Origin of the sequence: Pseudomonas saliphila, assembly GCF_008638345.1 — a bacterium.
GTDB lineage: Bacteria > Pseudomonadota > Gammaproteobacteria > Pseudomonadales > Pseudomonadaceae > Halopseudomonas > Halopseudomonas saliphila.
In genome coordinates, this window is the sequence record NZ_VTVA01000003.1 from 147240 (window position 1) to 261642 (window position 114403).

Genomic DNA, 114403 nt, shown 5'->3' on the forward strand with positions numbered 1-114403 from the left:
CGTTACAATGACGCCGGTATCGACTGGGCGACGCGAGTTTCAAGGCAGCTGATGACGTTCACTTTTTTATCTGAAGCCTCGCGTCGTGCTTCAGAAAACAAGCGACAACGTCCAGACACGCAAAAGCCCGCACGAGGCGGGCTTGTTCGGTGGTTTCAGAGCTAGGCTGGGACTACTTGAAGACTACTTGAAACATGCAATTTGGTCGGAGAGACTGGATTCGAACCAGCGACCTTCTCGTCCCGAACGAGACGCGCTACCAGGCTGCGCTACACTCCGATGATGGCCGGCATTTTACCCCATCGCATTGTTTTGACAAGGCCCCTCCCGGACTTTTGTGCCTATAGAAAGGCCGTGTCCTCAACCCTGTCCAGCTCCAGTTCATGCGGCCCTGTGTTATAACATCGGGTCGCCTCATCAGCCAAAGGACCTCAGCCATGGCCCACAGCGCCAGCGAATTTGCTCCTCTCAATATTGCCATCCTCACCGTCAGCGATACGCGCTCCACCGAAACCGATACATCAGGTCAATTGCTGGTCGACAGCGCTACGGCGGCCGGTCACCGGATCGCAGATCGCCAATTGCATCCGGATGATATCTACCGTATCCGCGCTGTGGTGTCCGACTGGATTGCGCGCGATGACGTTCAGGTGATTCTGGTCACTGGCGGCACCGGTTTTACCGGCCGTGACAGCACGCCGGAGGCTATTGCGCCGCTGCTGGACAAGACGGTCGACGGATTTGGTGAACTGTTCCGACATCTATCGTGGGAGGAGATCGGCGCCTCGACGGTCCAGTCCCGGGCGCTAGCGGGCCTGGCCAACCGAACCCTGGTGGTCTGCATGCCCGGGTCGACTGGCGCGTGCCGCACGGCGTGGGAACGTATCCTCAAAGACCAACTGGACAGCCGCACCCGTCCCTGCAACTTCGTTCAGCACCTGGGTGCAGGGCCAGCCTGCGAGAGCCGCGCATGAGCTTGCTACCCGTTAGCGAGGCGCTGGAGAAACTGCTGAGTGTGGCTGCCTCTGAAGTGACAACCGGCTCCGAGACAGTGCCACTGCAGCAGGCACTCGGTCGTATCCTGGCAAGCCCTGTGCAGGCCGCCCATGACGTCCCACCCTGGGATAACAGTGCGATGGATGGCTATGCCTTCAACGCCGAGGATGCGACGCTGGCTGAGTCTCAGGGTCTGGCCATCAGTCAACGCATCACCGCCGGTATGGCGCCACAACCGCTTGAACCAGGCACCTGCGCACGCATATTCACCGGTGCACCAATGCCGCCGGGGGCAGACACCGTAGAGATGCAGGAGAACGTCGAGGAGGTTGACGGGCTGGCGCGCTTTACGCAGCCCGTGCGGCCAGGCAGTAACGTCCGACCGCAAGGCCAGGACATTTCCACCGGCATCACGCTTTTCTTCCCAGGCCAGGTATTACGGCCGCAGGATTTGGGGGTGATTGCTTCAGTTGGCATTGCCACCCTTGAGGTGCGTCGCCCGTTGCAGGTCGCGGTGCTGTCCACCGGAGATGAGCTGGTCGAGCCTGGCCAACCGCTTGAAAGTGGCCAGATATACAACAGCAACCGCTTTACCCTGATCGCTGCGCTTCAGCGGCTCGGACAGCAGGTCATCGACGCCGGCATACTGCCCGACGACCCCGAACAGACCCGGGTCCGTCTGCACGAACTGTCGCAGCAGGCTGACGTCATCCTGACCTCCGGCGGTGTGTCCGTGGGCGAAGCGGACTGTCTCGGACAAGTGCTGCGAGACTCCGGCCGTGTCGAGCTCTGGAAGCTCGCGATCAAGCCAGGCAAACCCTTTACCCTGGGCCGCTTCGGCGATACGCCGGTGCTGGGTTTGCCTGGCAACCCGGCGGCATCACTGGTGACCTTCCTGTTACTGGTCAAGCCGTATTTGCTGCGCCGACTCGGTTGCACTGCAACCGCACCGCTCGCAGTGGAGTTATCCGCCGGCTTCGATTGGCACAAGCCCGGGGGACGTGACGAGTATCTGCGCGCGCGACTGGAAAACGGATGCGTCGTCCCGGCAGGCAACCAGAGCTCCGGCGTGCTGAGCAGTGCCAGTCAGGCCAGTGGCCTGGTACTGATCCCGGCGGGACTCACTGTCAACAAGGGGCAACTGCTGTCGTTTCTTCCCTTTGAAGGATTGTTGAGCTGACACAGACATAAAAAAACCCGCATGGACTGTCGTCCACGCGGGCTGGGAATCACGGTGTCTCAGGCTGTCTTGGCGGCAGCCGTTTTAACCATCGTCGCAAGCTCGCCAGACTCGTGCAGCTCGATGATGATGTCGCTCCCACCCACCAGCTCCCCATCAATCCACAGCTGCGGAAAGGTCGGCCAATTGGCATATTTTGGCAGCTCGCTGCGGATATCCGGATTCTGCAGGATATCAACGTAGGCGAATTTTTCGCCATAGCTCATCAGTGCCTGAACCGCGCGGGCTGAAAAACCACACTGGGGAGCATTGGGCGCACCCTTCATATAGATCAGAACAGGGTTCTTGGTGATCTGTTCTTTGATGCTTTCGATAGTATCCATGACAACTCCTCATAACGTGCGCAGGCATGGAGGGGGCCCGCAAACAAAGACGGATAGTGTACAGCAAAACCTGGGGACGATACCGCCTCCCCTCACCCGCGGCCGTGTCGTAGCCTGATTAATCTGTAAGCGTATTCGTCCGTAGCGCTTCCCTATGCGTTGCTCAACCCCCGGTGACTAAAGCTTCGACCGCTCTGGGCACTTTCGCGAGCCGATCATCCAGTACGGGAACGAGGCATTTGCCATTGGACGGATTTTACCGATAAGATCGCTGCTTCTCTTTTTTCGGGTATGGCTCTACTGGGCTTAACAGCTACGGTAAGGCCCACTGTTTCCGGTCGATAGCTGACCGAGGTTACCGGGTAGCACAACATGACAGCACGGCACTTCCTTTCATTGATGGATTGTTCACAGGCAGAACTGATCAACCTGATCAAGCGCGGCATTGAGCTGAAGGCGCTTCATCGTCAGGGCGTGATCTACGAGCCGCTGAAGAACCGCGTGCTGGGCATGATCTTCGAGAAAGCCTCGACCCGTACCCGGGTTTCGTTTGAAGCCGGGATGATTCAGCTCGGTGGTCAGGCGATCTTCCTATCGCCGCGCGATACGCAACTGGGTCGCGGTGAGCCGATTGAAGACAGCGCCCGGGTACTCTCGAGCATGGTTGATGCGGTGATGATCCGCACCTTTGCCCACGGCGATATCGAAACCTTCGCGAGCAACTCGAGCGTGCCGGTCATCAATGGCCTGACCGATGATCTGCACCCATGCCAGCTGCTGGCCGACATGCAGACCTATCAGGAACATCGCGGCTCCATTCAGGGCAAGACTGTTGCCTGGATCGGTGATGGCAACAACATGTGCAACACCTTCATTCAGGCAGCGATCCAGTTTGACTTCCAGCTACGTGTAGCCTGCCCTGTAGGTTATGAGCCGGATCAGCGCTTCCTTGATCAGGCCGGTGACCGCGTGACGGTCACCCGCGATCCCAACGAAGCGGCAACCGGTGCGCACTTGATCAACACCGATGTCTGGGCCTCGATGGGTCAGGAAGATGAGACCGAGGCGCGGATGAAGCGTTTCGCGCCTTATCAGGTCACCCCCGCCATGCTCGACCTTGCCGACGAGTCGGTATTGTTCATGCATTGCCTGCCCGCGCACCGCGGTGAGGAAGTGACGGCTGAATTGATGGATGATCCGCGCAGCGTAGTCTGGGATCAGGCGGAAAACCGGCTGCATGCGCAGAAAGCGTTGGTTGAATTTCTGCTGGTCGAGTAGGACCGACTGCCATGACCGATTCGCCCGGCATCATCCTGGAACTGAACCAGTTGGCCTGCGGTTATCCAGGTCACAAGGTCGTCGATAATCTGGAGATCCATTTGCGCGCCGGAGACATAGGCTGCCTGCTGGGGCCTTCCGGGTGCGGTAAAACCACCACCCTGCGCGCTATTGCCGGGTTCGAGCCGATTACCGGCGGTGAAATCAAGCTGGATGGTCAGGTCATTTCCTCTCCTGCCCACCGTGTTCCGCCGGAGCATCGGCGGATCGGCATGGTATTTCAGGACTATGCGCTGTTCCCTCATCTGACAGTGCGCCAGAACGTTGCCTTTGGCATAGAAAAACACCCTGAACGGGATCGCATTGTCGACGAACTCCTCGAGCTGGTGAAGCTGTCCCAGCTGGGGCGTCGTTATCCGCATGAGCTGTCCGGCGGCCAACAGCAACGGGTCGCACTGGCGCGCGCATTGGCGCCTGATCCTAAGCTGCTGCTGCTCGACGAGCCATTCTCCAACCTGGACGGCGAGCTGCGCCGACGCTTATCCGGTGAAGTGCGGGATATTCTCAAGCTACGCGGCACCAGCGCTCTGCTGGTTACCCATGATCAGAACGAAGCCTTTGCGGTGTCGGATCATGTTGGCGTGCTGAAGGAAGGTTCGCTGCAACAATGGGATACACCCTACAACCTCTACCACGAACCGATAACCCCCTTCGTTGCGAGCTTTATCGGTCAGGGATATTTCATTCGGGGCCAACTGTTGACGCCGGATACGGTCCAGACCGAGCTGGGGGTAATCAAAGGCAACCGAGCCTACCAGTTACCCGCAGGCAGTGCCGTAGATGTGCTGTTGCGCCCGGATGACATTGTTGGGGAAGACAATACCGGGCTTTACGGCACCATTATTGGCAAGACATTCCTCGGGGCGACAACCTTGTATCGTCTGCGGCTACCTACCGGCAGTACGCTGGAGGCAATATTTCCCAGCCATGACGACCATTTCATGGGTGAAAAGGTCGGCATTCGGGTCGCTGCTGATCATCTGGTGATCTTTGCCGCGCAGGGCAGCGTTAACGTGAGTGCCCAATTGCCCCTCGAGCAGGTGCTGGATGTAGGCACTTCAGATTCAGCCTGAAGCGCCCGTCACCTCAGATATCGTCGCCGTACAGGATTTTCTTGATAACACCGTGCACGCCTATCGAGTGGCGATAATCGGTGTTCTGCATCATACCTAGGGTGATGATGCCATTAGCGGGATCAATCCATGCCCAGGGACCCTGGACACCCCACCACCAGATAGTGCCCTCCGGCAGAACCGCTTTCTCCGCATCGGCAACCACTGCCACATTCAGACCAAACTGGTTGCCAGGGTAGATCGGACTGATGGCGTCCACGCCCTCGGGCAGCTGATTGCTGCGCATGGCCTGTACCGTTTCCGGCTTGAGCAGGCGTACGCCATCCAGCTCACCCTCGTTGAGCAGCATCCGGGCGAACCGCAGATAGTCGTCCATGGTGGATATCAATCCGCCACCGCCATTTAGCATCTTCGGCTTGGTGAAGTGCTGAGTGTTCGGCAGCGGCGTCAGCCCGCCCTCCTCCTCGGGCTGGTAGGACACTGCCAGACGCTCGGCTTTATCCTCTGGAACATAGAAATCGGTGTCGTTCATGCCCAACGGGGTGAAAATGCGCTCCTTGAGAAACGCATCGAACGTCATGCCCGACAGCACTTCTACCAGACGCGCCTGAACATCCACCGACACGCTGTAATGCCACTCGGTCCCGGGCTGCTGACGCAGCGGGATATTCGCCAGCTTGGCGACAGTCTCCTCCAGCGTGGATTCGCGGTCGAAGATATTGGCCTGCTTGTACAGGTCGTCGACCTGAGATTCGGAGAAGTATCCGTAGGTAAAGCCCGCCGTATGCGTCATCAGCTCGCGAATGGTGACCGGATGATCGGCTGGTTCGGTGATCGGCTGGCCATTCGGACCTTCTTCCTTCGCGACCTCAAGACCCTTGAGTTCGGGTAGATACTTTTCCACCGGATCGTCCAGCTGGAACTTGCCTTCTTCATACAACATCAGCATGGCGGTGCCGGTAACAGGCTTGGTCAGCGAGAAAATCTTATAGAGCGTGTCTTCGGACAGCGGCACTTTGTTTTCCAGATCCTGATAGCCGTGCTGCTTACGATGAATAATCTTGCCATCCTGATATACCAGCGTGGCAATACCTGCCAGCTTGCCCTTGTCGACTTGGGCCTGGGCGGCCTGGCTGAGCATATCGAGGCGCTCGGCGCTCACCTTATGGGAGGCCGCAGGATCGGCTAACAATGGCTGACTTAATAAAGTACTGCCGAGAAGGCAGCAGGCAAGGCGAAGGCGTCTGAAGGCCGACTGCTGGGTCCGAAGCATGGTCAAATATCCTTGGTATTGTTTGAAGATTGATACATTAACGCGATTTGTACCGCTTCGCTATCCAGCCCGACACGCCAGTTCTATTTTGCGATAGGCTCCGCCTCAGAGTTCAGTGTCATGGCAATACAGTGCGCAAATCTGGATAATGCGCCCACCCAATAGCCCTAGCGGAATTGACCTTATATGCAGATCTCCAAGAATGCCGTTGTAGAATTCCACTACAGCCTGTCCGACGCCAACGGCGAAATCGAAACCTCCCGCAATCACGAGCCCGTGCTGTATTTGCACGGACAACCTGGCCTGATCGATGGCCTGGTGGAAGCGCTTGAAGGACACAAGGCAGAAGATCGCTTTACTGTGGAGCTGACCGCAGAGCAGGCCTACGGACCGAAGCGGGACAACGCTACCCAGAAGGTTCAGGTCAAACACCTTCAGGGCGCTAAAAAGTGGAAGCCCGGCATGGTGGCCGTAATACAGACCGAAGATGGCCCGCGCCAGGTCACAGTGGTCAAGGTTGGTCATTCCCAGGCAGAAGTCGACTCCAACCACCCGCTGGCGGGCAGGGATCTGACCTTCGATGTCGAGATCCTATCAGTGCGTGAAGCCACGCCGGACGAGCTGACTCATGGACATGCACACGGGGTTGGCGGGCATCAGCACTAAGCATTGAAGGCAGTCACAGCTGACCAACGACTGAGAGCCGGGGCACATCGCCCGCCGGCTGTCAGGCTTGCGCAAGACGCCGTGAACCCGTCCCTGGGGGCTTGACGAAAACATCCCTGTTTTCGACACTTGCGCCACCCTGTCAGCCGGCGGACTTGATCGGGGACCGGTGTGACGTAGAGAAGACGGTCCTGAAGTGTTCCATCCGGCGACTCGGCGTTTTTGCGAAGCGAGGCGCCAGGGCTGAGCCGACCGTGGGATGACAGGGATGTCATCGGCGAGCTTACAGGGACGTACTTGCAGCGTGCCGGCGCAGCCTTGGCGGCTCGCGACAGCGAGCATCAGATCTCAATCCCACGAACGCGCCAGAAGGCTGGGCCGGGCCTTTGAGCGGCCCCCATATTAAAATCACACATTATGTCAAGCAGAGTTTGGCAAAAAGGTGTAGGATGGTTCCCCTTCCCTTATACAAGGCAGCTGCTCATGGCCGTAAAAACCACTACCACTACTAAGCGCAAGGCAGCTGCTGCCAGCGCTACCAGCAACTCTATCGATAGCCAGATCGAGACTTTTCTCGCATCAGGCGGCGAGATCCAGGAGATCCCCAACGGCAAAAGCGGTCAGGTATATGGCGCGCCTCGCCCAGGTAAACCTGCCAAATAAATAGCTTCTCCCGCTTCAAAAAGCCTGCCCTGCAGGTCGTACCCCAATCTCGTCCACGTCTACTTCCGGTGGTTGTTCGATAACCAGGCCATTGTCCTGCCAATCGTAACAGCCGGGAGTGGAGTACGACACTGTCCTCTCCCAGGCCCCATCTCGATAGCTTGCCGGAGCTACACTTTCGCAACTTCCTTCTGACTATCCCTCAAAGTTTTCCCACTTGCGCTGCCTGACCATCAAGGGGCTCGAGCGCTGAATCCCCACTTCCTGAGCAGGTTTCATCTCACTGTCTATGCTGGAGGGTGCAGTCTCGCTTGTTAGCAGGCATCCAAATCATTTGAAGGAGAGTTGTCATGTCTTCACCCGCGCGCTTGTTATTCCGCTACGCCCTGCTGATCCCCGCTCTTGGCATCGCGACCGTTAGCTATGCGCAGCCCCCGGAAGTGGACACAGACTCAGGCTACTCTGCAGAAGAGGCCCGTCTGGAGGAATCCCAGCTTGAACCCGATCTGACCGACGAGGAAGCTGGGATACGTAGGCTGTATACGGAATTCAGCGCCTACGTTGAGCCCGCCGAGGAGCTGCCCTCCAGCACGAAGATCGCGAAAGGCGAGGAACTACCGGCGAATACCGGCCGCGATGTGAATCCTCGCTTACTGGCGAAGCTGCCTAACTATTCCGGATACGAGTGGCGTGAAGCCGGCTCTGATCTGGTGTTGGTCAGGTCCGCTGACATGACCATCGTTGGAATGGTGAGTGATGTGGTGGCCGAAGAAGGTGAGACCGAACCGGGGCCCTGAGTCCTCGCCCCCGCCTTCGTCGACGGGGGCGGGCCTCGGTCAGGTTGTGCGCGCAGCCAGCTCAACCCGCGCATTACGCCGTATCACCCATTGATGGATACGCTCCTGACGCTCTGCCGTGAGCGGATAACGCCAGGCGATGGCGAAAGCAGCCATGTAGAGCGATACCGGACCAAGAATATAGAGCACCCGTAAAGCAAGCAGCTGATCTGCAGAATGAGTCGCGGCCTGTGCATCAAAACCCACCAGCGCCAATAACCCTAACGACAAGCCCAACCCGATAGCCATGGCCAATTTTTGCGCCATGCCTGACATCGCAAAAAACAGGCCTGTGCGGTGCTCCTTGCTGCGGGCGGTATCCAGATCAACAATATCCGCCAACATTGAAAGGGGCAGGAACTGGAAAGCAGCAAAGCAGAATCCCTTGAGGGCGAACATGATCGCAAACGGCACCAACTGCCCCGCCTGCAGGAAAAACATTCCCAGAATGCTGGCGCTGGATACCGCGACAGCCACACAGAACGCTCGGTGCTTGCCGATTCGCTTGCCCAGGATCAGCCAGAATGGGATACCGAGGATGCCTATACCGAAGTACAGCAGGTACATCATGCCGATGTGCGCCTGAATCTGGATGACATGCTGCATGAAGAACACGGACAGTGCGTTGCGGAAGGATTCACCGGTTATTACGATCAACAGCATCAGCATCATGCGCTTGAAGGGACCGTTGTTTTTCAGTACGCGCAGGCCTTTCTTCCACTCGGTTCGCTGAACGGATTGCGCTGGCGCTTCCTTGACGAACAGCACTACCAGCAACACCGTAACCGGCAACATCAAAAGCAGCATCCAACCCATGCCGGCCAATATTGGCCCGTAACCCGTGGTCAGCTCGCCATTAGTTCCGACCAGCCAGATCATGGCGTTCATCAGCATGCCATCGGTTTCTCCGGCGGCATAGCGCGCAGCCATTGATTGCACAATCGCTGGCGCCAGTGCAGCGAGAAACAAGCCGATCAGAATGTAGCCTTCGCGCGACGCCGTGACACGGCTGCGCTGATGGTAATGTGAGGACAGCTCGGCTCCCCAGGCGCCATAGGGCAAGGTGACCATGGTCCAGCCGAGATACATCAGGACAGTCCAGAAAAACAGATGACCAATGCCCGCTCCGTCCGGCGGCATGAATATCATCACCGTACCCAGCAACATCAATGGCGTACCCATCAGCAACCAGGGTTTGCGGCGACCCAGGCGGGTCTGCCAGCGGTCACTCAGGGTGCCAATAAGCGGGTCGGTAATGACATCCGACATTCTTGCCAGTACCAGTACCAGAGCCATCAGCCCCATATTCAGGCCGATTTCCTGAGCATAGAACGGCGGAAGATACACGACCAACGGGTAGCCAATGATGGCCAGCGGCATCCCGACGGAGCCGTGAATGAGAATAGTCGAACGTTTTAATATCCCGGATTGGGTCATGCTTGTTCCCCGCTGAGGACCGTTGTTCTAGTTATCGTCTCCAGAGCCACTGCGCATCAACCAGCAATGGCTTACCTGCAGCTTCGAGCTCGATTCTATGTCAGCCGCTATCCTTTACAAGTGGCGATGGATTAGCCCAGCCAGCATTCCGGGGTGGCACTGGTTGCGGGTTGGAACAACTATTCATCAACCCTGCTGGTACGTGGCTTCAAGGACCTATCAGCAGAATGCATGGCGGACATTCAGCAGTCTTATACGGTCAAGCGACCACCGGGAATCTGATACTTGCGTTCCAGCTCTCGTCATATGAGTGTATGGGTCGGGTGCTAAGCCAGCGCCGAGTCACCCTCTGAAGAACCAGATTGGTTACTCTGCAGTCTTACGTGCACAGATCAACATGAGCACTAGCATGGGATTATTCACGATACATCTACTCGCTCGCTTGCTGCTAACGGTTGCTCTGTCCGCGCTGCTGGTCGCCTGTAGCATGCCGCGCCTGGGCTATCAGAATATTGATCACCTGATCCGCTGGAAGGTGAATGACTATGTATCCTTGACCCGTGAACAGCGCCGGTGGTTGAACGCAGAGGTTCAGGCGCAGCATGCCTGGCATTGCCATCTGGACCTGCCCCGTTACCGTCCCCTCTTGATGGCGGCGCGGGACGCGGTGCTTGAGGAACAACCCGATCCGGAGAGTCTGCGTGCTCAACTCCCGGCCTGGAAAAACGAGATAGACCTGACGCTGCAGCGCATGCTCCCCGGCATTGTGGAGCTGCTACGGCAATTGAATGCCGAGCAACTTGAACAGTTGTCCAGCGAGCTGAGCAAAAAGCAGGCCGAGCTGCGCGAGCGCTATGTCGAGCCAGATGAGAGAAGCCAGATTGCCGAGCGTAGCGAAAGGATGCAAAAGCGCCTTGAACGATGGCTCGGCCGTCTGAACCCGGCTCAGACTCAGCGCATCGACCAGTGGGCTGACCAGCCTTCCGACCGCAATGCGCTCTGGCTAGCTAATCGTCAGCATTGGCAAAACGTTCTGCACGAACGCTTGCAAGCGCGTCAGGCGCCTGATTTCCCCTCAGATATGGCTGCACTGCTCTTGCAGCCTCAGCAGTTCTGGCTGGCACCCTATCGCGAACAACAGCCGGCCGTCACCGATGCAACCATACGTATGTTAAGTGATGTGATGCTGCAAACGCGGGCTCCCCAGCGCGAGCATCTGCGGCGTCAGGTCGATAGTCTGCTGCGGGAGCTGGAACGGGTGCGCTGTCCGTCCTTGCCTGAAGGAATGCCCCCGTCTGCTGCAGCGACATCGTGACAACGAAACCGCCAGGAGCGTTTGACAAGCATTCTCATTAGCATTAGCATGCTTTGCAAGTCCACGGGGTTGGGGGTTGTGCATGTATATCTGTCTTTGCAAGGGTGTAACTGACCGCCAGATTCGCGAAGCGATCAGTGAGGGGGCCAGTAGCATGCGCGACCTGCGTTCAGCACTCGATGTCGCCAGTCAGTGCGGCAAATGTGGCCGCGAATGCAAGTCTCTGCTCAGCGAGAACCTTGTAAGCAGCCAAATGGCCTTTCAGAACGCCCAGTTCGTGGCAGCTTGACACAGGCCGACGTCAGTTACTGCGACTATTGAGAATCGTTCTTAATTCCTTTCATATCAGCCAGTTAAAGTTTGACAGTGCCCGGACTCCGGACCAGACTTGCTGTCTGATATGCCCTGAGGAATTGAGTCATGAAAGGCGATAGCGTAGTTATCCAGCACCTCAATACTGTATTGGGAAATGAGCTGGTCGCAATTAACCAGTATTTCCTGCACGCCCGGATGCTCCAGGATTGGGGTCTCGAAAAGCTGGGCGAACACGAATACAAAGAATCCATCGACGAGATGAAGCACGCCGACATGCTGGTCAAGCGGGTGCTGTTTCTTGAAGGCCTTCCCAATTTGCAAGACCTCGGCAAACTCCTGATCGGTGAAAACGTACGGGAAATTCTGGAGTGCGACCTGCGCCTGGAAATGGCCGGCATCCCCGATCTGAAGACAGCCATAGCCTATTGCGAGTCGGTCGGTGATTACGGAAGTCGAGAGCTGTTCGAGGACATTCTGGAGTCGGAAGAAGAGCACATTGACTGGCTCGAAACGCAGCTCGGCCTGATCGACAAGGTCGGACTGGAGAACTATCAGCAGTCGCAGATGAGCTGATAGGTCACCATCGATGCGGCTGCCCATGCAGAGGGGCAGCCGTTTCGGCACCAGGTGTATTGCTCTGCTACCCTTCCCTTCTAGTTCTCCAGGCCAGCCAGAATCGATGTCAGCGCATTCATCGGCTGATCCGAGCGGGTAATAGGCCTACCTATTACCAGATAACTGCTGCCGTTCTCCAGCGCCTGACGTGGCGTGACGATACGCTTCTGATCATCAGCGCTACTGTCCACTGGACGGATCCCCGGTGTCACCAATAAAAAGTCGTCTCCCAGTGCTCCGCGAAGCGCCTTTGCTTCGCGCGCCGAACACACGACGCCATCCAGCCCACATTCCTGCGTGAGCCGGGCCAGACGTTGGACCTGAACCATGGGTTCAATATCGATACCGACTTCCTGCAAGTCCTCCTGCTCGAGACTGGTCAGTACGGTAACCGCCGTCAGTAATGGTCTGGCCCCGGAAGAACGTCTCTCGATCGTCTCCCGACAGGCTTCCATCATCCTACGCCCGCCTACCGCATGCACATTGACCATCCACACACCCAGCTCAGCCGCTGCCTGGACTGCGCTAGCCGTGGTATTGGGAATGTCATGAAACTTCAGATCCAGGAACACTTCGAAGCCTCTCGACTGAAGCGCATCGACCACCGCAGGACCGGAACTGGTGAACAGCTCTTTGCCCACTTTCAGCCGACAGAGTTTGGGCTCAAGCTGATCGGCCATGGCAAGCGCAGACTGCGCATCGGGATAATCCAGCGCAACGATTATGGATGTATTGCAGGGCATGCTTGGTTCCTGTGAAATCGGTATGGGCTCAGGTGACCTGGTGCCCCTTCAGGGGCCTGATAGTCGACCAGCCATGACAGGTGGGACATTGCCAGTGAAGCTGTCGGGCGGAAAAACCGCACGTCGCGCAGCGGTACTGGTGGGCGTCCGAGACCAGTGCTTCGATAATACCCCGAAGCACCAGCAGGTTCTCCCTACCCCTGGGCTCGACAGCACTCTTGTGCAGGTCAATCAGATAGATCAGCCCGCGCAAAGATGGCTCGGCTTGAAGCTGAGCCACAATGTATCGGCTGGCGTCGGGCATACCTGAGTGTTTTTTTATCTCGTCTGCGCGTTCAAGAACGATAGCGATCGGCGGTTTCTTTGCTTGGCCGATGACCTTGTCGAGATAGCCGGACAAATCCAGCGCGCCATTATCTGCGCAGCGTCGCGCCAGCGGCAAGGCCTGCGGTACAAAATCAGCGTCGGTTTCCGCTAGCTGGTACAACCATTGAACACACTCCCGATATTTACTCTGCTGTGCTTCCAGCTCTGCAAGCATCAGGATCGCTCGCACATTGGCTGGGTTGGCTCGCAGCGCATCATCCAGATGCAGTCGCTCCTGCTTCCAGTCACGCCTGCGCTGCGCCGTGCATGCCAGCTCGCAATGATAGTGTGCAAGGGTCGCAGCGAAGGCCGGGCGCTCGCTGGCGAGCTTCTGGCCCACCTGTACTGCCTGCTCCCAGTCGCGCTCGCGCTCGTGAATCCTGACCAGGTCCACAAGCGCATCGGCGCGCATGGGCGATTGTTTGGTGATCAACTCGTCCAGCAAGCGTTCCGCCCGTGGATACATGCCCACCGTCAGATAATCGCGGGCGAGTTCAAACTGAACCCGATCCCCCTGCTCCAGGGTAAGGTTGGGACGCGCGAGTAAATTCTGGTGGACCTTGATGGCACGCTCCACATCACCCCGCTGACAGAACAGGCGGCCGATGGCGATATGGGTTTCGACAGTTTCCGGATTAACTTCGAGAGCACGGATAAAGGTTTCGATCGCCTCGTCGGGTTGCTCATTCAGCAGGTAATTGAGCCCAATGAAGTAATGCCGGTCGATAGCGCTGCCATGCGGTTCCACCAGGAATCGAACCTTGATTGCCTCGCGGCGCCCCAGATACCAGCCGGTAGCCAGCGCAGCCATGAACAACCCAAGGAACACCAGTTCCTGCATGCTAGGGTCTGTTGCCATTTCGGCGCGAGCCGCGTTGCTGTGTCAAATGGCGCCACGCAAGGCGCGGGACGCAGGTAATGGCTGTTCCCTTGCCAAGTCCCGCAACGCCGCATGGCGCCATTTGACACGCAACCCGAAGGGACGGGGCCCGTTTAGCGCAGCACTGCGTTACTCGTCGCTTATTTGGAACAACCAAATCACACTCCTCGCGCCTTGTTCTGCGCTAAACGGACCTCCGTCGCGGCCGCGATGAAACGGCAACAGACCCTAACCCTTGATCGCCTGGGTACGCAGCTTGTCGATTTCCTTCCGATGACGGTTCAGCTCATTGCCCTGCACCATAAGGCGCAACCGCAGGCGGGTAGTTACCAGCCAGCCGATAAAGATACCGAGCAGACTACCGGCAACGAAAGCAAAGACGATAAACAGAGAAAGCGGAAATTCCGAGGATTGCATTTCGAGAAACTGCAGAGTGACCCCCTGCTGATTCTCCAGCACGAAATCCAGGGTCGCCAGGGCGACCAACAAAGAAACGATGATAAGCGCCGCGCGCTTTAGCCACTGCATTGCCACCACTCCATTCTTTAACGTTGAGCGGAGTATAGCGCAGCGCCAAGTGCGGTTGATATGACTCAGGCGTTTTCGAGCGACTCGTTCACGCGGTCGCGTAATTCCTTGCCTGGTTTGAAGTGCGGCACGAACTTGCCATCAAGCTCCACGGCGTCGCCGGTCTTCGGGTTTCGCCCCAATCGCGGTGCGCGGTAATGCAGAGAGAAACTACCAAAGCCGCGAATCTCGATCCGCTCACCCGTAGACAGCGCCTGGGACATATGTTCCAACATTGTCTTGATCGCCAGCTCTACATCCTTCGCCGACAACTGTCCCTGTTGTTCGACTATGCGCTCGATCAACTCCGACTTGGTCATGGTTTTTCCTTTTTTTTCAAGCGGCTAGATCCGTTTTCAACGGTTTTACCATGCTTGACCCCGTTTGAACAGCCTGATAAAGGACAAAATCAGCTGCAACGGTCCTGCAAATCCTTCAGGCACAAAAAAGGGCGACCGAAGTCGCCCCTTTTCTACAGATTACAAAGGCTTGCTTAGTTGCCCTTGTTTTCCATCTGCTGCTTGATCAGATCACCAATGGTGGTCGGACCAGCTGCCAGCATTTCCTGCTTACGCAGGTCCTGGATGGCTTCTTTCTCGTCTTCCACGTCCTTGGCCTTGATCGACAGGCTGATGACGCGGCTCTTACGGTCGACGCTGATGATCTTGGCTTCGACTTCGTCGCCGACGTTCAGCACGTTGCGCGCATCTTCAACACGGTCGCGGCTGATTTCGGACGCTTTCAGCGTGCCTTCAATCTCGTCAGCCAGGGTAATCACTGCACCCTTGGCGTCAACTTCCTTGACGATACCGTTGATGATGGTGCCTTTCTCGTTCAGGGACACGAAGTTGGAGAACGGATCGTCTTCCAGCTGCTTGACACCCAAGGAGATACGCTCACGCTCCGGATCAACCGACAGGATGACAGTTTCGATCTCGTCGCCCTTCTTGAAACGGCGTACGGCTTCTTCGCCGACTTCGTTCCAGGAGATATCGGACAGGTGAACCAGACCGTCGATGCCGCCGTCCAGACCAATGAAGATACCGAAATCGGTGATCGACTTGATGGAGCCGGAGATCTTGTCGCCCTTGTTGAACTTGCTGGAGAACTCTTCCCACGGGTTCATCTTGCACTGCTTGATGCCCAGGGAGATACGACGACGGTCTTCGTCGATATCCAGAACCATAACTTCTACTTCGTCGCCAACCTGAACGACTTTCGAAGGATGGATGTTCTTGTTGGTCCAATCCATTTCGGATACGTGCACCAGGCCTTCAACACCCTCTTCCAGCTCGGCGAAGCAGCCGTAGTCGGTGAGGTTAGTGACCTTGGCGTTAACACGCGTGCCTTCTGGATAGCGACCAGTGATGGCAACCCATGGATCTTCGCCCAGCTGCTTCAGACCCAGTGAGACGCGGTTGCGCTCGCGGTCGAATTTCAGCACCTTGACGTCGATCTCGTCGCCAACGTTGACGATTTCGGAAGGATGCTTGATGCGCTTCCATGCCATGTCGGTGATGTGCAACAGGCCGTCTACGCCGCCCAGATCAACGAACGCGCCGTAATCTGTGAGGTTCTTGACGATACCTTTGACAACCTGGCCTTCCTGCAGTGTTTCCAGCAGGGCTTCGCGCTCGGCACTGTTCTCGGCTTCGAGGACGGCGCGACGGGAAACGACAACGTTGTTGCGCTTCTGGTCCAGCTTGATGACCTTGAATTCCAGCTCTTTGCCTTCCAGGTGCGTGGTATCACGAACCGGACGGACGTCGACCAAGGAACCCGGCAGGAACGCGCGGATGGTGTTGACGTCGACGGTAAAGCCACCTTTGACCTTGCCGTTGATAACACCCTTGACGATTTCTTCTGCGGCGAAAGCAGCTTCGAGGACTTTCCAGGATTCAGCCCGCTTGGCCTTCTCACGGGATAGTTTGGTCTCACCGAAACCGTCTTCAACGGCTTCCAGTGCAACGTGCACCTCATCACCCACGTTGATGGTCAGTTCGCCCTGATCGTTCAGGAACTGCTCACGTGGAATGACACCCTCGGATTTCAGGCCGGCGTGAACGGTGACCCAATCGGAGTCGATGTCCACAACAATACCGGTGATGATGGAGCCTGGCTCCATATCAAGGGTTATTAGGCTTTCTTCAAAAAGTTCGGCAAAGCTTTCGCTCATTTGGATTCCTGTAAATGTTTATAAAGGCAGTAACCGCCTGGCCGCTCTAATGCGGGCCCTGCAGCAAACGTACCCGCCACGCCACCAGCTTGCGTGGGTTGATTATTTAAACCCCTTTACCGGTGGGGCTGGTTTCCCGGTAAAAGACCTTTGAAATCAGTTAAGCAGATCGCGCCTGAGCGCTTCCGCATGAACCTTTTCCAGTACTTCGTCGATAGTCATGCTGGTCGAGTCAATCAGGAGCGCATCCTCAGCAGGCCGTAAAGGCGCAACGCTGCGATTGGTATCCCTTTCGTCTCGTGCAACAATCTCATCCAGAAGACTCGCCAGATTAGCAGCTTCACCCTTGCCCAGCAACTGCTTGTAACGCCGGTCAGCCCTTTCCTCGGGACTGGCCGTCAGAAATATTTTGAGCGGCGCGTCGGTAAATACCACGGTGCCCATATCCCGACCATCAGCGACCAGGCCCGGAGGCTCACGGAACACTCGCTGACGCTGCAATAACGCTTCTCGGACCGATCCGAGTGCCGCGACAACCGAGGCGCTCGCGCCGATCGCCTCGCTTCTGATTGCCCGGGTCACATCTTCGCCTTCAAGCAGGATGTGCTGCTCCTGGTTGTCTGCCGAGGTAATGAAGCGTACATCCAGATGAGCAGCTAGCGCTTCGAGGCTTTGCTTATTATCCAACGCGATGCCATGGTTTTGTGCCGCGAACGCCAACAGCCTGTACAAGGCCCCTGAGTCCAGCAGGTTCCAGCCCAGCTGCGCGGCCAGCAAGCCCGCAATGGTGCCTTTACCCGAGCCGCCGGGTCCATCGATAGTGATTACAGGTATGGCTTGTTCTGTCACACGCTTTCCTCCAATCGGACCTGGATACCCACTGACTGGGCGAGCCCGATAAAGTCCGGAAATGATGTCGCTACATTGGCGCAGTCGCGGATATGAATCTCGCCGGTAGCGCGCAGCGAGGCGACGCTGAAGGACATGGCGATACGGTGATCGCCATGGCTCTCGATGCTGCCACCGTGGATACTGCCGCCCTGGATCACGATTCCGTCGGGCGTAGGTTCAGCGGAAACACCCAGGGCCTGCAGCCCGTCTGCCATCACCTGAATGCGGTCCGACTCCTTGACCCGCAGCTCTTCCGCACCGCGCAACACGGTGCGCCCCTCGGCACAGGCCGCAGCAATAAACAGCGCCGGAAATTCATCAATCGCCAGTGGGACCTGATCCAACGGGATATCGATGCCTTTCAACGGGGCATAACGCACCCGGATATCGGCCACCGGCTCGCCACCCACTTCACGCTCGTTCTCAACCGTGAGATCTCCGCCCATGGCACGCAGGATATTGATCACCCCGGTGCGGGTCGGGTTGATGCCTACGTGCTCGAGCAACAGATCCGAGCCTTCGGCAATACTGGCGGCCACCATGAAAAAGGCAGCCGACGAGATATCAGCCGGAACATCAATCTTGCAGGCCGTCAGCTTGTGCCCGGGTTCGACGGTGACCGTGGCGCCGTCTACTTTTACCGGATAGCCGAAGCCTTTCAACATGCGCTCGGTATGGTCTCGGGTTGGCGCAGGCTCGGTTATCGAGGTTGAGCCGGATGCGTACAAACCGGCCAGCAACAGGCAGGATTTCACCTGAGCGCTCGCCATCGGCATAGTGTAGTCCATACCCATCAACGTGCCTTCGCCATAGATCCGCAGTGGCGGACGACCATCGCTGGCGGTTTCGATCCGGGCCCCCATCTCGCGCAGCGGTTTGGCGATCCGACCCATCGGGCGCTTGGACAGTGAGGCGTCGCCGGTCAGCACGGTATCGAATCGCTGCGCGGCGAGCAGCCCGGACAACAGGCGCATCGAGGTACCGGAATTCCCTACATACAAGGGACCGGGCGGCGCCTGCAGTCCATTTATCCCGACGCCATTGATTGTAACGCGGCCGTGGTGCGGGCCTTCAATCACCACGCCCATATCACGGAACGCCTGCAAGGTCGCCAGGCTGTCCTCGCCCTCCAGAAATCCTTCCACTTCGGTCACACCTTCAGCCAGGGAGCCGAGCATGATCGAGCGATGGGAGATGGACTTGTCGCCAGGCACCCGCAGGCGTCCTGTTACGCGTCCACCCGGGGCAGCAATGAAGTTGGTCGTTTTAGTCTGCATGGGATCCATATAGGCCCTGCGGGCCAGAATAGTACTGAAATGCTCGCGCGCCGACTTGGCCCGGGTGAACACACCCAGCAGGGTATTGGCATCCTGCTCTTCGACTGCCGCGCGCAAGCGGCTTAAATCCTTGGTAAAGGCGTCCAGACTACGCAATACAGCGTCCCGGTTGGCCAGGAACACATCGCGCCACATCACCGGATCGCTGGCGGCAATGCGGGTGAAATCCCGGAAGCCCCCGGCGGCGTAGCGGAAGATATCCAGATTCTCGCTGCGGGCCGCCAGGGTATCCACCAGGGTAAACGCCAGCAGATGAGGCAGATGACTGGTCGCAGCCAGCACTTCATCGTGGTCCGCCAGGTTCATGTACTCGACGTCACCACCCAGTGCGCGCCAGAGACTGGCCACCAGCTCCAGCGCCTGTTTGCTGGTGTGTTCCAACGGCGTCAATATCACTTTATGTCGTCTGAACAGGTCCGCCCGCGTGGCTTCGATGCCGCTCTTTTCCGATCCTGCGATCGGGTGGCCGGGGACGAACAGCGGCGGCACGCTGCCAAACGCCTGTTCCACCGCCTCAACAACCGCGCCTTTGGTGCTCCCGGCATCAGTCACCACTGCCTGGCCAAGATCAAGGCTGGCCAGCCCGGTCAGCACGTCTTTCATTGCCAATACTGGCACCGCGAGCATAATTACATCAGCCCCCTGCACCGCCTCAGCCAGGTCATCCGTCACGCTGTCCACAACTCCCAGGGGGATCGCATTGCGACGTGCCAAAGGGTCCGGATCGCAACCGACTACCTCCTGACACAGACCACTCTCGCGCATGCCCTTGGCAAACGAACCGCCGATGAGACCCAGCCCCACTACCGCCAGGCGCCCGATAATAGGCGTCGCAGGTGACAGGCGGGTGACATCATTCATCGGCCAGCGCCTTGGCCAGAGCATCGAGGAAACGCTGGTTTTCGGCCGGCAGTCCGATGGTGACGCGCAGGTGGTTTGGCATGCCGTAACCCGCTACGGGCCGCACGATGACGCCGCGCCGCAGCAGACCCTGGTAGATCGGTGCAGCCTCCCGATCAAGGTCGACCGCAACGAAATTGCCGCGCGAGGGTATCCAGCTCAGCCCCAGATCACGGAAACCCTGTTCCAGCTGAGCCATGCCTTCACGGTTTGCCCGCCGACTTTCTTCCAGATAGGCGTTATCGGATAAACTCGCCACCGCAGCGGCCAGCGCAAGACTGTTGACGTTGAACGGCTGGCGAACCCGGTTCAGCACATCGGCGATAACCGGGCTGCTGACGCAGTACCCGACTCGTAGCGCAGCCAGGCCATAGGCCTTGGAGAAAGTCCTGGAAACAATCAGGTTGGGGTACTGCGCAACATAATCGAAACCATTGTGCGTTTGGGTATCCTCAACATATTCAGTATAGGCCTCATCCAGCACTACCAGCACCCGCTCCGGCACCCTGTCAAAGAAGGCCTCAAGCGCAGCGCGACTGACCCAGGTGCCCGTCGGGTTATTCGGGTTAGCGATGAAGATCATCCGGGTTGCCGGCGTGATGGCCGCGGCCATGGCATCCAGATCGTGTCCCCAGTCGCGGGCCGGCACTTCCACCGCTCGCGCGCCGACGGCCTGGGTGACGATCGGATACACCGCAAAGGCATGCTGGCTGAAGATCACTTCATGTTCCGGGGCGACAAAGGCCCGGGTCAGCAGCTCGAGAATGTCGTTGGACCCGTTCCCCAGGGTAATCATCGACAGATCGAAACCGAAGCGAGCTGAAAGCGCCTGTTTGAGCGCAAAACCGTTGCCATCCGGATACCGGGTCAGATCCGGCAGGGCTTGCTGGATGGCCTTGAGCGCCATCGGTGCCGGACCAAGCGGGTTCTCGTTGCTCGCCAGTTTGATTATCTGCGCTGGATCAAGATCGAACTCCCGCGCCAGCTCCTCAATTGGCTTTCCCGGCACATAAGGGCTCAACTTCTGCACGCCCGGAAGCGCCAGGGCGAGGAAATCACAACTCATAATTCATACCTCAAGCTTGAAGAGAGGATCGGGCAAGCGCTGTAAGTGAACAGTCTGATGCCTGCCCGTCACGGGCAGGTTACAGAACAGCCTTCGGATAGGAGCCCAGCACCTTCACCGCAACCGAATCGCCATTGACCTTTTCCAGCACATCCTTGACCAGTGGATCGTCCTGGTGGCCAAAGAAGTCGATGAAGAAGACATAGGTCCACTTACCGATGCGTGACGGGCGGGTTTCAATCCGTGACAGATCGATACCATTGGCATGAAAGGGTTGCAGCAGCTCATGCAAAGCGCCTGGCTTGTTACGCGTGGAAACGATCACCGACGTCTTGTCATCACCCGTGGAGGGCACAGACTGGGTGCCGATGATCAGAAACCGCGTGGAGTTATCCGGACGGTCTTCGATCTTCTCGGCAATCTTCGTCAGATGGTACAGCTCACAGGCCATATCGCCGGCGATAGCCGCCGAGTTCCACTCGCCACGTACCCGCTTCGCCGCCTCGGCATTGCTGCTGACCGGCACTCTTTCGACATTGGGATAGTGCGCGTCCAGCCACTTGCGGCACTGCGCGAGCGACTGGGCATGGGAATACACACGGGAGATTTTGTCGGTACGGGTATTCTCGCCGACCAGCAGGTGGTGGTGAATGCGCAGCTCGACCTCGCCACAGATGACCATGTCATGCTCGAGGAAACTGTCCAGCGTATGGTTGATGGCGCCTTCGGTGGAGTTCTCCACCGGCACCACACCAAATTGTACCGCTCCGGCGGCCACCTCACGGAAAATCTCGTCAATGGCGGCCATCGGGACGCTGATCACCGAATGCCCGAAATGCTTGATCGCTGCGGCCTGGGTAAAGGTACCCTCCGGGCCCAGGTAGGCGACCCTGAGGGGCTCTTCCAAGGCCAGACAGGCAGACATGACTTCACGGAACAGCCGGGCCACTTCCTCATTATCCAGCGGCCCCTTGTTCAGTTCCATGATGTGCTTGAGCACCCAGGCTTCACGTTCGGGCCGGTAGAACACTGGCTTTTCGCCGGCGGGCAATGACTTCTGCTTGACCTGAGCAACCGTCTGCGCGCACTGGGCACGCTCGCTGATCAGTTCGAGTATCTTCTCGTCAATCGTATCAATACGGTTTCGTAGAGCCTGGAGTTGCGCTTCATCTGACATGGGGCATCAACCGTGCTGTTTCTCGAATTCAGCCATATAGGCCACCAGCGCATCCACGGCTGCTTCCGGGACCGCGTTATAAATGGACGCGCGCATACCGCCTACGGATCTATGGCCCTTCAGATTAAGCAGCCCGCGCTCACCGGCACCGGCAAGGAAGGGCTTATCCAGACGGTCGTCGGCCAGCCGGAAGGGGATGTTCATCCAGGACCGATCGGCGATATTGATCGGGTTGGTATACAGCCCGCTGTCATCGATCGCCGAATACAGCTTGCGCTGTTTGGCATCGTTGACCTTTTCCATTGCCTCCAAACCGCCTCGCTCCTTGAGCCACTGGAAGATCAGCCCGGAGAGATACCAGGCAAAGGTCGGAGGCGTGTTGTACATGGACCCGTTCTTGGCGGCCACGTTGTAGTCGAGCATGGTTGGGCACTTGCTGTGCGCCTTGCCAAGCAGACTGTCGTGGACAATGACTACCACCAGACCGCTAGGCCCAATATTCTTCTGCGCGCCAGCATAGATCAGACCAAACTTGGACACATCCAGCGGACGGGAGAGGATGGTCGAGGACATATCCGCAACCAATGGCTTGTCGCCCACATCCGGAATCCAGTTGAACTCCAGCCCACCGATGGTCTCGTTGGGGGTGTAATGCACATAGGCCGCCTCGTCGGACAGGCTCCACTCGTTCTGGCCAGGGATGGCGAAATAATCGTAGGCTTCAGCCGAGGCGGCCACGTTGACGTGACCATACCGGGACGCTTCCTCGATGGCCTTGCGCGACCAGATACCGGTATCAATATAGTCGGCACTTCCGCCCTCACCCAACAGGTTCAGCGGAATCTGCGCGAACTGCTGACTAGCGCCGCCCTGCAAAAACAGCACGCGGTAGTCGGACGGGATCGACAACAGATCGCGCAGATCCTGTTCCGCGCGATCGGCGATACCGACGAACTCGTCACTGCGATGACTCATTTCCATGACTGACAGGCCCTTACCCTGCCAGTCAAGCAAATCAGCCTGGGCCTGCTGCAGTACCGCTTCGGGCAGCGCGGCCGGGCCGGCGCAGAAATTGAACAGTCGCTTACTCACGATTACTCCTGGTCATCAAGGGTCGGTGCGGCATCATCGTCTGCCGGGCCGCTTACCATCTCATCCGTCACATCCGCTGCGTCGGCGTTCTCTTCGTCTTCTTCATCAAGCTCGCTAGGTTCCTGCACGCGCTCCAGGCCAACCAGCTTCTCGCCATTGGACAGTTTGATGAGCGTTACGCCCTGCGTGTTACGCGACAGACTGGAGACTTCGCTGACCCGGGTGCGCACCAACGTGCCCTGGTCGGAAATCAGCATGATCTCTTCGCCATCCACAACCTGCACGGCGCCGACCAGCGGACCATTGCGCTCGTTGGAGACCATGCCAATCACGCCTTGACCGCCGCGCTTGTACTGCGGGAAATCCTCGATCGGTGTGCGCTTGCCATAGCCCCGCTCGGAAGCGGTAAGAATAGCGGTGCCTTCCTCGGCCACGATCATCGATACCAGGCGCTGCCCTTCTGCCAGGCGCATACCCCGCACGCCACGTGCCGTACGACCCATCGCGCGCACGTCGGTTTCCTTGAAGCGAGTGACCTTGCCACCATCGGAGAACAGCATGATCTCGCGCTCGCCATTGGTCACAGCGGCCGATATCAGCGTATCGCCTTCGTCCAGATCCAGCGCGATCAGGCCCACCGAACGTTGGCGGCTGAACTGCTCAAGCGGGGTCTTCTTCACGGTGCCCTTGGCAGTCGCCATGAACACAAACCAGCCTTCGGTGTATTCGTCGACCGGCAGCATGGTGGTGATAAGCTCACCCTCATCCAGTGGCAGCAGATTCACCAGCGGACGGCCACGTGCGGTGCGCGACGCCTCGGGAATTTCGTAGGTCTTGAGCCAGTACACCTTGCCCTTGCTCGAGAACATCATGATGGTCGTATGACTGTTGGCAACCAGTAGATGGGATACATAATCCTCATCCTTCACGCCCGTCGCCGCCTTGCCGCGGCCGCCACGGCGCTGGGCCTGGTAATCGGCCAGCGGCTGACTCTTGGCATAGCCACCATGGGAAATGGTGACCACGCGATCTTCTTCAGTGATCAGATCGGCAATGGTCAGATCCAGACGTGAGGCGACGATTTCGCTGCGACGGGCATCGCCGTAGTTGCTGCGAATCAGCTCGAGCTCTTCGACGATCACTTCCATCAACCGTACCTGGCTGTTCAGAATACGCAGTAGCTCGCCGATCTGGACCAGGATCTCCTGATACTCGGTGAGCAGCTTTTCGTGTTCCAGACCGGTCAGACGATGCAGACGCAATTCGAGGATCGCCTGAGCCTGTTCCGGCGACAGGTAATATTTGCCTTCACGCAGTCCGTACTGTTCAGGCAGTTCATCGGGACGGCAGACATCGGCACCCGCACGATCGACCATCTCCAGCACCGCACCGGGTTCCCAGGCCGTGGAAATCAGACGCTCCTTGGCTTCGGAGGGTGAAGGTGATGCCTTGATCAGGGCGATCACCGGATCAATATTGGATAGCGCAACGGCCTGACCTTCAAGAATATGGCCGCGTTCGCGCGCCTTGCGCAGTTCGTATACGGTACGGCGAGTAACCACTTCCCGACGATGGCGGATAAAGGCTTCCAGCAGCTCCTTGAGATTCAGGATCCGCGGGCGACCGTCCAGCAAACCAACGATGTTGATGCCGAATACGTTCTGCATCTGGGTTTGCGAATACAGGTTGTTGAGTATCACCTCAGCAACTTCGCCACGGCGAATCTCGATCACCACGCGCATGCCATCCTTGTCGGACTCGTCACGCAGCTCGGTGATGCCTTCGATCTTCTTCTCTTTGACCAGCTCGGCAATCTTCTCGATCAGACGTGCCTTGTTGACCTGGTACGGCAGTTCATGAATAAGAATCTGCTGACGGCCGCCCACCTTGTCGATGTCTTCAATCGAACAACGCGCACGCACATAGATGCGGCCACGACCGGTCTTGTAGGCTTCAACAATGCCCGCGCGACCGTTGATGATGCCGGCGGTGGGGAAGTCCGGCCCGGGGATATATTCCATCAGTTCGTCGATGGTCATCTCGGGATTGGCAATCAACGCCAGGCAACCGCTGACGACTTCGGTCAGGTTGTGCGGCGGAATATTGGTGGCCATACCAACGGCGATACCGCTGGAGCCGTTCACCAGCAGGTTCGGGACCTTGGTTGGCAGTACCGCCGGAATCTGTTCAGTGCCATCGTAGTTCGGCACCCAATCGACAGTTTCCTTGTCCAGATCGGCCAGCAGCTCATGGGCCAGCTTGGTCATCCGGATTTCGGTATATCGCATGGCAGCAGCGCTGTCGCCGTCTACCGAACCGAAGTTGCCCTGACCGTCTACCAGCAGGTAACGCAGGGAGAACGGCTGCGCCATACGAACAATGGTGTCGTAGACGGCGGAGTCGCCATGCGGGTGATATTTACCGATCACGTCACCGACGACACGGGCGGATTTCTTGTATGGCTTGTTCCAGTCGTTGTTCAGCACGCTCATGGCAAACAGCACGCGGCGGTGAACCGGCTTCAGGCCATCGCGCACGTCAGGCAGAGCTCGACCGACGATCACGCTCATGGCGTAGTCGAGGTAGGACTGTTTCAGCTCGTCTTCGATATTGACTGGAAGGATTTCTTTGGCCAGTTCACCCATGAAACGGCATTCCTTTTAGTGGCGGCAACCTGATGATGCCTATCGCGTAAGATCGACGCTTGCGAGGCCTCCTGAGAGGCCCCGGATTAAAGCCGGGAAGTGTACCACAGTCCAGCCCCGGAGGGAGCCGTAAGAAAGGCTGTAGGCACTCAGGGGCTTACTGTGGGCATAAATCTGCCCAAGGATAAGAAAGCGCCCTCAATGAAGGCGTCGATGGCTTAATAAATCTGCGATTCTTGCGGTATCCGGGCGCTCAATCAGCCCCTTCTCGGTGACGATCACGTCGACCAGATCGGCCGGCGTCACATCAAAGGCCGGCGAGGTCACCGGCAGCTCAGCATCGCTGCCGGCCAGCGCATTCGCGGACGCCTCGCCCGGCGCAACGTCATCACCGCTTTCCAGCTCCATGTCGATAACCGAGGAAGGTGCCACCACCATGAAACGCAGCCCATGGTGCATCGCCAGTATTGCCAGCGAATAGGTTCCAATGCTGCCGATCACGTCACCGTTGGCGGCAATACGCTCCGCGCCAACGATGACCCAGGTCATGGGTACCGCTTTCATGAGATGCCCCGCCGCCAGATCCACTCCGAGCCGGGCCGGAATATCCAGTTGCGCCAATTCCCAACCGGTCAGCCGCGCCCCGTCGCGCGCAGGCTGCGTTTCGTTTATATAGACAGTATCCACCAGCCCGGCCGCGTGCGCTTTGCGCACCACGCCCAGTGCTGTGCCGTAGCCAGCTCCTGTCAGGGCGCCCGCATTACCATGGGTCATCAGATTCTGTTTGTTCTTCTGGTGCTTGCGGATCAGTTGCGTGCCCAGCTTGGCCATGGTGAGATTGGCTTCGATATCGCTGTGATGGATAGACGTCGCCGCGTTAAGCAACTCGCCAGGCACATCGGCGTGGTCCGCCAGACGCTGGGTGCGTTCACGCATCATGCGCAATGCCCAGCTGGGCTTCATGGGTTCCGGCATAGCGGCTTCGAGCATGGCGAAGTCATCGGCCAGCGCGGCGTCCCAATCGTCGGCGCGCCCTACCCCGCGGGCAGCGAGCACGATTGCGTAGGCTGCCGCAATGCCGATCAGGGAGTTCCCGCGGACCACCTGCTCACGTATAGCCTCGGCTATCGCGGCGGCGTCCGCACATTTCACATACTGCACACTGCCGGGCAAGAAGCGCTGATCCAACAGGTGCAGAGCATTGTCGCTCCACTCGATGGCGTTGATACTGGCTGCCATAGCCAACTGCTGTTGTGACTGCATATCTCGCTCCGCTACTAAAGGAGCAGTATACCCTCGTCACGGGGCGATTAATTGTCACTGCCAGCAATAAAAGCCTGAGGGTATACTGCGGGCCTATGATGCAAAGCGAGCTGTTAATGACTTCACTACCCGACGCGATCGACCTGCTGATCACGCCGCGATGGATCGTGCCCGTGGTGCCTGCTGGAGTGGTCCTTGAGAACCACGCCATCGCCGTGCACCAGGGCCGCATTGCCGGCATTGTTCCGCTGAGCGCAACGCTTGATCTGCAGGTCGGAGAGCGCCGCGACCTGCCCGACCACCTGTTGATCCCAGGATTGATCAACGCCCATGGCCACGCGGCAATGAGTCTGTTCCGGGGCATGGCCGATGACCTGCCACTGATGGAATGGCTCACTGACCACATCTGGCCGGCTGAAGCCCTGTGGGTCAGCGAAGATTTCGTGCGCTGCGGTACCGAGCTGGCCATAGCCGAAATGCTGCGCGGCGGCACCACCTGTTTTGTCGATATGTATTTTTATCCCGAGATTGCCGCCAGCGTCGCGTTGGAATACGGGATACGGGCCCAGATCGCCTTCCCGGTGATCGACAACCCGATTCCCGGTGCGAAGAACAGTGACGAAGGCATCGCCAAGGGGCTACGACTGCATGACGAGGTCAAACACAGCCAATTGGTCAATGTCGCCTTTGGGCCGCATGCGCCCTACACCGTAGGTGATGCAACGCTAAGTCGCATCCGCACGCTGTCCGACGAGCTGGATATTCCCGTACACATGCATATCCACGAATCGGCCTATGAAATCGAAGAGTCCGTCGCACAGACCGGGCTGCGCCCACTGCAGCGGCTGCATCAGTTAAACCTGCTCACGCCGCGACTGCAGGCCGTGCATATGACCCAGATCAACGACGAGGACCTCGCGCTGATCAAGAATCACGGCATAAGCGTTATCCATTGTCCAGAATCCAACCTCAAGCTTGCCAGCGGCTTCAGCCCGGTCCAGCGCATGCTTGATGCCGGCATCAATGTAGCCATCGGTACCGATGGCGCTGCCAGCAATAATGATCTGGATATGCTTGGCGAACTGCGCACGGCTTCATTGCTGGCCAAGGGTGTATCAGGTCAACCTACGGCGATGGATGCCCATACCGCCCTGCGCATGGCAACACTCGGCGGCGCACAGGCACTATGCATCGGCGAAGAGACCGGCTCTCTGGAGCCAGGCAAGGCCGCTGACATCGTTGCGATTGACCTTTCGGGTCTCGATCAGCAACCGGTTCACAACCCACTGTCCCAGCTGCTTTACAGCTGCAATGCCAGTCATGTATCCGACGTCTGGGTTGCCGGCGTGGAGAAGGTCCGCGACGGCAAGCTGCTGCGCATCGATCAGACCAGACTGCTTGCCGAAGCGCGGGAATGGGCACGACAGATTCAACGAGGGAACCAAAATGACGCTTAACGTCGATCGGGCTGAAATTGCCAAATTCGAAGCCCTGGCCAGCCGCTGGTGGGACCGTAACAGCGAGTTCAAGCCGCTGCATGAAATCAATCCCCTGCGAACCAACTGGATCGACCAGAAAGTCGGCCTGGCGGGCAAGGAAGTGCTGGATGTCGGTTGCGGCGGCGGCATTCTGGCCGAGGCCATGGCACTGCGCGGCGCCAAGGTGACCGGTATCGATATGGGCGAGGCCCCCCTGGCCGTAGCCAGCCTGCACAAGCTCGAATCAGGCGTGGAAGTCGATTACCAGCAATGCACCGCCGAGCAGATGGCGGAACAGCATCCCGGCCGCTTTGACATCGTCACCTGCCTGGAGATGCTCGAACATGTGCCTGATCCCTCTTCGGTGATCCGCGCCTGCGCCACGCTGGTCAAGCCAGGCGGACACGTCTTCTTTTCCACCATCAACCGCAATCCGAAGTCCTTCGCCTTCGCGATAGTCGGCGCCGAATATGTCCTGCGACTGCTGCCCCGTGGCACCCATGAGTTTGCCAAGTTTATCCGGCCAGCCGAACTCGGCGCGTGGTCACGGCAGGCCGGCCTGGACGTGCAGGACATCACTGGTTTGACCTACAACCCGCTGTTCAAGACCTACAAGCTGGAACGTAACGTCGACGTCAACTACATGATCCACACCCAGCGCGGAGACTGACGCATGGTCACCAGCGTCCTGTTCGATCTTGACGGTACCCTGCTTGATACTGCCGGCGACTTCATGTCGATCATCCAGGCCATGCGCGCAGCCCGGGATCTGCCTCCGGTCGACCCCGACCTGGTGCGCCCGACAGTATCCAATGGGTCGGTAGGCATGCTATGCGCCGCATTCAGCATCCAACCCGATGCCCAGGGGTTCGATGATCTGCGCGAGGATTTTCTCGAACGCTATCAACGCGACCTCGCGGTGTTTACCCGTCCCTATCCCGGCATCGAGCCGCTGCTCGACTGGCTGGACGACGAAGGCCTGCCCTGGGGCGTGGTGACCAACAAGCTGAGCCGCTTCAGCATTCCACTGCTCGAAGCCATGCAATTGTCGGAGCGTTGCCAGAGCCTGATCTGCCCCGATCAGGTAACACGCAGCAAGCCGCATCCCGAGCCGCTGTTCAAAGCCTGTATGCAGATGGGTGTAAAGCCCGACCAATCGGTGTTTGTTGGCGATCATCTGCGCGACATTCAAGCCGGTCGCGCCGCAGGTATGCCCACCGTTGCAGCCCTTTATGGTTACCTGCCCGTCGGCGACGACCCGGCGAACTGGCAGGCCACCCACAGTATTCACTCCGCCGCCGAATTACGCCCCTGGCTGGAACGGTTGCGCTCGCAGGAGACCTCTCATGTTTGATTACAACGCACCCGCCGACCTGCTGAAGGACCGTGTCATCCTTATCACAGGTGCTGGCGATGGCATTGGCCGCGCCTGCGCACTGAGCTGCGCGGCACACGGCGCTTCCGTTGTGCTGGTTGGCCGCACACTGTCGAAACTCGAAGCGGTATATGACGAGATTGAAGCAGCAGGACACCCGCAGCCGGCGATCTGTCCGCTGAATCTCGAAACGGCAGTAGAGAAGGACTTCAATGATCTCGCTGATCAGCTGTTCGATACGTTCGGCAAGCTCGACGGCCTGGTACATAACGCCGGACTGCTGGGCCCGCGCACGCCAATGGAGAGCGTTAAAACTGAAGCCTGGCTACAGCTGATGCAGGTCAACATCAACGCACCGTTCGTACTGACCAAGGCAATGATGCCCTTGCTGCGCGCAGCACCGGATGCATCGGTAGTGTTCGTTTCCTCCAGTGTCGGCCGTAAAGGCAAAGCCTATTGGGGGCCCTACGCAGTGAGCAAGTTCGCCCTTGAGGGACTGATGCAGGTGTTCGCTGACGAGCAGGATGGCACCAGTAACATTCGCGCAAACAGCGTCAATCCGGGCGCGACCCGGACCTCGATGCGCGCCGCCGCCTACCCGGGCGAACCGCCAGAAAAGAATCCGGAACCTGCCGACATCATGCCGGTGTTCCTCTATCTACTAGGCCCTGACAGCAAGACCATCAATGGTCAGGCGCTCGACGCGCAATAGCCATTATTCTGGCGCCTGCGCGCCGCTTGTAGACCCTGGCGCCGCCAGACGGCAAGAAGTTGCCGCCCGGCTTGCCGCCTCGGGCTTACTATCTCGTATCTCTTTGATAAATAAACAAAAAAAGATTAGGCACGATTCCTGCTAGTAACCGAGGAAGGTTACTAGGACCTACACACAAGGGATCCGCGATGTCATCCACTCTGGGCAACACCATCGATTTCGATTCAGCGCGCCTGAAGCTCGAGACGTCGGCAGGCGGCCACAGATTGGCCATTCCCCGACCCCGTATTACCGATCTGCCTGCACTTCAGCGGCAGCTCACCCAGGTGCTCCAGACCAGCCTTGAGCTGGACCGCGTGCTGGCTCTGTTCTTCGTCCAGCTTGCGGAGCACATGGGGCTGGATGAACTGAGCTTCAGCCACTCAGCCCGCGACATCCTCGTGCAGAACGGCACACCCGCAACGCACCGCTGCAGCTACCGGATTACCCACTCCGGGGAATATCTTGGCGATCTGCAATTCAGTCGGACGCAGCGCTTCAGCGAAGCCGAGCTGGCGCAGCTCGAAAGTCTGATGGGCACCCTGCTCTACCCATTGCGCAATGCATTGCTGTATCACGAAGCCATGCAGCGAGCGCTCAGCGACAGCCTGACGGGTGCCGGCAATCGCTTTGCCCTCCGACACGCAATGGAGCGCGAGATCCCGACGGCAGCTCGCCACGGCCGGCCCCTGGCAATGATCATCATCGACATTGATTACTTCAAGGCAATCAACGACCGCTATGGTCATGCGGGCGGCGATCTGGCACTGCAAGCCGTGGTCAAGTGCATGCAGGGCTGTCTGCGCTCGATCGATGATCTGTTCAGGTTCGGCGGAGAGGAGTTTGTTGTACTGCTGAGTGACACCGATTGTCACTCGGCGGCACTGGTAGCCGAGCGAATACGCGCTGCGATAGAAGACATGCGCTTTGAGATCAAGGCCGAGCCGCTGCGGATGACAATCAGCGTCGGGGTGGCAATGCTCAGGAATAACGAGTCAGGCGACGCGTTATTGGAACGTAGCGACCAACTGCTGTATCAAGCCAAGCAGAACGGCCGTAATTGTGTAGTCTGTTGCTAGCGTAGCGCCAAATCGCGGGGCGGCATTCGCCGCCCCGCGATGCAACAGTCTGAATCAGCTGCGTCCGTGCGGGACCTTGGTACGACGAATGGTCCGCGCCTGGTGCATCGAGGGCTTACGCGCCTGACGCTTCTGCTTTTCCTTCTCGCTGGTTTTCATTGGCGGCAATGCAACCGGCTTGAGCGCGACTTCTTCGCTAAGCGTATCAATCTCGTTCTGTTTCATCTCGCGCCAGCGGCCAACGGGCAGTTCGGCACCCAGAAATACCGGCCCGAAACGCACGCGTTTCAGACGGTTGACCCGCACGCCCTGAGACTCCCAGAGACGCCGCACTTCACGGTTACGCCCTTCCAGCAGGCACACGTGGAACCAACGGTTGATCCCTTCCCCGCCGGATGCGACCACGTCGTTGAACTTGGCCGGACCGTCCTCAAGCATAACGCCTTCCTTGAGTCGCTCGATCATCTCATCGTCCACTTCCCCCATGACCCGGACAGCGTACTCGCGGTCCATCTGGTAGGACGGATGCATGAGTCGATTGGCCAGTTCGCCATCGGTGGTGAACAGCAACAAACCAGTGGTGTTGATATCGAGTCGACCCACATTGACCCAGCGGCCCTGCTTCAAGCGCGGCAGCTGGTCGAAGACCGTCGGCCGGCCCTCGGGATCATCGCGGGTGCACACTTCGCCTTCGGGCTTGTTATAGATAAGTACGCGGCGTGACACTTCGGTGGTCAGGTCACGACGTAGAGGGCGGCCGTCAACGCTGATCTGGTCGAGACCGTCGACCCGGCAACCCAAGGTAGCCAGTTGCCCATTGACCTTGACGCGGCCAGCGGAAATCCAGCTTTCGGCTTCGCGGCGGGACGCCAGGCCCATGCGGGCGAGTACTTTCTGGAGTTTTTCCCCGGAAACGGGAATAGAGGAATTGTCTGGCTTGTCTGTCATGAGGCACCTCCCGGTGTATATCGAATAGGAAACAGAACGCGGGAGAATACCACCGCCAGGCGGTTACACGCTAGGGTCTTCCCGTTCCATCGGAACCAGTGCCGTCTTCATCAGAGCTATCGACGTGCAGGTCACTGAAGTCGGTCTTGATATTCGATTCCATTGAATTGAGCTCGTCGAGCAAAGCATGAAAGCCCGTTTCCCCGGCGGCCCCATCCAGTGGCCTCAGGGGTTCGACTGGCAGCCAGGGGGTCTGTTCGTCGGACGCAGCGCTGGATGCCTCGACGCTGGGGAGCCCGGCTTCGATCTGATCCAGGTCGCGCAGCTCCGCCAGTGCAGGCAGCTCGCTCAGACTGGTCAAGTTGAAATGGTCGAGAAACTGCCGGGTCGTCGCATACATGGCCGGACGGCCGGGCACGTCGCGGTGGCCAACAATACGCACCCATTCACGCTCCATCAGGGTTTTCACTATCTGACTGCTGACGGCGACGCCGCGAATGTCTTCAATTTCGCCCCGGGTAATGGGCTGCCGATAGGCAATCAGCGACAGCGTCTCCAGCAGCGCGCGGGAGTACCTTTGTGGCCGCTCCTCCCAGAGACGACTGACCCAGGGCGAGTATTCTTCGCGCACCTGGAGGCGCCAGCCGCTGGCAACTTCCTTGAGTTCGATAGCGCGTCCCAGATACTGCTCTTGCAGCCGTGCCAAGGCATTCTGTAATTGCCGCACACTCGGCCGCGCGGATTCATCGAACAGTTCGCGCATACGATCCAGCGACAATGGCTTGCCGGCAGCCAGCATGGCGGCTTCCAGAATATGTTCAAGCGGTGGTTGTTTCATCTTCACCTCGCGCCTTGACGTGAATGGGCGCAAACGACTCGGTTTGCACCAGCTCAACCAGCTGCTCCTTGACCAGCTCCAGCACGGCCATAAAGGTAACCACCACCCCGAGCCGCCCTTCACTGACATTGAACAGGCTGACAAAGGGCATGAATTGGCCACCGCGCAGGCGGTCCAGCACTTCAGCCATCCGCTCGCGGGTCGACAGCAGCTCGCGGGTGACCTGATGACTTTCGAACATGTCGGCGCGGCGCAGCACGTCGGACAGCGCCAACATCAGTTCCTGCATACTGACTTCCGGATGGGCTCTGGCGGACTGATAAGTCGGCGCCTCGGCGCTCGCCAGCGCGATGTCGCGACCTACCCGCGGCAGGCTGTCGATCTCCTCCGCCGCCTGCTTGAATCGCTCATATTCCTGCAACCGGCGAATCAGCTCGGCCCGCGGATCGTGGTCGTCGTCTTCCTCGTCCTTCTGCCGCGGCAATAACAGGCGCGACTTGATCTCGGCCAGCATGGCAGCCATGACCAGATATTCGGCGGCAAGCTCCAGGCGCACGACCTTCATCAGTTCGACATAGCCCATGTACTGGCGAGTAATCTCCGCGACCGGAATATCCAGGATATCGATGTTCTGTTTGCGGATCAGATAGAGCAGCAGATCGAGCGGCCCCTCAAAGGCTTCGAGAAACACTTCCAGCGCCTCGGGCGGTATATACAGATCCTGTGGCAGCTCGGTCAGTGCCTTGCCGTACACCGTAGCGAAGGGCAGCTCGTGCTGGGTGCCGGGCGCAAGCAGTACGTCGGCTGTCGCGGTGTCGGGGCGATCACCTGGAGTCGACGGCTGCTTGTGCTCCGGCACGCTCATACTATTGCCGGTACTGCAGGCCCATGGCCTGGCGCACTTCGGAGAGAGTATCGCGCGCGGCATCCCGGGCTCGCTCGGTGCCCTCACTGATGATCAGCCGAACCGCATCGGGATTGGATTCGTACTCAGTGGCGCGCTGCTGCATCGGACCCAGCTCAGCGGCAATGGCGTCAATCACCGGCTGCTTGCATTCAAGGCAGCCGATGCCGGCACTGCGACATCCTTTCTGCACCCAGTCGCGGGTCGAATCATTGCTGTATACCTTATGAAACTCATACAGCGGGCAGACATCGGGGTTGCCCGGATCGTTGCGCCGCACCCGCGCCGGATCGGTCGGCATACGCCGAATCTTTTCCGCGATCTCGTCAGTCGTATCGCGCAGCGTGATGGTATTGCCGTAGGACTTGGACATCTTGTGCCCATCCAGCCCCGGCATTTTCGAATCCGGCGTCAACAGCTCCTGCGGCTCGGTAAGGATGACCTTGCCGCCCCCTTCCAGATAGCCGAACAACCGCTCCTTGTCGCCAAGGGTGATGTTCTGCTGCTCCTTGAGCAGCGCGCGCGCGGTTTCCAGGGCTTCGGTATCGCCCTGCTCCTGATAGGCCCGGCGCAGGTTGCCGTATAGCCTGGCCGCCTTCTTGCCCATCTTGTGGACGGCCGCCTCGGCTTTTTCGGCGAAGCCGACTTCCTTGCCGTACAGATGATTGAACCGTCGTGCGACCTCACGGGTAAATTCGACATGCGAGACCTGATCGGCACCCACCGGCACCTGGCCGGCGCGGTAGATCAGAATGTCTGCGCTTTGCAACAAGGGGTAACCCAGAAATCCATAGGTGGCCAGATCCAGATCGCGCAGTCTTTCCTGCTGATCCTTGTAGGTCGGAACCCGTTCGAGCCAGCTCACCGGCGTCACCATCGACAGCAAAAGGTGTAGCTCGGCGTGCTCCGGGACCTGTGATTGAACGAACAGGGTCGCCGAGTTTCCGCTGACGCCCGCCGCCAGCCAGTCAACCATCATGTCCCAGATACTCTGCTCGATATCCCGCGGCGTTTCGTAATGGGTCGTCAGAGCGTGCCAGTCAGCAGCGAAGAAGAAGCACTCGTACTCATGCTGAAGCTTGACCCAGTTTTTCAGAACGCCGTGATAGTGACCAAGGTGCAAGCGTCCGGTGGGACGCATACCAGACAACACGCGGCGCTGGGATTCAACAGAACTCAAGGGGAACTCCTGATAGGGAATGGAATGTGATGCTGTCGGGGACGCTCATTCGAAACCGCGGCTGCCGCCGAAGGGCTCAGGGTCGCCGAGCCCCACCCGACGCACTTCAATATCACCATCGAGCAGACCGACTACGGTGGTCGGCTCAACCGTGCAGGCACCGCCATCAATAATCAGATCGAGCTGCTTGCCAAGGCGATCACGGATCATCTCCGGATCAGTCAGCGGCAGGTTATCTCCCGGCATCATCAGGGTCACGCTCATCAGCGGCTCGCCGAGGTCTTCGAGCAGTGCCAAAGTGATGCGGTGATCCGGGATGCGCAACCCGATGGTGCGCCGCTTGGGATGCAGTAGCCTGCGCGGCACCTCGTTGGTGGCATTCAGGATGAAGGTATAAGGACCTGGCGTATTCGCTTTCAACAGGCGAAATACCGCGTTGTCGACTTTTGCATAGACGCCGAGTTCCGAGAGATCCCGGCACACCAGGGTAAAGTTGTGCTTGTCGTCCAACTGGCGGAGACGGCGAATACGCTCCAGCGCATCCTTGTCGCCCAGGTGGCAGCCCAACGCGTAGGCAGAATCGGTGGGATAGGCAATCACCCCGCCCTGACGAATGATTTCAGCCGCCTGGCGCACCAGTCTGACCTGCGGATTCTCTGGATGAATCTGGAAATACTGGCTCACGGTCCGGTCCTGTGCTGTTGTTGTGTCGGGAGCTTCTGGGCTGACATGCAAGCGATTCAGCGTCAGCTGCCCAGGCGAAATTCAGCTCCCTGGGTATTCTGGCTGCATTTTAGCGGCAAAACTGCGGGTCAGCCCATACTGGTGTGCACTCGGGCGGCATTGCCGTCATCCTGCCGAGCGCCATCCAGGGCGAATCCGGGTGATGGAAGTCACTGCCGCAACTGGCAAAGAACCCGAATTCGACGCTCAATTTGGCCAGATAGGCGACCTGTTCAGGCGGCTGCTTGCCGTTGACGACTTCAATGCCCCGGCCACCGGCCTCGGCAAAATCACGCAGCAGGCGACGCAGGCGCGAGCGGGTAAAGCCGTAGTGCCAGGGATGCGCCATGACAGCCACACCACCTGCGTCGCGCAGGGGTTGAATCGCCTCGGCCAGTTCCGGCCAGTGTTGCTTGATATCGCCCAGCTTGCCGGCCCCGAGCCATTTGCGAAAGGCTTCGGAACGGTCGCGTACATGCCCAGCGTTGACCATCCAATCGGCAAAATGCGGCCGGGCTGGCGGGCTGTGTAACTCTGCCCCTGCACTGCGCTGCACGGCCAATGCCCCTTCCAGGGCGCCCGGCATATTCTTGCCAGCCAGGCGCTGGGCAATCTGCTCGGCGCGCCGCCAGCGACCTTCCTGGACCTTGTTGATAGCCTCCACCAGCCCCGGCTCCTGCGGGTCAAAGCCGTAACCCAGAACGTGCAAGGTATGGCCCTGCCACTGGGCAGACAGCTCTACTCCCGAAACCCACTGCATGCCCAGAGACTGAGCGGTGGATTGCGCGGTTTGCTGGCCGTCCAGACAGTCGTGATCAGTCAAGGCAATCAGCTCGACGCCGGACGCCGCCGCCTGGCGCATAAGCTCGGCGGGCGTCAGACTGCCATCAGAAGCGGTACTGTGCATGTGCAGGTCAGCTAGCAAATCAATCTCCGGTGCAGATAATATGGGACTATTATGCGGCCCGGACGCTGACAACGCCTAATGTAATGGCATAAGTTAGCCTTCTTTGAAATCAAGCAGGGACCATTCATGTTCTACGCCATACTCGCCAGCGATTATCCAGGAACACTTGAGGCTCGCCTCACTGCTCGGCCCGCTCACCTTGAGCGACTGCAGCAATTGCAGGCTGGCGGTCGACTGCTGGTTGCCGGTCCACATCCGGCAATCGACTCGAATGATCCGGGCCCGGCCGGCTTTACCGGTAGTCTGGTTATCGCCGAGTTCGAATCGCTGGAGGCTGCCCAGGCGTGGGCCAACGACGACCCCTACGTGAGTGCCGGCGTGTACCAGCACGTGACCGTCAAACCATTCAAACCCGTATTGCCGGCCTGACAAGGAGTCTGACATGCCGAGATTTTTCTCTGGTGCACTATTGCTGTGCTGCCTCTCGTTCCCCGCTGTGGTGTGCGCGCAGGAGGTAACCGAGGTTGATGAAACCGAAGCAGCCACCAGCGAGCAGGACCTGGGCGTACTGCAGGCCGAGCTGGCCCGTATCGAAGCCGAGCGCCAGCGTCTGGCCGATGAACTGGCAACGGGCGCTCACCAACAGCTTGAACAACTGGAGCAGGAAAACCAGGCGTTGCGGGCCGCGCGGGACGAGGCGGATCTGCAGGCTGTTGTGCTGATGGAAGAACAGCGCCAGAAGTGGTTTCTGATTGGTGGCGCCACCGTAGCCGGCAGCCTGCTGCTCGGATTTCTGGCGGGCAAGGTCGGCGGAGGCCGCCGACGCAAAGAGTGGTTGAATTGAGCGAACACGCGATCCTGATCATCGACGACGACAAGGAGCTTTGCGAGTTGTTGGTCGACTGGTTGTCAGCTGAGGGATTTCAGCTGACATGCGCCCATGATGGGCCCGGCGGCCTCGACATGGCGCGCAGCCAGTCCTTCGAAGCGATCATTCTGGACGTGATGCTGCCCGGCATGACTGGGCTTGAGGTGTTGCGTGCGCTACGCCAGAGCTGCAACACCCCGCTACTGATGCTCAGCGCCCGGGGCGAACCGGTTGACCGCATACTCGGGCTGGAACTGGGCGCCGACGATTATCTTCCCAAGCCCTGCGATCCGCGGGAGCTGGTCGCACGGCTGCGCGCGCTGCTGCGGCGTAGCCAGGCCGTGGCACCCGAAAACACCAGCATCCAGGCCGATGATATCCGCCTCGACATCGACACGCTCATGGCCTGGCAGAACGATCAGCCCCTGCCGCTGACCCAGACCGAAGCGCTCATCCTGCGCACACTACTTGAACGCAGCGGGCAGCTGATTGATCGCCAGACCCTCTCGCGCGAGACCCTCGGCAAGCCCCTCGGACCCTATGATCGCAGCCTGGATATGCATATGAGCAATCTGCGCCGCAAGCTCGGCATGCACCCGGACGGCCGCCCCCGTATCCAGTCGATCCGTGGACGCGGTTACCTGTACAGCTGAATCATGCCCACCGATTAATTTTTCTTTACACATCCTTTACCCACCCCGGGGCCTGGCTGACACCTTATCTCCTACACTTGTTCTACCGGCCACCTGGCCATTAACCGAATCGGGAGATAGATCCATGAGAAATTTACTGATTGCCAGCGTCACCGCCATTACCCTCGGCCTGTCCGGCTCAGTGTTTGCCGCTCAGCACAAGGGTGGCGGCGAGCACAAAGATCGCTATATGGACCGGCTGACCGAAGAGCTGGATTTGTCTGCGGAGCAACAAGAGCAGTTCCGTGAAATCAAGAAAGAGCAGATGGAAAAGCATCGCGAGATTCACGAGGAATCCAAGGAGCGTATGGACGAAGTGTTGGATGAAGAACAGCGTGAACGCTTCGACGAGTTCCACGAGAAAAACCGCGACAAAATGATGAAAAACTACGGCGACAAAAAATCCATGAAGTCGGAGAACAACTAAGTCAATGCGGCTGTTCTGGAAAGTCTTTGCTGTACTCTGGATCGCTACTTTACTGGTCGGAGGTTCGGGATTTCTGGTCAGCCGCGCACTGCAGCAGGACTGGCTCCTGCTGCAGTTTCATCCGCAACTTCGTGACTTTTCCGAACAACTGATCGACACCTACGAAGAACAAGGGCCTGCTGCTGCGCAGCGCTGGCTCGAATCGCAGCGTCAGGAACACCGCCTGCGCGCGCAACTGTATGACGACCAGGGGATCAGCCTGCTTACCGGGACGCTGCCTTCGCTCCCCCGTTTCGAGACGTCGCTGCCAGGACAGCAACCGCCGGCACGCTTCCGCCACGGTCGCGTGTTTCAACTGGCCTGGACCTCGGATATCGCCGATTACCAACTGACCCTCAATATTCCCGCGCCCGAATTATTTCGCTGGCAACGTACACCCTTTGCCCTGATCGCCAATATCACTCTGGCAATGGCCGTGCTGGCAATGATCAGCCTGGCGCTCAGCCGCTATCTGACAGCCCCGTTGCGGCGCCTGGGTCAGGCAGCGCAGGAACTGGCCAAAGGGCGATTTGACGCTCGCACGCTGGAACATATCGGCCAGCGCCGGGACGAAATTGGCGAGCTGTCCCGGCGTTTCCAGAGCATGGGCGAACGCGTCCAGAGCCTGCTCGACAGCCAGCGTCAGCTGATGCGCGATATATCCCATGAACTGCGCTCGCCACTGGCCCGCATGCGTATCGCACTGGCTATCGGCAGTAAACAGGAACTGCGTCCTGATGATCCGCTGTGGCAGCGGCTGGACAAGGAATGCACGCGGGTCGACCGACTGATCGACGACATCCTGACGTTGAGCCGCCTGGATACGCAGGATCTGCCCGCGGAGCAGTTTGATCTCGACCAGATGGTCAGCGATGTCGTGGAAGATGCACGTTTCGCCGCGCATGGTCAGCAGACGCTGGAGATCGACGGACACACCCAGGCGACATTGCGCGGCTGGCGAGAACAACTGTCAGCGGCGCTGGACAACTTGCTGCGCAACGCGCTGCGTTTTTCGCCCGCCGATGGCGTCATCCGCGTGCGGCTGGAGACAACCGCGCACAGCTATCGCATCAGAGTCGAGGATCAGGGCCCGGGCGTCTCCGATGAATGGATATCGCAATTGGGCGAGCCCTTCGTGCGAGTGCCCGATCAACCCGCCGACAGCGGGCACGGCCTGGGACTGGCCATCGCTCGACGAGCCGTTGCCCGGCACGCCGGCACGTTATCGTTCAGCAGCACCGAGAGCGGCGGATTCGCAGCGGTCATCGAGCTCGACAAGAGCCAGCCGAGCTAGCTCGGCGGCCAACTCTGGAAGAAGTCGGCCACCTCGAGTGACGGAACAGGCTTGCGCATGCCAGCGGGATGCCCGACATACAGAAAGGCGCCAATGAACTCATTGTCCGCCAGACCCAGGCCCTGCCGCACGATGGGATCATAGGCCAGATCACCCGTTCGCCACACCGCTCCCAACCCCAACGCATGTGCAGCAATCAGCATGTTGCCAACCGCCACCGCACAGGACATTTCCTGTTCGATAAGCGGCACCTTCGGGTGCTCAATGTGGCGGCCGATGGCAATGATCATCAGTGGCGCGCGCAGCGGCAGCCCCTGATAGCGCGCCAGGGTATCTGGCGAAAGATCCTGGGTCTGCGCCAGCGCTGCACGGCCAAACAGCTCACCCAGACGCTCAAGCCCTTCGCCTTCCACCACCAGGAATCGCCAGGGACGCAAATAGGCGTGATCGGGAGCGCGCAGGGCTGCCTTGAACAGAGCCTCACGTTGCGCAGCGGTCGGAGCCGGACCGATCAGACGGGGTACCGATACTCGCTCATGCAGGGCCTGAAGCGCGTCCATCAATTCTTCACCTCATTGTGGTTGGTGGGCCAGCGGAAGACCCTGATCATTGAAGCCTGACTGGCATTTGCCTTCAGGGCTCAGTTACGGCCAGTTGCCGGGCACGGTACTGCCCCGGCGGCATATCGAACCAACGTTTGAAGGCTCGAAAGAAATTGCTCGGATCAGCAAATCCGAGCAAATAGGCGATTTCCAGCAAGGTCAGATCCAGCTGGGACAGGTATTGCCGGGCCAGCTCGCGGCGCGTTTCATCCAGCAACTGCTGGAAGCTGGTGCCCTCCTCCTGCAATCGACGCTGCAGTGTGCGCGTACTGACGTGCAGCGCATCAGCCACTGCCTGACGTTTCGGCTCGCCCTGTGGCAACAGCCGGCACAGGATCTGGCGCGCCTGATGCTTCACGTGCGACTCCTCGAAGCGCGCCAGATACTCATTGGCTAGCCGATCGTGAACCCGCGCCAGTTGTGGATTGGCGGTCGCCAGCGGCCACTCGATCAACTCGCGGGAAAAGCTCAGACTGTAACAATCGGCGCCGAATTCCAGTGGGCAGCCGAACACTCGCTGATAGGCGGTAATATCGGCTGGTTCGGGATAGGCAAAACGCGCCTTCAACGGAAAGATGTCTCGTCCGGTCATCCAGCGGCAGAACGCCAGCGCGTACGCCAGGGCTGCGTCATGACTCTGCGCAGACACGGGTAAGCGGTCACCATGAATGGAAACCACCAGCGCGTAATGATCAGGCCTGACCTGCAGGTCAAGATCAGCCGCCTCACCGATGATCCGCTGATAACGCACCAGCCTGCCGAATCCTTCGCGCAAATTGCGGCTGGACATCAATGCATAACCGACCACATTGAAATGCGCCGGTCGAACTACCTTCGCCATGTTGAGGCCGATGGCAGGATCCCCTGAACGGGACACTGCCAGCTGCCACATACGGGTCATCTGATCCTGCGGAATCCGCGCGTCGGGGTCCTCAAGGAGGGCACTATCGAGCCCCAGCTCTGAAAGCAGGCTGCGGCCATCGACACCTCCTTCCTGCAACGCATCGACGATTGCATGGGCCCAGCTCGACGATGTGGTTCGTTCAGCAGTCGGCATGTTGCTCCTGATCAGACAGCTCGAGGAAGGATCCTGAACAGCGCAATCCTGGTGATAGCGTCTGAGTGAAAACCGGACCAAGGGCAGAGCTTTGGCCCGAACGGTCATGTAACACGCACACTCACGCCGCTAGACTTGTAATATCGCTGGCACGCCCGTGCACACAAAAAGAGACAGCACCATGCAACCATCGCACACTACTCCATCCGCAGAAGGCAAGCATTTCAACTCCTTTGCCGAGTTCTACCCGTTTTATCTCAGCGAGCATCGTAACGACACCAGCCGTCGCCTGCACTACGTTGGCAGTCTACTGGTCCTTGCCGTTTTGATCTATGCGCTACTGAGCGGGCGCTGGGGCTTGCTCCTGCTGCTACCGGTTGCCGGTTACGGCTTTGCCTGGGTGGGACACTTCTTCTTCGAGAAGAACAAACCGGCTTCCTTTCAGCATCCGCTCTACAGTTTCATGGGCGACTGGGTAATGCTGCGCGACGCCCTGACTGGACGCATTCGTTTCTAAGGATTGTCTACATCGCGACAGTCCGGCCAGCCTTCCGGACCTATGATCGGGAAAACCGAACTGCGGAGAGTCTCCAAATGAGTGAACAACGCGCCACCTTTCGCACCATGCAAGAGGGTACAGCTGAAGACTGGAACCTCATTTCCGGCCACTTCAGATCCTTCGCCCGCGAGCTGCCGGACCGGATCATGGCGCATCTGAAACTGCTCGATGGCGACTTTGGTGGCTTTCCGATTGACCGTCTCGAGCATTCGTTGCAGACCGCCACCCGCGCGCACCGTGACGGGCGCGATGAAGAATACGTTGTCTGCGCCCTGCTGCACGATATCGGCGACACGCTGGGCTCGTTCAATCATCCGGATATAGCTGCTGCCATCCTCAAGCCCTTCGTCTCCGAGGAGAACCTCTGGATGGTCGAAAAGCATGGCGTCTTTCAGGGGTATTACTTCTTCCACCACCTGGGCATGGACCGGCATCTGCGGGACCAGTTCAAGGATCATCCGCTGTACCAGCGCACCGCTGAATTCTGCGCACTGTATGACGCGCCGGCATTTGACCCGGATTATACGAGCGAACCGCTGGCGTTCTTTGAACCCATGCTCCGCCGCGTTTTTGCCCGACCGCGCCAGTCCATTTATAAAACCGAGAGCGCGGCGTCCTGAGCGTCTGAACAGACGACAGCAAGCCCGCCCTTCCCCGATCGCGTCAAAGGCTTTCAACCGAGACAGTTGCATATTATGATCCGCTTGGGATTCTCCCCTGGGTTGATCAGCCGGGACATGGCCCGCATTCGAGCGGGCGCGTCTCGATAACAACGATCAGCCACGGCCGTCGTAATGGCCAAGGAACAGCTGACGATGAACATGCACAAGCGCCTGAAACCGGTCAGACCTCCGCTGGAAGGCTACTATTCCAGAGTCATGGCGTACCTGTGCGTAGCCATTACCTACATTGCGATTGCCGTCGAAGAAGGCGTTAGCGCCCTGAACGTCTCGGTGGTGGTTTACGCGCTGCTCTTTCCCCATCTTGCTCAACTGGCGGTAGACCGACTGCGGCGTATCGAAGGCTTGCGCAGTCGCCTGGCGCTGCTTGCCCTCGACGGCTTGCATACAGGCATATTCATCACGCTAAGCCAATTCAATATAGTGCCGAGTCTGGTATTCATCATGCTGTTAAGTCTTGCCAGCATCATTGTTGGCGGGCCGCTGTATCTGATTGCAGGCTGGTTACTGACGGTCGTCGGGCTGCTGGTCGCCTCTGCCATCATTTCACCACAACCCGAACTCTACAGCGGCGCCCTGGTCAACTTCACCAGCCTGGCCAGCGGTGCGACCTTCACCGTTATCGTCGCGGCCTTCGTTTACCATCAGGGCCGCAAGCTGGAGCAGGCGCAAAAAGTGATCAGCGCAGAGCAGGAGAAGACCAGCCTGCTGGCCAGCAACCTGTCCAAATACCTGTCACCCCAGGTCTGGGAATCGATATTCGCCGGCAAGCAGTCGGTCACGCTGGAAACCCGCCGCAAGAAGCTCACCGTTTTCTTTTCCGACATTCGCGGCTTCACCGAGTTGGCGGAGGAGATGGAAGCCGAGGCGCTGACCGATCTGCTCAACAACTATCTGAACGAGATGTCGCGTATCGCCCTGCAATACGGCGGCACCATCGACAAGTTCATTGGCGACTGCGTCATGGTGTTCTTCGGCGACCCTGCCACTCAGGGCGCGAAACAGGACGCCGAAGCGGCAGTATCCATGGCGATCGCCATGCGCAAACACATGAAGGTGCTGCGCCAGCAATGGCGCAGCCAGGGTATAACCCGACCACTGGAGATCCGCATGGGTCTGAGTACCGGCTACTGCACGGTAGGCAACTTCGGTGCCGACAACCGCATGGATTACACCATCATCGGGCGTGAGGTGAATCTGGCCAGCCGTCTGGAAAATGCCGCCGAAGCCGGTGAGATCCTGATACCCCATGAGACCTGGGCACTGGTGAAGGATCTGGTCATGTGCCGGGACAAGGGTCAGGTGATGGTCAAGGGCTTCTCCAAACCGGTGCAGGTCTATCAGGTCGTCGGTCTGCGGCGCGATCTCGGGGCGGCGCCCAGTTTCGTTGAGCATGAGCTGCCTGGCTTTTCCATGTATCTGGATACCACCAATATCCGCAACTACGACAAGGACGAGGTCATCAAGGCCCTCGAGCACGCGGCGCAGAAGCTCAAGGACAAGGTTATCGTCTGATTCAGTGGCATCGGCCCGCTGAGACCCGCGTCGGAATTCCTCGAGAAGCTCACGCGCCCTTCAACGGCTCGTATACAATACGCGGCGATCCAGCTTTATCGCTTAGGCGCAGGCCCCATCATGCTCAAACGCTTCATCCTTCTTTTTCTGGTTACGCTGACCCCGCTGAGTCACGCTGAAGAATTACGCACCGGTCTGGTGCTATCTGGCGGCGGTGCCCGCGGCATGGCTCACATCGGCGTGCTGAAGCAGCTGGAAGAGTTGAATATCCCTATTCATGCCATCGCTGGCACCAGTCTAGGCGCCGTGATCGGCGGCCTCTATGCGGCGGGCTATAGTGCTGATGAACTGGAAAAGATTGCCCTGGAAACAGACTGGCAGAATGCCCTGAGCGATACGCCGCTGCGCCAGGACATCCCCTTCCGCCGCAAACAGGATGACCGCGACTTCCTGGTCAAACAGCGGCTGAGTTTCGACCGTGGTCGGCTGAGCTTCCCCCTCGGATTTCTGCAGGGCCAGAACCTGGGGCTTATTCTTGAAACCCTGTTGGTCCACACCAACGACATCGACGACTTCGATCGACTGCCGATTCCCTTTCGGGCGGTCGCCACGGACATTGCCACAGGCGAAGCGGTCATCTTCGATAAGGGTCATCTACCCCTCGCCATCCGCGCCAGTATCGCCATACCCGGTTTTTTTGCGCCGGTAACCGTTGATGGCAGGCTGCTGGTCGATGGCGTGCTATCGAAAAACGTGCCGGTGGATGTCGCCCGTGAGATGGGCGTGGATCGACTCATCGTGGTGGATATTGGTACTCCGCTGCGCTCGACCAATGAACTGGAATCCATTATCGACATCATGGATCAGACCACCACCCTGCTGACTCGCCGCAATACCGAAGAACAGCTGGCGACCCTGGGACCGCAGGATCTACTGCTGCAGCCAGAGCTGGGGGATATCGGCTTCAGCAGTTTCGCCGAGGTCGCCGATGCCATAGCGGCCGGCGAACGCAGCCTGCCCGAAACCAGCGAGGTGCTGGCCTTTGCCTCGTTGCCAGCCGTCACCCGGCCTGGTGGCAACAGGGCCAGCATCCGGCCGCAACGCCGGCCGGTAATCGACGAGATCAAGGTTATCAACAGCGGGATAGTGGCGGACCAGGTCGTACGCAACATGATCCGTCAGGAGACCGGCCAGCCGTTGAACCTCGAACGACTGGAAAAGGATATGGGCACCATCTATGGCACCGACTACTTCAGCCGGGTCAACTATGAGGTGGTACACGGTGAAGACAGCAACACGCTGCTGGTACGCACCAGCGGACGTCAGACCGGCACCGACTATCTGCGTCTCGGACTGAATCTGGAAGACGATTTCCGAGGCGGCAGTCAGTTCAATATTGGCGCCAGCTTTCGGGTCAACGGGGTGAATCCGCTGGGGGCAGAATGGCTGACGCGGCTGCAGGTGGGCGAACGTCAGCTGGTTTACAGCGAGTTCTACCAGCCGCTGGATTTCGGTTCGCGCTATTTCGTCGCGCCCTTCATCGATGCCGAATCACGCAACATCGAAGTGCTCTCCGACGGCGACCCAGTGGTCGACTACCGCCAGGTGCGTTACGGCGCAGGCTTGAATGTCGGCCGGCAGATCTCTACCCACGGTGAGGTGCGCTTCGGTATTTCCCGTTATGAAGGTGAAGCCAAGGTACGGGTCGGTGACCCGGAGCTGCGCTCCTTCAACTTTACTGAAGGCTTCTACACGCTGCAGCTCGATCGCGATACCCTGGACAACGTCAACTTCCCACGTGCCGGCGATGAGGGCCGGTTGATCTGGCGTCAATCGGAGCCGAATCTGGGTGCGGACTCCCGTTATCAGCAGCTTGAGTTCCGCTATAACAAGGCGTTCGCCAAGGGTCCGAACAGTTTCCAGCTGGGGGGATTTCTGGGTCGCACCGACAGCAATGTGAATATCGCCCAGAGCAGCTTTCTGCTGGGAGGGCCTGGCATGTTCTCGGGTTACCGTCAGAGCGGCGTGGCCGGGCAGAACTACAACCTGGCCAGAGTCGTCTACTACCGGCGCCTGAATCCGACAACCTTCCTGCCGGTAAACATGCCGATCTATCTTGGCGGCAGTTTCGAGTACGGCCGGATTTATAACAAGGAGGAAGACGGTCTGGATACGGGATATATAGGCGCTGGCAGCCTGTTGCTCGGCCTGGATACCTTCCTCGGCCCACTGTTTTTCGGCGTGGGCTCCAATCAGGAAGGCGAGAGCGCGCTGTATATGCGTCTGGGTCAGACCTTTTAGGAACCTAGCTTTTTTCTAGCCAGTAATTTCCAGCATCAGCGCCGCGCGGATGCAATGCAGGACGCCCTCCTCCACCGGCTCGTCCAGTTGTTTGGCCAGTGTGCGCACACCCGGCAAATCTTCTTCGGCGTCGTTCAGGAAGGCATCCTGAATACGCTGAAGCTGCATCGGCGGCAGATCGATCGCGTGGTGCAACTCAATCTGACCGGTACTGATTGCCTGGGCCAGTTGCATGTACACCTGCTTGACCGGCTGCCCTAGCTGCTGAGCGATCTGCTCTGCGCTCATACCTGCCAACGCCAACGTTTGCGCTTCCTGCGCTTTGTTCAGTGCGTTTTGCGCCTCGGGCGTCTTGTCCGTATCGCCAAGCATGACCTGCAGGAAATCAGCACCATAGCGCTCAAGCTTGTGCGAACCGATGCCGCTGACCAGCCCCATATCCTGCAATGACGCCGGACGCTGACGCAGCATATCCACCAGCGTCGAATCCGGGAAAATCACGTAGGGCGGCACGCCATGCGATTCGGCCAGGCGCTTGCGCAGCGCCCGCAGTTGCTCCCACAGCGGCTTGTCCGCCTCGGCGATAACCGGCTTGTCGGCGTAACGACCGGGCGTCGGTGTGGAGCGTGCAACATCCTTGCGCAATGCCAGACTCTCCTCGCCACGCAGCAAGGGTCGGCAGGCATCGGTCAGACGCAGACTGCCAAAGCCATCCAGATCGATTTCCGCCAGCCCGCGGGCAAGCAGTTGGCGGAATACCGAACGCCACTCCTGCTCAGCCACCTGTTTGCCTATCCCGTAGGTCGACAGATGCTGATGGCCTGCGGTACGGATCTTGTCGTTGTCGCGACCCAGTAGAATGTCCACCAGATGGCCGACGCCATAGCGCTGGCCGCTGCGATAAATAGTCGAAAGGGCCATGCGCGCCGCTTCGCTCCCATCCCAGGTGGCGACCTGGTCAACACAGTTGTCGCAATGACCGCAGGGATTTTCCATGTGATCGCTGAAGTAACTCAGCAGCGACTGGCGCCGGCAGGTAGTAATTTCACAGAGTGCCAACATGGCATCGAGCTTGTGGCGCTCGATGCGCTTGTGGCGCTCGTCACCGTCGGAATTGGCCAGAAACTGGTTCAGCGTCAGCACGTCCTGCAGTCCGTAGGCCATCCAGGCGTCCGCTGCCAGGCCATCACGCCCAGCACGGCCGGTTTCCTGATAGTAGGCCTCGATACTTTTTGGCAGATCCATGTGCGCCACGAAGCGTACGTTGGATTTATCAATGCCCATGCCAAAGGCGATGGTGGCGACCATAATCAGCCCCTCCTCATTGAGAAAGCGCTTCTGATTGGAGGCACGCAGTTCCGAGGCCAGCCCGGCATGATAAGGCAACGCCGGCAAGCCCTGCTCACTCAGCCAGTGGGCGGTATCTTCGACCTTCTTGCGCGACAGGCAATAGACGATGCCGGCATTACCGCGATGGGCTGACAGAAAGCTCAGCAACTGCTGGCGGGGCTTATCCTTGGCGACAATGCGATAGAAGATATTCGGCCGGTCGAATCCGGACACGAAACAGGCGGCCTGATCGAGCTTAAGCCGCTGCTGAATTTCCTGTCGGGTGCGCTCATCCGCTGTGGCGGTGAGTGCTATGCGCGGCACATTCGGGAAGAGTTCGGCCAATTGGCCGAGCTGCAGGTATTCCGGACGGAAGTCGTGCCCCCATTGCGAAACGCAGTGCGCTTCGTCGATGGCGAACAACGCTATGTCCAGGGTCTGCAAAAAATTCAGGGTGCGCGGTTTGAGCAGGCGTTCAGGCGCCAGATAAAGATATTCCAGCTCCCCCCGCCGCAGACTGTTGGCGATATCGCGCTGAGCCTGCTCATCAATGGTCGAGTTCAAAGCGGCGGCGCTAAGTCCGAGCTCCTTGAGCGTAGCGACCTGATCATCCATCAAGGCGATCAACGGCGAAACCACCACAGTCAACCCCGCGCGCAGCATGCCCGGCACCTGGTAGCACAGCGATTTGCCACCGCCGGTCGGCATCAGCACCAGCGCATCACCGCCGGTTGCCACCTGTTCGATGATGTCCGCTTGCTGTCCACGAAACTCCGAGTATCCGAAGACTTCCTGCAGCCGCTCCAACGCTTGCTCGCGCATGTTTCTCCTAGGGTCTGGCCTTTTGTAACCGAACGACGGGACTGCCTGTCGTCCTGTCGGATGCGGATTATATCAGCCCACCGCGCTACGATTGCCTACAATCGGATAGAGTCTGTCGCCGGCCAGCTAATCCGTTGGTATTAAGCGGTAGCATGAGTACAATGCCAGCACTATTAATGATGAGGTGTCCCATGTCCTTCGCTGATCAACTCGACCGCCTGCAGCAGTTTCTGGATGCGGATGATCTGCATGACGAAGCGCTCGATTATTTGGCCGGGCATGGTTTCCTGACTGCCCTGTGTATCAGCCCCGTCGAGGTTCCCGAGCAGGAATGGATTTCCGAGCTTTTTTCCGAGGAACCCAACTACAAGGACGACGCGCACAAGCAGGATATCGAAGGCACCCTGCGCCTGCTCAAGTCGCACATCAGCCGCGAGCTGGCCAGCGACGAGGATCTTGAACCACCCTGTGAGCTGTCACTGGGCGACGAGCCGGACTATTCGGATCTGCGCAGCTGGTGTGTCGGGTTCCTGGAAGGCGTCTTCCTGCGTGAAGAAGAGTGGTTCGACCAGGAGGAAGAAATCGTCAGCGAGCTGTTGCTACCAATCATGGTCGGCTCGGGCCTGTTTGATGACCAGCCGGAATTCGCTGAAATCGCCAGCGACCAGGACATGGTCGAAGACATGATGGAGCACATTCCTGAAGTGCTGACCCAACTGTTCCTGTTGTTTCACGCACCTGAAGACAAGCCCAAGCCCGCCCTGCTCGCACCGCGGCACTAAGGCCTGCACCTGTCGACTGGAACAGCTGTAACAGCTGCTCCAGCCAACAGGCTGGCGCCCATAGCTACGCTGTACCAGCCTGCGCCCTACTTCAGATCTTCCGCCCGTTGCGCCCTTCTCTGACAATTATCCGACCACTGCTGATATTGCTGACGCTGACCGCGCCAGGCCTTGCCCATGGCTGGGATATGGCGAGAATCATGCAACAGGCAGAGATCCTGCATGAGCCGGACCGCGCTGCTCGCAAGCGCCTTCAGGCGTGGAATGCCTTGATTGATCAGCACCAACAGGAAAATACTCCAGCGAAGCTGGAATCGGTTAATCGTTTTTTTAATGCTCAGCTGGTTTTTGCCGATGACATGGTGATCTGGGGCGAGACCGATTATTGGGCGACACCGGTCGAGTCACTGATCAACGGGGCTGCCGATTGTGAAGATTTCACCATCGCCAAGTACTTCAGTCTGAGAAAACTCGGCGTTCCAGACGAACAGTTGCGCCTCACCTACGTCAAGTCACTGACACTGGACCAGGCGCACATGGTGCTCAGTTTTTACCCCACGCCACTGAGCGAGCCGCTGATTCTGGATAATCTGGTCCGGCAGATACTGCCCGCTTCCCAGCGCAGCGATCTGCTGCCGGTATACAGCTTCAATGCGCAGGGGTTGTGGTTACCCGGCAAGGCAGACAACCGCCGGGTCGGATCGTCCCAGAAACTGCCCCAGTGGCGGGATCTGGCAAGGAAAATGCTAGATGAGGGCTTTGATATGCCCCTAAGGAACGGACAATGAAACCCTCTTTGGTCCGACAGCTAAGCTTGGCGATCACTCTGTTTTTGCTCATCGCCGTGGGCGGCAGTTTCATGATCACCCTCGATAATTCCCGCGACCAGCTGCGTCTGCAGCTCGGCTCACATGCCCAGGACGCCGCCACCGCGTTGGGTCTGTCCTTAGCGCCTCATATTAAAGACCAGGCGATGGTTGAGCTGATGCTCAGCGCCATTTTCGACAGTGGTCATTTTGCACGCATCAGCGTTGCTTCGTTGGATAACGGGGAGATCCTTGCCGAACGCGCCCGGGACACAGCCGAGGGATCCGCACCCGCCTGGTTCAATCGGCTGGCGGATATCCAGCCGGAGCATGGCAGCGCCGGAATCATGGACGGCTGGCGCCAGGCCGCACGGGTTGATGTGATCAGCAACCCGCAGCCCGCCCTCACCAGCTTCTGGCATAGCGCCCTGAGCATTCTGGCCTGGCTGTGCCTGTGCGCCGTCATGTGCGGGGTGTTGTGTACCGTTCTGCTGAGGCGCCAACTGCAGCCTCTGCATGGGATTGTCCTGCAGGCCCAGGCGATCGGCCGCCGCGATTATCAAATTAACGCCGACGTTCCGCGCACCACTGAGCTCCAGCCGGTGGCCGCCGCCATGAATCAGATGGCGCAACGCTTGAAAACGCTCTTTGCGCAGGAGTCAGCGCGCACCGAAGAATACCGTCGCCAGGCCTATCACGACCCCCTGACCGGGTTGCCGAACAGAGCTGCTTTCGGTCAGGCGCTGGCAGATGCGATCAATGGGGAAGCACCAGCCGGTCACGTGATTGCGCTGCGCTTACAGAATCTGGAGAGCATCAATCAACAATCGGGCGCTGAACAGGCCGATGCGCTGTTGCAGCTGATCGCTGCGCCACTGCAACGCTGGCAGACAGAGCATCCCGCCTGGCTTTGCAGCCGGTCGCGCGGCGGGGAGTTTATGGTGCTGGCGCCGGATACCACTCAGGCAGAACTGCAGCCCTGCGTGCAGGAACTCACTGAAGTGGTGGCGGAGCTCTTTCCGCACATCCCAGCTAACGCCGAACCGATAGCGATTGGCACGGCCGCCTTCCAGTCAGGAGACACTACCCAGACGGTGCTGAGCCGAATTGCCCAGGCGCTGACAGAATCCCGATGGGTGGCCGGTCAGCTTCAGCCCAGTCACGTTATGGCGACCGCTTCCGCGCCGGCCGCGGCCGACGAACATGCATGGCAGGTCCGCCTCAATAAGGCTATTACCCACAAGACATTGCATGCCCTGTTCCAGCCTGTTTTCAAGGCCGGGACGCCAACATCGGTGCTCCATCACAAGCTTCTCGTGCGCCTGCCTGAAACCGACGGTTCCATGCTCCCCGCCGCAGGTTTCTTGCCCTGGATCAGACGGCTCGGACTCTCAGAATCCTTCGACCTCTGCGTGCTCGAACTGGCCGCCAAGCAGCTTGCAGCGCATGCCCAACCACTGGCGATCAGCATCACGCCCGAGACGTTGGGTACCTCTCAGAGCAGGCAACGGTTCTGCAATGCGCTGGCGCAATATTCCCTGGCAAAAAACCTGCTGAGTATCGAGGTCGACGCGCGGTACCACGCGGACGACGCTGTCTTGCGCGAATTCGCCCGGGATATTGCGCAGGCTGGCGGCAGGTTGGCCTTGCAACACTTTGGCCACACGCCAGCGGTGTTGGGCGCATTGCAGTCTGCCAACCTGCAGTATCTGAAGATTGATAGCAGCTTCAGCCGCGACCTGGACCTGGAGCCCGATAAGGCGTTGTATCTGGAAATGCTCATCCGGATGGTCGCGCACCTGCAGCTGCCAATCATCGCCGAGCAGGTGCAAAGCCCTGGTGAGCTGGAGGCACTGCAAGCGCTTGGTTTCGACGGGGTGCAGGGGCATGTGCTGGCAGAGCCAGCTGCCTGGCCATTGCCAAAAACGCCTGTCTCAGGGTAACGGGAAACCTGCCATGCGCCAGCAGTCGCTGGCGTCAACCAGCATGTGAATCAGTAACCCCAGACCCACTAGCCGGGTCACGCTCCAGAGGGACAGCAGCAGGTAGCCGGTAATGGCCGTGTAGCTATGCAGTGGGTGGAAGCCGATTGAACAGCGGTCAGCAGCAAAAATGGGGTCAGCCAACAGATGATCAACATCCACCAGCATGGTCAGCACCATGATTGCCCAGGCCTTGGCCCATTGCCCGCGAAAACACACCAGGGCAACAGCCAGCGGAACCAGCACGTGCAGCGCGAGGTGAATCCCCGTGGCTAGCATGCGTTAGCAGTGTCCCGGCCGGCCGCAAGCCAGCGCTCGAACAAGGGCAGCACGGCATCGGCCGCCTGATATCCATTGGTCAGTAGCGCCAGCGCCCCGTCCCGCTGAGCCAGTAACGTCGGAAATCCAGCTATCCCCAGATCACGCGTCCAGGAAATGTCAGCGGCGAGCGCGGCGCGGGTCATCTCTGCATCGTAAGCCTGACAGAACGCCTTGCGGTCATAACCAGCCTGCTCCGCCAGATCCATCAGGATCGGAACCAGACCAACATCGGCCGCCTGGGTATAGAAAGCCGATTGAATAAGGCTGATCAGGGACCATAGCCGATCGATATCCAGCTCCCGGCCCACTATCAATGCCCGGCACACTGGCTCAGTGTTGTAGCGGAATCCAGTTGGAAGATCATCAGGCGTGGCGAATGGTTGACCCGAGACGGCCGCCACAGCCTGCCAATGCTCGGCCAGTGCCGCCCTAGCGCTGTCATTCAGGGTCTCGCCCCGGCCGGGACGAAGCCCGCCGGCGACCAGATGAACGGGCAGATCCGGGGCAAGCTCCTGGATCTGCTCGATCACCGGCGCAAAACCCCAGCACCAGGAGCACATCGGGTCCATTACGTAAATCAGGCGCGGGGACATGGCTATCTCCATCGGAACAGGTAGGCCTGTGGCAACCGCCTCAGGCATGGCAGCTTATGTCGTCCAGCAAAATGACTGCAAGCGGTGCTCAGGATTCCCGGGCATTGGGAGACGCCTGCTCCTGCGGCAACCCGATGGGATGCGGCTGGTTACGTAGCCGCGCCAGATGAATCTGACGCTGGCGTTCTTCGGCCCGACGCCGGGATTTCTCCGGCAGGCTGTCGTAGCACAGCGGGCAGCTGACGCCCTCTTCGTACTGGGGAGAGGCCTTCTCTTCGGCGGAGATCGGATGACGGCAGGCGTGGCACTGATCGTAGGAGCCCGGCGCCAGATCGTGACGTACAGTTACCCGGTTATCGAAAACGAAGCACTCACCGTTCCACTTGCTCTGCTGCGCGGGGACTTCCTCGAAGTACTTGAGAATGCCGCCTTTCAAATGAAACACCTCATCGAAACCCTGCTGCAGCATATAGCTGGACGCCTTCTCACAACGGATGCCGCCGGTACAGAACATCGCCACCTTCTTGTGCCGGGTCGGATCAAAATGCTGTTTCACGTACTCAGGAAACTCGCGGAAGGTCTTGGTCTCAGGATCAATCGCACCCTCGAAGGTGCCGATTGATACCTCGTAATCATTGCGGGTATCCACCAGCAATACCTCAGGATCGCTGATCAACGCATTCCAGTCCTGCGCCTCAACATAGGTGCCGACCTTCTCGTTGGGGCTGACGCCGGGTACGCCGAGGGTCACGATCTCTTTCTTCAGCTTGACCTTGGTCCGGTAGAACGGCATGTCCTCGCAGACTGACTCCTTGTGATCCAGATCGCTGAGGCGGGGATCGCTGCGCAGCCAGTCCAGCACCGCATCCATACCTTCACGGGAGCCGGCGATAGTGCCGTTAATCCCTTCGCGGGCGAGCAGAAGCGTACCTTTCACGCCGTGGCGTGTGAGGGTTTCCAGAAGGGGCTGACGGAGATCTTCATAATTTTCAAGCGTGACGAACTTGTACAGCGCCACAACAACAACCTGGGACATGCGTGCCTCGTGTATTCAGTAGTCGCCCACGTAAAGGGCGTACCGGGTTCGGGGCGCCGATTCTAGCAAAGATGCCGCCCCTGCGGAATCGGCGTAGCGCATGCGCGCTACACTCTCGGGCGGATCAGCCCTTGTCTGCCTTGCTTCCGCCCATGCAATTCGGTGAGGCCGGGGCCTGCTGCCGCGCAGCCCACTCCCCTGGGCTATAGGTATGCAGCGCCAGCGCATGGATCCGCTGCATCAAATCACCCAGGCTGCGGTACACCATCTGGTGCCGCTTGACGGCATTCAGGCCCTCGAATTCGGCGCTGACGATCACCGCCTTGAAGTGCGACTCCGAACCCGGCGGAACGCTATGCATATGGCTTTCGTTGGTCAGTTCCAGATGTTCCGGTGCCAGGCTCTGCATGGCCTGCTCGAGTGCGACGAGTGTGCTGCCCATTGTATTTCTCCTGTCTGGTATCGGGCAGAGTCTAACTGGCTTAAGGCTGCTCCGTCTGCTCGTCCAGCACTGCCTCCTCCATCTGGTCTATCAGAAGCTCGATACGCGGGGCCACCCGCTCTTCCACCCGATTGCGGGTAACCGCCATGGACTGGTAGGTGAGTTCCGGCAGATAGAACATTAACTTGGTGCCGACCTTGGACTCGTAGAACTCGGATAACCTGTCCAGTTCCTGTTCGGTGAACACCGCGGTATACAGCCCAACCACCTCGTCGCGCATCGCCTCCCAGGCCAGCTCCTTGTCCAGTTCCAGCTTGGCCTTCTGCTGATAACTGCGCAGCACGTGCTCCGATTGCATCGAGCCGCCCATACGGACAAATTGCGCGGCCATCAAATCATCAACCTGTTCGTATACCGTATTGGTCATGCTTTCGGCCTTCGCCAGCTTGAGGAAGCGTTCGGCGCTGGCGCGATGCGACACATCGTCGGCTGCCGCAACCGACACCAGGCCCATCAAGCAAACCCAACCGATAACGAATGCGCGCATGATGTGTCCCACACATAGGAGAGTAAGGGTAACTTCTATACTGGCAGTCATATTGAATATTCACCACCCGCGGAGGGTCAGATGAAAACGCGTACAGAATCAGACAGCATGGGCGACATCGAGGTGCCCGCCGACCGTTATTGGGGCGCGCAGACCCAGCGCTCGCTGCAAAATTTTGCTATCGGGGAGGAGCGCATGGCGCCCGCGGTGGTGCACGCCCTGGCACTGATCAAAAAGGCCGCAGCGCGCTGCAACCGGCAGCTCGGCAACTTGGACGAGCGAGTAGCAGAGTTGATCGAGCAGGCCGCAGATGACGTGCTGGACGGACGATTGAGCGAGCACTTTCCATTGTCAGTCTGGCAAACCGGCAGCGGCACGCAGAGCAACATGAACATCAATGAAGTGATCGCCAACCGCGCAAACGAGCTCGCAGGCCAGCCCCTGGCCGGCAAACAGCCAGTGCATCCGAATGATCATGTGAACAAGTCACAGAGCTCCAACGACACCTTCCCCAGCGCCATGCACATCGCTGCAGCACTCCAGACCCGTCAACAGCTGATACCCGCGGTCACTGCCCTGCGCGACGAACTCCACACGCAAGCTGAACGTCATGCACGGCTGATCAAGATCGGTCGCACGCACATGATGGATGCCACGCCTGTGACCTTAGGTCAGGAATTATCCGCGTTCGTGGCGCAGCTGGACATGGGTTTGCACGCCATCGACTCGGCGTTACCCCAGGTCTATGCACTGGCGCAAGGCGGCACAGCGGTGGGCACCGGCCTGAATACCCCGGCGCGATTCGCAGCACTCTTTGCCGAGGAAATCGCCAGCCTCAGCGGACTGCCCTTCACCAGCGCGGACAACAAGTTTGCAGCGCTCGCCGGTCATGAGCCGCTGGTTCAGCTGCATGCGGCGTGCAAGCAGCTGGCGGTCACGCTGATGAAACTCGCCAATGATTTCCGCCTGCTGGGCAGCGGCCCGCGTGCCGGATTTGCCGAACTGCGCCTGCCCGCCAACGAGCCGGGCAGCTCGATCATGCCGGGCAAGGTCAATCCCACGCAGTGCGAAGCGCTGTCCATGATCGCCTGCCAGGTACAAGGCAACGATGTCACTCTTGGTATCGCCGCAAGCAACGGCCAGTTGCAGTTGAATGTCTTTAAACCGGTGATCATTCATACCCTTCTGCAATCGATCCGACTGCTCACGGACGGTTGCGACAGCTTCCGCCGCAACTGCCTGGAAGGCATGGAGCCCGACGAACAACGCATGCGAGAACATCTGGACAACAGTCTGATGCTGGTGACCGTGCTGAATCCGGTGATTGGTTACGACAAGGCGGCGGACATTGCCAAGAAAGCCTACAAGGAAGGCACCACACTCAAGCAAGCAGCGCTGCAACTGAGCTATCTAGACGAGAAAGCGTTCGACGAAGCGGTGCGGCCGGAGCAGATGCTCGGCGACCACACCCGAACGTAACCCTAGGAGGTTGGTGGCGGCGTAACGGCCAATCGGCGCAAACGGCGGTTCTTCAGCTTCTGGATCAGGCTCGGCGCCAGGGCAATGAGGGCCGAGCCGCCGACGACCAGCAAGGCGCCAAGGTAAGCCAGGCTGTTCAATAGCTCGGGCTGGATCACGCCAGGCCAGATCATCGCGCCGAGCGCCACCATACTGAAGGTAAACAACGGTGTAGTGGCTATCGTGGCGCTGACTCTTGAAGCCTCCCAATGGCTCAGCGCTTCAGCGAAGGCCCCGTAGGCAATCAAGGTATTCAGACAGCAGCCAAGCAGCAGCCAGAGCTGCAGGGTGCTCAACTCCAGCACCTGCAACGGCGACGCCAGCGGAAAGATCAAGACCGCGCAGGCCAGATAGATGACCATCATCACTGTCACCGATGACCACACGGTTAGCAGCTGCTTTTGCGCCAACCCATACAGCGCCCAGGTAAAGGCAGCGCCAAGCGTAAGTATGATGCCCAAGGTGTAACTACTCAGTTGGGTAAACAGCTCTTCCAATCGCTGATTGAAAAACAGCACGAACCCGAGAGACAGTGTGATCAGGCCTATGACCTGACCCACGCCGAATCGCTCCTTGAAGATCACCATGCTGCCCACCATCAACATGATTGGCGCTATCTGGATCATCAACTGCATGGTGCCAGGCGTGAGTCGGCTCAAGCCCATCACGTACAGAACGTAATTGAACGCCAAGCCAAGAACTGCCACCACCAATATCCAGCGGTTAGTGACCGATAGTGCCCGAATAGAGGGTAATCGACCCTGCGCTGCCAACCAGATGAACAGTACCAGACCCGCAGTGCCCATCCTGAACCAGGTCACCGTGAAGGCATCCATGCCCTGCAATACCTCTTTGAGCATGATCGGCAACACACCCCACAGGGTGGTGGTAGTCAACGCGAGAACAAAACCGTACAACCAGCGACCGGAGGAAACGTGCATGGGACACTCGGATAAACAGACAGGGAGGAAATTTCCCGGCCATTCTAACCCTCTGCGTCGCGCCCTGACAGTCACATCTGGCTGCGCAACCGCCCCGGTCGAGGTCCCGTGTCAACTCATATAGCAGCCTGCTAGGCTTGTATGAGATCTCGGTCGCGACTGATCAAGACGCTGACATTCACCTGGAGAAGAAACCATGAGCACCCTCGCTGAAGAATCCCTCGCCAGCGGCGATAAGAACGTACTCGATGACGCCGCCCTGAAATCTTTACTGGCCAATCTCGAGGGTTGGACGCTGAACCAGGCGCCCGACGTTCCGCGCATCGAAAAGGTTTTCAAATTCCCGGATTTTGCCAGCGCTCTGGCGTTTACCAACCGCGTCGGAGAACTGGCGGAGCAGGAAAATCATCATCCGGCCCTGCTGACCGAGTGGGGCAAGGTGACGGTGAGCTGGTGGACGCACAGTCAGGGCGGTGTCCTTCGCAACGACGTGATCATGGCCGCGCGGACTGATCGGCTGAAGGAGGGATGAGTTTCAAAACACCTCAAGCAATGCAGTTATTTGTTTGGTTGAGTTCCGGAGTCAGCTGTTGCGAGCCGACAGCGCTGCGCCGACACGCTGCAAGTACATCCTTGTAAGCTCGCCGATGACATCCCTGTCATCGCACGGTCGGCTCAGCCCTATCGTCCCGCTTCGCATGAACATTGGCGTTGCCTGAAAGGAAAGCCAAAGCCAAAAGCGGTTTTAAATCTCTGCCTCACACCAGTGGTCATCAAGTCCGCCGGCTGTCAAGGTGGAGCAAGTGTTGAAAACAGGGATGTTTTCGCCAAGCCCCCAGGGATGGGTTCACGGCGTCTTGCGTAATCCTTACAGCCGGCGGGCGACCTGCTCTGGCCATCGACGGAAACACACGCGATCTCAAACAGGCAACCCTGTCAGCCAGCAGGAGAGATCCCAGCTAATCCAGACGACCGAAAAGCATCCCCCATGCAGAACCACTGAACAGCTGCGAAACGAGCAGTTCCGATATTTGACCTGGCGCACTTCGGGAAGCGACATAACGCGCATTCCTTGTAACAAAACCGTCTAACCCGACGTCTGGAATGCAGCTAGGCTCGAAGAACAGGCATAATACCCGGGCTTGTCTGGACCGTTTCCTTGGTCTGACACATTACAGGCGTCGACCCAAGAGTTGATGCGGCAGGGTCATACGGTTTTCCTGCAAACAAAAACAAGAAAGAAAGAGGTGTTACTCATGAAACTTCTTGAAAGAAGCAAGTTATCCAGTGTCGCCCTTGTATTCGTTGCGACTGGATTATTGCTGATACTGCCGAACCTGGGCTAAGCACTGCCGAACCCGGTTTGCGGGGAGTACAATGGCACCGTTAATTGATCAGCGGAGCCGCAGTGACCCCCTCGCCCCCCTTTGCACAGCTTTCATGGGCTGACGACGGCCAGCCCTTCTCGGTCGAATTCGGGGATGTGTATTTCTCCCGCGACTCCGGCCTCGAAGAAAGCCGTCATGTATTCCTGCAGCACAACGCGCTTGCCGAGCGCTGGACAACGCTTGCCGATGACGCGCGGTTCTGCATCGCCGAAACCGGATTTGGCACCGGACTCAACTTCCTCTGCGCCTGGCAGCTCTGGGATACCCTCGCACCTACGACCGCCCGGCTGAATTTCGTCAGTACCGAAAAACACCCTTTGCGTCTCACTGACCTGCGGCGCGCGCTGGCGTTGTGGCCCGAGCTGGAACCCTGGTCAGCCCAGCTGCTACTGCAATATTCCGATCTGGTGCCAGGCTGGCAACATTTCAGTCTTGCGAATGGCCGCGTGACCCTTACGCTGCTCGTTGGCGACCTGCTGGAAACATTGCCGCAGCTTGAGGCAAACGTGGACGCCTGGTTTCTGGACGGATTCGCCCCGGCAAAGAATCCCGGGATGTGGCAACCGCAGCTATACAATCAGATGGCTCGGCTTTCCAACGCCGGCGCGACAGTCGCTACCTTTACTTGTGTGGGTGCAGTACGACGTGACCTGCGAGCTGCCGGATTTGAGATGCGCGAGGTCAAGGGCTTCGGCAGCAAGCGTACAATGCTGGCGGGTGCATTCAGCGGCATCCCCACCAGCACCGAACAGCCGTGGCGAGCGCCCTGGTATCAGCGCCCTGCTCTGCCCAGACCAGCGAAACCCCGAGCCCTGATCATCGGCGCTGGGTTGGCGGGATGTTGTACGGCGTTTTCCTTGGCACGCCGCGGATGGCAGGTCACGCTGATCGAGCGGCACGCCAACGCAGCACAGGAAGCCTCGGGAAACCCGCAGGGCATCCTCTACTGCAAATTGTCGCCGCACCAGACGCCCCTTTCGCGTTTCATCCAGACCAGCTACGCCTACAGCCTGCGTTTGCTGCACGACACGCTGGCGCAGAACGACGACAACTGGGCGGCTTGTGGCGTGCTGCAGTTAGCGTCTGAGCCGAAAGAAAGCGCTCGTCTAACCGCGCTCGCCGGCCAGCAATATCCCAGCCAGTTTTTGCATGGCGTTGACGCCGAACAAGCCAGCCAACTGGCGGGCGTCGAACTGACGTCAGGGGGGCTGTTCTTCCCGCAGGGCGGCTGGGTTAACCCGCCCGCGCTATGCCAGGCGCTGCTGCAGCATCCCGGTATTCATCTGCTGACGTGCAGTGAAGCCCTGCAGCTGGTTCGTCACGAAGAGTCCTGGCAGGCGTTAACCGAAACGGGCGAGATACTGGCGCAAGCGGAGGTTGCCGTCATTTGCGCCGCGGCGGACAGTCAGCGCTTCTCGCCCAGCGCCCATCTACCGCTGAAACGGATTCGCGGCCAGATAACGCATCTCCCCGCTACCGAACAAAGCCGCACGCTCAGCACCGTGCTGTGCTCCGAAGGGTACGTCTCCCCCGCCCGGCAAGACGAACACCATCTGGGCGCGAGCTTCCGCTTCGACCGGCTGGATACCGAGCCCAGCGCCGAAGAAAACCAGAGCAACCTGGCTTTGCTCCAGTCGCTGAGCCCGGCGCTGGCCGCTGACCTGGATGTTGAGCAATTGCAACCCGAGCAGCTGGTTGCACGGGCCGCGCTGCGCTGCACCACCCCGGATTATCTGCCGGTCATTGGCCCCTTGGCGGACGCCGACTGTTTTGCACGAGACTACGCCGTACTGGGTAAGGACGCCTCAAAGAAACCCACCGAGCCCACGGCCTGGCACGAAGGCCTGTACGTGAACGCAGCACACGGCTCCCGCGGTCTGATCAGTTGTCCACTCAGCGGCGAACTGGTGGCTGCCTGGATTGATGATGAGCCGTTACCACTGCCCAGAGCATTGGCCGAGGCTGTGCACCCCAACCGGTTTCTTTTGCGCGGGCTGATACGCGGCACGCGTCGGAACGCCTGACGGCGGCGATCGTCAGCCTGCTATCAGTGCCATCGTCCCCTCATAGAGCAGCTTCCCGCCGGTAAGGAACAGGAAGACGTAACACAGCTGATAGATGACTTTTTCATTGGTGCGGGTCAGCATCCAGAAGCCCATTCGCACGCCAATCGGCGCCAACGGCAGGAGCACCAGCGAGGTCAACAGGTTCGCCGGGGTGAACAGGTCCAGGAAAATATAGCCGGGCAACTTGGCAAAGTTTACTGCGGCGAAGAACACCGCGATGGTACCCATCAGGATGGTTTTTTCCAGCTTCTGTGGCAGCAGATACACATTGATCGGCGGGCCCCCAGCGTGAATACCGAAGCTGGTAAAGCCAGACACCATGCCCCAGAATCCACCGCGCACCCGACTGACGTCCTTGATAGGCGGTTCCCCACTGCGCAGCCAGATATTCAGCACGAAGGCCAGGGCGATCACACCGATCATCACCTGGATATGAGCTTCGCTCATCATGCGAAACGTCAGCACGGCCAGGCCAATGCCCACCAGCGCCGCCGGTACGATGATACGCAGATTGGGCATGCTCCAGCGGCCGCGGAAGGTACGCAGTGCAATCAGATCCATCAGGCAGAGAATCGGCAACAGGATCGCGGCAGCGGTCTGCGGCGCGATGACCAGCGACATAAGCGGCACCGAGAGAATCGCAATATTGCCGCCAAACCCTCCCTTAGCGATGCCATAGAGCAGGACAGCAGGAATAGCACACAGATAGAACAGCGGATCGGTAATCATGAAGGAAGTCGCGGAACCTCTGAGGGACGTAGCGGCAGTGAGTTGCCGGACGAAAGGGCTGGCCATTCAGGGAACGAGACACCAAAAGCGGCGGCCAAAGACCGTTACCATGCCTGCAGTGTCCGCCTGACGCGCCCATAAAGGGGCGGCAGTGTACCATCTGCACCCAATCAGACAGTCATATGAGAGTTAGACGCCATGCTGATACCCCACCACATGCTCGACCCAACGATCCTGGAAAACATGCTTGAGGATTTTGTCACCCGCGACGGCACCGACAACGGTTTCGACGCGCCCCTGGAGAAACGGGTGAGCCAACTGAAAAAGCAACTTGAACGCGGGGAAATCCTGATCGTGTTCCACCCTGACACAGGCGACACCAGCCTCGCCCACCGCCGCGATGTTCCACCGGAGATGCTCAGTGAGCTGAATAGCTAATAGCTTAGAGCTTGGGCTCGGGAAAAGGCAGTGGCTGATCGGTTTGCAGCCGGACATCAAACACGTTCAGGGTCATGGCAACCATGGCGTAGTAGCCGAGGATACCCACCAGTTCAACCAGTGCTGACTCGCCAAACAGCGCCCGGGCCTGCTTGTATAGCGGCTCGGGTACCCGGCGCTGTTGATACAGCGATAGGGTAAGCAGATAGACCGTCTTTTCCTGCTCGTCCTCGAACTGCGGCTCGCGGCCGCTACGCAGAGCCTCGATGATATCTGCTTGCACGCCGTTCTCGCGTGCAATGGGTTCGTGAATGAGCCATTCGGCCTGAGACTGCCAGAGCGCTGCGGTCGTCAGAATCGCCAGCTCGCTCAGACGCAGTGGGATCGAGGTGTGATAGCGGCAAAACGCGCCGAGGCGTTGCGCATGATTGGCCAGCTCAGGACTGTGAATCCAGGCCAGAAAGGGGCCGTCGAGATTCTGCCTCGGCCCGCGCAGTATCTCCTCCAGAACCTCCTTCTGCTTCAGGCTCATTGCTTCAGGACGTAGCTCGCTCAACCGAGAATACATGTAGTTCTCCCTCAGATTGTGTGCATGACCGACCGGATGGCCTCGCCGAGTCGCCCGACAATTTCATCGACATGGCTGTCTTCGATGATGAACGGTGGCGCCAGCAGAATGTGGTCGCCGTCGCGGCCGTTGACGGTTCCGCCCATTGGATAACACATCAATCCCAGCTCCATCGCCTTCGATTTGATCTTCGCGTGCAGCTTAAGTTCTGCGTCGAATGGCGTCTTGGTATCACGGTCGCGCACCAGCTCGATGCCCCGGAACAGCCCGCGCCCCCGGATATCCCCGACGTAGGGTAAATCACTCAGCTCTGATCGGAGACAGGCGTCCAGCTTGCGGCCCATGCTCACGACGCGCGATAGCAACTGCCGCGACTCAATCTGCTGCTGCACGGCTAGCGCGGCGGCACAGGCAGTCGCATGACCGATGTAGGTGTGTCCGTGCTGAAAAAACCCACTGCCCTCACGCAGGGTCCGGACAATCTGCTCACTGACCAACGTCGCGCCAATCGGTTGATAGCCAGCGCCCAATCCCTTGGCGACACACAGCATATCCGGCTCAACCTGCTCCTGTGTCGATACAAACAAACTGCCGGTGCGCCCCATGCCACACATCACTTCGTCGGCAATAAACAACACACCGTGGCGCGTGCATACCTCGCGAACCAGCCGGAAATAATCAGCCACCGGCGGCACCGCGCCAAGGGTGGCGCCGACGACCGGCTCGGCAATGAACGCCATTACCTGCTCCGGACCCAGCTCGATAATTTTGTCTTCAAGCTCATCAGCCAGGCGGCGGGCGAACACCGTTTCGGTCTCGCCCGGGCGCATCTCGCGGTAGGCATAGCAGGGGCTGACCTGGTGCGTTTCCACCAGCAACGGCTCGAACTGGGCACGGCGCCACAGGTTGCCGCCGGTCGCCAACGCACCCAGCGTGTTGCCGTGATAACTCTGCCGCCGGGAGATGATATGCCTGCGCTCGGGCTCGCCCTTCTCGACGAAATACTGGCGTGCCAGTTTCAGAGCAGCCTCGATGGCTTCCGAGCCGCCGGACACGAAATACACGTAGTCCAGTGCGCCCGGCGCCCGGGCTGCCAGGAAATCCGCCAGCTGCTCCATCGGCTCTGAGGTGAAGAAAGAACTGTGCGCATAGGCCAGTTCGCCCACCTGATGCTGCACGGCGGCGATCACCGCCGGATCACTGTGGCCGAGACAGGAGACTGCTGCACCGCCGCAGGCATCCAGATAGCGCTTGCCGGTGGAGTCAATCAGATAGACACCATCGCCCTTGACGGCGGTTGGATAGTTTTGAACAAGGCTGCGGTGCAGAACATGGCTCATATCGGTCACTCGCTACACAATTTCATCCAGTTTAAACCCGGACGCCAACTGTTTAACGGCGCCGCAACAAAAAATTCGGCACGCTAGCGCGCTTCCTTCGACTCCCCCATTCGATGCAAGGCGTATGTCGGTGAGTTGTTACGCCACCCGGGATCAAATCACCTTTTTGGGTGAACTGATGCGGCTGACACCGCTCAAAGACAGTGGCGCGACGGACACCAAAGGATCGATGCGCTTTTTTTTGGATAAAAATCAAAGAGGTGGGCGACCGACGCGTCGCCCGCCAGCAAGGATCGTCATGGATATAAACAGAGTCAGCGCACGAGCCATACATGAAAAACACTACGAACTAGTGGTCATTGGATCCGGTTTCGGCTCCACCTTCTTCCTCAACGAAGCCCTCAAGCATCTTGACGGCCGGGCGCTGATCATCGAATGGGGCGACTTTCACCCCTGGGCCTGGCAGATCGAAGCGCAGCGCAATTCCGTCATCAGCCAAGAGCACACCTACACCAACCGGGGCGAGAAACCCTGGAACATGACCATTGCACTGGGCGGCGGGATGAATTGCTGGTACTCGCAAACGCCGCGCTTCCATCCCCACGATTTCGAAACACAGTCACGCTACGGCGTTGGCCAGGACTGGCCGTTCGGCTATGACGAGCTTGAGCCCTACTACTGCCATGCCGAAGACATCATGTCGATTGCCGGCGATCCCGATATGGGCCGGATGCTACCGCGCAGTCAGGATTTCCCGCAGCCTCCGCACAAGGGCTCCTCGATCGATATGCTGATGAAGGCCGCCATGCCTGACCACCATTTCATCATGCCCACCGGGCGCGCCCGCGTGGCTACCGATACCCGCAATGCCTGCTGCGCCACCGCCACCTGCAACCTCTGCCCGGTCAATGCCAAGTTCACGGCCGAAAACGGGTTCGCTGCGCTGTACAGCCATCCCAAGGTGGATGTGTGTCTGAAGAGCGAAGTCCGCTCGCTGGAATATGCCGGCGATACCATCAGCGGCGCGACCATTGTCGCCGACGGTGAAGAATTCAAGGTATTCGGCGACCTGTTCGTGCTCGGCGCCAACGCCATCCAGAGCCCGGCTATATTGCTGCGCTCAGATATCGCCCACGGCCAGACTGGCATGGGTCTGCATGAGCAGGTAGGCGCCGATGTCGAGGTCTACCTCAACGGACTGGGCAATTTCGACGGCAGCACCATTACTACCGGTCTGAACTACGCGTTTTATGACGGCGACTTCCGTAAGGAGCGCTCCGCCTGCCTGGTTTATTTCGAAAACCGCTGGCCCCATGGGCTACGTACCGAGCGTGGTCGCTGGAATGAAACCCTGCCCCTGATGCTCGCGACCGAAGATCTGCCGCACGTGGATAATCGCATCACGCTGGACCCCGACACTGGCAACGCCATCATCAACTATCACGGCGAATCGAGCTACGCAGCCAGAGGCCTGGAGTACGCAATCGAGCACCTGGGGGAGCTGCTTGCACCGTTGCCGGTTGAGGCGATCCACTATCGCCGCAAGCGCGTAACCGAGTCACATGTGCAAGGTACGCTGCGTATGGGCAAAAACGGCGACGGCTCGGTGGTTGATGGCGACATGATTCACCATAGCAAGCGCAACCTGATGGTGGTTGGGACGTCGACTTATCCGAGCTGCTCCCCCGCCAATCCCAGTCTGACCGCGGCGGCGCTGTCTATCCGCGCAGCAGCACGACTTTACAGTTAAGGAGCGCCCATGAATCGACGAAAATTTCTGGCTCTATCGGCTGCCACGGTAAGCGTGGCGGCGCTGGGCTCGGCGGCAATCGTATTCGAAGACAGCCACAGCTTTATTCCCGCTCTGCTGCACGAGTATATCGGCGATTATCAAATGGATGAGGAACAGGAGAACAACTTCGTCGATGCCTTTGCCGAGCACTATGGCGCCGACAAGCTGATGGCAGTCATCGGGCTCTACCGAATCCGCTCGGGCACCGGGCTGGGAACCCGTTACACCAACGCCAAGGTCGATGAGTTCGAGCGCAAGCTGGTGACGGACTTCCTGGTGACAACCGATTATCTGGCCAAGCAGGATCAGCCCAACCCTCGGGTGAACTTCATCGGGTTCAAAATTGCGTGCAATAACCCCTTTGCGCAATTCACCGGGCTGAGCTGATCGCAGGAACCTGCCCATGGCTTTCTGGTCATGGATCGCTCCGATAACCTGCCTTGGTCGAATAGCCATTTGCTGTAAAAATCGCGACTCTTGTACGCCTGCCAGACAAACGAGACCCGCATGTCGTCACCCACAGCTCTATGCGCTACCCGCTCCATTGACCGTACCCGGGTGATACTCGCCGGTATATGCGCGTTGATACTAACCGTTGGCCTGGCCCGCTTCGCCTACACACCGTTGTTGCCGATCATGCGGGACGGCGCCGGTCTGAGCGATCTGGCGGGCGGCTGGCTGGCCACCTTCAACTACATGGGGTACATGGCCGGAGCGCTGCTCGCTGCAACAACCAACGATCTCCAGCGCAAGTTCCTGTTCTATCGCGCGGGCCTGCTGATTGCAGTTGTCAGCACGGCAGCCATGGGCTTCACAGACAATCTGTATCTGTGGGTTGCGTTACGCTTCATCGCTGGGGTATCCAGCGCCGGCGGACTGCTCATCGCATCCGGGTTGGTGCTCAACTGGTTGATCAACCATGGCTACAAAGGCGAGCTGGGACTGCATTTCGCCGGACTCGGTGCCGGGATCGTAGTCTCCGGGCTGGCAGTCAGCGCCATGGTTGGCGCACTCACCTGGGACAGCCAGTGGATAGGTTTGGGATTGCTTGGCATCCTATTCTTTCTGCCGGCCTGGTTCTGGTTGCCGGCACCTGTTCCCGTCGTCGCGCACGCCACCAAGACCCAGGCAATACAGACACCTTTGGCACCCTCCTCACGGTGGATGTGGTTGTTTATTGCCGCGTATTTCTGCGCTGGGGTTGGCTTCGTGATCAGCGCGACCTTTATCGTCGCCATCGTCGAGCAGTTACCTGTCTTCGCGGGTAACGGCCCCTGGGTCTGGGTGGTGGTAGGATTGGCTGCGGCACCTGCGAGCTTTCTCTGGGACCGCATTGCAGGCGTAATAGGAGGCATATACGCCCTATTGATGGCCTACGGGTTACAGATTCTGTCCATCCTGCTTCCTGCAGTGAGCGCTGACACCTTTGCCAATCTGCTCAGTGCGGCACTGTTCGGCATCACCTTCGTAGGCATTGTTAGCCTGACGCTGTCGATTATTGGCCGGCACTTCCCGGCCAACCCCTCCAAAGCCATGGCGCGCCTGACACTCAGTTATGGGGTGGCGCAGATTGCAGCACCGGCAATGGCGGGCTACATCGCCACGATCAGCGGTAGCTATCGCGGGGCTCTATTCATCGCGGCAGGCACGATGGCAGTCGGTATGCTGTTGTTGCTGGCGATCATGCGCCAGGAACGGCGCGAACTTGCCGCTGTCAGTTGATCGCGCGGGTGATTGCGCTGGCCGCATCAGCCGCTTGCAAGAATAGCGTCCAACAACCCGGGGAAGCGCTGATCCAGCTCCTCGCGGCGTAGCGAGTTCATATGCATGGTGCCCACCGCCAGGGTGCAGACCAGTCCACAGTCACGCAACACCCGAAAATGATGAGACATGCTCGATTTGGGGCGGCCACCGTCCAGCTCTCCGCAACTTGCCCTATCGACTTCGGCCAACTTGCGGACAATTTCCATACGCACTGGATCGCTGAGGGCATATAGCACTCGCTCTAGAACCAACTCGCTGGCGGGGGGGTGTTTATAAGGTCTCATGGCCCGAATAGTACACGGAGCTTTACTCGAGGACCATAGTTCTAATATTATCGAACTACAGAAACATAGACCTCTGCAAAATCAGTCATTTTTTCACTTCGCTCCACAGGAGTTCTCCATGTCCGCCCTTTTTCAGCCTTTCAAACTCAAGGACGTCACCCTTCGCAACCGGATTGCCGTTCCACCGATGTGCATGTATTCAGCCGACGACGGCCTGATCAACGACTGGCACCAGGTGCACCTCACCTCGCTGGCCCGCGGCGGTGCTGGACTGGTCGTGGTAGAAGCCACCGCCGTCTCACCGGAAGGCCGCATATCCCCCGGCTGCGCCGGCATCTGGAACGACCAGCTGGCACAGGCGTTCATCCCTGCGGTTAAAGCCATCAAGGCGGCGGGTTCGGTCCCGGGGATTCAGATTGCCCATGCCGGGCGTAAGGCAAGTGCCAACCGACCCTGGGAAGGCGATGATCACATCCCTAACGACGATCCCCTCGGCTGGCAGACCATTGCTCCTTCTGCTATTGCCTTCGGGGCCAATCTGCCGAAGCAGCCCACAGCCATGACGCTGGATGACATTGCCCGAGTGCGCGATGACTTCGTCAATGCCGCCATTCGTGCCCGCGACGTGGGTTTTGAGTGGCTTGAACTGCACTTCGCCCACGGTTATCTGGCGCAGTCGTTCTTCTCCGAACATTCCAATCAGCGTGACGACAAATACGGCGGCAGCTTTGAAAATCGCAGTCGCTTCCTGCTGGAAACTCTGGCGGCGGTGCGCGAAGTATGGCCTGAGCACTTGCCTCTGACCGCGCGCTTCGGGGTTCTCGAGTTCGACGGACGTGACGGGCAGACCCTGGCCGAATCAATCGACCTCACACGACGGATGAAAACCGGCGGGCTTGATCTGCTCAGCGTCAGCATCGGCTTTACTATCCCAGAGGGCCGCGTGCCTTGGGCTCCAGGGTTCATGGGCCCGATAGCTCAGCGAGTTCGAGAGGAAGCCGGCATTCCCGTTTCCTCGGCGTGGGGCTTTGGTGACCCCAAGGTGGCGGAACAGGCAGTAGCAACCGGGCAGCTGGATCAGGTTCTGGTCGGCAAAGCGCATCTGGCCAACCCCAACTGGAGCTACCAGGCAGGCCGGGAGCTGGGTATCGAGAAGCCTTCCTGGACACTGCCAGCCCCCTATGCTCATTGGTTAGAACGCTATTGATTAGCGCTCCCGAATAGACCAACAAGGCGGCTCCGGCCGCCTTGTTGCGTTCAGGCCTGTAGCGTTTGAGGAACTATGGTGATTGGCTGGCTTTCCTAAGACTACATACCTATGGATAGGCGGAGACCACCATGAACACGCTCATCAAAGCCTGCGGGATCGCGCTCTGCCTGCCCCTCACGGTCACGGCTAACCAAGCCTCGTTGAACCTTGAACTCAACGGGCTCGACATTGATAGCCGGATCGTCAATACCGATGCCACGCGCGGACCTGACGCGACCGGAATCGATCTGGTCCGCGTCACCAACAACACCGAGGCAAACGTTCTCTGCCAGCTGAAGCCGGCTCCGAATGAACCTAATATGAAATCGTCCCGAGCCATCGATATTGCGCCCGGCAGACAGGCGACACTGCATCTACAAGGCAGCTACCGGGATGTGAAATCCACCGCCACGTTGAAGTGCTCACCTAATTGAGCCAGACCTGCCCGGGCCACATACCACCCTCTTCCCCCTGCCGAACAGGCTTGCCACCCAATCCTGACGCGGGGTCTGCCTGTTCAGGGGTGAGCTGGGGGTCAGGCTCGGCGCTGCGCCCAAACGCCGCAGCCAGACGCAGGCCGCTTGGACACGAAGCAGCGAAGCGCTAACATACAGCCTTATATAGCCCTTGATGGGTACACGAGGTTCAAGATGACAATTCGTAACAGCCTGGCAATCGCCTGCGTTCTTTCCGCCTTTGCCCTCCCCACTTACGCGCAAACCTGTACCCCCGAAGACGCAATGCACCGGGCGGAAGTGGCTGCGGAAACGATTAACCGTATCGCTGATAACGATCCCGAGAAGGCCGCCGCGCTCCATCAGAAGCTGCTGGATTTCCAGGAACGTGACCCTACCCGCGACCGCCACAGCGCTTGCGAGGCCTATGACCGCATTATCGCCGAACTCGAGCGGGAAGATGAGCAAGCCGAGTAATCGATATTATCGATAGGTTCATTGAACTTTTCGCGTTATTAAATCAGTTTCTTTGCCCATAGACTAAGAAGCATATCCTTACGGAGGTGCTTTTATGTCCGCTCTACGTACAAGACAACTTGTCGAGAAAATCGCCGGCCGAGCCACATCGGACGGCGACGGCGTCAAACTCACTCGGGTGTTTGGCGGTCAGGGTCCGGAACGTTTTGACCCTTTTCTGATGCTTGATGAGTTCGGGTCCGACGAAGCGTCGGATTACATCGGCGGATTCCCTTCCCATCCGCACCGCGGCTTCGAGACGGTTACCTATATGCTCGAGGGTCGCATGCTGCACGAGGATCACCTCGGCAACCGGGGATTGCTGGAGCCCGGCGGTGTGCAGTGGATGACGGCAGGACGGGGAATAATCCATTCGGAAATGCCGCAGCAGAGCTCAGGCCTGATGCGTGGTTTTCAGCTATGGATCAACCTGCCCGCCGAGCAGAAGATGCAACCGGCCAGCTATCAGGATATGCCGGCGGATGCATTCCCCTTCCACAGCATTCCGGGCGGCCAGCTCAAGATGATTGCAGGCACGCTCAGGGTCGCGAATCAGACTCTGTCTGGTCCGATTCAGGACAAGCCCACCGAGCCCCTGTATGTCGATCTGCATCTGGAACCAAATCAGGCTTTCGATACATCGATAGCCGAATACCTGAATGCGCTGGTTTACGTCTACGAAGGCGCTGTTCGGATTGGTGAAGCAGATCTGCAGACGAGCCAGCTTGGACGACTGGATGCTGGCGAGCAGCTTTCCATTCTGTCTGGCACTGGCGGTGCACGCGTGTTAATCCTCGCCGGCAAGCCACTGAGGGAACCCGTGGTGCAATACGGGCCATTCGTCATGAACAGCCGCGAGGAGATTGAACAGACACTGCGCGATTACCGTAGTGGTCAACTCGCAGGCTGATAGGTGGTTCAGGTCAAGCGATAGGCGTACGCCCCGCCAGGGCATGCGCCAGCGTACCGCCATCAATGAACTCCAGCTCGCCTCCTAGCGGAATGCCATGGGCCAGCCGTGAGACCCGGATCCCCCTGGGTCTCAGCAAGTTGGCAATGTAGTGGGCGGTCGCTTCGCCCTCGACTGTGGGATTGGTCGCCAATATGACTTCGGTGACTTCCCTGCCTTCCAGCGCCTGCAGCAAAGCAGGGATGCCGATTTCCTCCGGCCCCTGACCATCAATCGGCGACAGATGCCCCTTCAGTACGAAGTAGCGTCCGTTGAATCCGCCAGCCTGCTCGATAGCCCAGACGTCGGCCGGGCTCTGCAGAATGCAGAGCAGGCCATCGTCACGGCGTGGATCGGAGCACAGCGAGCAGATATCGGTCTCACTGAGCATGCGACAGCGTGAGCAATACCCTACTCCATCCATTGCGGCCTCCAGCGCGTGCGCAAGATGGCGGGCGACATTCCGGTCACGCTCCAGCATGTTCAAGGCCATGCGCTGAGCAGTCTTTGGGCCGACGCCCGGCAGTCCTCGCAGGGCGTCGATCAACTGGCGAATCAGGGGGCTGAAACTCATTGAATTCCTTGTTGGTTACCTCAGAATGGCATCTTGAAACCTTCAGGCAAGTTCATGCCCGAGGTCATTCCAGCCATCTTATCCTTGCTTTCAGCTTCCAGCTTGCGCACGGCATCGTTAAACGCCGCGGCAATCAGGTCTTCAAGCACTTCCTTGTCTTCGCTGAGCAGGCTGTCGTCAATGCTGACGCGACGCACATCGTGGCGACCAGTCATGACAACCGATACCAGGCCTGCACCGGACTGACCGGTGACCTCGGCGTTGGCCAGTTCTTCCTGCATCTTCGCCATTTTTTCCTGCATTTCCTGAGCCTGTTTCATCAGGCCTGCCATGCCACCTTTCATCATGATCGCGTCCTCAGTTAAAAGTTTCTATGTATCAAGCGGGCGAATACTGTCATCGCATATCTGCGCCGCGAAATCGCGTACCAGGCTCTGCACCAGCGGATCGGACTGAATGCTGGCCTCGGCCTCTTTCTGTCGCGCCACCTTACGCCGGGCCGTCGCAATGGCCGGTGTCTCCTGAGTCGGCGCGACGACATCGACCTCGATCCTCACCGGCGATCCCAGTTGATCTGCCACCGCCTGTTCGATACGAAGCCGATGGTTCTCGTTATAAAGCGCGCTGTGGCCCGGGTCCAGATGCAGCGTCCAACTTTCTGCTGCGCATGTCACCAGCTGGCAATGCGCGGCGATACTCTGGGTGAGCCCGCTGAGGCGCAGCGATGGATAGAGTTCCAGCCACTGCGCCGCGACACCTGTCGCTGGTGGCAGGTCACTGACCTCATCGATCTCCGCTGCTGCGTCAGACGCAGGGCCGGTATTTTCCGACACCTGCCAATCATTGAGATACTGGCCGACGTCCAGTTGCTCCTCATCATCGTAGTCGCCCTGCTCGGCAGCCTCGTCCGCTGGCGGTACTTGCAGCCACTCGGCGGGAGCCTCGTCATAGGGTGGCTTGACCGGTGCACCGCTTTTAAGTGGGTGATTGGTTACCGCTGCGGGTGCATGGCCTGCGAGCTGTTCGGGAGCCACTGGGCTATCGGTTTCCTTCGGTTCAACCCGCTGCGGCTCAGCAACAGGGGAGCTTGTGCTCTGTTGCTGTTGGACTACCGGGGCGGCGGAAGACGACGCTGGGAGCGATGGCTCAACCGGCGCAGTTGTAATGCCTTTAGCGGGAGCTGTCTGCGGCCCGACCACAGCCTTAGACGCAGCGGCCGTGGCCGTGGCCGATTCGGGTTCAGCCCTGGCCTGGCTGAACCCCGGCAACTTTCCCGACGAAGGGGCCGCCTGTGGCGGCACGGCAGCATCGCTGAGCGTGCCAGGCTTGAACGCCAGCATGCGCAGCAAGGCCATCTCGAACCCCCCACGCGGGTCAGGCGATAAGGGCAGATCCCGTCTGCCGTGTAATGCCAACTGGTAAAACAGCTGCACATCTTCCGCGCTAATCTGGCCGGCGAGTTCAACGACCCGTTGCTGGTCGCCCAGACTGTTATCGATGGCTTCAGGCACGACCTGCGCGATTGCCAGACGCTGCAGCGTCGAGATGAGCTCGGCTAATACCCCAGCAAAATCGGCGCCCTGCTCTGCCAGCTCGGCTACCAGCGCCAGCAAATGTTTTGCATCACTTCGCGCAAGCCCCTCCAGCAAACCAAACACCTGGCCATGATCGATGGTGCCGAGCATGCTCCGCACCTCGGCAACCCGTAGTGCCCCATTACCAAAGGCAATTGCCTGATCAGTCAGACTCAATCCATCACGCATCGAGCCGTCAGCAGCACGACCCAATAGCCATAGAGATTCCTCATCGAAGGGAACCTGCTCCTCGCCGAGCACAAACCGAAGGTGCTCGACGACCTTCTCAGGCAGCATATTTTTCAGGGAAAACTGCAGGCAGCGCGAGAGAATGGTTACCGGCAGCTTTTGCGGATCGGTAGTGGCGAGCAGAAACTTGACGTGTGCCGGCGGCTCTTCCAGCGTTTTCAATAGGGCGTTGAAACTGTGACTGGACAACATGTGCACTTCGTCGATCAGGTAGACCTTGAACCGGCCCCGTGACGGCGCATATTGCACGTTGTCGAGCAGCTCGCGGGTATCCTCGACCTTGGTGCGACTGGCCGCATCCACTTCGATCAGATCGACGAACCGCCCTTCATCAATTTCCTTGCAGGCCGAGCAGACACCGCAGGGCTCTGACGTGATGCCCGATTCGCAATTCAGACACTTGGCGAGGATACGGGCCACAGTCGTCTTGCCGACCCCGCGGGTACCGGTAAACAGGTAGGCGTGGTGCAGGCGATCATGGTCCAGGGCGTTGATCAGCGCCTGCAACACATGGGTCTGACCGACCATTTCGCGGAACAGGCGCGGACGCCATTTTCGGGCTAAAACCTGGTAACTCATCGGGGTATCTGCAGTCCGCTCTGATGGTTTGGGCAATGCGGTACTTTAACCAAAGCAGACCGACAATGCGAGACGCGCCCGACCGCCCAGAACCACCGGAACGCGTGGATCGCCCCTCCCAACCGATCATCAGTTACTAACGTAGCGACGCTCGGGTATCCGTTGCTCAACATGATCCATTGCCATATCCGCGAACTCGTCGAACAGGCTGGATTGACGGAAAGCGCGCGCCGCCATCCTGGCGCCATAGACACTGATGTGGCCCGATTCGTCGAGACTGAACGGGATATTCTCGCGGGTCACATCAGAAGGCACGCCATCCACGTTGAATAGCGCATCCCGGTCGAAATACATTACGTTAGCAAACTGTGACGCCAGCTGTGCCAGCTGCAGATTGGCCGCGCGCGCCGCCTCGTCTCGCTCCTTATGAAAGCGCGAGATATCGAAGGTTGTACCGAACAGCAGGCTGCGCTGATACATGTTCTTGACGTTGACATCAAAATTGGTTGGCGCAGGCATAAGGATCACCAGCGCTGACTTGTCCGCAGCCATGGCGACGGCATCGAATACGCCCTGCATCTGCTGCTTGTCATGCACCGCGCCCCACTGGCCTGCGAACACGACGAAGTCAAAGTCGGACAGGTTGTCCTCCAGATATTTGCGGTTAAACAGGCACTGCTGATAGCCTCGCCCGGTGTAATGGCCGGTATATTCTTCGCCCAGGCTGGGATAACACCAGTTGGTGGAAACCGAATGGATTTTCATCGACATATGCTGGCCGATATCATCCCAGAAGGGGTCGTAATGCCCTGCGAAGGAGTCACCGAACAGCAGGCCCTTGACCTTGGCCGATCTATCACCCAGTTCGCAGCCCAGCCCCGCCTCACCCACCTCGAGCTCAGGGAAGGTCTCCACACTGTGGAAACACCACCCACTTTGCTTCCAGGGCATCACCAGATCAGCGGTCGTGCGCCTGAACTCTTCGCTCATACGGTCCGGGAATCCATTCGCCACAAAGGTAATCGAGGCAAGTGCACAGGCCGCGGCAACCGGGCCACCGATCAGTGAACGAGGTTTCAGAGCGGGTGCATAGCGCGGCTTGCTGCCGGCCAATCCTTCGATAAAGGTAAAAGACAGCCAACCTGCCAGCACCGATGCTGCTACCGCAAGCAGAACCCAGCGCATGTCGTGCTCAAGGCCGAAATAAAACAACCACACCGCTATGGGCCAATGCCAGAGATACAGGGAATAGGACGTTTTCCCGAGAAACTGCGCGACACGGTTGCCGGTCAATAGGGATTCACGCTGAGAGGAGGCTATGACCAGCGCCGCACCGAATACCGGCAGCGCAGCCAACCACCCCGGCCATTGAGTCTCGGCACTGAAACTGACCGCGCACACGACGATTATTAGCAGCCCGGCGATCTCCAGCGTTTTGCCGGTGCGCCTGCCAAAGGTCATCGGATAAAGGTAAATCAGGCTTCCGGCGAGCATCTCCCACATACGCGTCGGCAGCAGGAAGAATGCCGAGGTCGGCCACTTGCCCGAGGCGTATACCGATAATCCGAAGGAAAAAATCAGCATGGCCCAGAGAAACCACCGCGTATTCGCCGCTGAGACCACCTTACGCAGCGCGACGATCAGGACCGGGTAGATGAGATAGAACTGCCACTCAACGGACAGCGACCAGGTATGCAGCAGCCATTGATCATGCGAGGCCTGCTCGAAGTAACCTGCATGTTTCCAGAATATAAGATTGGAAACGAAGGCCAGACTCCCAAGCACCTCCTTTCCGAGTGTTTGGTAATCGGCAGGCAAAAGCAGGAACCAGCCCACCATCAACAGGAATACACAGACAAAAGCCAGGGCAGGAATGATTCGACGGCAGCGGTCGAGGTAAAATCGGGGGATGGTGAAGGTGTTTTTTTCCATCCTGGAGTAGATTATTCCCGTCATCAGAAACCCCGAGATGACGAAAAACACGTCTACGCCAATAAAGCCACCTTGCATGCCAAGCAGGCCGAAATGGAACAATACGACCAATACGACCGCTACGGCCCGAAGCCCGTTGATATCTCTTCTGAATTCCACAACTTTCTCCCGCCACGTTGCTAAAGGCGTTCATCTCAAACAGGTGATGTATTCGAGAGTGCAAGAGCAACTATGGTGGAGAGATAGTCATCTTCTTCGTCCTTTTGAGGCTGTCCCCGCCTGAGATCAACAAAGCGTTACAAATATTGACCCAACCTATAAGCCATCGGTTCAGACGATGAGGGCCGAAGGTTAGCTCGTTGAATTATTAGGGGGCAACACAAAAGAGGTTAGAGTTCTAAGCCTGTGAAACAGGTAGGACAACGAGTGACAACCAGGTATCAATTGGGTCGCTGGGAAACAGATAAGGGGGGGGGCAATACCAGAGAGCTATGGGTGGCGGTCCTGCCAGCCACACCCCGGCACACGATGTAACCGCTGTGGCTGCTCCCTTCCGGGCCTGACCAGGTTCACGGCGAATCATTGCGAGGGGACCGACAGGACCACCATAGCGTGCCCATGCTTGACGGGCCGCGCTATTGTAACGGGTTAACCGGAACTTACAACCCGCCGTTCACTCCGAAATCACGGAACCTCTGCAAGACTTCTCATTCAAATGCTCGTCTCTGCTCGTTGGCACACCCCAGCAAACGGGCCTGCCGAGCCCGTCATCGCACAATCGGATTATCATGGCGCGCGCCAGGCTCGATTCATGCGACAACACTGACGATGCTCCTTTCCTCGAAAACGTATTAACACCCTACAGGCGCTGAATGTCCGACCCACAGCACGCGATCGACACCCTGCCGAATACCTCAGCAAAACGCCTGCTGGGGCTGAGTCTGCTGTTCATCAGCCTGAGCAGCCTGGGTATCTGGGCGGTCTATCAGCAGATGCCGAACACGAGCCTGAGCTTTGATTATCGGCTGCTCAGCTGGCAGTTCCTGCTTGCGGTATCCGGTCTGCTCGGCATTTACTACCTGTCCGACGCCTTGCGCCTCTATTACACCCTGCGAGCGCTGGATCAGCAGATCGCTCTGCGCGAGGTCTTTCGGCTGGTCTTCGTCAATATCTTCTTTTCCAACATAACGCCGATGGCAACCGGGGGCGGTGTAGCGCAGATATGGTATTTGCGCCGACACGGCGTTCGGCTGGGTACGGCTACCGCCGCGACGACCATCAGAACCATCCTGGCGGTGATTTTCATCTTTGGGCTGACACCCATCTTTCTGCTGACCCTCGACCATCTCAACAACCAGACAATCATCAGCCGAGTGGGTGGCTTGCTCGCCGTGGTCATCACGCTCTACCTGGGGTTTTTCGCCGTGCTGTTGCTGCGTGCCCGCCTGCTGATAATGCCGATCAGCACGATCCTCCGCGGAGCACATCGAGTCGGTCTGCTCAAAGACGCGCGACACCGCCACTGGCAATACAAGGTTCGCAGGGAGATGCTCCGGTTTTCCCATTCATTCAGCATTTACATACGCGGCTCCAAGCGCAACCTGATCCTGTCGGTCCTGTCGACATTGGTTTTTCTGCTGAGCCTGTTCAGCTTCCCTGCCCTGCTGATTTTCGTGCTGGGTTACGATATCGACTACCTTGTCAGTGTCGGCCTGCTGGTGGTAACCACATTTGTCATGTATTTCTCACCCACACCCGGCGCATCGGGGATCTCCGAGGGGCTTTTCGGTAGTTTCTTCAGTGGCATGCTGGGGGCCAACCACCTGCTGCTGGTAACGATCGGCTGGCGAGTGCTGACAATTTACCTGGGTATGATTGTCGGACTGGTGGTCATGCAGTGCGAGCTCAGCCGCAAAACGCATTCATGAAGCGCCGCAACATTCGGCTCAAAGCACTGTTCTACGTAAACGTCCTGACGCTCCTGATACTCGTCGGCTACAAGATCTATCTGAATCTGTACAAGCCCGATGTCGAGGCAATACATGCTGAGCAGCTACTGGAAATCGACGCTCAGCTGCGCGGCCAGGATAGCTTCAGCTTTGCCGTGGTGGGCAACATCAACAACTCGGTGGGCATTTTTGAACGGACCTTTGTACCGCAGCTGAATCAGTCAGGCCTGGCATTCATCGTGTCCGCCGGCAATGCAGTGAGTAGCGGTGGCGACGACAAATACCGATCGTTGCACGGCACCCTCGACAAGCTCGATATCCCGTTTCTGCTGACCTTTGGCCCTAACGAGTTCTCGAATTTCGGAAGTTTCCGCTTTTACGAAGACTTCGGCCCCCACCTGTATTCGGTGCGCGCCGGCAACACACGCCTCATTTTCCTCGACAGCACCGGCAAGACCCCTTATCGCTGGCAACTGCACTGGCTGCAGGACCTGTTTGAGCAGAGCGATGCCATGCATACCCTGGTTTTCACTGGCCACCCCCTGCTGCCAATCAAGCAGAACCGGTTCTTCGTACGCGATGATGATTACCTGCAGCCCGAAGCGTTTCGCGTTGAACTGCTCGAGCTGTTTCGCCAGCATCAGGTCGATGCGGTGTTTTCCGCCAATATTCCGGTATTTTCCGAGCAAGTGCTCGACGGCACCCGCTATATCACGACCGGCGGTGCCGGCGGACTGATTCTGAACGATGCCGACAGCTTCCATCACTATGTAGAAGTCTCCGTGACGCCCGAATCGGTGGAGACGCAACTGGTCCCGCTGATGATCGGACAGCATCCGTTCTGGGCCACCGTTGAGGGCCTGTGGTTCTTCTTTTATTCACTATTCTATGTCGGCTTCGTCAATTTCCTGCTGTTGGTATCACTGCTGAGTCTGATCGCGATCCGCTTGTACTTGCTGCTGTTTACCGAGCGCAGCTATTACCGGGATTTCGATATCAATCCCGCACCATGGCTCGACAAACCCCTGCGCGTGGCCATGTTTACCAACAATTACCTGCCCTTCATAGGCGGCGTACCCATCTCCATCGAACGGCTACGGCTGGGCCTTCAAGAGCTCGGCAACAAGGTGTTGCTGATTGCTCCACGCTATCGTGACCAGCCTGAAGTCGAACCAGACACCCTGCGTCTCCCCTCACTCCTGGCCTTCGGTAAACCGGGCGATTTCCGCTTGGCGAATATCTTTTTGCCCCGCGTGCGCCGTGAGCTGCAAGGTTTCCAACCCGATATCATCCATGTTCACCACCCCGTCTGGGTCGGCTCACTCGGGCTATACCTGGGCAAGCGCCTCAAGGTTCCAGTGGTTTACACCTATCACACGCGGCTTGAGCATTACGCTCACTTCGTTCCGTTACCGGGCAGATTGTTTCGCAACTTCATTTCCCATGCGTTGATCAAACGCTTCGCCAACAAGTGCGACGGCATCATCGTGCCGACCTATTCGGCAGAGGAATACTTGCGGATGATCGGGGTCAAGACGCCGACCTTTGTCCAGCCGACCGGGATTGAATACCAGCGCTTCCTGCAGACACCGCCGGAACGAGTTCGGGCGCTGCGTCAGCATTTGAAGATCGGCGATGAGCTGGTGCTACTCAGCGTTTCGCGGCTCTCCAACGAAAAAAATCTGGATCTCATGATAGACGCTGCGGCAGCCCTGAAACGATCCAGTCACCAGCCGTTTCGGCTGCTGATTATCGGCGACGGCCATCAACGCGGACGCCTGCAGCAGCGCATCGACGACCTGGGGCTAGTCGGCTGGGTAACGCTGCTGGGCAGTGTCGCGCCCGCCGAGATGCCAATCTATTACGGGCTTGGCGATCTGTTCGTCTTCACCTCCAAATCGGAAACCCAGGGCATGGTGTTGCTTGAAGCGATGGCTGCGGGGCTGCCGGTGGTTGCTGTGCGCTCCAGCGGTACCGACGATGTAATCAGGGAGGGATTCAACGGATACAAGACGGCGGGCAACCAATCGGCCTGGATGGCGAAGATCACCGAACTGATGGAAGATGAAGCCCTGCGGCGGCGCCTGGGCGTCAATGCTCGGGATTTTGCCCGCGACTATTCGGTTGAACGCTTCGCCCGGGGGGTGAAGCACATTTATGCCGAGGTGTTGGCCCGCAGCTAAGCCGCTACAAGCGCCGCCGATAACTGGAGATGAAAGCCAGCACAAACATCGCCAGAAACACCACAAACAGTACCTTGGCGATACCGGTGGACGTCCCCGCAATGCCGCCAAATCCAAGCACAGCGGCGGTAATGGCAATGACAAGAAACGCAACAGCCCAGCTTAGCATTCCATTTCCTTGATAGTCTTGGGCGCAGCTCCCGGCGGACACGCTAGATTGGCACGCACGCAGGAAAACCAAGAGGTGTCTGTGATCTGTAGAGCCCACGCAGAGCAATCCTGAACGGCTCAGAATACCCAGCGCGGACCGTCTGTCTGCTCGGTTATGTTTGATGCGGTCGACGCAGTCCCGGGGCGCGAGTAAACGATCTGCTGGGACAGCGTGGATACGTGTGGCTCTTGTATGCTTGCGTTGCTTTCAGCTCCCACCACCAGCAGCAAAGCGGCGCTCACAGCAAGACTTTTGCCCAGCAACAACATTCCCCAATATCTCGGTTTCATCCTGAATCTCCTTCTGTCTGGCCGCATTGCAGCCTGACCATGCCAAATTCGTTGTAGAGCGAATCATTGATACGCTCAGCTCGATCATCCGCTACGCCTTGCCCTGTGGCTGGCGTTCTGACAGATATACAAAGCGATGTAACAAGCGGGTTTCTTCACGCCTTATCTGATGTAACATCCTCCGTCTGTCGCCCAGTCGTGTCCTGGTTTGCTGCGTCTTGCAACGTGTCGGACGGCGACCTCCGGATTAAGATGTAGAGTGATACTGGCAATTCGCGTGCCACCCGCGTAACTGTTTTTAATCTATATAAATCAAACAGTTAAGATATTGGGTGGTATAAGGCCAGCATGCAGCTTGCATGATCCGACCTCTGTCATCATGCAAACTGCATGATGACCTTTGGACCGCCGTGGATAGCCGGCCTGAACAGGAACAATGGAGACGATGGAACAAAAAAGCGGACGCATTCTTCTCGTAGATGACGAAGCAGCGATCCTTCGCACCTTTCGTTACTGCCTGGAAGATGAAGGCTACCAGGTCATTACTGCCAGCAGCGCAGCCCAGGCTGAAGCAGTCATTCAGCAGCAAGTGTTTGACCTCTGTTTTCTCGACTTGCGGCTAGGCGAGGATAACGGCCTGGACGTCCTTGCCCATATGCGTATCCAGGCACCCTGGATGCGCGTGGTAATTGTCACCGCACATTCGGCTGTCGATTCCGCTGTCAACGCCATGCATGCCGGCGCCACCGACTATCTGGTCAAACCATGCAGTCCTGATCAGTTACGTCTGGCTGCCGCCAAACAGCTCGAAGTGCGACAGCTGGCCGCCCGTCTCGAAGCCCTGGAAGGCGAGGTGCGCAAACAAAGCGACAGCGTGACATCCCGCTGCCCGTCGATGATGAGCATCATCCAGACCGCCCGCCAGGTCGCCACGACCGACGCCAACATTCTCATTCTTGGCGAATCAGGCACCGGCAAGGGCGAGCTCGCGAGATTGATTCACGGCTGGAGCAAGCGTGCCGCCAAGCCCTTTGTGACCATCAATTGTCCATCGCTGACCGGCGATCTGATGGAAAGTGAGCTATTCGGCCACAGCCGTGGTGCCTTCACCGGCGCCAACGAGAGTACGCTTGGGCGCGTCAATCAGGCCGATGGCGGGACTCTGTTTCTTGACGAAGTGGGTGATTTCCCGCTGGCGGTTCAGCCGAAGCTGTTGCGTTTTATTCAGGACAAGGAATATGAGCGTATCGGTGATCCGGTCACCCGTCATGCCAATGTGCGGCTGTTAGCGGCGACCAATCTGGATCTCGCGGAAATGGTTCAGAATGGGCAGTTCCGCGAGGACCTCTATTATCGATTGAACGTCATCACCATCACTCTCCCGCCGCTGCGCGAGCGTCCCGAAGACATTCTTGAGCTGGCTGACCGTTTCATGGCGCATTTTGTGCGGGAATACGTTCGGCCTGCGAAAAACTTCAGTGAAGCTGCACGGCAGGCGCTGATGGCCTACCAATGGCCGGGCAACATCCGTGAGCTGCGCAACGTCATTGAGCGCGCAACCATCATCTGCAGCGAAGATATCGTGGAGGTGAGCCATCTCGGGCTGGCCGAGATGGCCATCAGCAGCGCCCCGCGCATCGGTGCCGAGATGAGTCTGGTCGAACTTGAGCGCGCGCACATTGCTGCGGTACTGGCTAATAGCTCAACCCTCGAACAGGCAGCAAAAACCCTGGGAATCGACGCCTCGACGCTTTACCGCAAGCGAAAGCAACTGGATCTATGAATCTGCGCAACCGCCTTTTCCTCAGCACCAGCGCGCTATTGACCGTTGCCCTGCTGGGTCTGCTGCTGGGTATTTTCGGGGTCATCCAGCTGACCAAGGCCCAGACGCAGGCGATGACTCGAAACATCGGGTTCATCGAGGCGACCATGAACATGCATCAGCAGGTCGGCAATCAGACAGTACTCATGGTGTCTGGCGACGCTGACCCGGAAGCTATCCGGGCCGCCGATGAGGCCTTTCGGGACTCGCTGGACCGTGCACGACGCAGTGCAATGGACGAGGCCGACCGGATCGAGGTCGAGGAAATCGCGCTCAGTTACGAAGACTTCAGCGAGCTGATGGACCGTCCTGTCACTGCCCGCCATACCCTCCTTTCCACCGACGCCTTCAGTCAGGCACTGGATCTGCTCCGTCAACGTATCAACCGTGTCCAGGCGCATTATCTATCTGATATCGAACGCGCCGAAACCCGGTCACGTGAGCGGGCCTGGCTGATGGCGTCGCTGCTTGGGCTGATTGGTTTTGCCGTGCTGCTGATCGGTTTTATCACAGCGCACAGTATTGCCCAGCGATTCGGTCGCCCCATCGAGGCACTTGCCCAGGCGGCGGATCAGATTGGGCGGGGTGACTTCAAGGTCGTGCTGCCGCTCTCCCCGATCGCTGAGCTGTCTGCCCTGAGTCGCCGTTTCGGCAGCATGGCCGAGGCGCTTCGCGAGTTCAAACACAGCGATTTCGAGGCGCTGCAAGCCGAACAACGCCGCTTACGTGCGGTGCTCGACAGTATCAACGATGGGCTGCTGATCATCGGCCGTGATGGCCGCGTAGAGCACTTTAATCCAGTCGCCCAGCGCCAGCTGGACTGGGACGGTGAGCACATCGGTTTGACGTTGGGCGAAGCCTTGAACAAACCTGAGCTGGATGAGCAGCTCAACCAGGTACTCAATGCTGGACTGCTTGATCACGCCATCGAAGATCTGTGCATTGAGGCCAATGGTGAAACACGTCTGCTGGCATACAGCCTGGCCCCCTTCGGGCAACAGCATGGACAGATTCAGGGCGCAGTGATGGTGATGCGCGACGTCACCGAACAGCGCGCCTTCGAGCGCGTGCGTAGCGAGTTTGTCCTGCGTGCCTCGCACGAATTGCGCACCCCTGTCACCGGCATGCACATGGCCTTCTCCTTGCTGCAGGAACAGCTCAAGGATGTCGGGCCGCGCCAGCTCGAACTGGTGCAAACAGTCGATCAGGAGATGCGACGACTGGTCAAGCTGATCAACGATCTACTGAATTTCTCGCGCTACCAGAATGGCGTTCAAAAAATCGAGCTGCACCCCTGCGATGTCTTCGAATTGCTCGAACACACGCGCCAGCGCAACGCCACCCAGGTCCAGGAACATGACGTCGAGCTTCAGGTGGACATCCCCGAGCCCCTGCCGCATGTCCCCATGGACCGCCTGCAGATCGAACGGGTACTCGACAATCTGATCGGTAACGCGCTCCGACACAGCAAGACCTGCGGTTGCATTACCCTACAGGCGTGGCGCCAGGGCGAACGGGTTATTATCAGCGTGAAAGACGATGGCGAGGGCATCCCCTACAGCCAGCAGGCCCGTGTGTTTGAGCCCTTCGTGCAGGTGGGACGCAAAAAAGGCGGCGCAGGCCTGGGACTGGCGCTGTGCAAGGAGATCGTGCAGCTGCACGGCGGCCATATCGGTGTGCATTCGCGGCCAGAACAGGGTGCACAGTTCTATCTCGCGTTGCCGCTCTGAGCGATTTCATACGTCGCGCTAAAGCAGCCAGGACACCATTAGCGGGATATACACTAACGCGAACAGGGTGCTGAGCAATGCGGTCCCCGCTACCTGCTGCGGGGCTATGTCCAATAACGTGGCGATCACCACCGTGTTGGCCGCAATCGGTGTAAAGGAGATGAGCAATACTGCCTGATACACAGCGGTACTGTAGATCTGCAGGAACTGACTATCGACCCACCAGAAACACAGCGCCAGAGCCGGCCAGGCAATGAACTTGCCGAAAAACGCCAGCGCGGTGAACCGCAGATTACCCGCGAGCCCTTGAAAGCTGAGAATGCTCATGCCGATGATCATCATGCCGAACACGCTGTAGGCGCCGCGCAGGTTATCAAACAACGGTACGAAGGTCGCCGGGATGTCGATCTGGTTCAGGTTGAGCAGTACGGCGAGAAAGAACGCGTAGAGCGAGGGCAGCCTGGAAACCTTGATCAGGCAGTCGCGCACTCCGAAACGGCCGCGCGCTGCGAGATAAAAGCCCACCGAACTTTCATAGAGAGTGGTACCCAGCATGCATACGACATACAACCCCAGCCCTTGCTCACCAAACAGCAACAGCGCTGCCGGCACGCCGAAGTAGCCGGTATTACCGGTTCCCACCGAGAGCGGAATCAGACTGGCGCTGCCATCGCTGAGTACGCGGCGGGCGATGATCAGGTGACCTATGCCGATGATCGAACAGAAGCCGAGCACCAGAAACGGCAGCAGCACCACCTCGATACTGAGCGGCGCGCTCATCACGCCGGAAAACACCACCGACGGCGTGACGATGTACAGCATGATGCCTGCAATGTGCCGGCCGCTGGCCTGAAGATAGCGCCCCGCGATCCACCCCAGGGCAACCGTCACGTAAAGCGGTAGCAGTTTGTAGAACAATCCCAGCACCGCAGTCAGCATGGGGTCAGTCCTTGCTGATCAGATAAACGCGTTCATTTAATCGCGTCATGCCCTGCTGCTTGAACACCTGGTGTGCCTCCAGTACGGACTGATCGTCCAGTACCTTGATATCGCAGCCGTCGAACAGCCGCCGAACTTCGTTGTCGGATACGGCGAAGGGCGGGCCGGCACGCTCGTGCTGCGGGTAATCCAGCGTGACCAGCAACATTTTCCAGCCTGCAGGAAGAATCCGCCGCATATGCTCGACATAATCAGCGCGCATCGGCTCGGGCAGCGCGATCAGGGCAGCGCGGTCATAAATCCCAGCAACTGCTTGGACCTGGGACTCCGACAACGCGAAGTAATCGCCACAATAGAAAGAATAAGGACCTGCCTGTGCTTCGCTGAAAGGACCGCTTCTCTGCCATTGCAGGCTGATTCCCGCTTCGTCGGCAAAGGCCTCCAATGCACTGCGCGCCAGCTCCACTCCAATGACCTGATGTCCACGCTCAGCGAGCCAGATCATATCCAGACTCTTGCCACACAGTGGAACCCAGACAGTCGTACCGGCAGGCAGCTCGAGGGACGGCCACCAGCGGCTGAGCAACGGATTGGTATCCGCCTTGTGAAACCCTGTCTCGCCTCGCTCCCAGCGCTCGTGCCAAAAATCCGCTTCCATCAGCTCTGCTCCTCTTTGGTGACCAATAATGGCGGTAGCGCTCAACGAAGATTCAACCAAACCATGTTCGGATGTTCCTGAGCTACACCGTGCAATGCGCTGACTATACAACAGATTTTTTTCGCGGGTTGGACCCTACCGGCGAACCACGGGGGTATAGTGATTCGCGCAAACCACGACAGTGACGGACCTCCGCCTGATGGATTACATCAACACCCTCTTCATGATCGGCGCGCTGCTGATTGGCGCCAGTATTCTGGCCAGCTCCTTGTCGTCCCGCCTGGGAATCCCATTGCTGCTGATCTTCCTGATCATTGGCATGCTCGCCGGCGTCGACGGCCCGGGCGGTATCGTCTTTGACAATATAGACACTGCGTTTCTGATCGGTAGTCTAGCGTTGGCAATCATTCTGCTCGACGGTGGTATGCGCACCCGGGTGGAGAACTTCCGCGTCGGCTTGTGGCCGGCGATATCGCTGGCCAGTCTCGGCGTTCTGATCAGCGCGGCGCTGACCGGCGCGCTCACCGCATGGCTGCTGGATCTGCACTGGCTGCAGGGTTTGCTGCTCGGCGCGATTGTCGGGTCCACCGACGCCGCTGCGGTGTTCTCGCTGCTGCAGGGCAAGGGGCTCAACCTCAAGCAGCGGGTCGGCGCGACGCTGGAAATCGAGTCCGGCTCCAACGATCCCATGGCGATTTTCCTGACCATCACCCTGGTCGAGATGCTGCGCACGGGCCAGGAGTCATTCGACTGGTCATTCGCCCTGCTACTGGTTCAGCAATTTGGCATCGGCGGCATATGCGGGTTAATTGGCGGGGTGCTGCTGGCCTGGCTGGTTAACAAGGTCAAGCTGGCGACCGGGCTCTATCCGCTGCTGATCACCAGCGGCGCGATACTGGTGTTTGCTGCAACCAACCATGTCGGCGGCAGCGGGTTTCTGGCGATTTATCTCACCGGCGTAGTGCTGGGCAACCGGCGCGTGCGCAATCTACAAAACATTCTGCATGTACAGGATGGTATGGCGTGGCTGAGTCAGATCGGCATGTTCCTGATGCTGGGATTGCTCGTTACGCCAAGCGACATGTTGCCGATCGTCTGGCCCGCCGTGTTCATCGCCATGTTTCTGATTCTGGTCGCGAGACCCGTTGCAGTACTGGTCTGCCTGTCACCCTTCAGTTTTTCCTGGCGCGAGCGGCTGTTCATATGCTGGGTGGGATTGCGCGGCGCGGTGCCAATCATCCTGGCGATTTTTCCACTGCTCGCGGGCCTGGAACAGGCGCAACTGCTGTTCAATCTGGCGTTTGTGGTGGTGCTGGTCTCCTTGCTGCTGCAGGGCTCCACGTTGCCCATCGCCGCGCGCCTGTGTCGGGTAGAAATCCCGCCGGAACCGGAGCCATTGCAGCGCACCAGCCTCGACCTTGCGGTCGAAAACAACTATGAATTGCTCATCTACCAGCTGGATAACGCCAACTGGTGCGTCAACATCCCCCTGCGCGCACTGAACATGCCCAAGGACACGCGCATCGCCGCGCTGTTTCGCGGGCGTCATTTGCTGCACCCCACCGGCAGTACCCGTTTGGCGTTGAATGATGTGCTCTGTGTGATTGGCCGGTCGCGGGACCTTCCTGCCCTGTCCAAACTGTTCAGTCAGACGCGTACGCCAAGCTATCTCGAAAATCGGCAGTTTTTCGGCGACTTCATTCTTGAGGGTGAGGCTCGGCTGGGCGATGTGGGCGCTTTTTACGGCTTCAAGGTCGACCCAGATGTCGCCGAGGCAACCCTTGCCACCTTCTTCAGCAAACAGCTGGGCGGGCACCCGGTGATCGGCGACAGCGTTGAATGGCAGGGCCACACCTGGGTCGTCGCCGCGGTGGAGAAGGACCGGATCCTCAAGATCGGCCTCAAGCTGCGCGATGGCGTGGGCAAGCCACCGCTTGGGTTCTAGCTTAGGGAGGCACGGCTCTACAGCAACTTGTCCAGCGTGATCGGCAGCCCCCTCACCCGTTTGCCGGTCGCATGGTAGATGGCGTTGGCGACGGCGGCTGCGACACCCACAATGCCGATCTCACCCACGCCCTTGGAGCCGAGCTGATTGACCACATCGTCATGTTCCTCGACGAATAACACGTCTATCGCGCCAATATCGGCGTTTACCGGAATGTGGTACTCGGACAGATTGTGGTTCATGAAGCGCCCCAGGTTATGGTCCATCTGGGTTTCCTCATGCAGGGCCATGCCAATACCCCACACCACCCCGCCGACGATCTGGTTGCCCGCAGTTTTCGGGTTGACGACGCGCCCGGCGGCAATGGCACTGACCGCACGGCTGACCTTGACGGTGCCCAACGCCTCATCAACTTGCACCTCGATAAAGACTGCAGAGTGCGTGGCGGTCGCATAGTTATCACGCTCCTTACCCGGCTCTACGCTTACCTCTACCTCCTGTTCCCCCGCCGCGGCGATAATCTGCGCAAGCTCGACCGACTGTTGTGTATCCGCTGTCAGCGTCATGCTGCCGTCAGCAAAAGTAATATCGTCGAGTCTGGCACCGGCGAACGCCGAAACCGGCATCTGCTGTACCGCGTCCAGTAGCTTCTGCCGCAGGCCGGCACAGGCCTGCTGCACGGCACTGCCAACGGATGACACCGTGGCCGAACCGCCTTCCAGCGGCGCCGTGGACAGGCTGGAATCGCCCAGTTGGAAATCCACCCGATTCATAGGTAACCCCAGCGCCGACGCCGCGATCTGGGTCATGACTGTATAGGTCCCCGTGCCAATATCAGCTGTCGCGCTGCTGACCACCAACTTGCCGTCCGCCCCCAGACGCGCCTTGGCGCTGGCGGGCATCTGCAGAGCCTCCCATACGCCGGTCGCCATCCCCCAGCCAATCAGTTGATTGCCCTCGCGCATGCTGCGTGGTTCAGGCGACCGGCGTGACCAGCCGAAACGCTCCGCGCCCTGCTGATAGCATTCGCGCAGTGCCTTGCTCGAGTAGGGTTTGTCCTGATTCTGGTTGCGCTCGGAGTAGTTGAGCAGCCTCAGTTTCAGCGGATCAACGTTGGCCGCATAGGCCAGTTCATCCATCGCGCATTCCAGCGCATAGACGCCGATTGCAGCACCTGGGGCGCGCATATCCAGCGGCGTGTAGACATCAAGCGGAACAAGCTGATAGTCGAGTTTTACGTTCGGGCAGTCATAAAGCATGCCCGTCCATTCCACCTCATGTTCGGTAAAGTCCTCGAAGGTGGAGGTCTGCCCGATTGCCTGATGGGTCAGTGCCTGCAACCGGCCAGTGTTATCCGCACCGACGCTCAGCCGCTGAATACTGCGCGGTCGATAGCCGAAGGTGAACATCTGCTGACGCTTGAGCGCAACCCGTACGGAACGCTTCAATTTCAGCGCCGCCATGGCCGCCAGCACGAGCTGGTATTGAGGACGTAGACCGGAGCCAAAGGCGCCACCGGTAAAGGGCGCTAGCACACGGATCTTGCCTTCCATGCCAAACACGCCCTCCAGATAACGCATGCAATTCTGCACACCCTGAGTCTTGTCATGGATTTCCAGTTGCCCGCCCGCCAGGTAATGAACGGTCGAGGCATGCGGCTCCATTGGGTTGTGGTGTTCGACCGGCGTGCTGTATTCGACATCCAGTCTGATATCCGCCTCGCTTAACGCCTGGGCCGCATCGCCGCGGGGCGGCGGTAGATCCACCTCTGCCTGGTGCGCGGAATCCAGACGCGCGCGCAGATCGGTGTGGTGCGGCTCACTGGCATATTCGATTTTCACCAGACTGCCCGCATACCGCGCCAGCTCGAGGTTATCGGCCACCACCAACGCGACCGGCTGGCCGCTGTAGAGGATCCTGTCGTTATACAGCGGACGAAACGGTGAGCCATCCCCCGCGTCATCATCCTCATAGGGCTCGTCATAACTGGCCACCGGTGGGCGGTTCTGATGCGTCAGCACCAGTTCCACACCGGGCACCGCTTCAGCGGCGCTGGCATCGATACGGATGATTCGCCCCCTGGCAATGCTGCTGTTCACCACACTGCCGTACAACAGACCCGCCTCGGGGAATTCGGCGGCATAACGTGCCTGACCAGTGACTTTCAGCGGACCGTCGACCCGGTCCAACGGCTGTCCTACCGGTGACTGACTCATGCAGCGGTCCCCTCTGTGGCCTCGGTCAGGGCACGAACAATGGCCCTTTGTGATAGTTCTATCTTGAAGGCATTGTGTTCAAAGCCGCTCGCACCCTGAAGGATGCGCTGTGCAGCCTGCTCGAATGCCGATTGCTCGGCAGGCTCGCCCACCAGTGCGTCTTCAGCTTCAGTACAACGCCAGGGCTTGTGTGCCACGCCACCGAGGGCAATTCGTGCCGAACGGATGATGCCGCCGTCGATCTCCAGAGCAGCTGCGACCGACACCAGCGCAAAGGCATAGGAGGCGCGGTCACGCAATTTGAGATAAGCGCTGTGTTCAGCGTAACCCGCAGCAGGCAGTTCAATCGCCGTGATCAGTTCGCCATCGGCCAGCGTGTTGTCACGCTCTGGCTGATCTCCGGGCAATCGGTGGAAATCCCGGAAGTCCACACGGCGCTCGCCCTGCGGACCAGTGACCAGAACCACGGCATCAAGCGCAGCCAGCGCGACGCACATGTCCGATGGATGCACGGCAATGCATTGCTCGCTGTGGCCAAGAATCGCGTGAATCCTGTTCAGACCGTCCCGGGCCGGACAGCCGCTCCCCCGCTCGCGCTTGTTGCAGGGCACGGTGCTGTCGTAGAAATAATAGCAACGGGTCCGCTGTAGCAGATTGCCGCCAGTGCTGGCCATGTTGCGCAGCTGGGGTGAGGCGCCAGCCAGTATCGCTTTAGCCAACAAGGGATAGCGCCGCTCGATCAACGCGTGCCAGGCGAGGTCGGCGTTACTCACCAGCGCGCCGATCCGGACACCGCCCTCGGGCGTTTCCTCGATTGATTTCAGCGGCAGCTGAGTGATATCGATCAGCTGCTCTGGTCGCTCTACGTTTTCCTTCATCAGATCCAGCAGGTTGGTGCCGCCAGCGATATAGCGACTCTGCGGGCCGAACAGGCTGATGGCTTCCTCTATGCGGGTGGGCCGCGCGTAGCTGAACGGATTCATGGTTTCACCTCCCGCACCCCATCATGCCCGCCCGATGGCGCACCCGACTCGAAGACCCCGACCCGATTGCGCGTTTCCGGCATGGCCGCCTCGATCGCTGCCAGTATGTTGGGGTAGGCCCCACAGCGGCACAGGTTGCCGCTCATCTGCTCGCGGATTTCATCAGCACTCTGCGCCCTGCCCTCTGCCACCATTCCGACCGCCGAACATATCTGCCCCGGCGTGCAATACCCACACTGAAAGGCATCGTGGGTGACAAAGGCAGCCTGCATCGGATGCAACGCCTCGTCACTGGCCAGGCCTTCGATAGTGGTCAGCTCGGCATCCTCATGCATGATCGCCAGGGTCAGGCAGGCGTTGATGCGCTTGCCATTGAGCAGCACGGTGCAGGCACCACACTGACCATGGTCACAGCCTTTTTTGGTACCGGTCAGATCGAGCTGTTCGCGCAGCAGATCAAGCAGGGTGGTCCAGGGATATACATCCAGCGCGCGGCTTTCGCCGTTGAGCATGATGGTCATGGAACAGGTGGCGATGCCACCCGTGTTCGCAGAGGGGTCAGTCATGGCAGCCTCACAGCATATTGTTGGAGTCCGCTATCCGTGCGTTGTGCAGCCCGGGACCAGCCCCGGGTTGCTTGTTTTATTGGGGTTTCAGTGAAGTACGACCCCTGGATAAAGCGGATCGTTCAGGCGTGGTCGAATCACAACGGTGTGGGAGCACATCGTCTGGCCTGTCGATATCCAGCAACACACCCGGATCATCGACCGGCAACTCAACGACATCGCTTTGCGCGAACAACTGCTGCGCGCCATGATCGCCCGTCAGCCCGAGCAGTGCGTCCCGATGCTCGCGACCGATGCCGCGAGGGTGTCCACGCTGGCCCCGATACACCGGGACGATCAAGCTATCCGGGCGAATCGCCTCAGCAATACGCTGCACCGAATCGGGCCTGACATAGGGCATATCGCCGAGGGCCACCAGCCAGCCGCGGCGCGCCGGGAAGCGGGCTACGGCCTGGGCCAGACTGTGACCCAGGCCATCGCTGCGTACCGGGTACACCTCGACATTCACCTGCGAGCTCATGCGATCAAGCCAGGCAATCAGCTCGCGATTGTCCTGCCGCACGACCACAACCAGCCGCTCTGTTGCCCCTTGCAAAGCCCGAAGCGTGGACAGAAGGACCGGTTCTGATTCGCCTTGCTGCGCACTCGGTGCCAGCAGCTTGTCGACGTCAAACCGCTCGCGAAAGCGCCGGCCCTGTCCCGCTGCCAGCACAATGGCGCAGACGTCTGAGCTGCAATCAGTCACCGAACCGCTCCCCAACGCCGTTGCGTATTGCGACGATTTCGGCCATGAGCGACAGTGCTATTTCCGCCGGCGTGCGGCTGCCGATGGCTAATCCAACCGGCCCGTGCAGCCGCTTCACCGCCGTCTCGGCGAGACCCAACGACACCAGGCGCGTCCTGCGTTTGTCATTATTGATTCGCGAGCCCAGCGCACCCACGTAAAAGGCGTCGGATTCCAGCGCCTTGAGCAGTGCCAGATCGTCGAGCACCGGATCATGCGTCAGCGCGACGACCGCCGTGTGTGCATCCGGCTCGATGGTCACCACCGCATCATCCGGCATATTGGCGACGAAACGGATCCCCAGCGCTGGCCAGTCATATTGATAGCCTTCACGCGGATCACAGACCAGCACCTCAAAACCCAGCCCAACCGCCAGCTCTGCGGCGTAGCGTGATAACTGGCCAGCACCGATCAGCAATAGCCGCCAGGCCGGCCCGAACGGCGCGCGAAGCCTCTCGCCATCGAACTGAAGGACATCATGTTGACCCGCCAGGAGTAAAGTAGTCACGCCGCTTGCCAGCTCAACGTCACGCACCACACGCTGATGCGCGGCGCAGCGCTGGAGCAATTCATCAAGCCAGCCGGAATCACTCAGCGGCTCGCGTAGCAGACGCAGAGTGCCGCCGCAGGGTAAGCCGAAGCGCGCGGATTCTTCCTTGCTGACGCCATAGGTGATGATCTGACAATGTTGCTGCGGGTCGTGATTGGGCGGATTGGCCAACAGATCATCCTCAATGCAGCCGCCGGATACCGAGCCCTCTACCCTGCCATCTTCCCGCAAGGCCAGTAGCGAACCGACCGGGCGTGGCGCACTGCCCCAGGTCTCGATCACCGTATAAAGCACTACGTTATGGCCGCCGCGCAGCCATTCTCTCGCTCGGCGCAGGACGCCCAGATCTACCGTATCCATCCCGCTCCTCTTTTTTGCATGGCCAGGCGCGAAGCTGAGATGTGAGTCACGACTGGCCACCGGGCTTGCTTACACCGCCCTCGATGGACTGTCGTGTTCCACCTCGACAAAGAAGTCTGCGGCAACTCCGCCGGCCGGGATGGAACCCGGCCCTCCATCACACGCCGTATCATGGAATGTCGAGTTCCACCTCGACGAACCGATCCTCCCATTTCGCCGCTGCCAGCCAACTGCCTGTGTGTTGCTTGTGACCGGCCGCCGATGGCGTAAGTTCGCGCGCCGCTCAAGCGACCTGCCTATTGACCTTGACATCATGTCAAGCCTCATGGTGTCGTAACGAGCAACGAGGAACCGAACATGACCACCCTTACCCTTCATATAAACGGCATGACCTGCGCCAGTTGCGTGCGCCGCATCGAGCAGGTGCTGGACAAGGCGACGGGCATCAGCTCTGCCGAAGTCAATCTGGCATCGGAGACCGCACGCCTTGAGGTTGAGGATCCGAAGCAACTTGCACCCGCCTGTGAGGCGCTTGATAAGGCGGGTTATGGCGTGACAACCGAACAGCGCCAGCTCAGCATTTCCGAGATGACCTGCGCCAGCTGCGTCAGTCGGGTCGAAAAAGCGCTGCTCGGCGTTCCCGGCGTGCTGGGTGCACAGGTCAATCTGGCCAGTGAGCAGGCGCGCGTCACCCTGCTGCCGAGTACCGATGATGCGGCCGTGCTTGCTGCATTGGACAAGGCCGGCTATCCCGGCAAGTGGCTGGATGAAGGTCAGTCGGAAGACCCAGAACAGCAGACAGCCAAGCTGCGGCACCAGCGCTGGCACCTGATCGCCGCCGCGCTACTCAGCGCCCCGCTCGCCCTGGGTATGGTGCCGGAACTCTTCGGCCGGCATGACCTGATGGTCCCGCCCATGATCCAGCTGCTGCTGGCGTCCATCGTGCAGTTTGGCTTTGGCGCGCATTTCTATCGCGGTGCCTGGCACGCTCTGCGCAACTTCACCGGGAACATGGATCTGCTGGTTGCCATGGGCACGTCCGCCGGCTGGGCACTGAGCACATGGCATGTCATCAGCACCCCCGCCGGGCAGATGCCCGTGCTCTATTACGAAGCGTCAGCGGTCATCGTCACCTTCGTGTTGCTTGGCAAGTATCTGGAGAGTCGGGCCAAAGGCCAGACGCTTGAAGCCATCCGCGCGCTCACTGCCCTGCGCCCTGACACCGCGCGACTACGAACCCCCGAGGGGGATCGCATGGTGCCGCTTGATCAGATCAAACCCACTGACCTGATTGTGGTGCAACCGGGTGAACGTATTCCGGTGGACGGACTGGTGCGCGAAGGCGGCAGCCACGTCGATGAATCCATGCTCACCGGCGAAAGCCTGCCAGTCAGTCGCCAACCCGGCGAACTGGTCAGCACCGGTGCGATGAATCTGGACGGGGTCCTGATACTGGAAACCACCGCTGTCGGCCACGACACCATGCTGTCACGCATTGTGCGGCTGGTAGAAAGTGCGCAGGCCTCCAAGGCGCCAATTCAGCGACTGGTAGACCGCGTCAGCGCGGTGTTCGTCCCCATCGTAGTGGTGATTGCGCTGCTGGCCTGGGGCATTGGCAGTATCTGGTTCGGTGCGGAACAGGCCCTGCTCAACGCCATCGCTGTACTGGTAATCGCCTGCCCTTGCGCCCTCGGACTGGCGACGCCGACTGCGATCATGGTCGGCACCGGTATTGCTGCCCGCCACGGCATCCTGATTCGCGATGCTCAGGCGCTTGAGCTGGCGCACCGGGTCGATACCGTAGTCTTCGACAAGACCGGCACGCTTACTGAAGGCAAGCCGGAGCTCAAGGCGTTCGAAACCGGCGATACCCCCTATACACAGGCGCTGGCCTGGGCCGCGTCGATCCAGAAACACGCCGAGCATCCACTGGCTACAGCCTTGCTCGATCATGCCGCCGAACGGGATGTCAAAGCAGAACCTGCCCAGGATTTCCGCGTGCACGCAGGCCGCGGCGCCAGCGGTATTGTCGAGGGGCACAAGGCCTGGCTCGGCAACGCCTTGCTGATGCGCGAACAAGGCATCGATCTGTCCGCCTGGGAGCAGACAATCAGCCAGCACGAAGCCGAGGGTCAGACTATCTCCTGGCTGGGAATCGATGATGGTCAGCCCAGAGTGGTCGCGCTCATGGCGTTTGCTGATACTCTCAAGGCCGCCTCCAGAAACACTATCGATCAACTGTCTGCGGCGGGTATCGAAAGCTGGTTGATCAGCGGCGACAGCCAGGCAGCCGCCGGCGCCGTGGGTCGCGAGCTGGGCATCAGCCACGTCGAGGCGCAGGTTTTACCCGCTGACAAAACCAAACATGTTGAAGCACTGCGCGCCAAGGGTCGAGTAGTTGCCATGATCGGCGACGGCATCAATGATGCTCCCGCGCTCGCCGCTGCGGACGTCGGTATGGCCATGTCGACCGGTACCGATGTTGCCATGCACAGTGCCGGCATCACGCTGATGCGCGGCGACCCGCAGCTGGTCCCCGCCGCGCTGGATATTTCCCGGCACACCTGGCACAAGATTCGTCAGAACCTGTTCTGGGCCTTCGTCTATAACAGCGTGGGCATACCGCTCGCGGCAGTTGGACTGCTGAATCCGATGCTCGCCGGCGCCATGATGGCCGCCAGTAGCGTCAGCGTGGTCGCCAACGCGCTGTTACTCAAACGCTGGAAACCGGAGATCGTATGAACATCAGCGAGGCCGCAAAGGCCAGCGGTCTGACCCCGAGGATGATCCGCCACTACGAAAGCATCGACCTGCTGCCCTCCGCTGAGCGCAGCGCGGCAGGTTATCGGCGGTATAACAACCAGGATCTGCACACGCTGCGCTTCATTCACCGGGCGCGCACCCTGGGGTTCAGCATCGAGCAGATCAGCCAGCTCCTGGCGCTCTGGCAGAACCGCGAACGCAGCAGCGCCGAGGTAAAATCGCTGGTTAAGGATCACTTGTTGGAGCTTGAGGAAAAAATCGCCGGCTTGCAGGCCATGCATGACTCCTTGGCCCATCTCGCAGACTGCTGCCGCGGAGACGCCCGGCCCGAATGTCCGATTCTGGATAATCTGGCCGAGAATGGAGGCGATACGAAACATTGAAGGGAAATACAGAGACCCGCCTCCGCCCGGATCTCGGTGCGTCACCCTGGGGGGTGTAGCGCGCCTCTGCGCTACCCCAAAGCCCTGCGTCACACCGAGCCAGCCGTGGAGTCCGACGCGACCCGAGCCACTCACTAACCCCCAGGGAACTATTAGCGCAGCAGATTGAACAAACTCATCCCACTAATCTTGACGAAACTCTGCTGCGCTGCCTGCAACACCACCGATTCCAGGCTCAGCCGACTCAGCGCTTCGGCATAGTCTAAATCCTCGATACCGGACTTGACCGTGGTGTTGATCAACTCCGCTTCAGCATGCTCGTTCTGGGTGGACTCGATAACATTCATCCGCGCGCCGATCGAGGTTTGCACGCCGAGGACCTTGTTCATGGCGTTGTCGAGGTTTTGCAAGCTGACCGATAACGCTTCGCTGCGCACGCGTTTGTCATCCGTGCTGTCGCCGCCGCTTTCCAGCGTCTCGCGTAACAGCGAGATGGTGTCGAGAACGCCGCGCTTTTCCTGGTTTTCGATGGTGAAGGTGTCACTTGTGTCGAGCGCTCCATCGAGTGTTATGGATACGCCGTGTATAGAGGCGCTATATGAACCATCCTCGTTCAGAGTAAGAACATATGCAGGTCTCGGTTCATCCCCGGACTCGGAGTCCAGCTGCAATTGCAGGTCGCCTTCAGCGTCCCGCTGAAAGCCATCGTCACTGGTACTGTCCAGGACGAAACTCAACTTTTCCTCACTACCACTAAGAAAACGCTCATTGAAGAGTGTTTCATCAACGATCTCTCCCAACGAAATCCGGGCAGCAGCTGAACTAGATTGGGTATCCACACGACTGACATTGGAAATATCTGTGAAAAGATCCTTTCCATTATCATTAATCGCAACGGACTTCGAACCAGCGATCTGAATAAAACGCTGCCCCTCATCGCCTTGATAGGTATAGCTACCATCAGCCTCTTTCACGAAAGGCGGCTCGTCACTTTTGTAGCCGCCAAACAAATACTCACCTCGGGCATTCTTTGAGTTCATCAGCCCGAACAGTTCTTCTTCCCGCTCAGCCAGCTCCTGCGCCAGTGCCTCCCGCCCGCCTTTATCAAGGGCGCCGTTACCGGCCTCAAGCGTGATCTCCCGCACGCGCTGCAGGATATTATTGACCGAATTCAGGGTCGCCTCTTCCTGCATCAGGCTGTTATTAGCCGCGGTCAGGTTTCCCTTGTATTGCTCAAGCTTGCCTGCCTGCTGATCCAACTGCAGCAGGCGCACGCTGCCGACCGGGTCGTCCGCGGGCGTCATGATGCGCTTGCCAGAGCTGATCTGTTCCTGAGTGCGCGTCACGTTGCTGTAGTTGTTCTGCATGCCCTGCACGCCGTTATTGAATGCCTGTATTGTCGAAATACGCATGGCCGTTTCCCTGTCAGCGGATGCTGCTGATCAATGTATCGAATATTGAACGTGCGATCTGAATAACCTGCGCCGAGGCGTTGTAATACTGCTCGAACTTCATCAGGTTGGCTGCTTCTTCATCCAGATTCACCGCCGACACCGAGTCGCGATTATTGGTCGCCTGCTTGAGCACAGCACCGCTGGCTTCGCTCTCGGAGCGCGCTTGGGCGGTCTGGGTGCCAACGTGCTGAATCAGGGTTCCGTAACCGTCCGCAAAAGAGAAACCTTTCTTGTTTGCCTCGCTTTTCCCCATCACCGCATCGGTTTGCAGATTGGAGAGTTGGAGTGCGTTGCGATTATCAGAAGTGCCAGTATTGAAGCTGATTTCGAACTTGTCGCCCGGCGCTGGCTGACCAGATAGTTTCAAGGCGAAACTATAGCCGCCCACAGCCACCGCAACCTCCCCGGTGTCCGAAACCGTAGCGGCTACACCGTCCAGGGTATATCCAGTTTCAGTGCGCTCCAGCGTTAACGGCAGGTCCCCCTTTAACGCATCGGCGTCTAGCGTTTGGCCCGTTGCCAGGAGAAGCTCCGCGCTGCCGGTACCCCGGTTATTCAGGTCCTTCTGCACCGAAACAGGCGCAGCAAACGCGAGTTCCTGCGGGCTTTTCATCTGGACATTTATCGCACCCGCACCCGACCGGGTCGGCATAACAAGGAATCGATCGCCCTCGGCATTCGCCGCAGAAGTCCCAATCGAGAAGCCATCGTACTGCGGCGGGCTTGTGCCTTCAGCAGGCTCAATGATCTTGCCATCCGATACCCGTCTGACCGTGAAGTCGGTACTGCTGGTAAACAGTACTTCGTAGTCAGAAGTGCTCAGTTCTGAGGTGTCGTCTATCGAGACGCTCAGCGAGCTTTCTGTTTCACCAATGGCCACGCTGCGCTCTTCCATTTGCTGCGTGGTGTTTATGTCTACAAAGAGTTTTGATCCGGCCTCTCCATTCAGATCCAACCCCTGCGCGAGCTGCTGGTTGAACTCACTGGCCATCGACAGCGCCAGCCGCCCTACCGAGTTCAACGCATTGTCCAGCTCACCCCGGTAGCGCAGTATTCCGCCGAGCTCGCCGCCACTGATCAGGCCAGTGATATTCTGGCTCGAGTTGCCACTTTTGAGATGAATCTCGACCCGGTTCGGGTCGGTCCGGCCAGGTTCGATGGTCAGGCTGGAAGCGTTATTTCCGACCACCAGCGGCTGACCAGTTCCCACAAACAGGTTGACCGTATTGTCATCCTGCGGCACCACGGTCACGCCGACGTACTCGCTTAACTGACGGATGGCCTCATCCCGCGCATCCAGCAAATCGTTAGGCTGCGCACCCTGGGCTGCGGCCTTGGCAATGGACTCGTTGTAGGACGCGATATTGCTGGCCAGGCGGCTGACCTGATCGGTGACCGTGCCCATCTGCTGGCCAAGAAATTCGTTCTGAACCGTTAGCCGTTCGCCTACCGTGTTGAACTTGCCCGCCAGACCTTCCGCTTCGGCCAGAAACAGTTGCCGTGCCGGGAGACTGGCCGGATCTTCAATAGCCGTTTGCAGCGCGCCGAAATAACTCTGCATGGCGGGATTGATCCCGGTCGCACTGCCGGCGAGCAGGCCGTTCAGCTCTTCAATCTGGCTCTGGAACGCATTGACCTCAGCGTTCATGGACGTGCTGGTGCGCACCTGATTGGTCAGAAACTGGTTATGGATGCGCTGCACATCAACGATGTTGGTGCCGTTGCCGATATATCCCGCACCGGTAAAGCTCGGGTCACGCGCGGCCTGCAGCGCGGTCTGCCGCGTATAGCCGGGGGTGTTGATATTGCTGATGTTCTGCCCGGTGACCGACAGATTGGTCTGCGAAGCCTTGAGCCCGCTGAGGCCGATATTGAACAGGTCTGCCATGACTTATGCCTTATCCTGGTCGAGGACACCGGTGGCAGCGTTAGCCAGGCCGTCGTCATTCAACAGTTTCTGTGCGATCTGAGACACCTTGCGCGCGTACTGCGGATCGGTAGCGTAGCCGGCACGCTGCAGTTCGCGGAAGAACTGATCCGGGTCAGCCGTGTTGCTCAATGCCTCTTTGTAGCGTCCGTTACTCTCGAGAAAACTGACGTAGTCTTCAAAGCTCTGCTCGTAGGAGTCGTAGCTCCGGAAACTGGCACGCTCCTGGCCTTTCACGCCCTCACTGTATTCCGAAGTCACCACGTTAGCGGACTCACCCTGCCAGACCCCGTGAGTCTTGATGCCGAACAGGTTGTGACTGCTGCTGCCGTCGCCCTGGCGAATGACCGACTTGCCCCAACCGGTTTCCAGCGCTGCCTGGGCCACCAGATAATGCGGATCGACACCCAGTCGCGCCGCCGCTTTTTCAGCCATGGGTAGCATTGCAGCGGTGAACTCGGCCGGGTTGTTGAAGCGTGCGGGTGTGCTGCCAGCAGCCTGCTGCGTCAGTGCCTGCATGCTGCCGGGCCCTGTCTTGACGCCGCGGATAGCACGCATGGGCTGCCATTCGTTTGACGGCTCTGTCTTGGCAGCCGCGTCGGGCGGTACTGTTTCTGCGGCAGCGGCGCGGTAGCTGGAAATCGCCAGACGGCGGCGCGTCAGCAGCGCAGACTGATCTGCGCCTTGCGCAGCCTCACCCTCTGCCGGTGCACGCTGGGCCAGAGCCGGCGATTTGTTCGGCGACAATTGCCGCATCATTACATCCGCCAGACCCACGCCCTGCTTCTCGGACAAATGCATGGTCATCTGATTGTCGTACATGCCCTGATAGAACTTGGTTTGTGGTGTATTCAGCGGATTGCCTTCGGCAAAGGCCGCGTTGGCATCGCGCATGCTCTTGACCATCATGTTCATGAACAGCGATTCGAACTGCTTCGCCACGCGCTGCAGATTCTCCGGGCTATCGGCCTTGCTGCCCGCCTTGAGCTGACTCATGGCGTTCAGGTCGGTGTAGCTCATGTTGCTGCTGTTCATGTTCATGGCCGTGCCCCGTCAGATAATCACAAGATCAGCGTTCAGCGCGCCAGCCTGTTTGAGCGCCTCGAGGATCGCCATCAGATCGCCTGGCGCGGCACCCACCTGATTTACCGCTCGCACGATTTCATCCAGCGAAACGCCCGGATCGAAGACGAACATGCGGCTATCACCTTCCTGAATATCAATCTGCGAGCTCGGCGTGATAACGGTCTGCCCGTCATTGAACGGCGCGTTCGGCTGACTCACCTGAGCATTCTCGGTAATGGTCACCGAGAGGCCGCCGTGGGTGACCGCAGCCGGCTGCACCCGCACATCCTGACCGATCACGATGGTGCCGGTGCGAGAGTTGATGATGATCTTGGCGGTCGCATTGCCCTGCTCGACCTGCAGGTTCTCAAGCATCGACAGATAGTCGACCCGCTGATTGGGATCCAGTGGGGCGCGGACGCGGATCGAGCCGCCATTGAGCGCTTGAGCAACGTCCGGGCCGAAGGTTTCGTTAATCCGGTCAACTACCCGCTTGGCAGTGGTGAAGTCCGAGCGATTCAGGTTGAAGGTCAGATGATTGCCGGAGGCAAAGGGGCTGGCGACCGCACGTTCCACCGTCGCGCCGCTGGGGATGCGTCCGACGCTCGGGACGTTAACGGTAATCCGCGAGCCGTCCCGACCTTCAGCACCGAAGCCGCCCACCACCAGATTGCCTTGGGCCACGGCATACACCTGACCGTCTGCACCCTTCAACGGGGTCATCAGCAGGCTGCCACCGCGCAGGCTCTTAGAGTTACCGATCGACGAAACAGTGATATCGATGGTCTGGCCCGGTTGCGCAAAGGCCGGCAGGTCGGCGTGAATCGCCACCGCTGCCACGTTCTTGGTCTGGATGCGGGTGCCCGGCGGCACGGTGATGCCGAACTCGGTCAGCATGTTATTGAAAGTCTGTACGGTAAAGGGCGTCTGGCTGGTCTGATCACCCGAACCGTCCAAGCCCACCACCAGGCCATAGCCGATCAACTGGTTGCTGCGCACGCCGGCAATGCTGGCGATATCCTTGAGCCGCTCGGCATGGGCCAGCGGGCTGAGCAGCAGGACACACAGGCACAACATCAATGTACGCATCATCATGTTCCTAGAAGGGCCACAGTGGGCTGAGGAAGAACTGGCTCAACCAACCTGGCTGGCTGGCGTTGGCAAAGGCGCCGGTACCCGAATAGGTAATCCGCGCATCAGCCACGCGGGTCGAGGGCACGGTGTTGTCAGGACCCACATCATCACTGCGCACCAGTCCGGAAATGCGGATGAGCTCATCGCCGTTGTTCAGGGTGATCCACTTCTCGCCACGCACCTGCATCAGGCCGTTGGGCAGCACTTCGCTGATGGTGACGGTAATCGAGCCGGTCAGGCTGTTTGACTGATTGGCTTGCGCGTCGCCATCATAGGAACGGCTACCGCCCATGCTGACGCCCAGATCAAGGCCCTTGGCGCCGACCACATTGCCCAGCAGCGTCGGATTGAGCAGTTCCGCCGAGCTGTTCTTGCCAATCTCGTTGTCTGCGCTTTTGCGCGCGGCGGTACGCTCTTCCAGCGTAATGGTGATGATGTCCCCGACGCGATGCGCCTTGCGATCGCCGTACAGACTGACTTCGAACCCGGACTGGTAGATGGCGCCGTTATTCAACGCCTGCGGCATCGGCGTGCGCGGCAGTACCGGCGCGTAAGCCGGATCATCGGGCTTGGGCGGCACCTGGACACAAGCGACCAGGCTCGACACAGTCGCAATCAGCAAGACAGAGCGCAGGGCATTCATCAGTCGATTACTCCTGTTACAGATTCTGGCTGATGTACTGGAGCATCTGGTCAGCTGTGGAGATCACCTTGGAATTCATCTCGTAGGCGCGCTGGGTCGTGATCATGTTGACCAGTTCCTCGACGACGCTGACGTTGGAATTCTCCAGAGTGTTCTGCAGCACAGTGCCCAGGCCGTTTTCACCGGGGTTGCCCGCCAGGGGCGCGCCGCTGGCGGCGGTTTCCATATACAGATTACTGCCGATGGCCTGAAGGCCGGCAGGATTGATGAAATCCGCCGTTTGCAGGTTGCCGATTTCCTGCACGCCCGGATCGCCGAACACCGTGATGCTGACGGTGCCGTCTTCACCCACTGTGAATGACTGGACGTTCTCGGGCAGCTGGATGCCTGGCTCGAGCGGATAGCCGTTGGACGTCACCACCTGCCCTTCCGAATCAAGGTGGAAACTGCCGTCACGGGTATAACCCATGTTGCCGTCCGGCATCAGAATCTGGAAGAAACCCTTGCCGTTGATGGCCAGATCAAGCGGCTGCTCGGTCGTCTGCAGCGAGCCCTGGGTGAAGATCTTCTGCGTGCCGACGACCTTGACGCCGGTACCGGTCTGCAGCCCCGAGGGCAGCTGGGTATCCTGGGTGCTCTGCGCGCCGGGCTGACGCTTGACCTGATAGAGCAGATCCTCGAACTCCGGGCGATCACGCTTGAAGCCGGTGGTGCCGACGTTGGCAAGGTTGTTGGAAATGGTGGTAAGCATGGTGTCCTGAGCCGCTAGCCCGGTCTTGCTTGCCCAAAGTGCTGAATGCATGGTGTTCTCCTTGTGCCGATGGCCGGCACAGCCTGATCGTCAAAAAAGCCTTAGCTGATCTGCAAAATCTTGTTGGTGGCCTGAGCATTCTCTTCGGTGGTGCGCATCATTTTGACGTGCAGCTCGAACTGCCGCGCCAGGGACAGCATGGAGGTCATCTCCTCCACTGCATTGACGTTGCTGCCTTCAAGAAACCCGGTGGTGATTTTGATCGCGCCATCAGCCGGCTGCTCGAGTTGGCCCTCGACACGCATCAATCCGTCTTCCCCCTTGCGCATCAGGTTGCCCGGCGGATTCACCAGCTTGATGCGGTCGATTTCCGCCAGCACGTTGGGGGCTTCGCCCTGCGCACGCACGGTGATGGTGCCATCGGTACCGATCTCGACCTTGTCCGCTGGCGGCAAGGCGATCGGGCCGCCATTGCCCAGAACAGGCATGCCGCTTGAGGTGCGCAGGACGCCAAAGGTGTCAATATTCAGGCTGCCGGCGCGGGTATAGGCCTCACCGCCGTCCGGCGCCTGGACCGCGATCCAGCCGTCGCCTTCAATGGCGACGTCCAGCTCGCGGCCGGTTTCCATCAAGGGACCGCCAGACAGGTCGGTGCCGGCTCGTTCAGTCATGGCATAGACGCGGGTCGGGTGGGTTTCGCCGAACACCTGCATCGACCGGGCCTGCTCGAAATCCCGTTGAAAGCCAGGCGTGCTGACATTCGCAAGATTATTGGCATGCGCGCCCTGCGCCAGCATGTTCTGGCTGGCACCGGTCATGGAGATGAATAAGGATTTGTCCATGCTTAACTCCCGTTTCGACCACTGCGACAAGGAATTGCCGCTTTAACGTCTCTAGGAAGTATTAAGCACAGTTCATGCCATATCCTGATCACACTGAATTTACAATAAAATCAATGCGTTATCGTGACAGCGAATAGCAAAACGGCAATAGCTGGCAGATCAATGCCAACTATTGCCGCGGGGATCGCTGCGCCCGAGGGGCTTAGCGTCTATTAACGTTAGCGCAGATTGATGATCGTCTGGGTGACGGCATCTTCGGTCTGAATGGTCTTGGAGTTTGCCTGGTAGTTACGCTGGGCAACGATCAGATTGATCAGTTGCTCTGATAGATCGACGTTGGACTGCTCAAGCGCACCGGATTGCACCCTGCCAAGGGTACCCGAGCCAGGCTTGCCAATGACCGGCTCACCGGAATCGGACGACTGAGCCCAGGCGGTCTTGCCCAGCGGCGACAGGCCCTGCTGATTGGCAAAGGAGGCAAGTGCCAACTGGCCTTGCACCTTGGTCTGACCGTTGGTGTAACGCGCTACCAGCAGACCTTCGTCATTGATTTCCAGGCCGGCAAGATCACCGGTGGTGTAGCCGTCCTGGGAAACGGCGGTGACCGCGAAGTTGGCCGCGTATTGGGTGGAGCCTTTGAGGTTGAGATCAAAGGATACGTTATTCGCCGCGCCAGTAGGCTGGCCATTCTTATCCAAAGGGTTCCAGCCGGTGATCTCCATAGGCTGTGCTGGTAAGTCCAGCTTCCCTGTTGAATCAAATTCTAATTCGATGGGAGTATTCCTAGCAGTGGCTGGCTCCCCGCCAATCATCACATGCATATCCCAGCTATTTCCGCTAGTTTTGACAAAATACTTCGTCATTACATGAGGATTGCCTTGGCTGTCGTAGATGTTAACTGAGGTCGAACTGTTGTACGTTGACGAGTCACCTGGGTCAAACGTATCGATAGCCTCTGCGCGGGCAACAGCGGGATCGGCATTTGTAAAAGCCTCAGTATATGCCGCTGGAGTTAGACTCGTAGAGTTGAGGTTTAACGTTGAGGCTACGGCGGACGTAGCCCGCGGATTAGCCGCCTTCGTATCCACCCGCAAATCCGTCTGCACCCCCTCATTGATGGTGCCAGTCGCCTCGTTGACCCCAAAGCCCTGCAACCGCTCGCCAAAGTTATTGACGATATTCCCGGTAGCGTCAGTCCCGAAATAACCCGCGCGTGTATAGCTCAATGCACCATTGTTGCTGGTGACAAAAAAGCCATTACCGTTGATCGCCAGATCCAGGCTGTTCTCGGTAAAGTTCACCGCGCCCTGATTGAACAGCTGAGCGACGTCGCCGGTGACGACACCGCTGCCTACCGCATTACTACCCGAACCAAGCACCGAGGCGGCGTAGACATCAGCAAATTCGGCGCGCGAGCCCTTGAAACCGACCGTGCCGGCGTTGGCGATGTTGTTACCGGTGATATTCAGTTCGGATGCCGCCGCCCGGATACCACTCAAACCAGTGTTGAAAGACATGTTGTGCTCCTTGTCCTGTGTTGTCGGACGACGTTTATTTGCTGATAGTCAGTACTTCAGAAAGACCGATACTGCCGAGACCGGCAAGGTTCAGAACCATTTCACCGCCCTGCCCCATGCCAAGCGACACGCTGTCGACGTTGGCCGGCAGCAGCGTGGCAAGCTGTTTGTTTTCACCATTGATCGAGGCCTGGGCTTCAAACTTGTATTTGCCGGCCGGCAAGGTTTCGCCGCTGCCGTTCTTACCATCCCATTTGAAATCCAGCATGCCGGCTTCCTTCGCACCCATGTTCACCGTCGACACAAGGCTGCCCTTTTCGTCATAGACGTTGACCGAGACGTTGTCGCTGCGCTGGGTCAGCGCCAGCTGGCCCTTGATGCCTTGCTGGGTATCGACCATGGCATTCATGGTCGGCACGATCACGCTGCGCCCCACTAGCGACGACGCCTGCAAAGCCTGGGAGGATTGATAACCGCTGAGCAATGAATCCATGGTGGTGTTCATGTTTTCAATGCCTTCGACAGTACTGAACTGTGCCAGCTGAGCGATGAACTCGCCGTTATCCTGGGGCGACAGGGGATCCTGGTTGTTCATCTGCGCCACCAGCAGGTTCATGAACTCGTTCTTGCCGAGCTCATCGCCCTTGGCGAAACGCGACTGATCGACCTTGTACTGATCCAGCAGACTATCGCCGACGGCGAGATTGTTACTGACGCTCATAGAGTGAAACTCCTTACTGGCCCAGCGTCAGCACGCGCTGCAGCATGGTCTTGGCGGTATTCATGATTTCGACATTGGTCTGGTAGGAGCGTGAAGCGGACATCATGTTCGCCATTTCCTCGACCACGTTCACGTTGGGATAAAACACATAACCCTGCTCGTCAGCCATGGGGTGATCCGGTTGATAGCGTGGCTGCAGTTCGGCATCGGATTCGACGATGCCGCGTACCTCGACCCCACTGCCCGCTTCGTGCTCGGGGGTAAACAGCGAGCCTCCGCCATTCTGCTGCTGGCTGAACACCGTGGCGAAAACCGGGTTCCGTGCGCGGTAGGTTTCGTCGACGCTGCTGGAAACCGTTTCGGCGTTGGCGATGTTACTGGCCACGGTATTGAGCCGCAGTGACTGGGCACTCATGCCGGAACCGGCAATATTGAAGACCTGGCTAAGGGACATGATCAATCTCCGCGCAGGGCTGTCATCAACCCTTTGAATTTGCTGTTGAGGAAGGTAAAGCTCGCCTGGAACTCAATAGCATTCTCTGCATACTTGGCCTGCTCGACCTGAGTATCGACCGTGTTGCCGTCAATGGACGGCTGCGCCGCGGTGCGGTAACGCAGTCCAGCGGCCTGGTCGATAAAGCCTTCCACCGCCATATGCTGGGAGTGGGTCTGGTTCGCCTGAAACGGCTTGGCTGCTCCGGTTTTCTCAGCTTCGAGCATGCTGCCGAAATCCAGATCCCGCGCCTGGTAGCCAGGGGTATCGGCATTGGCAATATTATTGGCAAGCACGGCGGCGCGATCAGCCCTGAAAGCCAGCGCCTTTTCATGCAATCCCAATGCTCGATCGAAACTCAAGCTCATCTCAGCCTCCTCACTCTTTGCTTCTGAACCCGGCAAGTTGCCGCCGTTTCCGCATATGGGAGAGATAAAGCAAATGGCATGCCATAAATGCAATGCTTTGAATTTCAAAGAGATAGCAGTTCAAGACAGCGCGGGCGGCAACGGATTACCGGCACAGACACAGGCCAAGCGGCAAATTCCAAGCCTGCGTTCGAGACACGGTTTCAATGGATTGTAGGCGCGAAGGAAGATCCTGAGGCGGCGTAGAGTGAGTACAAAGGAGGCTGAGCGGAGCAGCAAAAAAAGCCAAACGCGGCGCAGGGAGCGCCGCGCCGCAGGCTATTTGGCCTGGTAGACGATCCCTGGACTGCACTGCACCATCTGATACAGCTCGGGCAAGCCGTTCAAGGCTTCGGAAGCGCCCAACATCAGATAACCGCCGGGTTTCAGAGTGGCGTGGATGCGTTTGAGGATGTCTTTCTTGCGCTCAGCCGAGAAGTAAATAAGCACGTTACGACAGAACACGATGTCGAACTTGCCCAGGATTGCATAGCTTTCAAGAAGGTTCAGGGAGCGAAACTCAACGCGACTGCGAATCGGGGATTTGACCACCCATCGCCCCGGCGCAGGGTGATCGAAATAGCGCACTAGCCGATCCTGCGCGAGCCCCCTGCCAATCGACAGGCTGTCGTATTCAGCGTTCTTGGCTGCCGTCAAAATTCCGCCGGACAGGTCGGTAGCAACAATGCTTGCGCCCGCGCGCAGCTGGCTCGGGTTGCTGCGCTCGAATTCATCGATCGCCATACTCAGCGAATAGGGCTCCTGCCCTGAAGAGCAGGCAGCCGACCAGATGCGCAGCCGCTGTCCCGGATTGGCCTTGATAAAATCAGGTATCAGACGGTTCTTCAGCACTTCGAAGGGGTAACCATCACGAAACCACAGGGTTTCATTGGTCGTCATCGCGTCGATGACCAGCTCTTTCAGCCCCCCTCGAGGCTGATTCTGAATACGCTGAACCAGTTCGCCGAGATGTTTGATGCCTTGCTGCTCCATCAATCGATTCAGACGGCTGGCAACCAGGTACTGTTTGTTATCACCCAGAACGATGCCGCAGGACTTCTCGAGGAAATCACGAAACTGCTGGAAATGCTGCTGTTCAGACGTCAAAGATCTGCCTCATTGTATGCTCAGGTACTCCATCAAACTGGACCACCGCGCGGCGCGTGCAGCCTGTCGATAACCAGACGGGCAAGCTCATCCGGTTTGAATTTTGCGAGAAAATCATCCGCTCCAACCTTTTTGACCATCGCCTGATTGAAAACGCCGGACAATGACGTATGCAAAGTGACGTGCAAATTCTTCAGCCGCGGATCATTGCGAACCTCAGCGGTGAGGGTATACCCGTCCATCTCTGGCATTTCAATGTCCGAAATCATCATCAGTAGATGCTGGGACACGTCTTCGCCGGTATCCGCCAAGGCTTTAAGCCAATCCAGCGCCTGACGCCCGTCATTCAGCGTGACTATTTCAACGCCTATCTCCTGCAGACAACGCGACACCTGCTTTCGTGCCACCGCTGAATCGTCAACAATCAATACCTTACGGGAAACGGCCGCAGCGTGGGCGCGCTCATCAATCACGCCGGCGCTGACATTCTCCTGCAGGGGCACGACCTCAGCCAGAATCCGCTCAACATCGATAATCTCTACCAGGCGATCTTCGACCCGAGTCACCGCGGTCAGATAGTGATCGCGACCACTGCCCCGGGGCGGCGGGTGGATCTCGGACCAGTTCATATTGACGATACGTTCGACGCCGCTGACCAGAAACCCCTGAACCCGATAATTGTACTCGGTGATGATGACGAAAGTGTTCGCCAGATCGCCCAACCCGGGGCCACCGATGGCCTTGCGCAGGTCAATGATCGGCAAGGTTCCGCCGCGGATATGCGCAACGCCACGCACCACCGGATTCAGTTTCGGCAACACGGTCAATTTGGGGCATTGCAGGATTTCTTTGACCTTGAAAACGTTGATGCCGTACAGCTGATTGCCCGCCAGACGGAACAGCAGCAATTCGAGGCGATTCTCACCAACCAGCTGCGTGCGCTGGTTGACCGAGTCCATTACGCCAGCCATGGGGTGACTCCTCACTTTAAAGGATGCGACTTAGGGGTGCGGCACATTTCTTGCTGCCTTGAGGCAATGCGACATAAACCCGGCGCCACCTCTATTTATCAAGGTCGATAGCATGCGTTTCACTACACACTGCGCCGCATTGGTCATGTTCTTCTCAGCGAGTCTGTCTGCCAGCCCGCTTATAGAGCAACTTATCGGCGCCACCAGGGCTTTTCTTGAGGACGAAATTCAAACGCATTTGCAACAGAGCACCCGTGAGGCACGCTACAGCATCGAGGTTAATCGCATGGACCCGCGTTTACGTCTGGCAATGTGTCCGGAGGAGGCTTTGAAGGCCACCCTGGAAAGCCCCTCAATACCGGTCGGGCGCGTCACGGTGCGGCTCTCGTGCGAGGGCGATGTGCGTTGGCGGCTGTTTGTACCGGCCCAGGTCAGTCTGTTTGAAGAGGTACTGGTCGCGGTGCGTCCGCTGGGGCGACAGGCGGTAGTCGGCGCCGGCGATGTTACCCTGATGGAGCGCGACACCGGCTTGCTCAATGGTGCCTATCTGACCGATCCAGGTCAGGCTGTCGGCATGCGCCTGCGCAGGCCGATTGCAGCGGACTCAGTGATCAGCCCGGTGCAGCTTGAACAGGATGAGATCGTCAAACGCGGGGACAAGGTAGTGATCAGCGCGGCGAACACTCGGATCGCAGTGAAAATGCCCGGCGAAGCCCTGGAAGGCGGCACGTTAGGCTCACAGATACGCGTCAAGAACACCCGCTCCGGGCGCACAGTCAGCGCAAGGGTGATGGCTCCCGGCCAGGTATCGGTAGCCATGTGATACAAGGGATCAATGTGGCTATACTGCGCGATGTAAACGTATTACTACAATGCGAACCAGATCACACTGATATCACACTATTTTTCTAAAGGTTTCGGCGCCTCGGCCGCTAAAGCTATTAGCAAAGCATTCAGTCTGAGGATAAAACGATGGTTATCAACTTTAACACTGCCAACGGAGCCAACAGCGCCGGACGTACCGCCCAGGCGGACGCCGCTGCGGGTAAGCGCGACGTGGCAGTGGAAAACAACGCAGCTGGCAAACCAGACGTGGATAAGTCCGCCTCAGGTGAGTCATCGGTCAAGCTGAGCGATCAGGCCCAGCAAATGAAATCGATAGAAGCACGCCTGAAAGACCTGCCAGAAGTGGACAGCGAGCGGGTAGCTCAGCTCAAGCAAGCAATTGCCGAGGGCAGCTACAAGCCGGACAGCGGCCGCATTGCCGACAAATTGCTGGGGCTTGAGGACTGAAAAGCCTCGGGTCAGTGGAGACGTAGATGACACTTCAGCTGTTATTCGATCAGGCCGTGAGTGACTGCGAACAGTTCGCCGAGCTGCTCGACCGGGAGCAGGAAGCGCTGATCCAGAATGACATGGTCACGCTGGAGTCACTTCTCAACAGCAAGGCTCCACTGGTGTCTGCGCTGAACAGTCACGATCAGCAGATCAATGATAAGGCGCGCGCGCTCGGCAAATCGCCTGAGCAAAGCCTCGAAGCCTTTGTCGACACGCTCGGCCCCAGCGAGCTGGTCGAAAGCTACCGAACGCTCAGAAAGCACCTCAACCGATGCCGTGATGCCAATCTGCGCAACGCGCGGCTGGTGCGCCACAGTCAGCATGCCAATAGCCATCTGCTGGATCTGTTACGCAACCAGGGCGAAGCAAGCCAGGCCGTCTATGACCGCCAGGGTCTCGCCACGCGAAGCCACTCGCAGCGTCCAATCATCAAAGCTTAAGGCTTTGGGGCAACAGAAGCCGTTTAGCCGAGAACAAGGCGCGCAAGGAGTGGGTAGCTCATAGCCAGCATGCTATACAATGCTTCCTTTGCCATGCCTATTGCCGAGATTTTCCAGTGTCCAGCCTACTAGTGCCAGAAACCGGTCCGCAGCCGCCGAGAGAAATCCGCTCGCGCGTTGAAATGAATGCTCTGCTGAAGACTCTGCTGCAGTCCCGGGATCAGTTGATAGTCAGCTTCCCCGAACGTAGCCAGAAATTCCAGAGCTTCATCGTCGCGGTCGATCCGGGCAGCAACCAGCTCTGGATAGACGAAATGGTTCCCAAAGAGGGGGATCGATTTATCAGTGAAGGAGAATCCTTCCGAGTAGATGCCTGGCACGAGGGCGTCCATATGCGTTGGAATTGCCCCGCCGCGCAAAAGGTGATTCTGGAAGGCGCACCGGCCTACTGCGCCGCCCTCCCGGACCAGTTGATCTACCATCAGAAGCGTGGCGCGTTCAGAGCCGCGGTGCAACGGCCCCTGGAAACCGGCGTGGCATTGCAGGACGACAGAGTCCAGCTGAACGGTCATCTGTTTGACGTATCGGCCACCGGCTGCAAGGCCATTTTTCCTGGTGATCAGACGCAGACCCTACAGCCCGGCGCCATTATCGACAGCTGTCAGCTGGATCTTCCCGAGACTGGGCAACTGGAGCTGGCAATGGAAGTGCGCCACGTAACATATAACGAGTTTCGGGATGAGTCCCATGCGGGCTTCAGCTTCCGGCAACCCAGCCCCCAGGCTCAGCGGCAGATCGACCGGTTCGTGAATTATCTACAACGCGAAGCACGTCGGCTGGAAAAGCGCGACGACTTGTTCTGATATAGCCGAACCCATCCCCCTTGAGGGTTGGCGCGCCTGCGCTTTGGGCGCGCCTTGCCGGCTCCCTAACCCTGTCGGCGAGCGGGCGCTCACCCACCCCAGCAGTGCGCCTGCTGCGCATTCCTGGGGGTGTAGCGCGCCTGCGCTACGCCGATATCTGCGACAACACCAAGCCCCTTCGATGCGCTCGACCCGCATGCCAACCGCAGGACCAGCAGTGCGCCCTGATCAAATCAACCCGGCCGATGATCTTCCTGGTCCGCATCGAGATCCGCCGTACTTGCATAGCTATCAGCCTCGTCGCGCATGTGATCATCGACAAACTGCTCCTCGACCCGCGGATCAAGTGCGGCGGAGAGTGGTGAGCTCGCCAGGTTACCTGCCGCCGGCATGTAATGGCTTGGCTCTGCCTGCAGGTGCTCGCCAGTGATACGGCTCGGGCGCACGTTGATCACCAGGAACATGCTGGAAATAGCCATGAACACATAGAGCATTCCCGGCCCACCTACCTTCATCAACATTGAACTCATAAGAGGACCGGCACTGGCGCCCAGGCCAAAGGTCACCAGCAACATAGCCGACAGCAGCACCCGCTCTTCCGGCTCGACGTGGTCGTTTGCCAGTGCCACCGCCAGCGGGTACAGGGTAAACGCCAGCATGCCGAACAACGCCGTGAGGATCAGCAGCGCATACCCGGGCACGACCGCCAGGCCCATCACCAGGGTGACACCCGTGAGAATGATGGCGTTGAGCTGAATCATCTGGCTACGGTCGAGACGATCAGACATCCAGCCCACCGGCCACTGGGCCAACAGGCCTGCACCAATCGCGACGGCCATGAAGATACCGACTTCAGAGGTTTCCAGACCCACGCCTGAGGCATAGACCGGCGCCATCCCATAAAACGACCCCAGCAGCAAACCGGATACGGCAACGGTCCCCAGCGCCAGCGGTATACGACGCAGAAAAAAGCCGATGCGCAATGGCGCCGGATGCAGGGGAGCCGGGTGCAGGCTCTTGGTTACCGCTACCGGCACCAGGCATAGCGAGAAACACATGGCGACGAACAGGATATGACGGATGTTCAGATCCGGCATCAGCGTGAACACGAACTGACCCAGCATCAGACCCAGGAAGGTCACCACCATGTAGCCGGCAAACACCGTTCCACGCTGATGCGATTCGGCCTGTTCGTTGAGCCAGCTTTCCAGGACCATGTACTGGCACATCATCGCCATACCCACCAGCACCCGCAGGAACAGCCACAACTCGACGCTTTCCGACAGGGCATGGCCCAGTACTGAGGCAGTTACCACACCGGCGCTGGCCACGAATGCACGTATATGCCCCACCCTCGCGATCAACCGATGGCCTACCGAGGCGCCGCCAACCAGCCCCACGTAGTAACAGGTCATCAGCGCAC

At 58.8% G+C, this 114403-nt stretch carries 109 protein-coding genes, 1 tRNA gene, 1 other RNA gene and 1 pseudogene (1 of these 112 running past the window's edge); 49 read left to right on the top strand and 63 right to left on the bottom strand.

Going from position 1 to position 114403, the window contains the following annotated elements; translation table 11 throughout:
- Positions 1-202 precede the first annotated feature (202 nt).
- Positions 203-279 (bottom strand) — tRNA-Pro (locus FHK95_RS04585).
- 158 nt (positions 280-437) lie between these two features.
- On the opposite strand from FHK95_RS04585, the gene moaB reads away from it, so the two are divergent.
- Entirely contained in the window at positions 438-974 is a 537-nt protein-coding gene (gene moaB, locus FHK95_RS04590) for a molybdenum cofactor biosynthesis protein B (protein WP_150303432.1), read from the top strand.
- Complete coding sequence (locus tag FHK95_RS04595) at positions 971-2176, top strand: molybdopterin molybdotransferase MoeA (RefSeq protein ID WP_150303433.1); 1206 nt, start codon at positions 971-973, stop codon at positions 2174-2176. Before moaB ends, FHK95_RS04595 begins: the two co-directional genes overlap by 4 nt.
- Positions 2177-2235: 59 nt before the next feature.
- On the opposite strand, the gene grxD is transcribed toward FHK95_RS04595, so the two are convergent.
- Entirely contained in the window at positions 2236-2559 is a 324-nt protein-coding gene (grxD, locus tag FHK95_RS04600) for a Grx4 family monothiol glutaredoxin (RefSeq protein ID WP_150303434.1), read from the bottom strand.
- A gap of 372 nt (positions 2560-2931) precedes the next feature.
- Here grxD and argF point away from each other — a divergent pair, with 372 nt between their 5' ends.
- Both argF and FHK95_RS04610 read left to right on the top strand, forming a co-directional pair.
- Positions 2932-3837, top strand: a complete 906-nt coding sequence (argF, locus tag FHK95_RS04605) for an ornithine carbamoyltransferase (protein WP_150303435.1) — start codon at positions 2932-2934, stop codon at positions 3835-3837.
- A gap of 11 nt (positions 3838-3848) precedes the next feature.
- Positions 3849-4970, top strand: coding sequence for an ABC transporter ATP-binding protein (locus FHK95_RS04610; RefSeq protein ID WP_150303436.1), 1122 nt, complete (start codon positions 3849-3851; stop codon positions 4968-4970).
- A gap of 13 nt (positions 4971-4983) precedes the next feature.
- Here FHK95_RS04610 and FHK95_RS04615 read toward each other — a convergent pair whose 3' ends face one another.
- Positions 4984-6243 carry a serine hydrolase domain-containing protein gene (locus FHK95_RS04615; protein ID WP_150303437.1) on the bottom strand — a complete coding sequence of 420 codons (1260 nt, stop codon included), beginning with the start codon at positions 6241-6243 and terminating at the stop codon, positions 4984-4986.
- A gap of 186 nt (positions 6244-6429) precedes the next feature.
- Between FHK95_RS04615 and FHK95_RS04620 the strand changes: the two genes are divergently transcribed.
- The 3 genes from FHK95_RS04620 (at position 6430) to FHK95_RS04630 (ending at position 8369) form a co-directional block, all read left to right on the top strand.
- Positions 6430-6909, top strand: coding sequence for an FKBP-type peptidyl-prolyl cis-trans isomerase (locus tag FHK95_RS04620; RefSeq protein WP_150303438.1), 480 nt, complete (start codon positions 6430-6432; stop codon positions 6907-6909).
- A gap of 483 nt (positions 6910-7392) precedes the next feature.
- Positions 7393-7572: a hypothetical protein gene (locus FHK95_RS04625; protein WP_150303439.1), complete on the top strand. Its 180-nt coding sequence runs from the start codon at positions 7393-7395 to the stop codon at positions 7570-7572.
- A gap of 350 nt (positions 7573-7922) precedes the next feature.
- A complete protein-coding gene (locus FHK95_RS04630; protein ID WP_150303440.1) occupies positions 7923-8369 on the top strand; it encodes a hypothetical protein in 447 nt (148 codons plus the stop codon).
- Positions 8370-8408: 39 nt separating this feature from the next.
- Here FHK95_RS04630 and FHK95_RS04635 read toward each other — a convergent pair whose 3' ends face one another.
- A complete protein-coding gene (locus tag FHK95_RS04635) occupies positions 8409-9845 on the bottom strand; it encodes an MFS transporter (protein ID WP_150303441.1) in 1437 nt (478 codons plus the stop codon).
- Positions 9846-10254: 409 nt separating this feature from the next.
- Between FHK95_RS04635 and FHK95_RS04640 the strand changes: the two genes are divergently transcribed.
- The 3 genes from FHK95_RS04640 (at position 10255) to bfr (ending at position 12048) form a co-directional block, all read left to right on the top strand.
- Complete coding sequence (locus FHK95_RS04640; RefSeq protein WP_150303442.1) at positions 10255-11160, top strand: DUF6279 family lipoprotein; 906 nt, start codon at positions 10255-10257, stop codon at positions 11158-11160.
- An 82-nt stretch (positions 11161-11242) separates the two neighbouring features.
- Positions 11243-11449, top strand: a complete 207-nt coding sequence (locus FHK95_RS04645; protein WP_150303443.1) for a bacterioferritin-associated ferredoxin — start codon at positions 11243-11245, stop codon at positions 11447-11449.
- 131 nt (positions 11450-11580) lie between these two features.
- Positions 11581-12048, top strand: coding sequence for a bacterioferritin (gene bfr, locus FHK95_RS04650; protein ID WP_150303444.1), 468 nt, complete (start codon positions 11581-11583; stop codon positions 12046-12048).
- Between the two features lie 80 nt (positions 12049-12128).
- Here bfr and pyrF read toward each other — a convergent pair whose 3' ends face one another.
- From pyrF to mtnA, 12 genes are all read right to left on the bottom strand, one after another.
- A complete protein-coding gene (gene pyrF / locus FHK95_RS04655; protein ID WP_150303445.1) occupies positions 12129-12833 on the bottom strand; it encodes an orotidine-5'-phosphate decarboxylase in 705 nt (234 codons plus the stop codon).
- Positions 12834-12861: 28 nt separating this feature from the next.
- Complete coding sequence (gene lapB / locus FHK95_RS04660) at positions 12862-14058, bottom strand: lipopolysaccharide assembly protein LapB (protein ID WP_150303446.1); 1197 nt, start codon at positions 14056-14058, stop codon at positions 12862-12864.
- A gap of 249 nt (positions 14059-14307) precedes the next feature.
- On the bottom strand, positions 14308-14607 hold the full coding sequence (locus FHK95_RS04665) for a lipopolysaccharide assembly protein LapA domain-containing protein (protein WP_150303447.1): 300 nt from the start codon (positions 14605-14607) through the stop codon (positions 14308-14310).
- A gap of 65 nt (positions 14608-14672) precedes the next feature.
- Entirely contained in the window at positions 14673-14966 is a 294-nt protein-coding gene (gene ihfB / locus FHK95_RS04670) for an integration host factor subunit beta (RefSeq protein WP_150300999.1), read from the bottom strand.
- A gap of 173 nt (positions 14967-15139) precedes the next feature.
- Positions 15140-16822 (bottom strand): 30S ribosomal protein S1, encoded by a 1683-nt coding sequence (gene rpsA / locus FHK95_RS04675; protein ID WP_150303448.1) that lies wholly within the window; start codon positions 16820-16822, stop codon positions 15140-15142.
- Positions 16823-16978: 156 nt separating this feature from the next.
- Complete coding sequence (cmk, locus tag FHK95_RS04680; RefSeq protein WP_150303449.1) at positions 16979-17671, bottom strand: (d)CMP kinase; 693 nt, start codon at positions 17669-17671, stop codon at positions 16979-16981.
- Positions 17668-19911, bottom strand: coding sequence for a bifunctional prephenate dehydrogenase/3-phosphoshikimate 1-carboxyvinyltransferase (locus FHK95_RS04685; protein WP_150303450.1), 2244 nt, complete (start codon positions 19909-19911; stop codon positions 17668-17670). The genes cmk and FHK95_RS04685 overlap by 4 nt, the downstream gene beginning before the upstream one ends.
- Positions 19904-21016, bottom strand: a complete 1113-nt coding sequence (gene hisC, locus FHK95_RS04690; protein ID WP_150303451.1) for a histidinol-phosphate transaminase — start codon at positions 21014-21016, stop codon at positions 19904-19906. The genes FHK95_RS04685 and hisC overlap by 8 nt, the downstream gene beginning before the upstream one ends.
- A 79-nt stretch (positions 21017-21095) precedes the next feature.
- A complete protein-coding gene (pheA, locus tag FHK95_RS04695; RefSeq protein WP_150303452.1) occupies positions 21096-22193 on the bottom strand; it encodes a prephenate dehydratase in 1098 nt (365 codons plus the stop codon).
- Positions 22194-22199: 6 nt separating this feature from the next.
- Positions 22200-23285: a 3-phosphoserine/phosphohydroxythreonine transaminase gene (serC, locus tag FHK95_RS04700; RefSeq protein WP_150303453.1), complete on the bottom strand. Its 1086-nt coding sequence runs from the start codon at positions 23283-23285 to the stop codon at positions 22200-22202.
- A gap of 2 nt (positions 23286-23287) precedes the next feature.
- Entirely contained in the window at positions 23288-25930 is a 2643-nt protein-coding gene (gene gyrA / locus FHK95_RS04705; RefSeq protein ID WP_150303454.1) for a DNA gyrase subunit A, read from the bottom strand.
- Between the two features lie 198 nt (positions 25931-26128).
- Positions 26129-27193, bottom strand: a complete 1065-nt coding sequence (mtnA, locus tag FHK95_RS04710) for an S-methyl-5-thioribose-1-phosphate isomerase (RefSeq protein WP_235906716.1) — start codon at positions 27191-27193, stop codon at positions 26129-26131.
- A 116-nt stretch (positions 27194-27309) separates the two neighbouring features.
- On the opposite strand from mtnA, the gene FHK95_RS04715 reads away from it, so the two are divergent.
- The 5 genes from FHK95_RS04715 to FHK95_RS04735 all read left to right on the top strand — a co-directional run bounded on the left by FHK95_RS04715 (position 27310) and on the right by FHK95_RS04735 (position 31876).
- Positions 27310-28650 carry a TRZ/ATZ family hydrolase gene (locus FHK95_RS04715; RefSeq protein WP_150303455.1) on the top strand — a complete coding sequence of 447 codons (1341 nt, stop codon included), beginning with the start codon at positions 27310-27312 and terminating at the stop codon, positions 28648-28650.
- Complete coding sequence (gene ubiG, locus FHK95_RS04720; RefSeq protein ID WP_150303456.1) at positions 28640-29341, top strand: bifunctional 2-polyprenyl-6-hydroxyphenol methylase/3-demethylubiquinol 3-O-methyltransferase UbiG; 702 nt, start codon at positions 28640-28642, stop codon at positions 29339-29341. The genes FHK95_RS04715 and ubiG overlap by 11 nt, the downstream gene beginning before the upstream one ends.
- Before the next feature lie 3 nt (positions 29342-29344).
- Complete coding sequence (locus tag FHK95_RS04725) at positions 29345-30025, top strand: HAD-IA family hydrolase (RefSeq protein ID WP_150303457.1); 681 nt, start codon at positions 29345-29347, stop codon at positions 30023-30025.
- Complete coding sequence (locus FHK95_RS04730) at positions 30018-30758, top strand: YciK family oxidoreductase (protein WP_150303458.1); 741 nt, start codon at positions 30018-30020, stop codon at positions 30756-30758. The genes FHK95_RS04725 and FHK95_RS04730 overlap by 8 nt, the downstream gene beginning before the upstream one ends.
- A 188-nt stretch (positions 30759-30946) precedes the next feature.
- A complete protein-coding gene (locus FHK95_RS04735; protein WP_150303459.1) occupies positions 30947-31876 on the top strand; it encodes a GGDEF domain-containing protein in 930 nt (309 codons plus the stop codon).
- Between the two features lie 72 nt (positions 31877-31948).
- Here FHK95_RS04735 and rluB read toward each other — a convergent pair.
- From rluB to FHK95_RS04765, 6 genes and pseudogenes are all read right to left on the bottom strand, one after another.
- Positions 31949-32824 (bottom strand): annotated as a pseudogene (gene rluB / locus FHK95_RS04740) (23S rRNA pseudouridine(2605) synthase RluB); the annotation flags it as partial.
- 70 nt (positions 32825-32894) lie between these two features.
- Positions 32895-33662, bottom strand: coding sequence for an SMC-Scp complex subunit ScpB (scpB, locus tag FHK95_RS04745; protein WP_150303461.1), 768 nt, complete (start codon positions 33660-33662; stop codon positions 32895-32897).
- Positions 33643-34527, bottom strand: a complete 885-nt coding sequence (locus FHK95_RS04750) for a segregation and condensation protein A (protein WP_150303462.1) — start codon at positions 34525-34527, stop codon at positions 33643-33645. The genes scpB and FHK95_RS04750 overlap by 20 nt, the downstream gene beginning before the upstream one ends.
- Position 34528: 1 nt before the next feature.
- Positions 34529-35746: a tryptophan--tRNA ligase gene (locus FHK95_RS04755; protein ID WP_178114712.1), complete on the bottom strand. Its 1218-nt coding sequence runs from the start codon at positions 35744-35746 to the stop codon at positions 34529-34531.
- Between the two features lie 45 nt (positions 35747-35791).
- On the bottom strand, positions 35792-36430 hold the full coding sequence (locus tag FHK95_RS04760) for an L-threonylcarbamoyladenylate synthase (protein WP_150303463.1): 639 nt from the start codon (positions 36428-36430) through the stop codon (positions 35792-35794).
- Positions 36431-36539: 109 nt separating this feature from the next.
- Positions 36540-37394: a PHP domain-containing protein gene (locus FHK95_RS04765; protein WP_150303464.1), complete on the bottom strand. Its 855-nt coding sequence runs from the start codon at positions 37392-37394 to the stop codon at positions 36540-36542.
- Positions 37395-37502: 108 nt separating this feature from the next.
- On the opposite strand from FHK95_RS04765, the gene FHK95_RS04770 reads away from it, so the two are divergent.
- The 5 genes from FHK95_RS04770 to FHK95_RS04790 all read left to right on the top strand — a co-directional run bounded on the left by FHK95_RS04770 (position 37503) and on the right by FHK95_RS04790 (position 40696).
- Positions 37503-37805 (top strand): YciI family protein, encoded by a 303-nt coding sequence (locus tag FHK95_RS04770; RefSeq protein ID WP_150303465.1) that lies wholly within the window; start codon positions 37503-37505, stop codon positions 37803-37805.
- A gap of 13 nt (positions 37806-37818) precedes the next feature.
- Positions 37819-38220, top strand: a complete 402-nt coding sequence (locus FHK95_RS04775; protein ID WP_150303466.1) for a hypothetical protein — start codon at positions 37819-37821, stop codon at positions 38218-38220.
- Positions 38217-38897: a response regulator transcription factor gene (locus FHK95_RS04780; RefSeq protein ID WP_150303467.1), complete on the top strand. Its 681-nt coding sequence runs from the start codon at positions 38217-38219 to the stop codon at positions 38895-38897. The genes FHK95_RS04775 and FHK95_RS04780 overlap by 4 nt, the downstream gene beginning before the upstream one ends.
- A gap of 124 nt (positions 38898-39021) precedes the next feature.
- Positions 39022-39363, top strand: coding sequence for a Spy/CpxP family protein refolding chaperone (locus tag FHK95_RS04785; protein ID WP_150303468.1), 342 nt, complete (start codon positions 39022-39024; stop codon positions 39361-39363).
- A gap of 4 nt (positions 39364-39367) precedes the next feature.
- A complete protein-coding gene (locus FHK95_RS04790) occupies positions 39368-40696 on the top strand; it encodes a HAMP domain-containing sensor histidine kinase (RefSeq protein WP_150303469.1) in 1329 nt (442 codons plus the stop codon).
- Here FHK95_RS04790 and FHK95_RS04795 read toward each other — a convergent pair.
- Together FHK95_RS04795 and FHK95_RS04800 are read right to left on the bottom strand one after the other, a co-directional pair.
- Entirely contained in the window at positions 40693-41256 is a 564-nt protein-coding gene (locus FHK95_RS04795) for a nitroreductase family protein (RefSeq protein ID WP_150303470.1), read from the bottom strand. The genes FHK95_RS04790 and FHK95_RS04795 overlap by 4 nt on opposite strands.
- Positions 41257-41329: 73 nt before the next feature.
- Complete coding sequence (locus FHK95_RS04800) at positions 41330-42355, bottom strand: AraC family transcriptional regulator (RefSeq protein WP_150303471.1); 1026 nt, start codon at positions 42353-42355, stop codon at positions 41330-41332.
- A gap of 181 nt (positions 42356-42536) precedes the next feature.
- Between FHK95_RS04800 and FHK95_RS04805 the strand changes: the two genes are divergently transcribed.
- The 4 genes from FHK95_RS04805 to FHK95_RS04820 all read left to right on the top strand — a co-directional run bounded on the left by FHK95_RS04805 (position 42537) and on the right by FHK95_RS04820 (position 47410).
- Complete coding sequence (locus FHK95_RS04805) at positions 42537-42872, top strand: Mpo1-like protein (protein ID WP_150303472.1); 336 nt, start codon at positions 42537-42539, stop codon at positions 42870-42872.
- A gap of 77 nt (positions 42873-42949) precedes the next feature.
- Entirely contained in the window at positions 42950-43534 is a 585-nt protein-coding gene (locus FHK95_RS04810) for an HD domain-containing protein (RefSeq protein WP_150303473.1), read from the top strand.
- A gap of 195 nt (positions 43535-43729) precedes the next feature.
- Complete coding sequence (locus FHK95_RS04815) at positions 43730-45109, top strand: adenylate/guanylate cyclase domain-containing protein (protein ID WP_150303609.1); 1380 nt, start codon at positions 43730-43732, stop codon at positions 45107-45109.
- 120 nt (positions 45110-45229) lie between these two features.
- On the top strand, positions 45230-47410 hold the full coding sequence (locus tag FHK95_RS04820) for a patatin-like phospholipase family protein (RefSeq protein ID WP_150303474.1): 2181 nt from the start codon (positions 45230-45232) through the stop codon (positions 47408-47410).
- 15 nt (positions 47411-47425) lie between these two features.
- On the opposite strand, the gene recQ is transcribed toward FHK95_RS04820, so the two are convergent.
- The gene (recQ, locus tag FHK95_RS04825; RefSeq protein ID WP_150303475.1) at positions 47426-49561 is read right to left on the bottom strand and encodes a DNA helicase RecQ; all 2136 of its coding nucleotides are present in this window, start codon (positions 49559-49561) and stop codon (positions 47426-47428) included.
- Between the two features lie 191 nt (positions 49562-49752).
- On the opposite strand from recQ, the gene FHK95_RS04830 reads away from it, so the two are divergent.
- From FHK95_RS04830 to FHK95_RS04840, 3 genes are all read left to right on the top strand, one after another.
- A complete protein-coding gene (locus tag FHK95_RS04830; protein ID WP_150303476.1) occupies positions 49753-50343 on the top strand; it encodes a YecA/YgfB family protein in 591 nt (196 codons plus the stop codon).
- Positions 50344-50543: 200 nt separating this feature from the next.
- The gene (locus tag FHK95_RS04835) at positions 50544-51131 is read left to right on the top strand and encodes a transglutaminase-like cysteine peptidase (RefSeq protein WP_235906717.1); all 588 of its coding nucleotides are present in this window, start codon (positions 50544-50546) and stop codon (positions 51129-51131) included.
- Positions 51128-53092 carry a bifunctional diguanylate cyclase/phosphodiesterase gene (locus FHK95_RS04840; RefSeq protein ID WP_150303478.1) on the top strand — a complete coding sequence of 655 codons (1965 nt, stop codon included), beginning with the start codon at positions 51128-51130 and terminating at the stop codon, positions 53090-53092. The genes FHK95_RS04835 and FHK95_RS04840 overlap by 4 nt, the downstream gene beginning before the upstream one ends.
- Here FHK95_RS04840 and FHK95_RS04845 read toward each other — a convergent pair.
- From FHK95_RS04845 to FHK95_RS04865, 5 genes are all read right to left on the bottom strand, one after another.
- On the bottom strand, positions 53084-53410 hold the full coding sequence (locus tag FHK95_RS04845) for a DUF6122 family protein (RefSeq protein WP_150303479.1): 327 nt from the start codon (positions 53408-53410) through the stop codon (positions 53084-53086). The genes FHK95_RS04840 and FHK95_RS04845 overlap by 9 nt on opposite strands.
- Positions 53404-54045, bottom strand: coding sequence for a DsbA family protein (locus tag FHK95_RS04850; RefSeq protein ID WP_150303480.1), 642 nt, complete (start codon positions 54043-54045; stop codon positions 53404-53406). The genes FHK95_RS04845 and FHK95_RS04850 overlap by 7 nt, the downstream gene beginning before the upstream one ends.
- 88 nt (positions 54046-54133) lie before the next feature.
- The gene (trhO, locus tag FHK95_RS04855) at positions 54134-55081 is read right to left on the bottom strand and encodes an oxygen-dependent tRNA uridine(34) hydroxylase TrhO (RefSeq protein WP_150303481.1); all 948 of its coding nucleotides are present in this window, start codon (positions 55079-55081) and stop codon (positions 54134-54136) included.
- A gap of 124 nt (positions 55082-55205) precedes the next feature.
- Entirely contained in the window at positions 55206-55523 is a 318-nt protein-coding gene (locus FHK95_RS04860; protein ID WP_150303482.1) for a BolA family protein, read from the bottom strand.
- Between the two features lie 40 nt (positions 55524-55563).
- A complete protein-coding gene (locus FHK95_RS04865; protein ID WP_178114714.1) occupies positions 55564-56070 on the bottom strand; it encodes a DUF2059 domain-containing protein in 507 nt (168 codons plus the stop codon).
- 81 nt (positions 56071-56151) lie between these two features.
- Here FHK95_RS04865 and fumC point away from each other — a divergent pair, with 81 nt between their 5' ends.
- A complete protein-coding gene (gene fumC / locus FHK95_RS04870; RefSeq protein WP_150303484.1) occupies positions 56152-57549 on the top strand; it encodes a class II fumarate hydratase in 1398 nt (465 codons plus the stop codon).
- Positions 57550-57551: 2 nt separating this feature from the next.
- Here the strand turns inward: fumC and FHK95_RS04875 are convergent, their stop codons facing one another.
- Positions 57552-58529: a DMT family transporter gene (locus tag FHK95_RS04875; protein WP_150303485.1), complete on the bottom strand. Its 978-nt coding sequence runs from the start codon at positions 58527-58529 to the stop codon at positions 57552-57554.
- 196 nt (positions 58530-58725) lie between these two features.
- Here FHK95_RS04875 and FHK95_RS04880 point away from each other — a divergent pair, with 196 nt between their 5' ends.
- Positions 58726-59061: a 4a-hydroxytetrahydrobiopterin dehydratase gene (locus FHK95_RS04880; protein ID WP_150303486.1), complete on the top strand. Its 336-nt coding sequence runs from the start codon at positions 58726-58728 to the stop codon at positions 59059-59061.
- Positions 59062-59937: 876 nt separating this feature from the next.
- Positions 59938-61941, top strand: coding sequence for a bifunctional tRNA (5-methylaminomethyl-2-thiouridine)(34)-methyltransferase MnmD/FAD-dependent 5-carboxymethylaminomethyl-2-thiouridine(34) oxidoreductase MnmC (gene mnmC / locus FHK95_RS04885; RefSeq protein WP_150303487.1), 2004 nt, complete (start codon positions 59938-59940; stop codon positions 61939-61941).
- A gap of 12 nt (positions 61942-61953) precedes the next feature.
- Here mnmC and FHK95_RS04890 read toward each other — a convergent pair whose 3' ends face one another.
- Entirely contained in the window at positions 61954-62712 is a 759-nt protein-coding gene (locus tag FHK95_RS04890) for a sulfite exporter TauE/SafE family protein (RefSeq protein WP_150303488.1), read from the bottom strand.
- Positions 62713-62910: 198 nt separating this feature from the next.
- Here FHK95_RS04890 and FHK95_RS04895 point away from each other — a divergent pair, with 198 nt between their 5' ends.
- On the top strand, positions 62911-63150 hold the full coding sequence (locus FHK95_RS04895; protein ID WP_150303489.1) for a YheU family protein: 240 nt from the start codon (positions 62911-62913) through the stop codon (positions 63148-63150).
- A 4-nt stretch (positions 63151-63154) separates the two neighbouring features.
- On the opposite strand, the gene FHK95_RS04900 is transcribed toward FHK95_RS04895, so the two are convergent.
- The gene (locus FHK95_RS04900; protein WP_150303490.1) at positions 63155-63718 is read right to left on the bottom strand and encodes a carboxymuconolactone decarboxylase family protein; all 564 of its coding nucleotides are present in this window, start codon (positions 63716-63718) and stop codon (positions 63155-63157) included.
- Between the two features lie 11 nt (positions 63719-63729).
- Positions 63730-65058 carry an aspartate aminotransferase family protein gene (locus tag FHK95_RS04905; RefSeq protein ID WP_150303491.1) on the bottom strand — a complete coding sequence of 443 codons (1329 nt, stop codon included), beginning with the start codon at positions 65056-65058 and terminating at the stop codon, positions 63730-63732.
- A 298-nt stretch (positions 65059-65356) separates the two neighbouring features.
- Between FHK95_RS04905 and FHK95_RS04910 the strand changes: the two genes are divergently transcribed.
- From FHK95_RS04910 to FHK95_RS04920, 3 genes are all read left to right on the top strand, one after another.
- Positions 65357-66808, top strand: coding sequence for a GMC oxidoreductase (locus FHK95_RS04910; RefSeq protein WP_150303492.1), 1452 nt, complete (start codon positions 65357-65359; stop codon positions 66806-66808).
- Between the two features lie 9 nt (positions 66809-66817).
- Positions 66818-67237, top strand: coding sequence for a hypothetical protein (locus FHK95_RS04915; RefSeq protein ID WP_150303493.1), 420 nt, complete (start codon positions 66818-66820; stop codon positions 67235-67237).
- Positions 67238-67357: 120 nt separating this feature from the next.
- A complete protein-coding gene (locus FHK95_RS04920) occupies positions 67358-68572 on the top strand; it encodes a YbfB/YjiJ family MFS transporter (RefSeq protein WP_150303494.1) in 1215 nt (404 codons plus the stop codon).
- Between the two features lie 26 nt (positions 68573-68598).
- Here FHK95_RS04920 and FHK95_RS04925 read toward each other — a convergent pair whose 3' ends face one another.
- Positions 68599-68898, bottom strand: a complete 300-nt coding sequence (locus FHK95_RS04925) for an ArsR/SmtB family transcription factor (RefSeq protein WP_150303495.1) — start codon at positions 68896-68898, stop codon at positions 68599-68601.
- Positions 68899-69016: 118 nt separating this feature from the next.
- On the opposite strand from FHK95_RS04925, the gene FHK95_RS04930 reads away from it, so the two are divergent.
- From FHK95_RS04930 to FHK95_RS04945, 4 genes are all read left to right on the top strand, one after another.
- Positions 69017-70105 (top strand): NADH:flavin oxidoreductase/NADH oxidase, encoded by a 1089-nt coding sequence (locus FHK95_RS04930; protein WP_150303496.1) that lies wholly within the window; start codon positions 69017-69019, stop codon positions 70103-70105.
- A gap of 131 nt (positions 70106-70236) precedes the next feature.
- Positions 70237-70581 carry a hypothetical protein gene (locus FHK95_RS04935; RefSeq protein WP_150303497.1) on the top strand — a complete coding sequence of 115 codons (345 nt, stop codon included), beginning with the start codon at positions 70237-70239 and terminating at the stop codon, positions 70579-70581.
- A gap of 216 nt (positions 70582-70797) precedes the next feature.
- Complete coding sequence (locus tag FHK95_RS04940; RefSeq protein WP_150303498.1) at positions 70798-71079, top strand: hypothetical protein; 282 nt, start codon at positions 70798-70800, stop codon at positions 71077-71079.
- Between the two features lie 94 nt (positions 71080-71173).
- Positions 71174-72028, top strand: a complete 855-nt coding sequence (locus tag FHK95_RS04945; RefSeq protein WP_150303499.1) for a pirin family protein — start codon at positions 71174-71176, stop codon at positions 72026-72028.
- Positions 72029-72041: 13 nt separating this feature from the next.
- Here FHK95_RS04945 and recR read toward each other — a convergent pair whose 3' ends face one another.
- The 5 genes from recR to ffs all read right to left on the bottom strand — a co-directional run bounded on the left by recR (position 72042) and on the right by ffs (position 77574).
- Complete coding sequence (recR, locus tag FHK95_RS04950) at positions 72042-72641, bottom strand: recombination mediator RecR (RefSeq protein ID WP_150303500.1); 600 nt, start codon at positions 72639-72641, stop codon at positions 72042-72044.
- A gap of 20 nt (positions 72642-72661) precedes the next feature.
- On the bottom strand, positions 72662-72988 hold the full coding sequence (locus tag FHK95_RS04955; RefSeq protein WP_150303501.1) for a YbaB/EbfC family nucleoid-associated protein: 327 nt from the start codon (positions 72986-72988) through the stop codon (positions 72662-72664).
- A 24-nt stretch (positions 72989-73012) separates the two neighbouring features.
- Positions 73013-75043, bottom strand: coding sequence for a DNA polymerase III subunit gamma/tau (dnaX, locus tag FHK95_RS04960; protein WP_150303502.1), 2031 nt, complete (start codon positions 75041-75043; stop codon positions 73013-73015).
- A gap of 129 nt (positions 75044-75172) precedes the next feature.
- On the bottom strand, positions 75173-77134 hold the full coding sequence (locus FHK95_RS04965) for an acyltransferase family protein (protein WP_150303503.1): 1962 nt from the start codon (positions 77132-77134) through the stop codon (positions 75173-75175).
- Between the two features lie 343 nt (positions 77135-77477).
- Positions 77478-77574: signal recognition particle sRNA small type (ffs, locus tag FHK95_RS04970), an RNA gene on the bottom strand.
- Positions 77575-77847: 273 nt separating this feature from the next.
- Between ffs and FHK95_RS04975 the strand changes: the two genes are divergently transcribed.
- A complete protein-coding gene (locus FHK95_RS04975) occupies positions 77848-78903 on the top strand; it encodes a lysylphosphatidylglycerol synthase transmembrane domain-containing protein (protein ID WP_150303504.1) in 1056 nt (351 codons plus the stop codon).
- Entirely contained in the window at positions 78900-81107 is a 2208-nt protein-coding gene (locus FHK95_RS04980; protein ID WP_150303505.1) for a glycosyltransferase, read from the top strand. The genes FHK95_RS04975 and FHK95_RS04980 overlap by 4 nt, the downstream gene beginning before the upstream one ends.
- A 4-nt stretch (positions 81108-81111) precedes the next feature.
- Here the strand turns inward: FHK95_RS04980 and FHK95_RS04985 are convergent, their stop codons facing one another.
- Positions 81112-81276, bottom strand: coding sequence for a DUF1328 domain-containing protein (locus FHK95_RS04985; protein ID WP_150303506.1), 165 nt, complete (start codon positions 81274-81276; stop codon positions 81112-81114).
- A gap of 119 nt (positions 81277-81395) precedes the next feature.
- Positions 81396-81608, bottom strand: a complete 213-nt coding sequence (locus tag FHK95_RS04990) for a hypothetical protein (protein WP_150303507.1) — start codon at positions 81606-81608, stop codon at positions 81396-81398.
- Positions 81609-82044: 436 nt separating this feature from the next.
- On the opposite strand from FHK95_RS04990, the gene algB reads away from it, so the two are divergent.
- Together algB and FHK95_RS05000 are read left to right on the top strand one after the other, a co-directional pair.
- The gene (gene algB, locus FHK95_RS04995) at positions 82045-83391 is read left to right on the top strand and encodes a sigma-54-dependent response regulator transcription factor AlgB (RefSeq protein WP_150303508.1); all 1347 of its coding nucleotides are present in this window, start codon (positions 82045-82047) and stop codon (positions 83389-83391) included.
- Complete coding sequence (locus tag FHK95_RS05000) at positions 83388-85160, top strand: ATP-binding protein (RefSeq protein ID WP_150303509.1); 1773 nt, start codon at positions 83388-83390, stop codon at positions 85158-85160. Before algB ends, FHK95_RS05000 begins: the two co-directional genes overlap by 4 nt.
- Before the next feature lie 18 nt (positions 85161-85178).
- Here FHK95_RS05000 and FHK95_RS05005 read toward each other — a convergent pair whose 3' ends face one another.
- Both FHK95_RS05005 and FHK95_RS05010 read right to left on the bottom strand, forming a co-directional pair.
- Positions 85179-86096 carry an AEC family transporter gene (locus tag FHK95_RS05005; RefSeq protein WP_150303610.1) on the bottom strand — a complete coding sequence of 306 codons (918 nt, stop codon included), beginning with the start codon at positions 86094-86096 and terminating at the stop codon, positions 85179-85181.
- A gap of 7 nt (positions 86097-86103) precedes the next feature.
- Entirely contained in the window at positions 86104-86757 is a 654-nt protein-coding gene (locus tag FHK95_RS05010) for a thiopurine S-methyltransferase (RefSeq protein ID WP_150303510.1), read from the bottom strand.
- A gap of 199 nt (positions 86758-86956) precedes the next feature.
- Here FHK95_RS05010 and FHK95_RS05015 point away from each other — a divergent pair, with 199 nt between their 5' ends.
- Entirely contained in the window at positions 86957-88702 is a 1746-nt protein-coding gene (locus FHK95_RS05015) for a potassium/proton antiporter (RefSeq protein ID WP_150303511.1), read from the top strand.
- A gap of 17 nt (positions 88703-88719) precedes the next feature.
- Here FHK95_RS05015 and FHK95_RS05020 read toward each other — a convergent pair whose 3' ends face one another.
- The 5 genes from FHK95_RS05020 to FHK95_RS05040 all read right to left on the bottom strand — a co-directional run bounded on the left by FHK95_RS05020 (position 88720) and on the right by FHK95_RS05040 (position 94161).
- Entirely contained in the window at positions 88720-90918 is a 2199-nt protein-coding gene (locus FHK95_RS05020; RefSeq protein ID WP_150303512.1) for a xanthine dehydrogenase family protein molybdopterin-binding subunit, read from the bottom strand.
- The gene (locus FHK95_RS05025) at positions 90915-91901 is read right to left on the bottom strand and encodes an FAD binding domain-containing protein (protein WP_150303513.1); all 987 of its coding nucleotides are present in this window, start codon (positions 91899-91901) and stop codon (positions 90915-90917) included. The genes FHK95_RS05020 and FHK95_RS05025 overlap by 4 nt, the downstream gene beginning before the upstream one ends.
- Positions 91898-92467 carry a (2Fe-2S)-binding protein gene (locus FHK95_RS05030; protein ID WP_150303514.1) on the bottom strand — a complete coding sequence of 190 codons (570 nt, stop codon included), beginning with the start codon at positions 92465-92467 and terminating at the stop codon, positions 91898-91900. Before FHK95_RS05030 ends, FHK95_RS05025 begins: the two co-directional genes overlap by 4 nt.
- A 76-nt stretch (positions 92468-92543) precedes the next feature.
- Positions 92544-93212, bottom strand: coding sequence for a nucleotidyltransferase family protein (locus tag FHK95_RS05035; RefSeq protein ID WP_150303515.1), 669 nt, complete (start codon positions 93210-93212; stop codon positions 92544-92546).
- A complete protein-coding gene (locus FHK95_RS05040) occupies positions 93205-94161 on the bottom strand; it encodes an XdhC family protein (protein WP_150303516.1) in 957 nt (318 codons plus the stop codon). Before FHK95_RS05040 ends, FHK95_RS05035 begins: the two co-directional genes overlap by 8 nt.
- 357 nt (positions 94162-94518) lie before the next feature.
- On the opposite strand from FHK95_RS05040, the gene FHK95_RS05045 reads away from it, so the two are divergent.
- Positions 94519-96903 (top strand): heavy metal translocating P-type ATPase, encoded by a 2385-nt coding sequence (locus FHK95_RS05045; protein WP_150303517.1) that lies wholly within the window; start codon positions 94519-94521, stop codon positions 96901-96903.
- Complete coding sequence (gene cueR / locus FHK95_RS05050) at positions 96900-97307, top strand: Cu(I)-responsive transcriptional regulator (RefSeq protein ID WP_150303518.1); 408 nt, start codon at positions 96900-96902, stop codon at positions 97305-97307. Before FHK95_RS05045 ends, cueR begins: the two co-directional genes overlap by 4 nt.
- A gap of 152 nt (positions 97308-97459) precedes the next feature.
- Here the strand turns inward: cueR and flgL are convergent, their stop codons facing one another.
- The 13 genes from flgL to FHK95_RS05115 form a co-directional block, all read right to left on the bottom strand.
- The gene (flgL, locus tag FHK95_RS05055; protein ID WP_150303519.1) at positions 97460-98719 is read right to left on the bottom strand and encodes a flagellar hook-associated protein FlgL; all 1260 of its coding nucleotides are present in this window, start codon (positions 98717-98719) and stop codon (positions 97460-97462) included.
- 13 nt (positions 98720-98732) lie between these two features.
- Complete coding sequence (flgK, locus tag FHK95_RS05060; protein WP_150303520.1) at positions 98733-100649, bottom strand: flagellar hook-associated protein FlgK; 1917 nt, start codon at positions 100647-100649, stop codon at positions 98733-98735.
- A gap of 3 nt (positions 100650-100652) precedes the next feature.
- A complete protein-coding gene (gene flgJ, locus FHK95_RS05065; protein WP_150303521.1) occupies positions 100653-101729 on the bottom strand; it encodes a flagellar assembly peptidoglycan hydrolase FlgJ in 1077 nt (358 codons plus the stop codon).
- A gap of 12 nt (positions 101730-101741) precedes the next feature.
- Complete coding sequence (locus FHK95_RS05070) at positions 101742-102845, bottom strand: flagellar basal body P-ring protein FlgI (RefSeq protein WP_178114717.1); 1104 nt, start codon at positions 102843-102845, stop codon at positions 101742-101744.
- A gap of 7 nt (positions 102846-102852) precedes the next feature.
- A complete protein-coding gene (gene flgH, locus FHK95_RS05075; protein WP_150303523.1) occupies positions 102853-103530 on the bottom strand; it encodes a flagellar basal body L-ring protein FlgH in 678 nt (225 codons plus the stop codon).
- 16 nt (positions 103531-103546) lie between these two features.
- A complete protein-coding gene (gene flgG, locus FHK95_RS05080) occupies positions 103547-104332 on the bottom strand; it encodes a flagellar basal-body rod protein FlgG (protein WP_150303524.1) in 786 nt (261 codons plus the stop codon).
- Between the two features lie 50 nt (positions 104333-104382).
- Positions 104383-105123 carry a flagellar basal-body rod protein FlgF gene (gene flgF / locus FHK95_RS05085; protein WP_150303525.1) on the bottom strand — a complete coding sequence of 247 codons (741 nt, stop codon included), beginning with the start codon at positions 105121-105123 and terminating at the stop codon, positions 104383-104385.
- Positions 105124-105341: 218 nt separating this feature from the next.
- Complete coding sequence (gene flgE / locus FHK95_RS05090) at positions 105342-106640, bottom strand: flagellar hook protein FlgE (protein WP_150303526.1); 1299 nt, start codon at positions 106638-106640, stop codon at positions 105342-105344.
- A 34-nt stretch (positions 106641-106674) separates the two neighbouring features.
- Positions 106675-107361: a flagellar hook assembly protein FlgD gene (gene flgD, locus FHK95_RS05095; RefSeq protein WP_150303527.1), complete on the bottom strand. Its 687-nt coding sequence runs from the start codon at positions 107359-107361 to the stop codon at positions 106675-106677.
- A gap of 13 nt (positions 107362-107374) precedes the next feature.
- Positions 107375-107815, bottom strand: coding sequence for a flagellar basal body rod protein FlgC (flgC, locus tag FHK95_RS05100; protein ID WP_150303528.1), 441 nt, complete (start codon positions 107813-107815; stop codon positions 107375-107377).
- A gap of 2 nt (positions 107816-107817) precedes the next feature.
- Positions 107818-108222, bottom strand: a complete 405-nt coding sequence (gene flgB / locus FHK95_RS05105) for a flagellar basal body rod protein FlgB (protein WP_150303529.1) — start codon at positions 108220-108222, stop codon at positions 107818-107820.
- Between the two features lie 318 nt (positions 108223-108540).
- Positions 108541-109368 (bottom strand): CheR family methyltransferase, encoded by an 828-nt coding sequence (locus FHK95_RS05110; protein ID WP_150303530.1) that lies wholly within the window; start codon positions 109366-109368, stop codon positions 108541-108543.
- A gap of 32 nt (positions 109369-109400) precedes the next feature.
- Positions 109401-110339, bottom strand: a complete 939-nt coding sequence (locus FHK95_RS05115; RefSeq protein WP_150303531.1) for a chemotaxis protein CheV — start codon at positions 110337-110339, stop codon at positions 109401-109403.
- Positions 110340-110451: 112 nt separating this feature from the next.
- Here FHK95_RS05115 and flgA point away from each other — a divergent pair, with 112 nt between their 5' ends.
- The 4 genes from flgA (at position 110452) to FHK95_RS05135 (ending at position 112980) form a co-directional block, all read left to right on the top strand.
- On the top strand, positions 110452-111162 hold the full coding sequence (gene flgA, locus FHK95_RS05120; RefSeq protein ID WP_150303532.1) for a flagellar basal body P-ring formation chaperone FlgA: 711 nt from the start codon (positions 110452-110454) through the stop codon (positions 111160-111162).
- A 149-nt stretch (positions 111163-111311) separates the two neighbouring features.
- Complete coding sequence (flgM, locus tag FHK95_RS05125; protein WP_150303533.1) at positions 111312-111632, top strand: flagellar biosynthesis anti-sigma factor FlgM; 321 nt, start codon at positions 111312-111314, stop codon at positions 111630-111632.
- A 26-nt stretch (positions 111633-111658) separates the two neighbouring features.
- Positions 111659-112117 (top strand): flagella synthesis protein FlgN, encoded by a 459-nt coding sequence (locus tag FHK95_RS05130; protein ID WP_150303534.1) that lies wholly within the window; start codon positions 111659-111661, stop codon positions 112115-112117.
- A gap of 116 nt (positions 112118-112233) precedes the next feature.
- Positions 112234-112980 (top strand): flagellar brake protein, encoded by a 747-nt coding sequence (locus FHK95_RS05135; protein ID WP_150303535.1) that lies wholly within the window; start codon positions 112234-112236, stop codon positions 112978-112980.
- A 233-nt stretch (positions 112981-113213) separates the two neighbouring features.
- Here the strand turns inward: FHK95_RS05135 and FHK95_RS05140 are convergent, their stop codons facing one another.
- Positions 113214-114403 carry the 3' portion of an MFS transporter gene (locus tag FHK95_RS05140; RefSeq protein WP_150303536.1) on the bottom strand. Its footprint extends 130 nt past the window's final position, so only the last 1190 of its 1320 coding nucleotides appear in the window; the start codon falls outside the window, past its right edge — the gene reads right to left on this strand; the stop codon is at positions 113214-113216.

Coding starts and splice junctions, on each gene's coding strand:
- moaB (WP_150303432.1), top strand. CDS start 438: ATGGCCCACAGCGCCAGCGAATTTGCTCCTCTCAATATTGCCATCCTC.
- FHK95_RS04595 (WP_150303433.1), top strand. CDS start 971: ATGAGCTTGCTACCCGTTAGCGAGGCGCTGGAGAAACTGCTGAGTGTG.
- grxD (WP_150303434.1), bottom strand. CDS start 2,559: ATGGATACTATCGAAAGCATCAAAGAACAGATCACCAAGAACCCTGTT.
- argF (WP_150303435.1), top strand. CDS start 2,932: ATGACAGCACGGCACTTCCTTTCATTGATGGATTGTTCACAGGCAGAA.
- FHK95_RS04610 (WP_150303436.1), top strand. CDS start 3,849: ATGACCGATTCGCCCGGCATCATCCTGGAACTGAACCAGTTGGCCTGC.
- FHK95_RS04615 (WP_150303437.1), bottom strand. CDS start 6,243: ATGCTTCGGACCCAGCAGTCGGCCTTCAGACGCCTTCGCCTTGCCTGC.
- FHK95_RS04620 (WP_150303438.1), top strand. CDS start 6,430: ATGCAGATCTCCAAGAATGCCGTTGTAGAATTCCACTACAGCCTGTCC.
- FHK95_RS04625 (WP_150303439.1), top strand. CDS start 7,393: ATGGCCGTAAAAACCACTACCACTACTAAGCGCAAGGCAGCTGCTGCC.
- FHK95_RS04630 (WP_150303440.1), top strand. CDS start 7,923: ATGTCTTCACCCGCGCGCTTGTTATTCCGCTACGCCCTGCTGATCCCC.
- FHK95_RS04635 (WP_150303441.1), bottom strand. CDS start 9,845: ATGACCCAATCCGGGATATTAAAACGTTCGACTATTCTCATTCACGGC.
- FHK95_RS04640 (WP_150303442.1), top strand. CDS start 10,255: ATGGGATTATTCACGATACATCTACTCGCTCGCTTGCTGCTAACGGTT.
- FHK95_RS04645 (WP_150303443.1), top strand. CDS start 11,243: ATGTATATCTGTCTTTGCAAGGGTGTAACTGACCGCCAGATTCGCGAA.
- bfr (WP_150303444.1), top strand. CDS start 11,581: ATGAAAGGCGATAGCGTAGTTATCCAGCACCTCAATACTGTATTGGGA.
- pyrF (WP_150303445.1), bottom strand. CDS start 12,833: ATGCCCTGCAATACATCCATAATCGTTGCGCTGGATTATCCCGATGCG.
- lapB (WP_150303446.1), bottom strand. CDS start 14,058: ATGGCAACAGACCCTAGCATGCAGGAACTGGTGTTCCTTGGGTTGTTC.
- FHK95_RS04665 (WP_150303447.1), bottom strand. CDS start 14,607: ATGCAGTGGCTAAAGCGCGCGGCGCTTATCATCGTTTCTTTGTTGGTC.
- ihfB (WP_150300999.1), bottom strand. CDS start 14,966: ATGACCAAGTCGGAGTTGATCGAGCGCATAGTCGAACAACAGGGACAG.
- rpsA (WP_150303448.1), bottom strand. CDS start 16,822: ATGAGCGAAAGCTTTGCCGAACTTTTTGAAGAAAGCCTAATAACCCTT.
- FHK95_RS04685 (WP_150303450.1), bottom strand. CDS start 19,911: ATGAATGATGTCACCCGCCTGTCACCTGCGACGCCTATTATCGGGCGC.
- hisC (WP_150303451.1), bottom strand. CDS start 21,016: ATGAGTTGTGATTTCCTCGCCCTGGCGCTTCCGGGCGTGCAGAAGTTG.
- pheA (WP_150303452.1), bottom strand. CDS start 22,193: ATGTCAGATGAAGCGCAACTCCAGGCTCTACGAAACCGTATTGATACG.
- gyrA (WP_150303454.1), bottom strand. CDS start 25,930: ATGGGTGAACTGGCCAAAGAAATCCTTCCAGTCAATATCGAAGACGAG.
- mtnA (WP_235906716.1), bottom strand. CDS start 27,193: ATGCAGTCACAACAGCAGTTGGCTATGGCAGCCAGTATCAACGCCATC.
- FHK95_RS04715 (WP_150303455.1), top strand. CDS start 27,310: ATGACTTCACTACCCGACGCGATCGACCTGCTGATCACGCCGCGATGG.
- ubiG (WP_150303456.1), top strand. CDS start 28,640: ATGACGCTTAACGTCGATCGGGCTGAAATTGCCAAATTCGAAGCCCTG.
- FHK95_RS04725 (WP_150303457.1), top strand. CDS start 29,345: ATGGTCACCAGCGTCCTGTTCGATCTTGACGGTACCCTGCTTGATACT.
- FHK95_RS04730 (WP_150303458.1), top strand. CDS start 30,018: ATGTTTGATTACAACGCACCCGCCGACCTGCTGAAGGACCGTGTCATC.
- FHK95_RS04735 (WP_150303459.1), top strand. CDS start 30,947: ATGTCATCCACTCTGGGCAACACCATCGATTTCGATTCAGCGCGCCTG.
- scpB (WP_150303461.1), bottom strand. CDS start 33,662: ATGAAACAACCACCGCTTGAACATATTCTGGAAGCCGCCATGCTGGCT.
- FHK95_RS04750 (WP_150303462.1), bottom strand. CDS start 34,527: ATGAGCGTGCCGGAGCACAAGCAGCCGTCGACTCCAGGTGATCGCCCC.
- FHK95_RS04770 (WP_150303465.1), top strand. CDS start 37,503: ATGTTCTACGCCATACTCGCCAGCGATTATCCAGGAACACTTGAGGCT.
- FHK95_RS04775 (WP_150303466.1), top strand. CDS start 37,819: ATGCCGAGATTTTTCTCTGGTGCACTATTGCTGTGCTGCCTCTCGTTC.
- FHK95_RS04785 (WP_150303468.1), top strand. CDS start 39,022: ATGAGAAATTTACTGATTGCCAGCGTCACCGCCATTACCCTCGGCCTG.
- FHK95_RS04790 (WP_150303469.1), top strand. CDS start 39,368: ATGCGGCTGTTCTGGAAAGTCTTTGCTGTACTCTGGATCGCTACTTTA.
- FHK95_RS04795 (WP_150303470.1), bottom strand. CDS start 41,256: ATGGACGCGCTTCAGGCCCTGCATGAGCGAGTATCGGTACCCCGTCTG.
- FHK95_RS04800 (WP_150303471.1), bottom strand. CDS start 42,355: ATGCCGACTGCTGAACGAACCACATCGTCGAGCTGGGCCCATGCAATC.
- FHK95_RS04805 (WP_150303472.1), top strand. CDS start 42,537: ATGCAACCATCGCACACTACTCCATCCGCAGAAGGCAAGCATTTCAAC.
- FHK95_RS04810 (WP_150303473.1), top strand. CDS start 42,950: ATGAGTGAACAACGCGCCACCTTTCGCACCATGCAAGAGGGTACAGCT.
- FHK95_RS04815 (WP_150303609.1), top strand. CDS start 43,730: ATGAACATGCACAAGCGCCTGAAACCGGTCAGACCTCCGCTGGAAGGC.
- FHK95_RS04820 (WP_150303474.1), top strand. CDS start 45,230: ATGCTCAAACGCTTCATCCTTCTTTTTCTGGTTACGCTGACCCCGCTG.
- recQ (WP_150303475.1), bottom strand. CDS start 49,561: ATGCGCGAGCAAGCGTTGGAGCGGCTGCAGGAAGTCTTCGGATACTCG.
- FHK95_RS04830 (WP_150303476.1), top strand. CDS start 49,753: ATGTCCTTCGCTGATCAACTCGACCGCCTGCAGCAGTTTCTGGATGCG.
- FHK95_RS04835 (WP_235906717.1), top strand. CDS start 50,544: ATGCAACAGGCAGAGATCCTGCATGAGCCGGACCGCGCTGCTCGCAAG.
- FHK95_RS04840 (WP_150303478.1), top strand. CDS start 51,128: ATGAAACCCTCTTTGGTCCGACAGCTAAGCTTGGCGATCACTCTGTTT.
- FHK95_RS04845 (WP_150303479.1), bottom strand. CDS start 53,410: ATGCTAGCCACGGGGATTCACCTCGCGCTGCACGTGCTGGTTCCGCTG.
- FHK95_RS04850 (WP_150303480.1), bottom strand. CDS start 54,045: ATGTCCCCGCGCCTGATTTACGTAATGGACCCGATGTGCTCCTGGTGC.
- trhO (WP_150303481.1), bottom strand. CDS start 55,081: ATGTCCCAGGTTGTTGTTGTGGCGCTGTACAAGTTCGTCACGCTTGAA.
- FHK95_RS04860 (WP_150303482.1), bottom strand. CDS start 55,523: ATGGGCAGCACACTCGTCGCACTCGAGCAGGCCATGCAGAGCCTGGCA.
- FHK95_RS04865 (WP_178114714.1), bottom strand. CDS start 56,070: ATGCGCGCATTCGTTATCGGTTGGGTTTGCTTGATGGGCCTGGTGTCG.
- fumC (WP_150303484.1), top strand. CDS start 56,152: ATGAAAACGCGTACAGAATCAGACAGCATGGGCGACATCGAGGTGCCC.
- FHK95_RS04875 (WP_150303485.1), bottom strand. CDS start 58,529: ATGCACGTTTCCTCCGGTCGCTGGTTGTACGGTTTTGTTCTCGCGTTG.
- FHK95_RS04880 (WP_150303486.1), top strand. CDS start 58,726: ATGAGCACCCTCGCTGAAGAATCCCTCGCCAGCGGCGATAAGAACGTA.
- FHK95_RS04890 (WP_150303488.1), bottom strand. CDS start 62,712: ATGATTACCGATCCGCTGTTCTATCTGTGTGCTATTCCTGCTGTCCTG.
- FHK95_RS04895 (WP_150303489.1), top strand. CDS start 62,911: ATGCTGATACCCCACCACATGCTCGACCCAACGATCCTGGAAAACATG.
- FHK95_RS04900 (WP_150303490.1), bottom strand. CDS start 63,718: ATGTATTCTCGGTTGAGCGAGCTACGTCCTGAAGCAATGAGCCTGAAG.
- FHK95_RS04905 (WP_150303491.1), bottom strand. CDS start 65,058: ATGAGCCATGTTCTGCACCGCAGCCTTGTTCAAAACTATCCAACCGCC.
- FHK95_RS04910 (WP_150303492.1), top strand. CDS start 65,357: ATGGATATAAACAGAGTCAGCGCACGAGCCATACATGAAAAACACTAC.
- FHK95_RS04915 (WP_150303493.1), top strand. CDS start 66,818: ATGAATCGACGAAAATTTCTGGCTCTATCGGCTGCCACGGTAAGCGTG.
- FHK95_RS04920 (WP_150303494.1), top strand. CDS start 67,358: ATGTCGTCACCCACAGCTCTATGCGCTACCCGCTCCATTGACCGTACC.
- FHK95_RS04925 (WP_150303495.1), bottom strand. CDS start 68,898: ATGAGACCTTATAAACACCCCCCCGCCAGCGAGTTGGTTCTAGAGCGA.
- FHK95_RS04930 (WP_150303496.1), top strand. CDS start 69,017: ATGTCCGCCCTTTTTCAGCCTTTCAAACTCAAGGACGTCACCCTTCGC.
- FHK95_RS04935 (WP_150303497.1), top strand. CDS start 70,237: ATGAACACGCTCATCAAAGCCTGCGGGATCGCGCTCTGCCTGCCCCTC.
- FHK95_RS04940 (WP_150303498.1), top strand. CDS start 70,798: ATGACAATTCGTAACAGCCTGGCAATCGCCTGCGTTCTTTCCGCCTTT.
- FHK95_RS04945 (WP_150303499.1), top strand. CDS start 71,174: ATGTCCGCTCTACGTACAAGACAACTTGTCGAGAAAATCGCCGGCCGA.
- recR (WP_150303500.1), bottom strand. CDS start 72,641: ATGAGTTTCAGCCCCCTGATTCGCCAGTTGATCGACGCCCTGCGAGGA.
- FHK95_RS04955 (WP_150303501.1), bottom strand. CDS start 72,988: ATGATGAAAGGTGGCATGGCAGGCCTGATGAAACAGGCTCAGGAAATG.
- dnaX (WP_150303502.1), bottom strand. CDS start 75,043: ATGAGTTACCAGGTTTTAGCCCGAAAATGGCGTCCGCGCCTGTTCCGC.
- FHK95_RS04975 (WP_150303504.1), top strand. CDS start 77,848: ATGTCCGACCCACAGCACGCGATCGACACCCTGCCGAATACCTCAGCA.
- FHK95_RS04980 (WP_150303505.1), top strand. CDS start 78,900: ATGAAGCGCCGCAACATTCGGCTCAAAGCACTGTTCTACGTAAACGTC.
- FHK95_RS04985 (WP_150303506.1), bottom strand. CDS start 81,276: ATGCTAAGCTGGGCTGTTGCGTTTCTTGTCATTGCCATTACCGCCGCT.
- FHK95_RS04990 (WP_150303507.1), bottom strand. CDS start 81,608: ATGAAACCGAGATATTGGGGAATGTTGTTGCTGGGCAAAAGTCTTGCT.
- algB (WP_150303508.1), top strand. CDS start 82,045: ATGGAGACGATGGAACAAAAAAGCGGACGCATTCTTCTCGTAGATGAC.
- FHK95_RS05000 (WP_150303509.1), top strand. CDS start 83,388: ATGAATCTGCGCAACCGCCTTTTCCTCAGCACCAGCGCGCTATTGACC.
- FHK95_RS05010 (WP_150303510.1), bottom strand. CDS start 86,757: ATGGAAGCGGATTTTTGGCACGAGCGCTGGGAGCGAGGCGAGACAGGG.
- FHK95_RS05015 (WP_150303511.1), top strand. CDS start 86,957: ATGGATTACATCAACACCCTCTTCATGATCGGCGCGCTGCTGATTGGC.
- FHK95_RS05020 (WP_150303512.1), bottom strand. CDS start 90,918: ATGAGTCAGTCACCGGTAGGACAGCCGTTGGACCGGGTCGACGGTCCG.
- FHK95_RS05025 (WP_150303513.1), bottom strand. CDS start 91,901: ATGAATCCGTTCAGCTACGCGCGGCCCACCCGCATAGAGGAAGCCATC.
- FHK95_RS05030 (WP_150303514.1), bottom strand. CDS start 92,467: ATGACTGACCCCTCTGCGAACACGGGTGGCATCGCCACCTGTTCCATG.
- FHK95_RS05040 (WP_150303516.1), bottom strand. CDS start 94,161: ATGGATACGGTAGATCTGGGCGTCCTGCGCCGAGCGAGAGAATGGCTG.
- FHK95_RS05045 (WP_150303517.1), top strand. CDS start 94,519: ATGACCACCCTTACCCTTCATATAAACGGCATGACCTGCGCCAGTTGC.
- cueR (WP_150303518.1), top strand. CDS start 96,900: ATGAACATCAGCGAGGCCGCAAAGGCCAGCGGTCTGACCCCGAGGATG.
- flgL (WP_150303519.1), bottom strand. CDS start 98,719: ATGCGTATTTCGACAATACAGGCATTCAATAACGGCGTGCAGGGCATG.
- flgK (WP_150303520.1), bottom strand. CDS start 100,649: ATGGCAGACCTGTTCAATATCGGCCTCAGCGGGCTCAAGGCTTCGCAG.
- flgJ (WP_150303521.1), bottom strand. CDS start 101,729: ATGAACATGAACAGCAGCAACATGAGCTACACCGACCTGAACGCCATG.
- FHK95_RS05070 (WP_178114717.1), bottom strand. CDS start 102,845: ATGATGCGTACATTGATGTTGTGCCTGTGTGTCCTGCTGCTCAGCCCG.
- flgH (WP_150303523.1), bottom strand. CDS start 103,530: ATGAATGCCCTGCGCTCTGTCTTGCTGATTGCGACTGTGTCGAGCCTG.
- flgG (WP_150303524.1), bottom strand. CDS start 104,332: ATGCATTCAGCACTTTGGGCAAGCAAGACCGGGCTAGCGGCTCAGGAC.
- flgF (WP_150303525.1), bottom strand. CDS start 105,123: ATGGACAAATCCTTATTCATCTCCATGACCGGTGCCAGCCAGAACATG.
- flgE (WP_150303526.1), bottom strand. CDS start 106,640: ATGTCTTTCAACACTGGTTTGAGTGGTATCCGGGCGGCGGCATCCGAA.
- flgD (WP_150303527.1), bottom strand. CDS start 107,361: ATGAGCGTCAGTAACAATCTCGCCGTCGGCGATAGTCTGCTGGATCAG.
- flgC (WP_150303528.1), bottom strand. CDS start 107,815: ATGTCCCTTAGCCAGGTCTTCAATATTGCCGGTTCCGGCATGAGTGCC.
- flgB (WP_150303529.1), bottom strand. CDS start 108,222: ATGAGCTTGAGTTTCGATCGAGCATTGGGATTGCATGAAAAGGCGCTG.
- FHK95_RS05115 (WP_150303531.1), bottom strand. CDS start 110,339: ATGGCTGGCGTAATGGACTCGGTCAACCAGCGCACGCAGCTGGTTGGT.
- flgA (WP_150303532.1), top strand. CDS start 110,452: ATGCGTTTCACTACACACTGCGCCGCATTGGTCATGTTCTTCTCAGCG.
- flgM (WP_150303533.1), top strand. CDS start 111,312: ATGGTTATCAACTTTAACACTGCCAACGGAGCCAACAGCGCCGGACGT.
- FHK95_RS05130 (WP_150303534.1), top strand. CDS start 111,659: ATGACACTTCAGCTGTTATTCGATCAGGCCGTGAGTGACTGCGAACAG.